The organism is Robiginitalea sp. SC105 (genome assembly GCF_014243345.1).
GTDB lineage: Bacteria > Bacteroidota > Bacteroidia > Flavobacteriales > Flavobacteriaceae > Robiginitalea.
Window position 1 is genome coordinate 916,479 of sequence record NZ_JACLZF010000001.1, and the last position, 114,951, is coordinate 1,031,429.

Annotated in this window: 106 protein-coding genes and 1 tRNA gene (1 of these 107 cut by a window edge); 28 read left to right on the top strand and 79 right to left on the bottom strand. The window is 56.6% G+C overall.

Going from position 1 to position 114,951, the window contains the following annotated elements; all coding sequences use genetic code 11:
• Positions 1–291: 291 nt before the first annotated feature.
• From H7F20_RS04055 to H7F20_RS04065, 3 genes are all read right to left on the bottom strand, one after another.
• Positions 292–3,429 carry a glycosyl hydrolase gene (locus H7F20_RS04055; protein WP_185784840.1) on the bottom strand — a complete coding sequence of 1,046 codons (3,138 nt, stop codon included), beginning with the start codon at positions 3,427–3,429 and terminating at the stop codon, positions 292–294.
• A gap of 68 nt (positions 3,430–3,497) precedes the next feature.
• Positions 3,498–4,787: a serine hydrolase gene (locus H7F20_RS04060; protein ID WP_185784841.1), complete on the bottom strand. Its 1,290-nt coding sequence runs from the start codon at positions 4,785–4,787 to the stop codon at positions 3,498–3,500.
• Positions 4,788–4,799: 12 nt separating this feature from the next.
• Positions 4,800–6,350 carry a M20/M25/M40 family metallo-hydrolase gene (locus tag H7F20_RS04065; protein ID WP_185784842.1) on the bottom strand — a complete coding sequence of 517 codons (1,551 nt, stop codon included), beginning with the start codon at positions 6,348–6,350 and terminating at the stop codon, positions 4,800–4,802.
• Between the two features lie 227 nt (positions 6,351–6,577).
• Between H7F20_RS04065 and H7F20_RS04070 the strand changes: the two genes are divergently transcribed.
• Together H7F20_RS04070 and H7F20_RS04075 are read left to right on the top strand one after the other, a co-directional pair.
• Positions 6,578–6,910 carry a single-stranded DNA-binding protein gene (locus tag H7F20_RS04070; protein ID WP_185784843.1) on the top strand — a complete coding sequence of 111 codons (333 nt, stop codon included), beginning with the start codon at positions 6,578–6,580 and terminating at the stop codon, positions 6,908–6,910.
• Positions 6,911–7,026: 116 nt separating this feature from the next.
• On the top strand, positions 7,027–7,455 hold the full coding sequence (locus H7F20_RS04075) for a hypothetical protein (protein ID WP_185784844.1): 429 nt from the start codon (positions 7,027–7,029) through the stop codon (positions 7,453–7,455).
• 3 nt (positions 7,456–7,458) lie between these two features.
• On the opposite strand, the gene H7F20_RS04080 is transcribed toward H7F20_RS04075, so the two are convergent.
• The 6 genes from H7F20_RS04080 to H7F20_RS04105 form a co-directional block, all read right to left on the bottom strand.
• A complete protein-coding gene (locus H7F20_RS04080; RefSeq protein ID WP_255443981.1) occupies positions 7,459–7,701 on the bottom strand; it encodes a hypothetical protein in 243 nt (80 codons plus the stop codon).
• Positions 7,702–7,790: 89 nt separating this feature from the next.
• Positions 7,791–8,309 (bottom strand): ferritin, encoded by a 519-nt coding sequence (locus H7F20_RS04085; RefSeq protein ID WP_185784845.1) that lies wholly within the window; start codon positions 8,307–8,309, stop codon positions 7,791–7,793.
• A 54-nt stretch (positions 8,310–8,363) separates the two neighbouring features.
• Complete coding sequence (locus H7F20_RS04090) at positions 8,364–9,266, bottom strand: histone deacetylase (RefSeq protein WP_185784846.1); 903 nt, start codon at positions 9,264–9,266, stop codon at positions 8,364–8,366.
• Between the two features lie 4 nt (positions 9,267–9,270).
• Positions 9,271–11,346 carry a methionine--tRNA ligase gene (metG, locus tag H7F20_RS04095; protein ID WP_185784847.1) on the bottom strand — a complete coding sequence of 692 codons (2,076 nt, stop codon included), beginning with the start codon at positions 11,344–11,346 and terminating at the stop codon, positions 9,271–9,273.
• A 143-nt stretch (positions 11,347–11,489) separates the two neighbouring features.
• Positions 11,490–13,193 carry a DUF1501 domain-containing protein gene (locus H7F20_RS04100; RefSeq protein WP_255443982.1) on the bottom strand — a complete coding sequence of 568 codons (1,704 nt, stop codon included), beginning with the start codon at positions 13,191–13,193 and terminating at the stop codon, positions 11,490–11,492.
• An 11-nt stretch (positions 13,194–13,204) separates the two neighbouring features.
• The gene (locus H7F20_RS04105; RefSeq protein WP_185784848.1) at positions 13,205–14,713 is read right to left on the bottom strand and encodes a DUF1800 family protein; all 1,509 of its coding nucleotides are present in this window, start codon (positions 14,711–14,713) and stop codon (positions 13,205–13,207) included.
• Positions 14,714–14,904: 191 nt separating this feature from the next.
• On the opposite strand from H7F20_RS04105, the gene H7F20_RS04110 reads away from it, so the two are divergent.
• Together H7F20_RS04110 and H7F20_RS04115 are read left to right on the top strand one after the other, a co-directional pair.
• A complete protein-coding gene (locus H7F20_RS04110) occupies positions 14,905–15,273 on the top strand; it encodes a YraN family protein (RefSeq protein ID WP_185784849.1) in 369 nt (122 codons plus the stop codon).
• 52 nt (positions 15,274–15,325) lie between these two features.
• Positions 15,326–15,985 (top strand): aspartate kinase, encoded by a 660-nt coding sequence (locus H7F20_RS04115; protein WP_185784850.1) that lies wholly within the window; start codon positions 15,326–15,328, stop codon positions 15,983–15,985.
• A 70-nt stretch (positions 15,986–16,055) separates the two neighbouring features.
• On the opposite strand, the gene H7F20_RS04120 is transcribed toward H7F20_RS04115, so the two are convergent.
• The 7 genes from H7F20_RS04120 to H7F20_RS04150 all read right to left on the bottom strand — a co-directional run bounded on the left by H7F20_RS04120 (position 16,056) and on the right by H7F20_RS04150 (position 28,126).
• Complete coding sequence (locus H7F20_RS04120; protein ID WP_185784851.1) at positions 16,056–17,975, bottom strand: CocE/NonD family hydrolase; 1,920 nt, start codon at positions 17,973–17,975, stop codon at positions 16,056–16,058.
• A 70-nt stretch (positions 17,976–18,045) separates the two neighbouring features.
• The gene (gene mfd, locus H7F20_RS04125) at positions 18,046–21,411 is read right to left on the bottom strand and encodes a transcription-repair coupling factor (RefSeq protein ID WP_185784852.1); all 3,366 of its coding nucleotides are present in this window, start codon (positions 21,409–21,411) and stop codon (positions 18,046–18,048) included.
• Positions 21,412–21,460: 49 nt separating this feature from the next.
• Positions 21,461–22,288, bottom strand: coding sequence for a tryptophan-rich sensory protein (locus H7F20_RS04130; protein WP_185784853.1), 828 nt, complete (start codon positions 22,286–22,288; stop codon positions 21,461–21,463).
• A gap of 22 nt (positions 22,289–22,310) precedes the next feature.
• Complete coding sequence (gene pdeM, locus H7F20_RS04135) at positions 22,311–22,970, bottom strand: ligase-associated DNA damage response endonuclease PdeM (RefSeq protein WP_185784854.1); 660 nt, start codon at positions 22,968–22,970, stop codon at positions 22,311–22,313.
• Between the two features lie 46 nt (positions 22,971–23,016).
• Positions 23,017–25,503 carry a ligase-associated DNA damage response DEXH box helicase gene (locus tag H7F20_RS04140; protein ID WP_185784855.1) on the bottom strand — a complete coding sequence of 829 codons (2,487 nt, stop codon included), beginning with the start codon at positions 25,501–25,503 and terminating at the stop codon, positions 23,017–23,019.
• A 2-nt stretch (positions 25,504–25,505) separates the two neighbouring features.
• Positions 25,506–27,116 (bottom strand): ATP-dependent DNA ligase, encoded by a 1,611-nt coding sequence (locus H7F20_RS04145; protein ID WP_185784856.1) that lies wholly within the window; start codon positions 27,114–27,116, stop codon positions 25,506–25,508.
• Positions 27,113–28,126 carry a ligase-associated DNA damage response exonuclease gene (locus H7F20_RS04150; protein ID WP_185784857.1) on the bottom strand — a complete coding sequence of 338 codons (1,014 nt, stop codon included), beginning with the start codon at positions 28,124–28,126 and terminating at the stop codon, positions 27,113–27,115. The genes H7F20_RS04145 and H7F20_RS04150 overlap by 4 nt, the downstream gene beginning before the upstream one ends.
• Positions 28,127–28,284: 158 nt before the next feature.
• On the opposite strand from H7F20_RS04150, the gene H7F20_RS04155 reads away from it, so the two are divergent.
• Positions 28,285–28,713, top strand: a complete 429-nt coding sequence (locus H7F20_RS04155) for a TerB family tellurite resistance protein (protein WP_185784858.1) — start codon at positions 28,285–28,287, stop codon at positions 28,711–28,713.
• Between the two features lie 3 nt (positions 28,714–28,716).
• On the opposite strand, the gene fbp is transcribed toward H7F20_RS04155, so the two are convergent.
• A complete protein-coding gene (gene fbp, locus H7F20_RS04160) occupies positions 28,717–29,724 on the bottom strand; it encodes a class 1 fructose-bisphosphatase (protein WP_185784859.1) in 1,008 nt (335 codons plus the stop codon).
• 114 nt (positions 29,725–29,838) lie between these two features.
• On the opposite strand from fbp, the gene H7F20_RS04165 reads away from it, so the two are divergent.
• The 3 genes from H7F20_RS04165 (at position 29,839) to H7F20_RS04175 (ending at position 33,502) form a co-directional block, all read left to right on the top strand.
• Positions 29,839–30,327 (top strand): GNAT family N-acetyltransferase, encoded by a 489-nt coding sequence (locus tag H7F20_RS04165; RefSeq protein ID WP_185784860.1) that lies wholly within the window; start codon positions 29,839–29,841, stop codon positions 30,325–30,327.
• Positions 30,314–31,564: an aspartate kinase gene (locus H7F20_RS04170; RefSeq protein WP_185784861.1), complete on the top strand. Its 1,251-nt coding sequence runs from the start codon at positions 30,314–30,316 to the stop codon at positions 31,562–31,564. Before H7F20_RS04165 ends, H7F20_RS04170 begins: the two co-directional genes overlap by 14 nt.
• An 81-nt stretch (positions 31,565–31,645) precedes the next feature.
• A complete protein-coding gene (locus H7F20_RS04175; protein WP_185784862.1) occupies positions 31,646–33,502 on the top strand; it encodes a lysophospholipid acyltransferase family protein in 1,857 nt (618 codons plus the stop codon).
• Here the strand turns inward: H7F20_RS04175 and H7F20_RS04180 are convergent.
• The 18 genes from H7F20_RS04180 to H7F20_RS04265 form a co-directional block, all read right to left on the bottom strand.
• Positions 33,459–33,881: an arsenate reductase ArsC gene (locus tag H7F20_RS04180; protein WP_185784863.1), complete on the bottom strand. Its 423-nt coding sequence runs from the start codon at positions 33,879–33,881 to the stop codon at positions 33,459–33,461. The two genes, H7F20_RS04175 and H7F20_RS04180, sit on opposite strands and share 44 nt — an antisense overlap.
• A 19-nt stretch (positions 33,882–33,900) precedes the next feature.
• Positions 33,901–34,395: a GNAT family N-acetyltransferase gene (locus H7F20_RS04185; RefSeq protein ID WP_185784864.1), complete on the bottom strand. Its 495-nt coding sequence runs from the start codon at positions 34,393–34,395 to the stop codon at positions 33,901–33,903.
• Between the two features lie 9 nt (positions 34,396–34,404).
• Positions 34,405–34,917, bottom strand: coding sequence for a DUF6428 family protein (locus tag H7F20_RS04190; RefSeq protein ID WP_185784865.1), 513 nt, complete (start codon positions 34,915–34,917; stop codon positions 34,405–34,407).
• 67 nt (positions 34,918–34,984) lie between these two features.
• Entirely contained in the window at positions 34,985–35,308 is a 324-nt protein-coding gene (locus H7F20_RS04195; protein WP_185784866.1) for a helix-turn-helix transcriptional regulator, read from the bottom strand.
• An 86-nt stretch (positions 35,309–35,394) separates the two neighbouring features.
• Complete coding sequence (locus H7F20_RS04200) at positions 35,395–35,796, bottom strand: TM2 domain-containing protein (protein WP_185784867.1); 402 nt, start codon at positions 35,794–35,796, stop codon at positions 35,395–35,397.
• Positions 35,797–35,843: 47 nt separating this feature from the next.
• Positions 35,844–36,233 carry a VOC family protein gene (locus H7F20_RS04205; protein ID WP_185784868.1) on the bottom strand — a complete coding sequence of 130 codons (390 nt, stop codon included), beginning with the start codon at positions 36,231–36,233 and terminating at the stop codon, positions 35,844–35,846.
• Positions 36,234–36,238: 5 nt separating this feature from the next.
• Positions 36,239–36,694 (bottom strand): DUF1801 domain-containing protein, encoded by a 456-nt coding sequence (locus H7F20_RS04210; protein WP_185784869.1) that lies wholly within the window; start codon positions 36,692–36,694, stop codon positions 36,239–36,241.
• 246 nt (positions 36,695–36,940) lie between these two features.
• Entirely contained in the window at positions 36,941–37,084 is a 144-nt protein-coding gene (locus H7F20_RS04215; protein WP_185784870.1) for a hypothetical protein, read from the bottom strand.
• Between the two features lie 28 nt (positions 37,085–37,112).
• A complete protein-coding gene (locus tag H7F20_RS04220) occupies positions 37,113–38,060 on the bottom strand; it encodes a 2-hydroxyacid dehydrogenase (protein ID WP_185784871.1) in 948 nt (315 codons plus the stop codon).
• Between the two features lie 130 nt (positions 38,061–38,190).
• Positions 38,191–39,117, bottom strand: coding sequence for a carbon-nitrogen hydrolase family protein (locus H7F20_RS04225; RefSeq protein ID WP_185784872.1), 927 nt, complete (start codon positions 39,115–39,117; stop codon positions 38,191–38,193).
• Positions 39,118–39,182: 65 nt separating this feature from the next.
• Entirely contained in the window at positions 39,183–40,535 is a 1,353-nt protein-coding gene (gene mgtE / locus H7F20_RS04230; RefSeq protein WP_185784873.1) for a magnesium transporter, read from the bottom strand.
• Positions 40,522–41,385, bottom strand: coding sequence for a 16S rRNA (adenine(1518)-N(6)/adenine(1519)-N(6))-dimethyltransferase RsmA (gene rsmA / locus H7F20_RS04235; RefSeq protein WP_185784874.1), 864 nt, complete (start codon positions 41,383–41,385; stop codon positions 40,522–40,524). The genes mgtE and rsmA overlap by 14 nt, the downstream gene beginning before the upstream one ends.
• Positions 41,382–41,717, bottom strand: a complete 336-nt coding sequence (locus H7F20_RS04240; protein ID WP_185784875.1) for a gamma-glutamylcyclotransferase family protein — start codon at positions 41,715–41,717, stop codon at positions 41,382–41,384. Before H7F20_RS04240 ends, rsmA begins: the two co-directional genes overlap by 4 nt.
• The gene (locus H7F20_RS04245) at positions 41,717–42,028 is read right to left on the bottom strand and encodes a DUF4286 family protein (protein ID WP_185784876.1); all 312 of its coding nucleotides are present in this window, start codon (positions 42,026–42,028) and stop codon (positions 41,717–41,719) included. The genes H7F20_RS04240 and H7F20_RS04245 overlap by 1 nt, the downstream gene beginning before the upstream one ends.
• Before the next feature lie 25 nt (positions 42,029–42,053).
• Positions 42,054–43,838, bottom strand: a complete 1,785-nt coding sequence (locus tag H7F20_RS04250) for a tetratricopeptide repeat protein (protein WP_185784877.1) — start codon at positions 43,836–43,838, stop codon at positions 42,054–42,056.
• 116 nt (positions 43,839–43,954) lie between these two features.
• Entirely contained in the window at positions 43,955–45,226 is a 1,272-nt protein-coding gene (gene serS / locus H7F20_RS04255; RefSeq protein WP_185784878.1) for a serine--tRNA ligase, read from the bottom strand.
• 68 nt (positions 45,227–45,294) lie between these two features.
• Positions 45,295–46,626, bottom strand: coding sequence for an HTTM domain-containing protein (locus tag H7F20_RS04260; protein ID WP_185784879.1), 1,332 nt, complete (start codon positions 46,624–46,626; stop codon positions 45,295–45,297).
• Entirely contained in the window at positions 46,623–47,552 is a 930-nt protein-coding gene (locus H7F20_RS04265; RefSeq protein WP_185785828.1) for a bifunctional riboflavin kinase/FAD synthetase, read from the bottom strand. The genes H7F20_RS04260 and H7F20_RS04265 overlap by 4 nt, the downstream gene beginning before the upstream one ends.
• A 50-nt stretch (positions 47,553–47,602) precedes the next feature.
• On the opposite strand from H7F20_RS04265, the gene H7F20_RS04270 reads away from it, so the two are divergent.
• Together H7F20_RS04270 and H7F20_RS04275 are read left to right on the top strand one after the other, a co-directional pair.
• A complete protein-coding gene (locus H7F20_RS04270; protein ID WP_185784880.1) occupies positions 47,603–51,394 on the top strand; it encodes a reprolysin-like metallopeptidase in 3,792 nt (1,263 codons plus the stop codon).
• Positions 51,391–52,074, top strand: a complete 684-nt coding sequence (locus tag H7F20_RS04275) for a hypothetical protein (RefSeq protein ID WP_185784881.1) — start codon at positions 51,391–51,393, stop codon at positions 52,072–52,074. The genes H7F20_RS04270 and H7F20_RS04275 overlap by 4 nt, the downstream gene beginning before the upstream one ends.
• On the opposite strand, the gene pth is transcribed toward H7F20_RS04275, so the two are convergent.
• From pth to H7F20_RS04290, 3 genes are all read right to left on the bottom strand, one after another.
• Positions 52,075–52,641 carry an aminoacyl-tRNA hydrolase gene (gene pth, locus H7F20_RS04280; RefSeq protein WP_185784882.1) on the bottom strand — a complete coding sequence of 189 codons (567 nt, stop codon included), beginning with the start codon at positions 52,639–52,641 and terminating at the stop codon, positions 52,075–52,077. It abuts the gene before it with no gap.
• Between the two features lie 147 nt (positions 52,642–52,788).
• Positions 52,789–53,451, bottom strand: a complete 663-nt coding sequence (locus H7F20_RS04285) for a 50S ribosomal protein L25/general stress protein Ctc (RefSeq protein WP_185784883.1) — start codon at positions 53,449–53,451, stop codon at positions 52,789–52,791.
• Between the two features lie 21 nt (positions 53,452–53,472).
• Positions 53,473–54,414: a ribose-phosphate pyrophosphokinase gene (locus H7F20_RS04290; RefSeq protein ID WP_185784884.1), complete on the bottom strand. Its 942-nt coding sequence runs from the start codon at positions 54,412–54,414 to the stop codon at positions 53,473–53,475.
• A 144-nt stretch (positions 54,415–54,558) separates the two neighbouring features.
• On the opposite strand from H7F20_RS04290, the gene H7F20_RS04295 reads away from it, so the two are divergent.
• Together H7F20_RS04295 and H7F20_RS04300 are read left to right on the top strand one after the other, a co-directional pair.
• Positions 54,559–54,640, top strand: a tRNA-Leu gene (locus H7F20_RS04295).
• Positions 54,641–55,009: 369 nt separating this feature from the next.
• A complete protein-coding gene (locus tag H7F20_RS04300) occupies positions 55,010–55,792 on the top strand; it encodes a DUF6090 family protein (RefSeq protein WP_185784885.1) in 783 nt (260 codons plus the stop codon).
• Positions 55,793–55,837: 45 nt separating this feature from the next.
• Here H7F20_RS04300 and H7F20_RS04305 read toward each other — a convergent pair whose 3' ends face one another.
• Both H7F20_RS04305 and H7F20_RS04310 read right to left on the bottom strand, forming a co-directional pair.
• Positions 55,838–56,716, bottom strand: a complete 879-nt coding sequence (locus H7F20_RS04305) for a copper resistance protein NlpE N-terminal domain-containing protein (protein ID WP_185784886.1) — start codon at positions 56,714–56,716, stop codon at positions 55,838–55,840.
• A gap of 153 nt (positions 56,717–56,869) precedes the next feature.
• On the bottom strand, positions 56,870–57,055 hold the full coding sequence (locus H7F20_RS04310) for a CsbD family protein (RefSeq protein WP_185784887.1): 186 nt from the start codon (positions 57,053–57,055) through the stop codon (positions 56,870–56,872).
• A gap of 364 nt (positions 57,056–57,419) precedes the next feature.
• On the opposite strand from H7F20_RS04310, the gene H7F20_RS04315 reads away from it, so the two are divergent.
• Both H7F20_RS04315 and H7F20_RS04320 read left to right on the top strand, forming a co-directional pair.
• Positions 57,420–58,319 carry a serine hydrolase gene (locus tag H7F20_RS04315; protein ID WP_185784888.1) on the top strand — a complete coding sequence of 300 codons (900 nt, stop codon included), beginning with the start codon at positions 57,420–57,422 and terminating at the stop codon, positions 58,317–58,319.
• Positions 58,320–58,344: 25 nt separating this feature from the next.
• Positions 58,345–61,155: an Npt1/Npt2 family nucleotide transporter gene (locus H7F20_RS04320; RefSeq protein ID WP_185784889.1), complete on the top strand. Its 2,811-nt coding sequence runs from the start codon at positions 58,345–58,347 to the stop codon at positions 61,153–61,155.
• Here the strand turns inward: H7F20_RS04320 and H7F20_RS04325 are convergent.
• Positions 61,142–62,404 carry a serine hydrolase gene (locus tag H7F20_RS04325; RefSeq protein ID WP_185784890.1) on the bottom strand — a complete coding sequence of 421 codons (1,263 nt, stop codon included), beginning with the start codon at positions 62,402–62,404 and terminating at the stop codon, positions 61,142–61,144. The genes H7F20_RS04320 and H7F20_RS04325 overlap by 14 nt on opposite strands.
• Entirely contained in the window at positions 62,401–65,313 is a 2,913-nt protein-coding gene (locus H7F20_RS04330) for a PEP/pyruvate-binding domain-containing protein (RefSeq protein ID WP_185784891.1), read from the bottom strand. The genes H7F20_RS04325 and H7F20_RS04330 overlap by 4 nt, the downstream gene beginning before the upstream one ends.
• A 141-nt stretch (positions 65,314–65,454) precedes the next feature.
• On the opposite strand from H7F20_RS04330, the gene H7F20_RS04335 reads away from it, so the two are divergent.
• The 5 genes from H7F20_RS04335 (at position 65,455) to H7F20_RS04355 (ending at position 74,084) form a co-directional block, all read left to right on the top strand.
• On the top strand, positions 65,455–67,062 hold the full coding sequence (locus H7F20_RS04335) for a hypothetical protein (protein ID WP_185784892.1): 1,608 nt from the start codon (positions 65,455–65,457) through the stop codon (positions 67,060–67,062).
• A gap of 151 nt (positions 67,063–67,213) precedes the next feature.
• On the top strand, positions 67,214–68,428 hold the full coding sequence (gene dinB, locus H7F20_RS04340; protein ID WP_185784893.1) for a DNA polymerase IV: 1,215 nt from the start codon (positions 67,214–67,216) through the stop codon (positions 68,426–68,428).
• 59 nt (positions 68,429–68,487) lie between these two features.
• Entirely contained in the window at positions 68,488–71,565 is a 3,078-nt protein-coding gene (locus H7F20_RS04345; protein WP_185784894.1) for a DNA polymerase III subunit alpha, read from the top strand.
• Between the two features lie 188 nt (positions 71,566–71,753).
• A complete protein-coding gene (locus tag H7F20_RS04350) occupies positions 71,754–72,944 on the top strand; it encodes a histidinol-phosphate transaminase (protein WP_185784895.1) in 1,191 nt (396 codons plus the stop codon).
• A 24-nt stretch (positions 72,945–72,968) separates the two neighbouring features.
• Positions 72,969–74,084 (top strand): permease, encoded by a 1,116-nt coding sequence (locus tag H7F20_RS04355; protein WP_185784896.1) that lies wholly within the window; start codon positions 72,969–72,971, stop codon positions 74,082–74,084.
• 39 nt (positions 74,085–74,123) lie between these two features.
• On the opposite strand, the gene xylA is transcribed toward H7F20_RS04355, so the two are convergent.
• Both xylA and H7F20_RS04365 read right to left on the bottom strand, forming a co-directional pair.
• Entirely contained in the window at positions 74,124–75,449 is a 1,326-nt protein-coding gene (gene xylA, locus H7F20_RS04360) for a xylose isomerase (RefSeq protein WP_185784897.1), read from the bottom strand.
• Positions 75,446–76,939: a xylulokinase gene (locus H7F20_RS04365; protein WP_185784898.1), complete on the bottom strand. Its 1,494-nt coding sequence runs from the start codon at positions 76,937–76,939 to the stop codon at positions 75,446–75,448. The genes xylA and H7F20_RS04365 overlap by 4 nt, the downstream gene beginning before the upstream one ends.
• A 198-nt stretch (positions 76,940–77,137) precedes the next feature.
• Here H7F20_RS04365 and H7F20_RS04370 point away from each other — a divergent pair, with 198 nt between their 5' ends.
• The 4 genes from H7F20_RS04370 (at position 77,138) to H7F20_RS04385 (ending at position 81,721) form a co-directional block, all read left to right on the top strand.
• Positions 77,138–79,348: an alpha-glucuronidase family glycosyl hydrolase gene (locus tag H7F20_RS04370; protein WP_255443983.1), complete on the top strand. Its 2,211-nt coding sequence runs from the start codon at positions 77,138–77,140 to the stop codon at positions 79,346–79,348.
• 10 nt (positions 79,349–79,358) lie between these two features.
• Positions 79,359–80,099, top strand: a complete 741-nt coding sequence (locus H7F20_RS04375; protein WP_185784899.1) for an SDR family NAD(P)-dependent oxidoreductase — start codon at positions 79,359–79,361, stop codon at positions 80,097–80,099.
• Positions 80,099–81,292 carry a mannonate dehydratase gene (gene uxuA / locus H7F20_RS04380; RefSeq protein WP_255443984.1) on the top strand — a complete coding sequence of 398 codons (1,194 nt, stop codon included), beginning with the start codon at positions 80,099–80,101 and terminating at the stop codon, positions 81,290–81,292. Before H7F20_RS04375 ends, uxuA begins: the two co-directional genes overlap by 1 nt.
• Positions 81,293–81,403: 111 nt before the next feature.
• Entirely contained in the window at positions 81,404–81,721 is a 318-nt protein-coding gene (locus H7F20_RS04385; RefSeq protein WP_185784900.1) for a TerB family tellurite resistance protein, read from the top strand.
• A 45-nt stretch (positions 81,722–81,766) separates the two neighbouring features.
• On the opposite strand, the gene H7F20_RS04390 is transcribed toward H7F20_RS04385, so the two are convergent.
• Positions 81,767–82,141 (bottom strand): DUF2237 family protein, encoded by a 375-nt coding sequence (locus H7F20_RS04390; protein ID WP_185784901.1) that lies wholly within the window; start codon positions 82,139–82,141, stop codon positions 81,767–81,769.
• Positions 82,142–82,299: 158 nt separating this feature from the next.
• Between H7F20_RS04390 and H7F20_RS04395 the strand changes: the two genes are divergently transcribed.
• Together H7F20_RS04395 and H7F20_RS04400 are read left to right on the top strand one after the other, a co-directional pair.
• The gene (locus H7F20_RS04395; RefSeq protein WP_185784902.1) at positions 82,300–82,626 is read left to right on the top strand and encodes a TerB family tellurite resistance protein; all 327 of its coding nucleotides are present in this window, start codon (positions 82,300–82,302) and stop codon (positions 82,624–82,626) included.
• A 162-nt stretch (positions 82,627–82,788) separates the two neighbouring features.
• The gene (locus H7F20_RS04400; protein ID WP_185784903.1) at positions 82,789–83,580 is read left to right on the top strand and encodes a tetratricopeptide repeat protein; all 792 of its coding nucleotides are present in this window, start codon (positions 82,789–82,791) and stop codon (positions 83,578–83,580) included.
• A 36-nt stretch (positions 83,581–83,616) separates the two neighbouring features.
• Here H7F20_RS04400 and H7F20_RS04405 read toward each other — a convergent pair whose 3' ends face one another.
• The 21 genes from H7F20_RS04405 to H7F20_RS04505 all read right to left on the bottom strand — a co-directional run bounded on the left by H7F20_RS04405 (position 83,617) and on the right by H7F20_RS04505 (position 102,805).
• The gene (locus H7F20_RS04405; RefSeq protein WP_185784904.1) at positions 83,617–83,961 is read right to left on the bottom strand and encodes a hypothetical protein; all 345 of its coding nucleotides are present in this window, start codon (positions 83,959–83,961) and stop codon (positions 83,617–83,619) included.
• Positions 83,958–84,206, bottom strand: coding sequence for a VOC family protein (locus tag H7F20_RS04410; RefSeq protein ID WP_185784905.1), 249 nt, complete (start codon positions 84,204–84,206; stop codon positions 83,958–83,960). Before H7F20_RS04410 ends, H7F20_RS04405 begins: the two co-directional genes overlap by 4 nt.
• A gap of 260 nt (positions 84,207–84,466) precedes the next feature.
• Complete coding sequence (locus H7F20_RS04415; protein ID WP_185784906.1) at positions 84,467–85,690, bottom strand: permease; 1,224 nt, start codon at positions 85,688–85,690, stop codon at positions 84,467–84,469.
• An 83-nt stretch (positions 85,691–85,773) separates the two neighbouring features.
• On the bottom strand, positions 85,774–85,926 hold the full coding sequence (locus H7F20_RS04420) for a hypothetical protein (RefSeq protein WP_185785882.1): 153 nt from the start codon (positions 85,924–85,926) through the stop codon (positions 85,774–85,776).
• Entirely contained in the window at positions 85,916–88,411 is a 2,496-nt protein-coding gene (locus H7F20_RS04425) for a cation-translocating P-type ATPase (RefSeq protein ID WP_185784907.1), read from the bottom strand. Before H7F20_RS04425 ends, H7F20_RS04420 begins: the two co-directional genes overlap by 11 nt.
• 95 nt (positions 88,412–88,506) lie before the next feature.
• On the bottom strand, positions 88,507–89,784 hold the full coding sequence (locus H7F20_RS04430) for a phosphatidylserine decarboxylase (RefSeq protein ID WP_221898683.1): 1,278 nt from the start codon (positions 89,782–89,784) through the stop codon (positions 88,507–88,509).
• Positions 89,785–89,798: 14 nt separating this feature from the next.
• Positions 89,799–90,443 carry a trans-aconitate 2-methyltransferase gene (locus tag H7F20_RS04435; RefSeq protein ID WP_185784908.1) on the bottom strand — a complete coding sequence of 215 codons (645 nt, stop codon included), beginning with the start codon at positions 90,441–90,443 and terminating at the stop codon, positions 89,799–89,801.
• A gap of 95 nt (positions 90,444–90,538) precedes the next feature.
• Positions 90,539–92,248, bottom strand: a complete 1,710-nt coding sequence (locus H7F20_RS04440; RefSeq protein WP_185784909.1) for an amidohydrolase — start codon at positions 92,246–92,248, stop codon at positions 90,539–90,541.
• 155 nt (positions 92,249–92,403) lie between these two features.
• On the bottom strand, positions 92,404–93,318 hold the full coding sequence (locus H7F20_RS04445; protein WP_185784910.1) for a DUF5996 family protein: 915 nt from the start codon (positions 93,316–93,318) through the stop codon (positions 92,404–92,406).
• 15 nt (positions 93,319–93,333) lie between these two features.
• A complete protein-coding gene (locus H7F20_RS04450; RefSeq protein ID WP_185784911.1) occupies positions 93,334–94,050 on the bottom strand; it encodes a VIT family protein in 717 nt (238 codons plus the stop codon).
• A 202-nt stretch (positions 94,051–94,252) separates the two neighbouring features.
• Complete coding sequence (locus tag H7F20_RS04455; protein ID WP_185784912.1) at positions 94,253–94,657, bottom strand: DoxX family membrane protein; 405 nt, start codon at positions 94,655–94,657, stop codon at positions 94,253–94,255.
• Between the two features lie 82 nt (positions 94,658–94,739).
• Positions 94,740–95,201: a DUF4440 domain-containing protein gene (locus H7F20_RS04460; protein WP_185784913.1), complete on the bottom strand. Its 462-nt coding sequence runs from the start codon at positions 95,199–95,201 to the stop codon at positions 94,740–94,742.
• A gap of 13 nt (positions 95,202–95,214) precedes the next feature.
• On the bottom strand, positions 95,215–95,565 hold the full coding sequence (locus tag H7F20_RS04465) for a VOC family protein (protein WP_185784914.1): 351 nt from the start codon (positions 95,563–95,565) through the stop codon (positions 95,215–95,217).
• Between the two features lie 216 nt (positions 95,566–95,781).
• Positions 95,782–96,258 (bottom strand): aminoglycoside 6'-N-acetyltransferase, encoded by a 477-nt coding sequence (gene aac(6') / locus H7F20_RS04470; RefSeq protein WP_185784915.1) that lies wholly within the window; start codon positions 96,256–96,258, stop codon positions 95,782–95,784.
• Entirely contained in the window at positions 96,255–96,704 is a 450-nt protein-coding gene (locus tag H7F20_RS04475) for a hypothetical protein (RefSeq protein WP_185784916.1), read from the bottom strand. Before H7F20_RS04475 ends, aac(6') begins: the two co-directional genes overlap by 4 nt.
• The gene (locus H7F20_RS04480) at positions 96,701–98,203 is read right to left on the bottom strand and encodes a S10 family peptidase (protein WP_185784917.1); all 1,503 of its coding nucleotides are present in this window, start codon (positions 98,201–98,203) and stop codon (positions 96,701–96,703) included. The genes H7F20_RS04475 and H7F20_RS04480 overlap by 4 nt, the downstream gene beginning before the upstream one ends.
• A gap of 30 nt (positions 98,204–98,233) precedes the next feature.
• Positions 98,234–98,986 (bottom strand): DUF6090 family protein, encoded by a 753-nt coding sequence (locus tag H7F20_RS04485; RefSeq protein ID WP_185784918.1) that lies wholly within the window; start codon positions 98,984–98,986, stop codon positions 98,234–98,236.
• 155 nt (positions 98,987–99,141) lie between these two features.
• On the bottom strand, positions 99,142–100,635 hold the full coding sequence (locus H7F20_RS04490) for an amidase (RefSeq protein ID WP_185784919.1): 1,494 nt from the start codon (positions 100,633–100,635) through the stop codon (positions 99,142–99,144).
• Positions 100,635–101,282: a DUF4386 domain-containing protein gene (locus H7F20_RS04495; protein WP_185784920.1), complete on the bottom strand. Its 648-nt coding sequence runs from the start codon at positions 101,280–101,282 to the stop codon at positions 100,635–100,637. The genes H7F20_RS04490 and H7F20_RS04495 overlap by 1 nt, the downstream gene beginning before the upstream one ends.
• Before the next feature lie 5 nt (positions 101,283–101,287).
• Positions 101,288–102,034, bottom strand: a complete 747-nt coding sequence (locus H7F20_RS04500) for a DUF6090 family protein (protein ID WP_185784921.1) — start codon at positions 102,032–102,034, stop codon at positions 101,288–101,290.
• A gap of 9 nt (positions 102,035–102,043) precedes the next feature.
• Positions 102,044–102,805, bottom strand: a complete 762-nt coding sequence (locus tag H7F20_RS04505) for a DUF6090 family protein (RefSeq protein ID WP_185784922.1) — start codon at positions 102,803–102,805, stop codon at positions 102,044–102,046.
• Positions 102,806–102,944: 139 nt separating this feature from the next.
• Here H7F20_RS04505 and H7F20_RS04510 point away from each other — a divergent pair, with 139 nt between their 5' ends.
• Positions 102,945–103,919 carry a sugar phosphate isomerase/epimerase gene (locus H7F20_RS04510; protein ID WP_185784923.1) on the top strand — a complete coding sequence of 325 codons (975 nt, stop codon included), beginning with the start codon at positions 102,945–102,947 and terminating at the stop codon, positions 103,917–103,919.
• 8 nt (positions 103,920–103,927) lie between these two features.
• Here H7F20_RS04510 and H7F20_RS04515 read toward each other — a convergent pair whose 3' ends face one another.
• From H7F20_RS04515 to H7F20_RS04525, 3 genes are all read right to left on the bottom strand, one after another.
• Positions 103,928–104,629, bottom strand: coding sequence for a hypothetical protein (locus H7F20_RS04515; protein WP_185784924.1), 702 nt, complete (start codon positions 104,627–104,629; stop codon positions 103,928–103,930).
• Positions 104,630–104,747: 118 nt separating this feature from the next.
• Complete coding sequence (locus H7F20_RS04520) at positions 104,748–105,254, bottom strand: hypothetical protein (protein WP_185784925.1); 507 nt, start codon at positions 105,252–105,254, stop codon at positions 104,748–104,750.
• A gap of 70 nt (positions 105,255–105,324) precedes the next feature.
• Complete coding sequence (locus tag H7F20_RS04525; RefSeq protein ID WP_185784926.1) at positions 105,325–107,358, bottom strand: prolyl oligopeptidase family serine peptidase; 2,034 nt, start codon at positions 107,356–107,358, stop codon at positions 105,325–105,327.
• Positions 107,359–107,544: 186 nt separating this feature from the next.
• Here H7F20_RS04525 and H7F20_RS04530 point away from each other — a divergent pair, with 186 nt between their 5' ends.
• Together H7F20_RS04530 and H7F20_RS04535 are read left to right on the top strand one after the other, a co-directional pair.
• On the top strand, positions 107,545–107,976 hold the full coding sequence (locus tag H7F20_RS04530) for a hypothetical protein (protein WP_185784927.1): 432 nt from the start codon (positions 107,545–107,547) through the stop codon (positions 107,974–107,976).
• Positions 107,977–108,043: 67 nt separating this feature from the next.
• Entirely contained in the window at positions 108,044–108,220 is a 177-nt protein-coding gene (locus H7F20_RS04535; protein ID WP_221898684.1) for an SHOCT domain-containing protein, read from the top strand.
• A 217-nt stretch (positions 108,221–108,437) separates the two neighbouring features.
• Here the strand turns inward: H7F20_RS04535 and H7F20_RS04540 are convergent, their stop codons facing one another.
• The 10 genes from H7F20_RS04540 to H7F20_RS04585 all read right to left on the bottom strand — a co-directional run.
• Entirely contained in the window at positions 108,438–108,725 is a 288-nt protein-coding gene (locus H7F20_RS04540; RefSeq protein ID WP_185784929.1) for a hypothetical protein, read from the bottom strand.
• A gap of 104 nt (positions 108,726–108,829) precedes the next feature.
• On the bottom strand, positions 108,830–109,624 hold the full coding sequence (locus H7F20_RS04545; protein WP_185784930.1) for a DUF6090 family protein: 795 nt from the start codon (positions 109,622–109,624) through the stop codon (positions 108,830–108,832).
• A gap of 43 nt (positions 109,625–109,667) precedes the next feature.
• Positions 109,668–110,075: a nuclear transport factor 2 family protein gene (locus tag H7F20_RS04550; RefSeq protein WP_185784931.1), complete on the bottom strand. Its 408-nt coding sequence runs from the start codon at positions 110,073–110,075 to the stop codon at positions 109,668–109,670.
• Between the two features lie 40 nt (positions 110,076–110,115).
• The gene (locus tag H7F20_RS04555; RefSeq protein ID WP_185784932.1) at positions 110,116–110,622 is read right to left on the bottom strand and encodes a VOC family protein; all 507 of its coding nucleotides are present in this window, start codon (positions 110,620–110,622) and stop codon (positions 110,116–110,118) included.
• A 43-nt stretch (positions 110,623–110,665) separates the two neighbouring features.
• The gene (locus tag H7F20_RS04560; protein WP_185784933.1) at positions 110,666–111,352 is read right to left on the bottom strand and encodes a hypothetical protein; all 687 of its coding nucleotides are present in this window, start codon (positions 111,350–111,352) and stop codon (positions 110,666–110,668) included.
• Positions 111,349–112,317 (bottom strand): zinc-binding alcohol dehydrogenase family protein, encoded by a 969-nt coding sequence (locus H7F20_RS04565; protein WP_185784934.1) that lies wholly within the window; start codon positions 112,315–112,317, stop codon positions 111,349–111,351. Before H7F20_RS04565 ends, H7F20_RS04560 begins: the two co-directional genes overlap by 4 nt.
• Positions 112,318–112,363: 46 nt before the next feature.
• Entirely contained in the window at positions 112,364–113,407 is a 1,044-nt protein-coding gene (locus tag H7F20_RS04570) for a WD40 repeat domain-containing protein (protein WP_185784935.1), read from the bottom strand.
• Positions 113,334–113,819 carry a hypothetical protein gene (locus H7F20_RS04575; RefSeq protein WP_185784936.1) on the bottom strand — a complete coding sequence of 162 codons (486 nt, stop codon included), beginning with the start codon at positions 113,817–113,819 and terminating at the stop codon, positions 113,334–113,336. Before H7F20_RS04575 ends, H7F20_RS04570 begins: the two co-directional genes overlap by 74 nt.
• A 60-nt stretch (positions 113,820–113,879) precedes the next feature.
• On the bottom strand, positions 113,880–114,593 hold the full coding sequence (locus tag H7F20_RS04580; protein WP_221898685.1) for a DUF6090 family protein: 714 nt from the start codon (positions 114,591–114,593) through the stop codon (positions 113,880–113,882).
• A 152-nt stretch (positions 114,594–114,745) separates the two neighbouring features.
• Positions 114,746–114,951 carry the 3' end of a DUF4440 domain-containing protein gene (locus tag H7F20_RS04585; RefSeq protein ID WP_221898686.1) on the bottom strand. The gene runs 256 nt beyond the window's last position, so only the last 206 of its 462 coding nucleotides appear in the window; its start codon lies beyond the right edge, outside the window; its stop codon occupies positions 114,746–114,748.

Genomic DNA, 114,951 nt, shown 5'->3' on the forward strand with positions numbered 1-114,951 from the left:
CCGTTGGTGGACCCGGCGCATCAGGTTGTTTTGCACGCGATTCCGGCGGTTGTGATGGGCGTTCCGGCAGGGGTCGGAACAGAATATCTTGTCCGTCCTGCCGCGAAAACCTTCCCCGCATTCCCTGCATTTTCCCTTCATCCAAAACGATTAGTGACCCCTGTTTTTAGGGTCCCGCAAAGTAGGCCGCTGTTGCGCAGGGGCCTTGCAGGGGGAATCGGCGGGAACCGCACCCGGGCCGCGATGACCACCGTACCCGGGTCAGCGACGTCTACCGGGATCAGTCCGGGATCAGTCCAGGATAAGGGCGGGAAGGTCCAGTTCCCGGTAACGCCTGTTGTAGGCGGCCATGCCTTCATCTGCAATGGCATCCCGTTCCCTGGCCAGTGTATTCCACTGGGCCATCAGGTCACGGAGGCGCTGCCGGGCCCCGGCCGTGAGTTCCGGCACCGGCCCGCCCACATAGTCCTTCAGGTACATGAGTTCTGCGTTGAGCTGGTTCCGGTAGTTGATCACATCCTGGAAGGTCTTCTGCTGTGGCTGGATGAGCGCCTCCTCCCAGTCCGTAATTCGCTGGAGCAGGGAGTCCCCCATTTTCAGGAGCGGTTCCGCTTCCTCCCGGTCGGACAGGAGCTTCGCGTACGATTCCAGCTGGCCCTTCACCGACCGGAGCCGGTTAACTGCCTCGTGCATATCGCGGATGGCGCCTTCGATTTGGGCCAGGGCGGCTTGCTGTTCCCGGTAAGCCTCTGGGGAGGTTTCCAGATCCGGCCGTGGCAGCACGCGGATGGGTTGGGTCTGCTCCTCAGAACCCAGCCGGATTCGAGCCGAATAATTGCCCGGGGCTACCCGGGACCCGGAGTAGTCCCCCAATACGAAAACCCCGTCCACGGCGGGCAGGGATTCCCGGTGAAAATCCCAGACAAACCGGTTGAGCCCGGCTTTGGATCCAAGGACCTCAGGTTTCGAAGGCCCGCCGGGCCAGCTCTTGAATTCCTTGGGCTTTTGGTTGGAGTATTTGCGGATGACTTCCCCGTTTTCGAGGATCTCCAGGGTCAGCTCGGTGGAATCGGCGGCCGCAGCGAGATAATAGTCCAGGATCACCCCGGATTTGGGGTTCTGGCCCAGTCCGGGCCGGGGCTCCTCCTGGGATCCCCCGGTAAACAGGACGGTTTCCCTGGGCCGGATGAGGGTTACAGGGGCCTTCAGGTCATACGCCTGCTGGAGGGGGGAGAGGTCATCCAGGATCCAGAATGCCCGTCCGGCCGTAGCGGCGATCAGGTCATTGTTCCGGAAGCCGAGGTCGTTGACCGGCACTACCGGCAGGTTCAGCTGGAACGGTTGCCAGGAAGCTCCCCCGTTCAGGGAAAGGTAGAGGCCGGTTTCCGTCCCCGCGTAGAGCAGCCCGGGTCTTACCGGGTCTTCCCGCACCACCCGCACAAAGCCGTTCGGGTCGTCAAAGCCCCGGGTGATCAGGGTCCAGCTGGCCCCGTGGTCCGTGGTTTTGTAGACATAGGGTTTGAGGTCCATGAACTTGTAGCGCATCAGCGTCACATAGGCAGTTGCCGGGTCATGGGGGGATACCTCGATGCTGTTGACGATCCCTTCCTGCATGCCTTCGGGGGTGATGTTATCCCAACTCTGCCCGCCGTTACGGGTGATATGGACCAGGCCATCGTCACTTCCGGCCCAGAGCGTTCCCCTTTCTGTCGGGGAAGCGGTCAGGTACATTATCGTATTGTAGTTTTCGCCCCCTGCGGCTTCGTTGGTAAACGGCTTCCCGCCGGGTCCGTGTTTTTCGGGGTCGTTCCGGGTCAGGTCCGGGCTGATGACCTCCCAGCTCATCCCGCCGTCGGAAGAGCGGAACACCACATTCCCGGCATGGTAGATGGTACCCCGGTCAAACGGGTCGCTGATGATGGGCGCATTCCAGTTATACCGGTATTTTTGTTCCCCGGGGGGTTTTCCCAGTCCGAGCTCCGGGTATTCCTGGATTTGCTTGGCCTCCCGGGTCGCTGCCAGCCATTTCTCGATTATGCCCTGGTAGCAGCCCCCGTAGACCACTTCGGGGTTATCGGGGTCAAAGGCCAGGTAGGCGCTTTCGCATCCCGCCACCGAATACCAGTCCTTCCAGTCGATCCCGGCGTTGCCGGTCCGGCTTTTGATGGCAATGGCCGAATTGTCCTGTTGCCCCCCGTACACGTAATAGGGGAACTGGTTGTCGGTGATGACCCGGTAGAACTGGGCAGTGGGCTGGTTTTCCTGCGTGCTCCAGCTCTGGCCGCCGTTGACCGATATATTGGCCCCCCCGTCGTTGGCGTTGATCATGACGTTGTTGTTTTGCGGGTTGATCCAGAGGTCGTGGTTGTCCCCGTGGGGGGTGGGCAGCGGCTGGAAGGTCTTCCCGCCGTCAATGGACCGCGTCACAGGGGCATTCAGTACATAGACCCGCTCGGGATCCTGGGGGTCGGCGAAGATCTCCATATAGTACCAGGAACGGGTGACGTTGATCCGGTCCTTGCTAACCTGGCGCCAGCTTTTCCCGCCGTCGTCCGAACGGTAGACCCCGGCCTTTTCCCCTTCGGCCTCCAGGACGGCATACACCAGGCCGGGCTTTGCCCCGGAGGCAGAGATACCCGCTTTGCCAAGCATCTCCGGCAGGCCTTCCGTCAGCTTTTCCCAGCTGGTTCCCCCGTCGGACGATTTGTAGAGCCCCGATCCGGCTCCCCCGGATTCCATGGTCCACGGAAACCGGCGGTGCTGCCACATGGCCGCGTAGAGTATGCGCGGGTTGGTCGGGTCCATGCTCAGGGAAGCGGCCCCGGTATGTTCATTCACGTAAAGCACCTGTTCCCAGGTCTGCCCGCCGTCGGTGGTCCGGTAAACACCCCGTTCGCCCCCAGGGCCGTACTGGGCCCCCTGGGCTGCCACGTAGAAGGTGTCGTTGTCGGCCGGGTGGATGATCACATCCGAAATATGCCGGCTGCTACTAAGCCCGATATGTTCCCAGGTGGCACCCGCATTCTTGGACAGGTAAACCCCGTCGCCCATGGAGGTCATCACCCCCCGGGCAGCGTGTTCCCCCATGCCCACCAATACGACGTTCGGGTCCGAGGCCGAAACGGAGATGTCCCCCACCGTCCCGGTTTTGAGGAACCCGTCCGAGACGTTTTTCCAGGTAATGCCATTGTCGGTAGTTTTCCAGATACCGCCTCCGGTACTGCCCATATAGTAGGTGCCGGGCTGGTCAACCACCCCGCAGGCAGCGACGCTTCGCCCCCCGCGGAAGGGCCCGATGTTGCGCCATTTCAGACCGGAATACAGGGAATCCGGAATAACCGGGTCCGGTGTTTTTTGACGATTTCGCTGTGCGTGCAGTCCGGCGGTGGCTAAAAGGGCTGCCAGGGCCAGCATTAGAAATTTTTTCATGGTTGCTTCAGAATATGGTTGGTTCGGAATTAATGCGTATTACTTGTTTCTATCGAATTCGGAAAAGTTCAGTCTGCAATGGCGGCAAATACCATCTGTCGGAATTTCCATCCGGTTTCATCACTTCCGGCGGCCTGGGTTTGCTTCATCAGGATACCGATGAGCTGTTCCCCGGGGTCTGCGAAGTACTGGGTATTGAAATACCCGCCCCAGTCAAAGGTGCCCGGGCCTCCTTCACCCCCATGGGCGATACCGTCTGTATTCACGACGCCAAAGGCCAGGCCGTAATCCTTGGGGCCACCGGCCCAGAGGTCGCCGATCTGGTTGGCCATCATGATTTCCACGGTTGTCCGGCTCAGCAGGCGCTGCCCGTTGTATTCTCCCTGGTTGAGGTACATCTGCAGGAATCTGGCGTAATCCATCGCAGTGCTCGACAACCCGGCCCCGCCTGCAAAATAGGTCTGCGCCCCGGTAATGGGATAATTGATTTCGAAGGCCTCCGTCGAGAACGGCCGCCAGGCGCCATCCTCCCAGTATTGCACAGGTACCAGTCGGTCTGCCCGGTCTTCGGGGAGGTAGAACCAGGTGTCGGCCATCCCCAGCGGGTCAAAAATCCGCGTTTTCAGGAATTGGTCATACGGCATGCCCGAAACGATTTCCACCAGGTAACCCAGTACATCCAACCCTTCGCTGTAGGTCCAGCCCTCCCCCGGTTTGTGGTGGAGCGGCATCCGGGCCAGTTTCGGGATATTATCGGCAAGGGTCACCGGGTCCGAGGTGAAGGCATCTATAATCCCGGCCTTGGCGAAAGCCTTTCGGAAACGCGGGTCACCGTCGATCATCCCGTATCCGATCCCGGAGGTATGGGTGAGCAGGTGGCGGATGGTGATGGGTGCTTCCAGGGCGCTGGTCGTGAAACTGCTGTCCGCCTCGTTGAACGTCTCCATTATCCCGGTTTCCGCAAATGCCGGAATGTAATCTGAGATGGCGTCATCCAGCTGGAACCGGCCTTCTTCCCAGAGCATCATGACAGCCGTGGCAGTAATCGCTTTGGTTTGGGAGGCGATGCGGAAGATGTCGTCTTCTTCAAAAGCAACCCCTGCCGGGGTATCGGCCAGGCCATAGGCGGTGTGCATCACCACCTTGCCATTCCGGGCGATCAGGGCCACGGCACCCGGGATTTCCTCATTGGCGACCGCCTGCCGCAACATGGAATCGATTCGGCCCAGTCGGTCTTCCGACATCCCCTGGGTCTCCGCAGGGGCGGGTTCCAGGAGGTCAGCGGTTGTGGTTTCAGGTTGTTGGCGGCAGCCCGTCAGGAGAGCGACCAGCAGCAGCAGGGTCAGGTTGGTTTTCATAAAAGGGTTGGTTTAGTTTTTACCGCCCTCCCGTTCCGGAGAGCGTGGGGTTGGCCACTCGCGTTGCTCCCCCGTCCTTGGGTTCACAGAGAGTACGGCTTTTTCACGGGACGTCCGTTCCGGGTCCTCGCTGGCCATATAGGCCAGGATGGCCGTGAGGATGGCATTGTTGCGCACATCGTCGAACACGATTTTGTCGTAGGTGTCCAGGTTGGTATGCCAGGTGTAATTCCAATAGCTCCAGCTCAGGGAACTGAGCGAAAATGCAGGTGCCCCCGCAGCGACGAAGGACGCATAATCGGAGCCCCCGCCGCCGGGGTTGCCGGGGAAGGTGGTTTCTATGGGTTCGGTTATTTCCTCGGGAACAGCCTCCATCCAGCGCCCCAGGTACTCGTAGGCGTGCAGGAAACCCTGCCCGGACAACCGGACCACCCGGCCGGTTCCATTGTCCTGGTTAAAGAGGGCCTGCAGGCCGGAAACTACTTCCGGATGATCCTCCACGAAGGCGCGGGAGCCGTTCAGGCCCTGTTCCTCGCTGCCCCAGAGCCCGATGATGATGGTTCGCCTCGGGTTGGGATATACTTTTTTCAGGATACGTGCGGCCTCCATCATGGTAATGGTCCCCGTCCCGTTGTCGGTGGCCCCGGTACCCCCGTCCCAGGAGTCGAAATGGGCGGAAAGTACGATATATTCCTCGGGGAGTTCGGTCCCCGGGATGGTTGCGATGGTGTTGAATGTGGGGACGCGCCCCAGTTCCTTCGATTCCGCCACAACCCGCAGCTGCGGGGCATCCCCGTTTACAGCCATCCGGTAGAGCATGCCGTAATCCTCCAGTGACAGGTCGATCACCGGTATTTTGGCGGTGTTTGCGCTAAAGATCTTATTGGCCCCGAAACCGTCCGACCAGCGGGATTGCAGGATCCCGGCAGCCCCTGCGGCCTCCAGGGCCAGGTTGAGGGAGCGGGAATCGTAACCCGTATTGCGAAGATTTGCCTGCCAGGCGTCGGTTTGGGCCTTGCTGGATTCCTTCATCTTTTCAAACGAGGCTTCCGTTGCCCATTCTTCCCAATTGTAATCGGGCCTCCCTGTGGGTTCCAGCATGGAAACGCACACCCATTTCCCCTTGACCTCGGGCAGCCACCGGGCAAAGGCCAGGGAATCGGCGACTTCCGGCAGGGTGATCAGGCCGGCCGTAATCCCCTTGGCCGGAGTGGAGGGACTCCAGGCGAGTTGCCGGCCATGAAGGGAGACCACCCGGGGTTCCACCAGGTCGATATGGCAGATGCCGCGCTCCCAGCCGCGCCAGGTCCCCCATTGTTCGTTGGCGGCGGGAATCCCCCACTGGTTAAATGTGGAAACGGCCCAATCGTGGGCGTTCTTCATCTGGGGGGTACCCACGAGCCTGGGCCCGATCACGTCCAGCAATTCATGCGCCAGGGTTTCAAGATGGGAATTCTCTACGGCTTCTTTCCGGATCTGTTCTACGACGGTAGAGGGGTCTTGCGCCAGCAGCGGGCCGGCAAGCAGGAGACAAATAGCGGGAATCAGGAGGGTTTTTTTCATTTCTGGTGGGTGCTCTAAGGGTGGTGGGTTGTGTATTTCTGGTTGATTCTTTTACTGCAGGGCAGAAATATAAGAATAAAAGGAACGACATCGGGCACTAAGTGTTTGTAAGCGGATGCAAACGACTACAAATGCGTATCAACCGATTGCCATCCTGTTTGCTGTTTAGTTTTGCCACCCGGGACGCGATGCCCCGGGCCTATGTCTAACAAATACCTATAGAAACTATGAATGCGCTTAGGAACAGAGTACAATTGATTGGTAACCTCGGGCAGGACCCGGAAGTAACCATCCTGGACGGCGGAGGGAAAATGGCCCGATTTTCCCTGGCCACCAATGAGGTCTATAAAAATGCCGAGGGAGAAAAGGTAACCGATACGCAGTGGCACCAGGTCGTGGCCTGGGGGAAAATTGCCGATATTGCCGAGAGCTACCTCAATAAGGGGAAGGAGGTGGCGGTTGAAGGGAAGCTCATCCACCGGCACTACGATACGGACGAAGGCCAACGGAAATACGTTACGGAAGTCCGTTGTTCCGAGTTGCTTTTGCTGGGAAAGTAGGTTTTGATCGCAATTAAACGATAAAAGGGGCTTATTGCCTCTTTTTTTGTGAATTGTCTGAACGAATCGGTAACTTTTTGGGAGTATGATCGTCTGATCTGTAAAGCCGCTTCGTCATGTTGTTCAACCGCATTTTTTGGTCCTTTGCTTCCCTGCTGGCGTGTTCCGGGGCATGGGCCCAGCCGGCGGTGCAACAACCGGCAAATCTGGATTTTTTCGTCCGCCAGGCGAAGACCGATGCGCTTTACGAGCAGCGAATGCATGTGCAGGGGACCGCGGAAGAGCTCGATTTCTGGAAGGATCAACGGGCCTTCGAACGGCAGTTGTACGCACAAAACCTGCCGGCATACAAGACCTACATTCAGGCCAAACGGGATTACTACGCCAGCCATCAGATGCTTTGTAGTGCGGAGTGTGGACACGGGGATTACTACTTCCTCCAGGCGTCGTATTACGTGCAGATGGGATCGGATTCCGAAGGGAATTCGTGGATGTTCGGATCGCCTAAATCGGGTGGGGGGCTGATCGCCTCGGGCCCGGAATAACCCTCAGGCCACTTGCTGGAACCCGGAATCCGACTTGAGAAGCTTCAACAGGTCGGTACATGGGCATTTGCTACAGCGTTTGTGCTCCCCTTTTTTGAATTTCTTGCAGCATTTGGATTTGCAGCCTGCCGGCGAACAACCCGACCTGCAGATTTCCCTGAGTCGGTCCTGCCTCAGTTCCCGGAGTTCAGCCGCCTTTTTTTTCTTCTTTTTCTTGCCCATGGAGGTATACAGAGAACCTTCCAAAGGTAATAATTTTTAATTATTCTAAATAAAAACAAGAAAATTTAATTGGGAATATCCCCGGAATTTTAAAGGGAATGGCCCCGGTGAATCTAAATGGATTCATCTTGTGCCGCGCTATCCGCACTGATCTGGCGGATATCCCGGTCAAACAGATACAGGCCGCCTTTATCGTTGCCAATCAGGTTGATCTTGTCCAGGATGGTCCTGGCGAGGGCTTCCTCTTCGATTTGCTCCGCGACGTACCACTGCAGGAAATTATGGGTGGCATAGTCCTTTTCCTCCAGGGTGACGTGGACCAGTTCGTTGATGCAGTCCGATACATGGATTTCGTGTTCGAACAATTCCTTGAACAGGTTCTGGAAGGAGCCGAAGTCCTTTTTGGGTGCACTCAGTTCGGAAACAATGGCATGGCCGCCGCGCTCGTTGATATACCGGACCAGTTTGAGCATGTGCATCCTTTCTTCATCCGAATGTTTGTACAGGAACTGGGAGATACCCTCCAGTCCCTTGACTTCCGCCCAGGAAGCCATGGACAAATAGATCTGTGAGGAATCGGCTTCGACGCGGATCTGCCCGTTCAGTGCGTCTTCTACTCTCTTTTTAAGCATCTTTCTAAGGTTTTTATAAAGGTACGAATTGGAAACCTGTCATCCATGCCGTATCTAGCTATATAGGCTCCGGGCCACCCGGAAAGTCTGGGCATGGGCATCCACGATGGTCCGGATGCTGGGGGAATAGCCACCCCCCATGCTGCACTGCACCGGCAGGCCGTGTTTTTTGCACCACTGGAAAACCATCAGGTCCCGCTGGCGGCATCCTTCCGGGGTCAATGCCAGTGTCCCCAGCTTATCCGTTGCCAGGACATCGACCCCGCAGAGGAAAAATACAAAATCCGGCTGCACCAGGTCGTGTAATTGTTCCAGGTGTTTTTCGAGGGTGTTGAGGTATTGCTGGTCCCCGGTCCCTTTTGGGAGGGGGACATCCCAGTCCGATTCCTCCTTTCGGAACGGGTAATTGGCCTGTCCGTGCACCGAATAGGTAAATACCCGCGGGTCATCGCGGAAAATCGCCGCCGTACCGTTGCCCTGGTGGACATCGAGGTCCAGGATCAGGATTTTTTTTGCCAGGCCATTCTCCAGCAGGTGCAGTGCCCCGATCGCCTGGTCGTTGAGCATGCAGAAGGCTTCCCCCCGGTCCCGGTACGCGTGGTGGGTCCCCCCGGCAATATTCATGGAAACCCCGTTTTCCAGGGCAAAATGGCAACAGGTGATGGTCCCCTGTGCAATGGTGCGCTCCCGCCGGACCAGGGCCTCGCTCCATGGAAATCCCACCTTCCGCATTTCCCGGTCAGGGATCCGGCCTGCCCGCAGGTCCGCAAAATAACCGGCGTCGTGTGCCCGGAGGATTTCCCGATCACCCGGCAGTCCGGGTTCGAAGAAATCCCCGGGTTCTGCCGTACCCTCATGCAGCAATTGCTGGGGCAGGAGATCGTATTTCTGCATCGGGAACCGGTGGCCTTCCGGCAGGGGATGTGCATAGATGGGGTGAAAGGCGATCCGGAGCACAGGGCTAGCTGATCACCGAACCATTCCCCATGGCTTCCTCGGGTTTCAGGAATACCAGTTTTCCGTCCGCGTCCTCCGCGAGCAGGATCATCCCCTGGCTTTCCACGCCGCGAAGGGGCCTGGGGGCCAGGTTGACCAGTACAGTAACCTGCTTGCCAATGAGTTCTTCGGGGGTAAAGTGCTGGGCAATGCCGGACACAATCGTCCGCTTATCGATGCCCGTATCCACTTTCATGACGATCAGCTTATCTGCTTTTGGCATCTTTTCGGCTTCCAGGATGGTACCTACCCGCATGTCGAGTTTTACGAAATCGTCGTACTGGATGGTTTCCTTTTGGGGGGTGACTGGGGTGTTCTCCATTTCGTTTTTCTTTTTGGTTGCCTCGAGTTTTTCCAATTGGGCCTCGATTTCGGCGTCTTCAATTTTGCGGAACAGGAGTTCGGACTGGCCAATCCGGTGCCCCGAGGGGAGCAGCCCGTCCCGGTCCGGGAGGGATTCCCATCCCAGAGGTTGCGCGAGCCCCTTCAGGTTCAGGATACCGGCGAGCTTGTCGGCGGTAAATGGCAGAAAGGGCCGGCAAAGCACGGCCAGGGCGGCAGCCACCTGCAGCCCTACGTAGAGGATGGTTGCGGCGCGGTCCGGGTCGTCCTTGACGACCTTCCACGGCTCCTCGTCGGCCAGGTATTTGTTCCCCAGGCGGGCGAGGTTGAGCAATTCCTGGGAGCCTTCCCGGAAGCGGAAGCGTTCCAGGCTATCGGCAATTTTTTCGGGGAAAGCCCGCATGGCCGCCAGGGTTTCCGTATCGTTGGCGGTCAGCTGCCCATGCTTAGGGACCGCCCCATCCACGTATTTGTCAGTCAGGACTACCACCCTGTTGATAAAATTCCCGAAAATCGCCACCAGCTCGCTGTTGTTGCGGGCCTGGAAATCCTTCCAGGTAAAGTCGTTGTCCTTGGTTTCCGGTGCATTGGCAGTCAGTGCATAGCGCAGGACATCCTGCATATCCGGGAAATCGATGAGGTACTCGTGCAGCCAGACCGCCCAGTTTTTGGAGGTGGACAGCTTTTGCCCCTCCAGGTTCAGGAATTCATTGGCCGGCACGTTGTCGGGCAGCACATAATCCCCGTGTGCCCGGAGCATGGACGGGAAGATAATGCAGTGGAATACGATATTGTCCTTGCCGATGAAGTGGAGCAGGCGCGTTCCCGGGTCCTTCCACCAAACCTCCCAGTCCGTTCCTTCCCGTTCGGCCCATTCCTTTGTGGAGGAAATGTACCCGATGGGGGCGTCGAACCAAACGTAGAGCACCTTCCCTTCGGCTCCCTTGAGCGGTACCGGGATGCCCCATTCCAGATCCCGGGTAACCGCACGGGGTTTCAGCCCTTCGTCGATCCAGGACTTGCATTGCCCGTATACATTGGGCTTCCAATCCTGTTTGTGGCCTTCCAGGATCCACTCCCTGAGAAAGTCCTCGTACCGGTCCAGGGGCAGGAACCAATGCCGGGTCTGTTTCAGCACTGGTTCGGCGCCGCTGATGGCCGACCGGGGGTGGATCAGGTCCGTGGCGTTGAGGGAGGAGCCGCAGTTTTCGCACTGGTCGCCGTATGCCTCCTTGTGGCCGCATTTCGGGCAGGTCCCCACCACAAAGCGATCGGCCAGGAATTGCCCGGCTTCCGGATCGTATAACTGGTCCGTGACCTGCTCCTGAAAATCGCCCTGTTCGTACAGGCGGGTAAAGAATTCGGAGGCTGTCTGGTGGTGGATGGGCGCGGAGGTCCGGGAGTAATTGTCAAAGGCTATCCCGAAAGCCTCAAAGGATTCGCGGATGACCCCGTCGTATTTGTCGATGAGCGCTTTGGGGGTAATGCCTTCTTTGGCGGCTTTCATGGGGATGGCCACCCCGTGTTCGTCGCTGCCACAGACAAAGAGCACCTCCCGCCCCCTCAGGCGGAGGTAGCGGCTGTAGATGTCCGCTGGCACGTAGACCCCCGCCAGGTGGCCGATATGGATGGGGCCGTTGGTGTAGGGGAGGGCTGCGGTAATGGTGGTCCTTGCAAAAGTGCCGTCGGCTGCAGACATAGGCTAGCGGTTAGGGCACAAAAATAACCAAATTTAACCCGTGCCGGCAAACGCCCTGTAAAGAAAAGCCCCCGTGACACTGGACAGATATGAATATCCGGGGCGTCCAGTGTCCGAGGGCATTACTTATGTGGTGGCAGGGATCAGGAAACCATGATCGACTTGGCCAGGAAACGGTCCTGGACGCCAATCCGGTAGATGTATTTCCCGGTTGCCAGGTGTCGGGGAACCCGGTTGCGTACGTCGATATCCAGGCTGCCTTCAAACACCATTTCGTTGAAGAGCGTGGCAATTTTCTGCCCCAGGATGTTATAAAGGGAGATATCGATCAGGCCGCTGAAGGGCATCTCCACATGGATAAATGGGTTGGATTCCGTCGGGTAGTACGGGCGGTGCACAATGGCATCGATCATGTCATCCGAGGGGTTTTCCCCGTTAGGGTCCATGGGATCCCCGGGCGTCGGGGGCGTTGGCGGGTCATCGCTGTAGGCAATGTCGGGGAAATCAGCGCCCGAACAATTGAAGCCGAGGTTCACCGGGTTGTAGGCATGTCCCAGCAGGTGCTGTTCCACCAGGGGGATGTCCACGCACAACCATTCCGCCAGTACGGTGGCGTACAGGTCGCGAAAGTCCATGGTATATTCCAGGTTGCCGCGGCTGTTGGGGTCCTCCAGGGATGGGTGGTCGCCCACAAAGGCGCTTCCGTTGAGCCCGGCCCCGAAAAACAGCGTGGGTGCTGCCTTGCCGTGGTCCGTCCCGTTGGAACCGTTTTCGTAGATCCGTCGGCCGAATTCCGAGAAGGTCATGCTGAGCACCTTGTCGTCCTGTTCGGTGAAGGTGAGGTCGTCGTAGAAATCCCTGACGGCCACCGAGAGGTTGGTCATCAGGCGCTCGTGGATCAGCGGCTGGTTCCCGTGGGTGTCAAAGCCCCCCATGGAGATCATGTACACGCGGGTGCCCAGGTTCCCCTTGATCAGGCGGGCCAGCAGGGCCAGTTGACGGGCAAAACCGTTGTCCTGGTATTCCACCTGGTTCTGTCCGCGCATATAGGCTTCGTGGATCAGTCCGGAATATTCATAAGTGGTATTCGCCACCCCGCGCAGGAAACGGAGCTGGTCCCCGTACATACAATTGTCAAAGAGGGCCGGATCCAGGCTGTACTGTACGCCGGACTCTGCAATTTCCTCCAGCTGGTTGATGTTGGAGGCGACAAAGGCGTAATTGGTTTCTTCTCCCTGGAATACCAGGTTGCCGTACTGCCCGATCTGGATGGCGGCCGGAGCAGCCGGGGGGTTGATCAGGTAATCCGGGTAGATGTTTTCAAAATATCGTCCCATCCAGCCCGTATCCAAACCGGAAAACCCGGTGGTGGTCAGGTCCGTGTTGGCGTAGATATCCGAACCGGTGAAATGGGAGAGGCTCTGGTTCTGGTAGCCCACCCCGTGGACGGCTTTGAAGGCGCCTTCCCCCCACATGGCCTCCAGGGCCTGCATGTAAGAGGGGACCCCGAATTCATCGGTCAGTTTCAGGACCTTGCTTTCGGGGATGTAGATATTGGGGCGCGCATTGGCGTAGGTGTCGTATTGTTCGATCGGGATGACCGTGCTCAGGCCGTCATTCCCCCCGGAAAGGCGGATGAGGATGAGGATACCGTCGCCTGGGGCATTGGCGATTGCCGCGGTCAGTGGGGATGGGGCCGATGCGGTGAGCAGGTTGCTGCCCAACATCATGGACCCTGACCCGGCAATGCCTAATGCCTGTAGGAAGGAGCGGCGACTCCAGACGATGTGCTCCTTGTCGTGGGCACTCGCTTTGTCTTTCGGGAGCGGTATATGGTTGTTGCACATAGTCGTAGGGATTATTTGAGTTGGAATTCGGGTTGGCGCGAGAGGTACATCAGGAGCAGGAACACCTGTTGGGGGACCTCCGGGCTCACGGCAAGCATCCAGAGGCCAAGTCCCCCGGGGATGTAATCGGATCCGTAATAATTTTCAGGAACATCCTCGATCTTGAAAACGTCCATGGCATTTTCGAAATCCTGGTCCGTCAGCAACCCCTTGGGCAGCAATTTGTCCACCAGGGCGCGCACCACCGTTTCCGGGTTGCTCGTATTGCTGTCGGCGGGGCCGACGGCATCCATGGCCAGGGTCCGGAATTGTTCCGCATTGTTCTGGTAAAAACCCTGGATCATGACTTCAATCGTGAGCCAGCGGCCGATGATAAAATTCGTGTTGATCCACTGGCGGTCCCGCTGCCAGCCGGCAACATCCACGGGCTCAAAGAGCTCCTGCCCGATCAGCCTGCTGGATTCGATGGCAAACGACAGGTTGGTGTCGTCGTAGGCAAAACCCGTTTCGTTGATAAAATTGAGGTAGTAATCAAAAGGGCTCTTGATGATAACCCCTATCGCATTGTCGTCAAAGAAATGCTGGCTTTTCAGCAGCTGGGAGACCACCGGGGCAAGCTCAAAGTTATTGGAGACAAAGGTACTCGCCATCCCCGAAATAATGGCCTGGGCATTCCCGGTGGCATCGTCTGAATCGGGGTGCACCAGGTATTCATAAAGTTTCCGGCAGATAAACTCGGCAATTTCATTGGCCCGCTGGTCGAAAAGGATGTCGATCACATCGTAATACCCCCAGGTGCCGGTTTGCCCCAGGATTGTTTTTGAGCCGGGGTCGAAGGTGGAAATATCAAAGGTCACCGGGTCCCACTGCTCTTCCCCCCGCTCGGTGTAGCCGCTGAGCGCCCGGGCGGTTTCGATGATATCCTGCTCGGTATAGCCGTTCCCTTCTCCCAGGGTAAAGAGTTCGTATAATTCCCGGGCATAGTTTTCGTTGGGGTTGTCCCCGTTGTTGTATGCGCCGTCCAGGTAATAGAGCATCGCATAGGTCAGGCCGATCTCGCTGACAAAGGTTTTGAAGTTCCCCAGGGCGTTCCGCTGCAGGCAGTCTGTATAATAGTAAAGGTAGGACGGACTGTTGTAGATTTCCAGCTCCGTCACGAAGTGGTTGCTCCAGAAAAAGCTCATCCGGTCCCGAAGGTTGTTGTCCAGGAGCGATTGCGTGTAGTCCAGCCTCCAGCTTGCGACCTGGCTGCGTGCTAATTGGCGTGCGGCATCGTCGTCGGCAGGGTAATTGAGTCGGTTCCAGTCCTGCCAGGCCGGGGCAGGCAGGGGAGGCAGGGAAAGGGCCCCATTGATAAGGTTGTCCACCAGGGCACCTGCAGATTGACCCACAGCCTGGTCCACGCTCTGAACCGAGGCGCTGAATCCGGCCCGCCTAAACAGGTGTTCCGCCCGGGTTTTATCCAGGGGGGTTGCATACGGCGTTAGTGGTGCCGTATTGCAATTCACGAAGTATTCCATAGTAGTTGCAGGCTTTAAGAACGTTCATGTGTTTAGGGGCTAATTCTTAACGCGCTTACAAACCGCTTAGTATGACATAAAATATATTTTCGTTGTAATGCTTTTTGAAAGTAAGGGGTTTGCTGGAAAATTGCGGTAAGCGACCCGATTTTTCGATGAAATGCAGGAATTATTCACAATTTGCCCAAGGGATGCCTGTTGAAACAACTGTTGATATCGGTTTGGAGGGGGAGGAATATGCGGTGGCGTATCTGAGGAAATCGGGGTTCCGGATACGTTGCAGGAACTACCGGTACCGACGGGCGGAAATCGATATTATCGCCGTTGAGGGGAGTACCCTGGTGGTCATCGAAGTGAAAACGCGGACCGGGGCATTTTACGAGGCGCTTTCGGACAGCATCTCCAGGGCGAAGATCCGGCGGTTGACCCGGGCGGCCGACCACTATGTGCGAAGCATCGGTTCAGACCTGGAAGTGCGATTTGACGTGATCCAAATAGTGCGGCACAACGGCCGGTACCGGTTGACCCACCTTCGGGATGCATTTTACTTCTTCCCCTAGTTGTTTGTTTTATAACAATTTGTTATTTTTGATTTCATCAATCAACCCGACCATGAAAACGATTTCCTCCGTAGTTGAACACTACATTAAAAAGAAGCCCTTTCTGCAAACCGCCCTGGCTCAGGGCATCATCAACCTGACCTCCCTCTCCCGGCAGGTGCGGCCTGAAATTGAGGCCCAGCTCGGGAAGGAAGTGCGCAACGGCGCCATCGTCATGGCCCTCAAGCGACTTTCGGACGACCTGGAATTCCGGGCCACCCACCGCATCGTAAAGGTGCTCAAGAATATCGGGGAGATCACGGTCCGCTCGTCCCTGACGGATTTTACCTTCCTGGTGTCGGAAACCATCCTCAGCAACCAGGGCCGCTTGCTCGAAGCGGTCAACCGGAATAAGGATGTGTTCTACACTTCCTCCCGGGGCGTCAACGAACTCAACATCGTGGTCAGCAACAGCCTGGATGCGGTGGTTGAGGACGTGTTCAGCGCGGAACGCCTGACCCAGAAGGCCGAAAACCTGGCATCCATTACCGTAAAACTGCCCGCGGAGAATGTATCGGTCCCGGGAATCTATTATTTCATCTTCCAGCGATTGGCCTGGGAAGGCATCGTACTGTACGAAGTGATTTCGACCACCAATGAGTTTACCATCCTGGTCGATGAAGAACAGGTAGACAACGCCTTCACCGTCATCAAGGACCTGAAGTCCCTCTGAGGCCCAGCGGCACCCACCTTTTCGGGGAGGTCCAACTATATGGTTTCCGGCAACTTCGGAAGGCTGCCCGTCAGTCGCGGATAAAGGATTCCAACCGCACCTCCACGGGCCCGGGCTCGCCTACCCGGCCCCCGGCTTCGATCACCGAATTCCCGTGCACGCTGATAGTGGATTTGATAAAATCGCCTTCCTCCGCCTTGTAGATATTCTCCACATACTTTTGCGGGTTCCGGTCGATATAGGGAAACCAGGTGCTGTGGATCTGTATCATGATCCGATGCCCCTTTTTGAAGGTATGCAGCACATCCTGCAACCGGAAGGTTACCTCTGAAACTTCCCCGGGCACAAAGGGCTCCGGGTTTTCAAAACTATTCCGGAACCTGCCCCGGAAGACCTCCGAACGCACCAGCTGCTGGTAGCCGCCCATCACGATATTGTCCGGGTTGTGTTCGTAATCCGGGTGGTCCTGTGGGTAGACGTCGATCAGCTTGACGATAAAATCCGCATCGCTGCCCGTCATGGATACATTGAGTTTGGCCAGGATTTCCCCTGCAATCGTACGGGGATCCTCCAGGGGGTCGGTTTCAAAGGTCAGCACGTCGGGGCGCCGGGAGGCAAACCGCTGGTCGTCGCTCATGAACCGGCGAGGCGTAAAGGTAAGGCCCTCGGTCTGGGAGGTATAGGGTACCGGCTTGGCAGGGTCGCTCGTATAGGCAAATACCGCATTTGGATCGGTGGGTTTCCCCAGCGAGAGCGAACCGTTTTCCCCGAAATACAGGGAGAGGGGTTCCACTTCCTCCGGTGGCCATTGCGCGAACCGCTGCCACTCGTTGGTCCCCGTATCGAACATGTAGGCCTCGGGAAGCGTCATCTGCCCTTCGTCCTTGAGGTAATAGTTGAAGAATTCCCTTTCGATCTCCCGCTGGTAGTGGGTGGAAATGCTGTCCCCGAAATAGATGTTGTTGTGGGTGGTCTGCCCGCGTTCGCGCGTCCAGCCACCATGGTCCCAGGGCCCCATCACGATCATATTTTTCGCTTCCGGGTTGTTGGCCTCTACGGTTTTGTAGATGTTCAGCGGACCATAGAGGTCTTCTGCATCGAACCAACCGCCCACCGTCATCACGGCATGGTCAATCCCTTTCAGGTGGGGCAGAATATTGCGTTTTTGCCAGAATTCATCGTAGTTGGGGTGCTCCACGATCTGGTTCCAGAAGAAATTGTCCTTGTGGTATTTCTCGGTGACATTCTTCAGTGGCCCCAGGCGCAGGTGGAAGTCATAGCCGTCGCTTGCCGGATCCTCGTAGAACCGCTTGTTTTTGTCCCGGTACCAGGGCTCCCGCGTACGATCCGGTTTCTGGTATCCGAAGACGGCGAAGGCGGCCGTATAGCTTTGTAGGTAGGCCCCCTGGTGGTGGAAGTCGTCGAAGAAGAAATCCGAAATGGGTGCCTGGGGGGAGGAGGCCTTCAGGGCAGGGTGGGCGTCCGGCATGGCGGCAGCCGTATAGAACCCGGGATAGGAGACCCCGTACATCCCCACGCGCCCGTTGTTGTTGTCGATGTGGTTGATGAGCCATTCAATGGTATCATACGTATCCGAACTCTCATCGATGGCCGAAGGGTCTCCCGGGTCGTTGCCGGGGATGTTCGGCGTCATGTTGTCGAAGGTCCCATCGCTCATATACCGCCCGCGCACATCCTGGTACGCCAGGATATACCCGTCGCGGATCAGGTAATCCGATGGGTAGCGGTTGACCTGGTAATCCGTATAGCCCGACGCATTGTAACAGGTGCGGTTGAGCAGGATGGGATAGGTGCGGCTTTTGTCTTTCGGGGTATAAACCACGGTGAATAATTCGGCCCCGTCCCGCATGGGGATATGGTATTCGGCGAGGTCGTAGTGCTGACGCATGTAGAGGGAGTCGATGGGCTCGGCACAGAACGCGCCAACCGACAGCAACAGGGCTGCCAGCGGGGGTAGGAATCTTTTCATGAGGTGGTTTTTAAGTGCGATCCTAAAGATAGCCAATTGCCGGACATCTCCGGCCCGTAATCGCTGGATTTCAGGCCTGGGGCACCGCCTGCCCTGCCAGGGGCTCCAGCGCCTCTGTCGCTTCCCGGACCGAAGTGACCCGTTCGAATACCAGCAGCAGTCTGAGGCCGTTCCGGGTTTGTTTCTCCCGGAGCCGGCCGCTTCCCGGATGGGACTGTACATACTGCAGGATACGGGTGAATTCCGGGCTTTGGTAGTAATCCGATTGTTGGTCGGCGATAAAGTAGCCCACGAGTTTGCCTTTTTTCATCACCAGTTTCTCCAATCCCATGGCCGTCGCCATCCACTTCAGGCGCACGGACCGAAGCAGCGCTTCCGCCTGCTCCGGCAACGGCCCGAAACGGTCAGCCAGCCTGGAGCGGAAGGCGTCGAGCGCCTCGTCGTCCGAGGCGTCGTTCAATTCGGTGTACAGGCTGAGGCGCTCGGATACATTGTTGATATAATCATCCGGGAAGAGCAGTTCAAAATCCGTGTCTATCTGGCACTCCCTGACATACCGGCGTTTGTTTTTGGTCTGGTCGGCGTACAGATCCCTGAATTCGTTTTCCTTGAGCTCATCGATGGCCTCTGCCAGGATCTTCTGGTAGGTTTCAAAGCCGATTTCATTGATGAAGCCGCTTTGCTCCCCGCCCAGCAGGTCGCCGGCCCCGCGGATTTCCAGGTCCTTCATCGCAATGTTGAAACCGCTGCCCAATTCGGTATACTGCTCCAGTGCCTCCATGCGCTTGCGAGCCTCCGGCGTCATCACCTCCAGGGGGGGCGTAATGAAGTAGCAAAAGGCCTTTTTGTTGCTTCGCCCCACGCGACCGCGCATCTGGTGCAGGTCGCTAAGCCCGAAATTGTTGGCGTTGTTGATCAGGATGGTATTGGCATTGGGGACATCCAGGCCGCTCTCGATGATGGTGGTGGAGACCAGCACGTCGAATTCCCCGTTCATAAAATCGAGCATCAGGGCCTCGAGCTTTTTCCCCTCCATCTGCCCGTGCCCGATCCCGATCCGCGCATCGGGGACGAGCCGCTGGAGCATGCCGGCAACCTCGGCGATGTTCTCAATCCGGTTATGTACAAAGAACACCTGCCCGCCCCGCTGGATCTCGTACCGGATCGCATCCCGGATGTCTTCCTCCCCGAAGCGGATTACCCGGCTTTCGATGGGGTAGCGGTTGGGAGGAGGCGTGTTGATTACCGAGAGGTCCCTGGCGGCCATCAGGCTGAACTGCAAGGTCCGCGGGATGGGTGTCGCGGTCAGGGTCAGCACGTCTATATGTTCCTTGAGGCTTTTGAGCTTGTCCTTCACCGACACCCCGAATTTCTGTTCCTCGTCCACGATGAGCAGCCCGAGGTCCTTGAATTTTACCTGCTTCCCGACAAGCTGATGGGTACCGATGACGATGTCCAGTTTCCCCTCGGCCAGGTTTTCCAGGAGCGACCGCCGCTCCCTGGTGCTGCGGAACCGGTTGAGGTAGTTGACGGTCACCGGCATGTCCGCCAGGCGTTCGCTGAAGGTCCGGAAGTGCTGGAAGGCCAGGATGGTCGTGGGCACGAGGACGGCTACCTGCTTGCCGTTATCCACTGCCTTGAAGGCGGCGCGGATGGCGACCTCCGTCTTGCCAAACCCGACGTCCCCGCAAACCAGCCGGTCCATGGGTCGCTCGCTTTCCATGTCCGCTTTTACCGCTTCGGTCGCCGTGCTCTGGTCCGGGGTGTCTTCGTAGATAAAGGACGCTTCCAGTTCGTGCTGCAGGTAGCTGTCAGGGGCATACCGGAACCCTTTCTTCATCCGGCGCTTCGCGTATACCTGGATCAGGTCGAAGGCGATTTTCTTGACGCGGGACTTGGTTTTGGCCTTGAGTTTCTTCCACGCGGCCGAGCCGAGCTTGTAAATTTTCGGGACGGTCCCGTCCTTGCCATTGTATTTGGCAATTTTGTGGAGGGAGTGGATGCTTACATAGAGGATGTCCCGGTCGCCGTAAACGAGTTTGATGGCCTCCTGCTGCTTCCCCTCCACGTCGATTTTCTGCAGGCCGCCGAATTTACCGATGCCGTGGTCGATATGGGTAACGTAGTCCCCGATTTCCAGCTTGTTCAGTTCCTGTAGCGTGATGGCCTGTTTTTTGGCGTACCCGTTGCGGAGGTGGAAGCGGTGGTAGCGCTCAAACAGCTGGTGGTCCGTATAACAGCTCAGGCCCAGTTCTTCCGACTGGAAGCCCTGGTAAAGCGGCATGACCAGGGTGGTATAGGGGACATCCCGGCCGATTTCCTCAAAAATATCATGGAAGCGCCTGGCCTGCTGTTCGGAGGAGCAGAACAGGTAGTTCCGCATCCCTTTCCCGTGGTTTTCCGCCAGGGTATCCCGGAGCCTGTCAAACTGCTTGTTGAAGGCCGGTTGGGGCTTTACGGAAACGCTGAGTTTCAGGGGGTCCTTAAACAGGGCAGGGTCCTTCCCGTCCAGGGCAACTACCCGGAAATGGGCCATTTCTTCCCGGAAATCCTTTCCGTTCAAAAACAGGTCCCCCGGTTTGGCATGGGCCAGCTCCTCGCCCAGGCCTTCGAAGGCCTCGCCCGCTTTTTTGAAAAGCTGGTCCAGTTTGGAAAAGCACAGCTCCGGTTGCCGGACCACCAGCAGGGTCTCCCCGGAGATATATTTCAGGAAACTCTCCCGGGCCTCGTGGACGATCTTGTCGGCTACGTTGGGCACCAGGGTGATCTTTTTATGCCGGGCCGTGGAAAGCTGGGTTTCCACATCAAAGGTGCGGATACTGTCCACATCATCCCCGAAAAATTCCAGCCGATAGGGTTCGTCGTGGGAAAAGGAGAACACATCCACGATCCCGCCACGGACGGAAAATTCCCCGGGCTCGGTGACAAAATCCACCCGCTTGAAATGGTATTCAAAAAGGGTTTCGTTCAGGAAATCCAGGGAGAGGTTATCGCCGAGTCGCACCTTGAGGGTATTGCGTTTGAGTTCCTTGCGGGTGACCACCTTTTCGAAAATTGCGTCGGGGTAGCTGACAATCAGGGCCGGCTTTTTCCGGGAACTGATCCTGCTCAGAACTTCGGCTCGCAGCAGCACATTGGCATTGTCGGTTTCGGCTATTTCATAGGGGCGCCGGTAGCTGCCCGGGTAGAAGAGGACATCCCCCTGCCCGAGGAGTTCTTCCAGGTCGTTCAGGACATAGGCGGCTTCTTCCTTGTCGGCCATCAGCACCAGGCAGGGGCGCTGCTGGGCCAGGAAGGTTTCCGCAACGGCAAAGGAAAGGGAGGAGCCGGAAAGGCCGTCCAAGGCCACCGTTGCCCCATCACGGGCAATAGCTGTCTGCAGGTCCCCGAAAAAAGGGGCCTGTCTGAATCCCTCGCGGATCGTTTCCAGACTCAAAGGCAAATTTTTGTGCAAAAATAGGGGCCCGGATGCAAGCAGCCAATTTTTAGAGCGTGTTTGACTGGTTTTTCCGGTTTCCGTGGGTAAAGCGCTGCCTGAATTTCTCCATGGGGTTGGTCGCGCGGTTCCGGAAACCGTGCCATGCTGCGAGGATCCCGAGCAGGGCGGTACCCGCCAGGGGCGTGTAGAGCAGGAACCCGGATGCCTCCCGGTGGCGTACCGCAATCGCCAGCAGCGCCCAGGCCCCGACCAGGGCAAATTCCCGCATGTTGCGGCTAAGCACCATAAAAACGTTCAGGGCGATGGCCACCAGTATCAGGGCCACGGTCCAGTTGATCGCGCCCAATCCCCATCCGTCCCAACCCATGTAATTGAGGTAAAGGGCGGCATTGGCAATGGCCGCAACTGAAATCCAGCTGGAGTAGAGGCATATCGGCCACCACACATAGGCGATGGTGCCGATGGGCGCATCCCAGCGCTCCATGTTCAGGCGGCGGATGATTGCGATGAGGCAGGCCAGGAGGGCAAACATGATCAGCAGGGAGGTCCCGATCCATTCCCGGGTGAATACCACCACCCAGGCGGCATTCAGGATATTGGCCCCGATAAACCAGGGGGCTGACCGGGCGATGTATTCGTTCCCCTGGCTGTAGCGGTGGCTCCGGTAAATGCTGTAACCGGCAAACCCCAGCAACCCTAGGAAAATCAGCCCCCAGATGGAGAAGGCATAGCCGGCCGGGGTAAAAAGGGTGTCGAATTTCCGGCTGATTTCCCCGACGGTGGGATAGGGCCAGGCACCGGATTGGGAAGCGCCGTTCACCCCCAGTACCAGAAATACCGACAACAGGTTCAGGTAGGATAAGGTCTTGTCCATAGGCAATTTTTAACGGGTGTGTTTATGGGGTGGGCCCTGTTTGTTCCACGGCCAGGGGCACCACGGCGTCCCCGGTCAGCGCAAAGAACTGGTCCCCGGGTTCCGGGTCCAGGGCATGGGTGCCCGTGAAAGCGCCGAATGCGGGGAGGATCAGTTGGTTGGCCCTCAGGTGGAAGCAGGGCAGGCGCAGGGTCTGGCGACCGGCACCTCCAAGGCGAACGGCCGGGTGGATATGCCCTGCAATATTGAAACGGCCGGGGGATTTTTCCGGGTGGTGGGTGAGCCGGAAGGGCCCGGTTTCCAGATGTTGGAACAATTCAAAACCGAGGGCTTCATAGCGCAGGGGCGAAATGATGTCGTGGTTGCCCACAATGAGTTGCAGGCGCGACCCGGTTTCCCGCGCCCACTTTTCGAACAGGTCCCATTCCCGGTTCACGTGGGAGTGGAACAGGTCCCCGAGGAAACACAGGGTCCTTGGCTGGAATTGCGTACAAATCCTGCTGAGGCGGTCAAAATTCCGGAGCAGGGCTTCCCTGGGGACCGCTGCCCCGTATTTCCGGAAATGCATCACCTTGCCCAGGTGCAGGTCGCTGAGCAGGAGGGTGGATTGCGCCGGCCAGTACAGGCCGCCCCAGGGGTGGAATTCCACGGATTCGCCGGCAAGATCCAGGGAGTGCGTCATGTGCCCAAAGATACCCATTAGCCGGTAAAATCCTATACGGGTCCGGTCATCGCCCTCCTCGGGTCAGGATGCGGGTCATCCGCCTGATCCGGTCGGCCAGTTTTTCACTGGAGAGTTTTTCCCGCAGCCGGTCTGTGATGATCGGGAAGGAAAAAGGGGTAAACCTTTCGCAGGCCTTCCATACGATTTCCTGTCGGGAGATGCGTTCCAGGGCCAAGCGCAGGCGCCCCTCCTCTAGCTGGTGTTCAAAGGTTTCGCGGAAGGCCTGCCGGAAGAGGAGGTGGTCGGGCTCATAATCCCTGAAGACTTCAAATAGCAATTGGGAATTGCTCTGCAGGTGTTTCATCTTGATCCCTTTTTTGGGGTACCCGGAAAAGACCAGGCCGCTGATCACGGCGATGTCCCGGAATTTCCGCCGGGCCATTTCCGTGGCATTCAGGCTTTTCTGCAGGTCGTCCAGGAGGTACTCCGCGCTGAAGAGATCGTTGTCCAGGATCATCTGAATATCCATTTCCCGGTCGGACAGCAACTCAAACCCATAGTCGTTGTAGGCCAGGGAAAAGGTGATGGGCGACAACAGGCTGATGCGATAGCTCAGCAGGCTGGCCATGGCTTCGTGGACAAAGCGGCCCTCGAAGGGGTAGAACAGGTGGTGGAATCCCTCCCGGCTTTGGAAGGTCTCGATCAGGAACTGGTCGGGCCCGGGGACGATGCTCTCCAGTTTCTGCCGCTCAAAAAGCGGGGCCAGGGATTGAATTTCAAGGGATTGCTGCCCTCCGGGCAGCGCATGGGAATAGAGTTCTTCCCGGAGCAATTTGGACATCTCGCTCGACAGGGTCAGCCGCCCGCCCATCCAGCTGGGTACCCGGGAGGTTTTCTTGCTGGAATTCCGGACCTGGGCCACCATTTCCCGGATCCGGATGAACTCTAGGTTGCGCCCTGCAAAGGTGAATACGTCCCCGGGTTTCAGTTGGGAGATGAACCATTCCTCAATGGTGCCGATATACCCCCCTTTCTGGTATTTGACCGTCATATGGGCGTCCCCCACAATAGTGCCGATCTGGAACCGGTGCCGCATGGCCACCCCCCGGTTGGTCACCCTGAACAACCCGTCGGGCAGCACTTCTACCTTTTTATACTCGTCATAGGTGGCCAGGCTCTGGCTGCCCATGACCAGGAAATTCAGCAGCCATTCCCACTCCTCACGGCTCATGGCCTGGTAGCAGAAGGTCCGGCTGACTTCCCGGTAGATCTCCTCCGGGCGGAACCCGTCCGAAACGGCCAGGGTGGTCAGGTACTGTACCAACACGTCGTAACTGCCCAGGTAGGGGATGCGGTCCTCCACCGCCTGCTCCCGAACCGCCTGTTGGAGGGCGGAAGCCTCGATCAGCTCCATGGCATGGGTGGGCAGGAAGTAGATAACGCTCTCGCGTCCCGGGCGGTGGCCGCTGCGCCCCGCCCGCTGCAAAAATCGGGCAACCCCCTTGGGGCCCCCGATTTGTACCACGGTTTCCACCGGGGCAAAATCCACGCCCAGGTCAAGGCTGGAGGTACAGACCACTGCCCGTAGGCTTTCGTTCCGGATGGCCTGCTCCACCCAGTTCCGGGTCTCCTTGTCGATACTGCCGTGGTGCATGGCGATGTCCCCGGCGAGTTCCGGGTGTTTTTCCAGGATCTTCTGGAACCAGATCTCGCATTGCCCGCGGGTGTTGGTAAAGAGCAGGGTGGTTTTACTGGCCTGGATGATGGGGATGACGTGCTCCAGCAGGTGGAGCCCCAGGTGTCCCCTCCAGGGAAAGGTCTCCATGGTTTCCGGGATGATGCTTTTCACCGTGATCTTCTTGTCCAGGGCGGCCCGGATAAGCACGGAATTCACCAGCGCCTCCGAATCCGGCCCAAGCAGCACCTGCCGGGCCTGCTCCAGGTTCCCGATGGTGGCCGAAATGCCCCAGATCCGCAGGTGGGGGCAGATGGTCTTCAGGCGGGAGAGCGCGAGTTCCATCTGCACCCCCCGCTTGCTGCCGAGCAATTCGTGCCATTCGTCCACCACGATCGCATAGCAATCCCGGAACAGCTGGTGATACCCCTTGGTAGCCAGCAAAAGCTGCAGGCTTTCGGGCGTGGTGATCAGCAGGTCCGGCAATGTCTTGCGCTGCCTGGCGCGCTCTGCATTGGAGGTGTCCCCGGTCCGGATCCCGACCTCGAAAGGGATTTCCAGGTCCCTGGTGATCCGTTCGGCCGATTGCTGGATCTCCCTGGAGAGGGCACGCAGGGGGGTGATCCACAGGGCTTTCAGGCCCTTTTTGTGCTGTTTCCTGAAATTTGGCTGTTGTTGCATATGGTGCAGCAAAATGGGAAACCAGAGCGCATAGGTCTTCCCGCTCCCCGTGGGGGCGTTGAGCAACCCGTGGCGTCCCTCCAGGAAGGCCTTCCAGGTTTTCTGCTGGAAGGGGAAGGGTTCCCAGCCCTGCCGCTCGAACCAATCGACGGCAACTCCCATCAGGGCATTTGGATTTTTCGGGGTTGGGGCCATGGTTAGGGGATCATGTTTTCGAGTTCCCGGAGCGTGTTGGCCTCCGAGATCGGTTTGTCCTTCCGCCAGCGCACGATCCGGGGGAAACGGGTGGCAAACCCGCTCTTGTGCCGTTTGGAGCGCGCGATGCCCTCGAAGGCAATTTCGAATACGTGCTCGGGGGTAACCGAGCGCACCGGCCCGAACCGCTCCAGGGTGTTTTTCTTGATCCAGGCATCTACCTGCCGGAATTCGGCATCCGTCAGGCCCGAATACGCCTTGGCAAAAGTAACCAGTTCCCTTTCCCCATTTTCCTTTTCCTCCCAGAGCGCAAAGGTGTAATCGGTAAAGAGGTTGCTGCGCCTGCCATGGCCGCGCATGGCATAGGTGAGCACGGCATCCACGGTGAGCGGGTCTACCTTCCACTTCCACCAATCCCCTTTTTTGCGGCCTACCCCGTACGCGGAGTCCTTCCGTTTGAGCATCAGGCCTTCGCTCCGCCTTTCCCGGGATTCCCCCCGCTCCCGGTGGGCCGCTTCCCAGCTGCCGACTTCCAGGGTAAGTGAAAGGTCTATGGGCATCCCCGGGTCCGCAGCCAGGGGCTCGATGAGCGGGTCCAGCAAGGCGCGCCTCGCCTCAAAAGGTTGTTCGCGCAGGTCGCGTCCCTCCCATTCGAGCAGGTCATAGGCGCGGAGGATGACCGGGACCTTCCGGAGCAGGGCAGCCCCTACCTTTTTGCGGCCGAGGCGTTTCTGCAGGTCGTTGAAGGTACCCACCTTCCCTTTCGGAAAGGGCAGGATTTCCCCGTCCAGGACCGTGCCATCCGGCAGCGTTTCGGCCAGGGGGGCAAATTCCGGGTAGCTTTCCGTGATGAGTTCCTCCCCCCGGCTCCACAGGAACATGGTGCCACTTCGGACAATCAGCTGTGCGCGGATGCCATCCCATTTGTGTTCCATCAGCCAGTCCCCGGGGGCACCGAGCGCCTCGGGTGTTTCCTCGATGGCATAGGCCAGGTAGAACGGGTAGGGCCGGGACTGGTTTTCGGACTCCTGTTCCTCCAGGACCAGTTGGCGGAAGCTGCTGGCGGCCGGGTCCCAGTTGCCCATCAGCCGGAAGGCAAGCAGGTCTTCTTCCACGCCGGTTGCCTGGGATAGGGCCCTGGTCATCAGTTTCTGGCTGATGCCGATGCGAAAGCCGCCCGTCATCAGCTTGGTCAGCACAAACCGCTCGTAATAACCCAGCTTTTGCCAGTGTTCGGTGAGGTAGGCCTTTTTTTCATGTTCCTCCCTGTCCTTGAGGTAGATCATGTCCAGGAGGTAGTCCTGCAGGGAGCGGTTGTGGGATTCCTCCCCACCGGTCCGGGGGATGACCAGGGCAATGGTTTCGGCCAGGTCCCCCACGATATGGTAGCTCTCCTCAAAAAGCCAGAGGGGGATTCCGGCCAGTTCGGACGCCCATTCGCGGAGCAGGCGCGTATTCACGGGTCGGGGCGGCCGGCGGTGGGAAAGGATGGCGATGGTCCATACCTTATCCGCATCCGGGGCGTCCCGGAAGTAGGCACTCAGCGCTGCCACCTTGGCATTGGTCTTGTTGGTGGCATCCAGGGTCCTTATGAGTTCGGCGAATTCGTTCATGGGCCCTCCTGTGTATCGTTTTCCGAGGTTTCCCCCTCGTACTGGGTCTCCGCCGTCCGGGCATCGTACCCTTTTTCGCTGAGGAATCTCGAGAAGATATCTGCGTACCCGTGGGTACAAATGATGCGCTCGGCCCCGGTAGCCTCGATACTCTCAACGAGCCCCTGCCAGTCGCAGTGGTCACTAAGTACAAAACCCCGGTCCACGGCCCTCCGCCTCCGGGCCCCACGGAAAGCCATCCAGCCGCTGGCTGCGGCAATTTCGTACGGGACCATCCTCCGGATCCAGGCGCTGCCATGGGCGCTGGGAGGGGCCAGGACCAGGTTTCCGTTTATCGCTTCCCGGGAGGTATCGGGGGTAATGCGGACCGTCGCCGGGAATTCCGCCAGTGGGCGGAGGACTTCTGTCATGTTCTCGATGGCCCCGTGGGTATAGATCGTGCCGATCCCGGGGTCCAGCCCGCGGAGGAGGCGTTGTGCTTTTCCCAGGGAGTAGGCGAGCAGAACGGAGGTTTTGCCGGCTTCCCGGTTGGCCCGCCACCAGGTGTTGATATCGTTTAGCACCTCCTGTTGGGGGCGCCATTTAAAGGCGGGCAGCCCGAAGGTGCATTCCGTAATGAAACTGTGGCAGCGGACCGGTTCAAAAGGGGTTGCCAGCCCGTCGTCCTCCGATTTGTAATCGCCCGAAAATACCCAGACCTCCCCTCTGTATTCTGCGCGGATCTGGGAGGAGCCGATAATATGGCCGGCCGGGTGGAAGCTGAAGCGCACCCCGTTGACCGTAGTTACCTCTCCCCAGTCACGCCCGCTGACCCGGATGTTTCCAAGGCGGTGCCGGATAATGGGGACGTTCCTGTGATGGGTGATATACTCCTGGTGGCCCGGGCGGCTGTGATCGGCATGCCCGTGGGAGATCAACGCGCGTTTTACGGGACGCCATGGGTCCAGGTAAACGTCCGCGGGCGGACAGTAAATGCCCTTGTCCGTAAATTCCAGCAGGGGTTTTTCCATAGCCCGGTGAAGTTACGGAATTCTCTTTATTGGCCGATCCCCCATCCGGTATCCGGGGGTGCCGGCCGTCTCGGCGTCCCGGGCCGGAATATGGCGGGATTCGGTGGTAATTCCCTCGAAAAAGGAATATATTTGCAGGGATAAACCCTGTGCAGACTATGCCCATTCTAGACCTATACAACCACTCCGAGAAGCGCCGCAACCTGGCCCATTTTGCAGCCATAGCCTCCCTTGCGGCCGTGGACGGTGCGGTAAACCCGTCGGAAAAGGAAATCCTGGACCGATTTGCCAACAAACTCAACATCACGGACGCCGAATACAAGGAGGTGATGAAAAAGGAGAACAAGTACCCGATCGAGGCCCCCTTCGAAATGGAGAAGCGCTATGAGCGGTTGTTCGATTTTTTCCGGATCATCTTTTCGGACCACGATATCGACGAAGAGGAACGCGACCTGGTCCGGAAATACGCCATTGGCATAGGCTTCAGCTCCAAAAAGGCCGAAGAGGTTCTCAACCGCTCCATTGAGATTTTCCGCGGAAGGATCCCGTTTGAGGATTACCTGATGCTGATTGAGAAAAAAGGATAGGGGTCAGGCGTAGCGCGCCATAAAGGATTCCGCTTTTTCCACCATTTTCCGGCTCCCGCAAAAGAAGGGAACCCGCTGGTGCAATTCTCCCGGCTGGATTTCCAGGATCCGCCCATACCCGTCCGAAGCCTTGCCTCCGGCCTGTTCGGCCAGGAAAGCAATGGGGTTGCACTCGTAGAGGAGGCGGAGTTTCCCGTTGCTGGCCTTGCTGCTTTTCGGATACATGTAAATGCCCCCCTTGATCATGTTGCGGTGAAAATCCGATACCAGGGAGCCGATGTAGCGGGAGGTATAGGGCCTGTCTTCTTCTTCCATCTGGCAATATTTGATATAGTCCTTCACCCCCTGGGGGAAATGGATATAATTCCCCTCATTGACTGAATAGATAGTCCCGGTGTCCGGGAACTGCATGTTGGGGTGGGACAGGTAAAACGTGCCGATGGCCGGGTTCAGGGTAAACCCGTTGACACCGTGGCCCGTGGTGTAGACCAGCATGGTGGAGGTGCCGTAAATGATGTACCCGGCTGCAACCTGGTTGACCCCGGGCTGCAGGAAATCCGCGAGGGTAACCGGGGAACCGATCGGGGTGATCCGGCGGTAGATGGAGAAGATGGTGCCTACCGAGACATTCACATCGATGTTGGAGGAACCGTCCAGGGGGTCGATCAGGACCACGTATTTGTTCTGGTGCTGCTCATCCTGGGAATTGATGGGGATAAATTCGTCTTCTTCCTCCGAGGCAATGCCGCAGACGATCTCCCGGTTCTGCAGGGTTTGCTTGAATTTTTCATTGGCCAGCACGTCGAGCTTCTGCTGGTTCTCCCCCTGGATGTTGGTCTCCCCCGCGGCCCCCAGGATATCGACCAGGCCGGCCTTGTTGACCTCGTGGTTCACCACTTTGGCCGCCAGTCGGATCGCGTTGATGAGTTTGGACAATTCACCGGTCGAGTACTGGAATTCGGTCTGGTTTTCGATGATGAATTCACCCAGGGTCTTGTTTTTCTTCTGCATCCGCTCTTGTGAGGTGTTTGTGCCCACAAATATCGCTTATTTTGTGAAACTATATCGATTTCGCACCTCAGGAGTTTTGAAGATTTATAACTTTGTGTTCTATTTGTAACAACTATGGAAATCAGTATCCGACCCGCCAGGGAAGCAGACATGAAAGACGTCCACCGGCTCATCCGGGAACTCGCCGAATTTGAGCGGGAACCCGAGGCGGTGGAAGTAACCGAAGACCAACTCCGGGAAGACGGTTTTGGCCAAAACCCGAAATTCCAATGCTTTGTGGCGGTTTCCGGCGACCGCATCGAGGGGATGGCGCTGGTGTACCCCAGGTATTCCACCTGGAAAGGCCCGGCAATCCACCTGGAAGACCTGATCGTCACCGAGGCCGCCCGGGGCAAAGGCGTGGGCAGTGCCCTGCTAACCCGGGTCATCCGGCACGCGGCCGACGCAGGGGTCAGGCGGGTTTGCTGGGAGGTACTGGACTGGAACGAACCTGCCATCGGCTTCTATGAATCGCGGGGCGCCCGGGTCCTCAGGGACTGGGATGTCGTGCAACTGGACGCAGCCGGTATTGCAGCCTATCTGAAGGAGTATGAGAGTATTTAAGTTCGGGGGCGCCTCCGTCAAGGATGCGGAAGGGGTCCGAAACCTGTTGAACGTCCTGTCGCAGACAGGTACCGAAAATACCTTCCTCGTGGTTTCCGCCATGGGGAAGACCACCAATGCCATGGAGGCGGTGGTAAAGGCCTATTTTGACGACAAACCGGCTGTTGCCGGGGCCCTGGATGAGGTGGTTTCCTACCACGACGCCATTGCCCGAAAATTATTCCCCGCAGACGGCCACCCGGTGCATGGGAGGATGCGCGGCCTTTTTGAAGAGGTCCGCGGGTTCCTGGCCTGGAACAAGTCTCCCAAATACGGGTTTGTCTATGACCAGGTGGTGGGGTACGGCGAATTGCTGTCCACCACCCTGGTAAGTGCCTATCTCACAGACAACGGCGTGGCGAACACCTGGCTGGATATTCGGAAATACATCAAGACCGACTCCAATTACCGGGACGTGAACGTTCAGTGGGAGCGGACCCAGGAGGCCATCTCCTCCCTGTCCCCGGGGAAGGAGCTCTTTATTACCCAGGGTTTCCTGGGGAGCGACGACAATAACTTCACCACCACCCTGGGCCGGGAGGGATCGGATTATACGGCGGCGATCATCGCCTACTGCCTTAATGCGCGGTCGGTAACCATCTGGAAGGACGTCCCCGGGGTCCTCAACGCGGACCCCCGCTATTTCGAGAAGGCGAGCCTGCTGAACCGCATCTCCTATCGGGAGGCGATCGAGCTGGCCTTTTACGGGGCGTCGGTTATCCACCCCAAGACGCTGCAGCCCTTGCAGCGGAAGGAAATACCCCTGCATGTGAAGTCCTTCCTGAAGCCCTCCGATCCGGGCACGACCGTTGGCAAGGGCCAGGGAATTGAGCCCCAGGTGCCCTGCTTCATCGTCAAGAAAGACCAGGTGCTCATGCGCCTTTCCTCCCTGGATTTTTCCTTTATCGTGGAGGACAGTATCGGCGACCTTTTCAAGTTGCTGCACGATTACCGGATGAAGGTGGACATGATCCAGAATTCGGCCATCAGCTTCTCTGTCTGCGTGGATAACAAATTCGGCCGCCTGCCGGAATTGCTGCAGCATCTCAAGGGAAGGTTCAAGGTGGTGCACCACGAAAATGTGTCCCTGTATACCATCCGGCATTTCAATGCCGATGCCATCCGGTCCCTGCAGGACGGGCGGGAAGTGCTCCTGGAGCAGCGCAGCAAGGAAACGGTGCAGCTGGTGGTCAAGTAGGCCCGGGAATTTCAAAAATACGGGTTCGGGCCGGCTGGGCGTCGCCATTTTTCTATCTTTATCCTCTAGCAAGGACGCGATATGAGTTTAGTGACCGCCAAGGAAGTATCCAAAGCCATCCACCTGGACCGGTATGGTTTTCTGGGGACCATGATGGGCTGGTTCCTGATGCAGGTCACCCGTATCAGCAGCATCAACCGCTTTTACAAGCGGCACCGCCACCTCGGGGGCATGGAATTCCTGGACCGGATCCTGGAGCACTACGAGATCGATTTTGAAATCCCGGAAGAAGATTTCAGGCGCCTCCCCAAGGAAGGGGCCTTTATCACCATCAGCAACCACCCCCTGGGGGGCATCGACGGGGTATTGCTGTTGAAACTCCTGTTGCAACACCGCTCCGATTACAAGATCATTGCCAATTTCCTGCTGCAGCGCATCGAGCCCCTGGCGCCCTATATCATGCCGGTCAACCCCTTTGAAAACCACAAGGACGCCAAAAGCTCCATCGCCGGATTCAAGCGGTCCATGGAGCACCTCGGCGGCGGGCACCCTTTGGGGATCTTCCCGGCAGGCGAGGTATCCACCTATAAGGAAGGACAGCATTTTGTGGACAAACCCTGGGAAGAAGCGGCCCTCAAACTGATCCGACGGGCAGAGGTCCCCGTGGTACCCATTTATTTCCACGCCCGCAACAGCCGGATGTTCTATTACCTCTCCCGGATCAACGATATCTTCCGCACCGCTAAACTCCCGTCGGAACTGACCACCCAGCGCAACCGCAGCATCAAGGTGCGTATCGGGCAGCCCATTCAGGTAGCGGCGCAGAAGGAACAGGAAACCCTGGAGGAGTTCGCGGACCTGCTCAGACGGAAGACCTATCTGCTGGCCAATGCCTATGAACGGGAACGCCTGATCGACCAGATCCCGGGTAGCCTGAAAATACCGAAGCCGCCCAGACGGATTGCCGACGCGGTGCGCAGCGAGGTCATACAGGGGGAGATCGGAAAACTTCGGGAAAAGAACTGCCGCCTGCTGCAGAGCCGGAATTACGAGGTTTTCCTCGCCCAGAAAAAAGACATGCCGTTTATCCTGCAGGAAATCGGCCGGCAGCGGGAAGTCACCTTCCGGGCCATCGGGGAGGGGACCAACAAGTCCATTGACCTGGACCGTTTCGATGATTATTACCACCACCTCTTCCTCTGGGACGATCAGGAAAAGACCATCGTGGGGGCTTACAGGATGGGGATGGGCTCTGAGATTTTCAAGCAGTACGGCATCGACGGGTTCTACCTGCAGGACCTGTTCCGCTTTGAGCCGGAACTCTTTGGGATGATGCGCCAGTCCATCGAAATGGGGCGGGCCTACATCGTCAAGGAATACCAACAGAAACCCATGCCCCTTTTCCTTTTATGGAAAGGGATTGTGCATACCACCCTGCGGTTCCCGGAGCACAAATACCTGATCGGCGGGGTGAGCATCAGCAACCAGTTTTCCAATTTCTCAAAATCCCTGATGATTGAATTTATGAAGTCGAATTACTGGGACCCCTATGTGGCCCAGTATATCCGGCCCAAGAAGGAATTCAAGGTAAAGCTCAGCGATGCGGACAAGGAATTTGTCTTTGACGAAACCGAGGCCGACCTGAACAAGTTCGACAAGCTGATCGAGGAAGTGGAACCGGGCAGCCTACGCCTGCCGGTCCTGATCAAAAAATACATCAAGCAGAACGCCAAAGTCGTGGCCTTTAACGTGGACCCCCTTTTCAACAATTCCGTGGACGGGCTGATGTACATTAAAATAGCGGACCTGCCTGAGGATACGGTCAAGCCGGTGATGGAGGAGTTCCAGGCAGAACTGGAGCGCAGGCTGGCCGAAGGCGGCAACGGGGACCTGGCTACAGGAGTTCACGGCGAACAAAATCGCGGCAGTACGCTTTGATTTCATCCCGGGTTTCCCGGAATGCCCGGCGCTTTTCTTCCTCGCTGCCTGAGACTTTTGACGGGTCCTGAAAATTGTGGTGCAACCGGATGGCACCGGGTGCCGGAATATAGGGGCAGTGCTCCCGCGCGTGGTCACAGACCGTAATGATGTAATCCCAGGAAATACCGGAATATTCGTCCACATGGTTGGAGGTATGCCCGGAGATATCAATCCCGTCCTCGGCCATGATCTGAACCGCACCGGGGTTCAGCCCGTGGGTTTCTATCCCGGCACTGTAGATTTTTGCCACCGGGGCGGGTTGCAGGGCCTCCAGGTAGCCATGGGCCATCTGGCTCCTGCAGGAGTTACCGGTACATAATACAAGCACGTTTTTCATTTCTTTTATTTTCAGGTTTTTAATCGATTCCCACGGTGCGGCTCCTGCGTTCAAACAGGATGTTGTCTTTCCAGACGCCGTTCCTTCGGGCAATTTTTTCCCGGTATCCCAGGCGGCGGAAACCGCAGGATTCGTGCAGCCGGATACTTGCGGAATTCTCGGGGAATACCCCGGACTGCAGCGTCCAGATGCCCCGGGCTTCACTCTCCGGGATGAGGGCTGCGAGCAGCGCTTTGCCGGTGCCGCTTCCCCGGTGGCGGGAACTGACATAGACGCTGAGTTCTGCCACGCCACCGTATACACAGCGCCCGGAAACCGGGGAGAGGGCTGCCCATCCCGCGAGCTGCCCGTCTTTGGCCTGGGCAACCAGCCTGCATTCGGGCAGGTGGGCCGAATCCCAGGCTTCATAGGTGGGTACACGGGTTTCAAAGGTGGCCACCCCGGTCCCTATGCCTTCGGCATAGATTCGTGCCACTTCGTGCCAGTCTTCCGGGGTCATGGGACGGATCTGCATGGCCTGGGTTCAACAACATCCGGTGCCGGGTGTGCAACCGGCGGCTTCAACGGCTTCCGGTGTTTCCCCTGCAGTCCGCTTGGCGGTTACGGGTACCCCGCAGATATCGCTGGCCTTGCACTGTGTCGGGACGGGACTGAGCAGGACCACCAGGTTCTCCCCCTCCAGGCGTTCCCCGGCCACGTGGAGTTGGGCGGCGTGGAAGTCCGCGTTCCCGTATTCAAATTTCACCAGGCTGTCCATCAGCAGGGGTTGCTTTTGTGCCACCCGCCCGAGGATGGCCAGGGCCTTTTTGGCGGTGATGGAACGATCTGCAGGTTCCGGTACCGGGTTTTCCCAGAGCTGGATAACGGTTTCCTTCCAGGAATCGGAGCGGCCTCCGCAATCGGTAGCGTCGATATGGATGTTTTTGACTTCGGTGATGTGGTAATCCGGCCGGAGCCGCTTTCCCGGTGCATATTCAAAATTCAGCATGCGACCAGGGTGTTTTTGGAGGAGTTCGAGGAATTCGGATGTTTTCATCGTTTCGGTTTTGGATATCGGATTTTAGGTATCTGGTTTATGGCTTTCACGTTGGGAGGGAAGGGCATCAGCAACACTGTTGGCCGATGCGGGTGAAAAATGTGTCGAACAAGCCCTGTATCTCATCCCAACGGTCCTTGTCGATGCAGTAGCACAGGTTCCTGCCCTGGAAATCCCCCCGGAGCAGCCCGATTTTTTTGATTTCGGCCAGGTGTTGCGATATGGTCGCCTGGGCCAGGCCGGTCTCCTCGACGAGGTCGCTGCAGATGCAGGAATCCTGCCGGCTGATATGCTGCAGGATGGCCACGCGTGCCGGATGTGCGAGTACCCGGGCTACCTGGGCCAGTTCGTTCTGGCGGGTGTCGAAGAGCTGTGTTTTGGAAACGCCCATATAAATGCTTTTAAAATTATATATCGCAATATTACGATAATAAAGATAAAAATAAAAGCCGGAGTCAAAAATTCCGGCTTTATGTGTCAGAACCAGGGTTTTTTGCCAACCTGGTAGGTGTTGTAGAATTCCTCATCGCTTTTGGTCAGGTAGATAATGCCTTCGATCAACCCAATCAGGCCGGTGGCCCATACCACGAAGATGCCTACCCCGATACAGGACAGCACCATGCCGATGACGGTGACCACCAGCAGGATGATCCCCTCTTTCTGGTATCCGAGTATGAATTTGTGAACGCCCAGGGAACCCAGGACAATGGCCAGTATCCCGGCCAGGATCTTCTTGTTTTCGCCCCCGGCGCTATTGAGGCCTTCCTTGAACTCCTCGGCTGTTTTCTTGGCTTCACTCTTGAAATCCCCGGCTGCTTTTTTGGCGTCCTCGCCGGCTTCCCGGGCCTTATCCCCGAAATCTTTTTTGTCGTCTGACATCGTTCTGTTTATTGGTGGTTTGTATCACCAATGTAGGAAATTATTCCCTAATCCTGAAATGCCTTATCCACTGGTTCCCAGAGCTCGATTTTGTTGCCTTCCGGGTCCAGGATCCATCCGAATTTGCCGTAGTCGTATTCCTCCATTTCGCCCACGACCTCCACGCCTTCCTCCCGGAGTACCGCAAGGAGCTCTTTGAGGTTTTCCACCCTGAAATTCATCATAAAGGGCTTTTCACTGGGCTCGAAGTATTCGGTATCCTCCTTAAACGGGCTCCATTGGGTACTGCAGTCTTGGCCTTCTTTGTCTTTCCACCAGAACGTACACCCGTAGGCATCCGTGGGCAGCCCCAGGTGCTTCCCGTACCATTCCCTGATCCTGTCGGGGTCTTTGGTCTTGAAGAAAAAACCTCCAAGGCCGGTTACGCGCTTTTCCATACCAGTTACTTTTTTATTGCTTGTTCATAAAGTTCGATCCAGTCGTCCATCTGCATTTTCCCGCACAATTGCCCGATCAGGTCATAGGGGATTTTTTCGGGTTTTTTAAAGCGGATACAGCTCTTGCCCATATCGGGTTTGCCAAGCCCCAGCCCCTTGTAAGCCTCCACGAACCACTGCTGCAGCTCCGGGTCCGCATACATGCCGTTGTGGTAGACCGCGATATAATTCTTCTGGCTGGCCAGGTTGATAAACGGCAGGGGGAGCTGTGGGTCGCAATGGTAGCCGTCCGGATAGCGGGCGTGGGGCACCACATAGCCGATCATCCCGTAGCTGATGGTTTCCTCGAACCCCGTCGGCAGGTTTTTCCGGATGACCTGCCGCAACTTTTCGACCGGGCCTTTCCGGTCCCCGGGCAGTTGTGAAATGTAATCGTCCGGTGTATTTGCCTGGTACTGCATGGGTTTTTATTCAGGGTTCATTTAAAAATACGCAACCGGCCGTGGCGGATTCATCGCCTTCCGGGAGGCTTAAATAAGTTCCTGCCAGGACCACAAGGCAACTGCCGCGGGTTTCCGTTTCAGTGCAAGGCCCGAGATCAGGCTGATGATTATTTTTTTCATGGCTGGTCGTTTTCAGTGAGTCCGAATGTAGAACATAGGGCATGGCGGGCGTTCATACTAAAGTACCAATTTTAGCTTTATCCCTCATACCGGGGGATACGGCTTGGGGATCAGGTTCAGGGCACGCGCTTTTTCCATCAGCTGGGTGCGCCGCCGGACATCCAGCTTCACCAGCAGGAGGAAGATGGCCACGGCCAGAGCAGAGAATATCCGGATGGTCCGCCACATAGCGGAAAGGAAAAAAATATGAGGGATTCTAGCGGCCGTTGTAGTGCGCCCTGATTTTCGCCACCACGGTGGCCGCCAGCTTTTCCTTGCTTTCGACGGTCCACCCCGCCACGTGGGGGCTGAACAGGACATTGGGGGCTGCGATCAGCTGTCGCATGGCCTCCGGCATTTCCCCTTTGCCAAAAAGCGATTCGAAGGAGGACTTCTCGTATTCAAGGACATCGAGGCCAGCGCCCAGCACCTTGCCGCTTTTGAGGGCGTCCACCAGGTCCCCGGTCTGCACGCACTTGCCGCGGGCCGTGTTGAGGAGCCAGATGGGGTTGTGGAAGGCATTCAGGAATGCTGCATTGACCATCCCGACCGTATCCGGGGTTTCCGGTACATGGAGGCTGACCACATCGGCGTGCTGCCTGAATTCCATAATCCCCACTTGCCGCGCATCGTCGTTGCCAACGCCTCCCACGATATCGTAGCAAATGGTCTGTACATCAAAACCCCGCAGTTTCCGGGCAAAGGCCTTCCCCATATTGCCGTACCCGATAATCCCCACGGTTTTCCCGTCGAGTTCGACCCCCCGGTTCGCCTCCCGCCTCCAGGTCCCCTGCCGCACCTCGGCGTCAGCCGTGTGCATTTTGTTCATCAGGGCAAGCAGCATCCCGAGGGTATGCTCCCCCACCGCATTCCGGTTCCCTTCCGGGGCGGCCGCCAGGAAAACGTCCTGTTTCCGGGCCGCCTGTGTATCGATATTCTCCAGACCTGCACCCACGCGCCCGATAAATTCGAGGTTAACCGCCTTTTCGAGGAATTCCCGGTCTATCGGGATGCGGCTGCGGATAATGATGCCGTGGTACCCGGAGATTTTGTCCATCACCTCCTCCCGGGAGCCCGTATAGTCCCGGTCATTCTGAAATCCCATTTGTGCAAGGCCCTCTTCGAGCAAAGGGTGGTTTTCGTCCAGGTGCAGTACTTTCTTCATGTTATTGGTCATTTCGGCTGGTCAGGCAGGTGACCAAGATACAGAAGATTTCAGGGAATTGCGAGGCGCGCCCGGGCGAAACAGCTTTCCGGGTATTCCGGGTATTCCGCCCTCTACAGGATGGCGGGTTTCATGGGTTGTCCGTTTTGATTTCGGGCTGGCCGGGTACCTCAAAGCGGAACATATCGCTCCTGCTGTAATGCCCGTTCGGGTCAAAATCCAGTTTGCTGCGGGTCACCGCTTCCAGGTCCAGGGAAGCCGTCAACACCCCGGCCTGGTCCCAGAGCGGGCCGGCAAGGAGTTCCCCCTGGGGGGAAACGATGACGCTGCCGCCGGGACAGTCGTATCCGTCTTCATTCGCTTCCAGGTCCCGGAAAGCAGCGGGGAGTTGGTCCCGGGAGGTAAACTGGTTGCAGCCCAGGACAAAGCACCTGCCCTCGAGGGCGATGTGTCGCATCGTATCCGTCCAGCCGGGACGGGCGTCTGCCGTGGGTGCCAGGTAAACCTGCACCCCTTTCCGGTACATGGACTGCCGGGCCAGGGGCATGTAGTTTTCCCAGCAGATTAGGCCTCCCAGCCTTCCGATGGGTGTATCAAACGCGCATAGGGTGGTCGCGTCCCCCTCGGCCCATACGATGCGTTCTGTCCCGGTGGGCTTGATCTTACGGTGGACGCCCATCAGGCCGTTGTAGGGGGAGAAGTAAGCCAGGGAACAATACAGGCTGCCGTGCCGGCTAGATTTTTCGGTAATCCCCACGGCCAGGTAAACCCCGTGGTCCCGGGCCACCTTTTCCAGAAATCCGCGGTCCGGCCCTTCCAGGTCCACACTCTGGCGGTGGTATTCCGCATAGAGTTCCCTGCCTTCGGCTGTGCGGCTCCCCACCCGGGCACCAAAGGTAAACCCCCTGGGGTACCCCGGCACAAAGGACTCCGGGAACAGGATCAGCTGGCAGCCCCGGGCGGTATGTTCCGCAGTGATACTTTCGATATTGGCCAGGCAGGCCTCCTTGTCGAAGAACACGGGGCTTTCCTGTATGACCGCTACTTGTATGTTCATATTGAAGGGGATTCCGGGGACGGGTTTCACCCAAAGTTAGGGAAATCCGCGGGGAATCTTCAGGCTTATATGCCCAGGACCACCCTGGCAATCCAGAAGTAGATCAGGATGCCGAAGATATCGTTGCTGGTAGTGATAAACGGGCCTGTTGCAATCGCCGGGTCGATCCCCCGCTTGTGCAGGAACAAGGGGATAAACGTCCCGATGATCCCCGCGACCACGATGACGGTGATCAGGGAGATGGAGATGGCCAGGGCTGTCGGGAAGTTGCCTTTCCAGACCCAGGTAAAAAGCAGCAGGACCACCGCGAGGATAAAACCATTGAGCATGGCCAGCAGCATTTCCTTGACCAGCCGGTTCCCGATGCTGCCCTTGAGGTCGTCATTTGCAAGGCCCTGCACGATGATGGCGCTGGACTGCACCCCGACGTTCCCGGCCATGGCCGCGATCAGGGGGGTAAAGAAAAATAGGATGGCGTGGCGGGCAATCATTTCCTCAAAGCCGCCCATGATGGCAGCAGCCCCCAGCCCGCCGATCAGCCCAAGGAACAACCAGGGCAGGCGGGCCCGGGTAAGGTCCCAGATGCTGTCGTCTGCCTCCACGTCCTGGGAAATACCCGCGGCCATCTGGTAGTCTTTGTCGGCTTCCTCCCGGATCACGTCCACGATATCGTCAATGGTGATACGTCCCACCAGCCGGCCGATTTCGTCCACCACGGGGATTGCCTCCAGGTCGTATTTGGACATGATCTTGGCCACCTCTTCCGGCTTTTCGTTCACGTTCACCGAGTCTACCTGAGAGATATACACGTCGCGGATGGGCGACCGCGTCGAGGCGGTGAGCAGGTCCTTCAGGGATAACCGGCCGATCAGGATGTCCTGGTCGTTCACCACGTAAATGGAGTGGACGCGGGTGACGTTTTCGGCCTGGTGCCGCATCTCTTTCACGCAGGTTAATACGCTCCAGTTGTCGTACACCTTTACCAGCTCCTTGGCCATGAGCCCGCCCGCCGAATTTTCATCGTAGCGGAGCAGGTCCACGATGTGACGGGCGTGGTCCCGGTCCGAGATCTTGGAGATGACCTCCTGCACGATTTCCTTGGGCAGCTCGGCGACGATGTCGGCTGCGTCGTCCGTGTCCAGTTCCTCGAGTTCCCCGGCGATTTCCCGGGAGGAGAGGTTGCTCAGGATCGCCTCCCGCACATCCTCGTCCAGTTCGGTAAGGACATCCGAGGTCTTCTCGCTGTCGAGCAGTTTGATCAGGTAGGTGGCCTCGTCCTCATTCAGTTCGTTGATGATCTCGGCGACATCTGCATAGTGCACCTCTTCCATCATGGAACGGAGGGAATCGTTCTGACGGTTTTCGATCAGCTGTTCGATTTCGGCGATCAGCTCGTCGGTGAGTTTAAATGGTGTCATCCCAGATGCGCTTTGAGAGGGCGGTAAATTCCCGTACCGTAAGTTGTTCGGGACGCCGGTCAAAGATAGCATCTTCTTTGAGATAATCGGGGACAGGCAGGCTTTTAAGGCTGTTTCGGAGCGTTTTGCGGCGCTGGTTGAAGGCGGTTTTCACCAGGTGGGCCAAGCGGTTGTGGTCCCAGTCGATTTCCTCCCCGGCGCGGTAGCGCAAATGCAGTACACCGGAGGCAACCTTCGGGGGCGGGTCAAAGACTTCCGGGGGTACGGTAAAGCAGTATTCCGCATCGTAATAGGCCTGGGTGAGCACCGACAGGATCCCGTAGGTTTTGCTTCCGGGACCCGCACAGATCCGTTGGGCCACCTCCCGCTGGAACATGCCGCAGAATTCCGGGATGCGCTGCCGGTGTTCCAGGACCCGGAAAACGATCTGGGTGGAAATATTGTAGGGGAAATTTCCCGTTACCGAAAACTCCTTCCCCGGGAACACCTCCCGGAGGTCCAGTTTCAGGAAATCTGCATGCACGACACGGAAGGACAGGTGGGGGCTGGTTTGGCCAGCGAGTCGGGGGGAAAAAACCTCCTCCAGGTAGCGGACGGATTCTTTGTCGAGTTCCACGGCCACGAGGTCGATGGGACGTTCCAGCAAAAAATTGGTGAGTACCCCGGTGCCCGGGCCGATTTCCAGCACGTGCGTCGGGCCGTCAGGGTCCAGGGTAGCGGCAATGCGCGCCGCAACCGAGGTATCCGTAAGGAAATGCTGCCCGAGGTGTTTTTTGGCGCTTACCCCCGTATTGCGCTGGGTCTCCCCTTTCCTGCCGGAAGCTTTCCGCTTGTTTTTCCGATTGCTCATCCCGTGTTGGCTTTATTGCGGGCGGCCAGGTAGACCCATGCCTGTCGCCCGGATTTCAACGAAAGGATTTTGCGATAATACAGGTCGGTTTCATACAGGTCCGCCCTGCGGAGCTCTTCCTGGCTTACTTCCAGCAGCATCCCCGCAACGGCAGTACCTTCCTTTCCGCAAGGGATCACTTCGGGGTATTGCCCGGCAACGGAGGCTTCCAGTTTTTCAAAACCTTCCAGGCTGTCCCGGGTGTAGGGGGGGAGTCCCCCGAAAACCTGCTCGCTGATGTGCGGGTCCGTCAGGGTGCCGTAGACAAACAGGTATTCTTTGGGGGCCGGCATCAGTGCTCGCTGATGATTTCCAGTTCCGTCCGGAAAGCGACCAGCCGGTCGCCGTACCGGTCGGCGACCAGTTCCCGCAACCGGCCTGCGTGTTCCCGGTAGTAGGAGTCGAGAGACGCCCGGTCAGGCGCCTCGTACTGCACCGAGTAGGTGGTTCCCCCCAGCTCCTCCTCGACCAGCACCCGGCAGATCCGCGCATTGCGGAAATGCCCTGTAGCCAGTACGTCCGGTATATGTATAGCCTGCATCCACTGCAGCCATTCGGCGTGGATGCCGTCCTCTACATTGATGGTAACGTTGTATATGATCATGTGTGTGGGAATTGGTCCGGAAACTTCAATTGACAGGGTCGCCCCGAAGCATCCGGAAAAGTTTGCGCGCTTCCGGGAAAAAATAACTGTCCTGAAAACGGTAGATGATTTCCCGGTAGTGTTCCATCGCCTTGGCCGGGTCATCCAGGCGGGTGCGGTAGAGTTCGCCCATGGCAAAATGGGCATCATCTGCCAGGATATCCTGCCCGAAGAACTCCACAATTTTGCGATAACTCAGCAGGGCACCCGTATAGTCCCCCGCCTGCTCCAGCAAACGGCCGTGCATCAGCAGGGCCTCGTCTTCAATTTTTTCCCCTTTGTGGTTGGTGAGGATTTCTTCCAGGGCCTGCAGGGCTTCATTGCTTTTTTGCTGGTAGGCCAGGAGGTCGGCCCGGGCGTATTTGCGCAGGGCGGTCTGGGTGGAATCTTCCAGGGAGTTGTCCGAAATGATCAGGCTCAGCTGCATGGCGTCATTGGCAATGAGCTGGGAGGTAGAATTCCTCAGGACTTTCAGCTGGGTAAGCGCCCAGTCAAAATCCCCCTTGTAAAAACTGGTCTGGGCAACCTTGAAGCGCGCCTGCTGCCCCATCACATCGTTTTTAAGCAGCTTCTGTATCTGCGAAAACAGGATGAGGGCCTCGTTGAAACGCTGGTCAAAGACAAGGATGTCCCCGAGGCTGAGCTTGACGTAGCCTTCGGCGTAATTGGACAGGGGAAGGTCCAGGCTCGACTTCAGGACCCGAACGGCTTTTTCCGGCTCGCCCTGCCGGAAGGCCAGGAACTTGGCGTAGGCCACCTGCAATTGCAGCGTAGCCGAGGCGTAACCGTACTCCTCCATCAGTTTTTCGTATTCCTTCCGGGCCACCCCGAGGTTTTTTTCCGGTTCGCGCTCCAGGGCGATATCGATAAGGTGGAGCCTGGCGTTCAGGCGGGTTACCGGGTCATTGCTTTCGGCTACTACAAATTCAAAGGCAGAAACAGCCGCATCCAGGGCCCCGGCCTCCTCGGCACTCCTCCCGAGGTTGACCATCCGCTCCAGCCGGGCTTCAGGGACCCGCCTGTAAATGGCCTTTTCCTGGTTGAAGGCATTGGCAAACTGGCCCTGCTCCAGGTAGAGCCAGCTCAGCATTTCGTTCCAGAGCGGATCGGGGTCCCTCTGGGCTCGGGTAAGCAACACCCGCCTGAGGAGCTGGTTGTTGTCCGCATCGGGGTCCGGGCTGATAAAAGACTCCAGGACCCTCAGGACGTTCGCCTTGGCCGATCCGCGCTGTTGCAACAGGTCCATATAGGCGTCGAACATTTCGGCTATCCGGCCCTGTTCCCCGTAAATACGGGCAATCTGAAAATTAAAATCGAGTTCCGGGTTGAGTTCCATGGCCCTGGAATAGGCCTGAAGCGCATAGTCCAGCAAGGTGTACCGCTGAAACTTGAAGCCGATGCCGTAGCCGAAATTCGGGTTGCCCTCTATGGTTTCCAGGGCCTGCAGGTACCATTTGTCTGCCTCCTCTGGTTCGTCCTTGAGCAGGTAGGTATACCCCATGTCGATGAGCAGGGTAGGGTAGGCATTGCCCTCCTCCAGTCGTTTCTGAAGGAACGCGATGGCTTTGTCATAGGCCTCCAACTGGTGGTAGCAAAGGACCAGTCCTTCCGTGTAATCCGTCCGCCTGGGGTTGTTTTCGGCCAGTTTCTCGTAATAGACCACCGCCTTGTCAAAGGCCCCGTCGTTAAAATACTGCTTAGCCAGGAAATCTTCCTGGGCCCGGACAGCCGGGAGGCAAAGCATCAGGAGGCAGCAAAGAAACAGTTTCATTGCGGGGTTTTTCACAAAGATACAAAGTAATACCGCGGGTCGTCCAACCCCTGCTTTTCAAAGTAATTTGCCCGGACCATCCAGCTTTACCCGGGAGTGCCCCGGGGGGCGGGGGATCAGCCGATCCGGTCGAAGCCGGTATAGGGTACCAGGACGTCCGGGATGCGGATGCCTTCGGCTTCCTGGTAATCCTCCAGGATACAGGCAAGGATGCGCGGCAGGGCAAGGGCACTGCCGTTGAGGGTATGCGCCAGTTGCGGTTTGTTGTTGGCATCCCGGTACCGGAGTTTCAGGCGGTTGGCCTGGAAGGCTTCAAAATTGGAGACCGAACTCACTTCCAACCAGCGCTCCTGGGCGGCGGACCACACCTCAAAATCGTAGGTCAGGGCCGAAGTAAACCCAAGGTCGCCCCCGCAGAGGCGCAATATGCGGTAGGGAAGCTGCAGGGATTCCAAAAGGGCCTTGACATGCGCCACCATCTCGTCCAGGGCCTGATAGGAATTTGCGGGTTCCTCCACGCGGACAATCTCCACCTTGTCGAACTGGTGCAGCCGGTTGAGGCCGCGGACATGGGCCCCGTAACTCCCGGCTTCACGCCGGAAACAGGGGGTATAGGCCGTGTACCGGAGCGGCAGCTGGGCCCGTTCCACGATTACGTCGCGCAGCATATTGGTAACCGGCACTTCGGCCGTCGGGATCAGGAACAGCTTGTCGTCGCGGAGTTCGTACATCTGCCCTTCCTTGTCGGGCAGCTGCCCCGTGCCGTAGCCCGAAGCCTCGTTGACCAGGTGGGGCACCTGTACTTCCTCGTAACCGGATTCCGTATTGCGGTCCAGGAAATAGCTGATCAGTGCGCGTTGCAGTCTGGCGCCCCTGCCCTTGTATACCGGGAACCCGGCACCCGTAATCTTCACCCCCAGTTCAAAATCGATCAGGTTGTATTTGGCGGCCAGTTCCCAATGCGGGAGCGCCTCGCCCCCTGCTGCGGTTGTTTCGCCCGATTGGAACACCACCTCGTTGTCCGTCTCACTGCTCCCGGCCGGGACCAGGTCGTGGGGGGCGTTCGGCAGTTGGTACAGGGCCTGTTGCAGGGCCTCGGCCGCAGTATTCAAGGCCTCGCTGAGTTCTTTGGACAATTCCTTCAATTCGCCGGACCGGGCCTTCAGTTCCTGCGCTTCTTTGGCCTTGCCCGTTTTGAACAGGTTGCCGATTTCCCTGGAGAGCTGGTTGGCTTCGGCCAGGGTCGCATCCAGGCGGGTCTGCACATCGCGCCGCTGCTGGTCAAGTTCCAGGACCTCATCGATCATCGGCTGGGCGTCGAGGCCCCTTTTGGCAAGGGCCCTGACAAGGGTATCCGCATTTTCCCGAATGGTGTTCAGTGGCAACATATTCCGCGCGATTTTAAGCTGCAAATTTAGGGTTAAAAGTTGTAATGCGCCAACGGCCCGGTCCGGGGTTACTGCCCGGACGACTCTTCCCAGGGCGCGGGGAGGATCCACGGGTGGTGACGGTATGGATCCCAGGGTTCGGCAGCCAGGTCTACTTCGGGATCGATTAAAGGGGCGCTCGGTTGTCGGTTGATCTGCAGGTAGCCCCTGGCATAGACGGATATTTCCCTGCCCTGCCGGGCATAGGATTTTTTCAGGTGCTGGGCAAACTGCCAGATAAAATCCGGGTAAGCCGTCACCTTCCTGCGCTGTTGGCTGGTCAGGTAGTGCTCCAACTGTACGGGTTCGCTGATCCCGGTGGCCTTGTCCACCACGCGGAAATGGGTATTGCCAATCCGGCTGCGGAGCATCATACGCCAGCTCATCCGGTGGCCTTCCTCCGTCCACAGGACATCTCCCGCGATCAGGTGGTGGCGCAGCGGCAGGACCAGTTGCAAGACAAAATAAACCACCGCCAGTGCCATCAGCGGTCGCGCATAGGAGGGGCGGCGGGGCGGTTCCTCCGCGGGCCGGGGCTTGGATGGGAAGAAGATCCTGCGGATTTTCTCAGGTTCGAAAAAGAAGACGGTAAAGGCCAGGGACAGGTAAGGGAATATCCCGATCTGGAAAACGATGGAGTTGAAGAGGTGGAAAAATATGGAAGCGGCAAAGGCCCACTTGCGGGTTTTTTTCCAAAGCAGCAAGGGGACCACCAGGAAATCAAAGGCAATGCCAAAAAACCCGATTGCCTTGTGGACCCACGGGTCCTGCAGGAGGGGACCGATAACCGGGTAATCCGCCCGGCCCTCCATCAGCAGGCCGATAAAACTAAAATCGAGCCAGTCGTCGTAGATCTTGGCAACGGCGGCATAGGTGTATACGATCAGCAATTGCAGTACGACCACCCATTTGACGGCCGCCGGCATGGTGTCCGACCGTTTCTGCGGCAGTCGCTTTGCATCCAGGGAACGCGCCCGGTGGGCCGGCAGGAAACACATCATGCCGCAAATGAGGATCAGCAGGTAATAGTGGTTGTTGTAAGCGGTTTTCTGCATGAGGTAGGTGCCGGTCCAGAGCAGGGTGAAGAGGACCATGCTGAGCCGGTACCGGAATCCCAGGGCGATGGCGATCCCCAGCAATCCCATAAAGGCATAGTAGATATACATGCCGGGCCCCGGCAGGGGCTGCAGCCATTCAAATCCGATAAAGGTAAAGGTGAAATCCGGCTCAACCAGGTAGCGGCGGACCCAGCCTGTAGCTATCGCGCCGAAACACTCCAGGGCTAGCAATATCCCGAAGAACATCCTGAAAAGGACCAGGGGGCTGTTATCCATCCGGCCGTAAAGCAGACGCCCCATCATAGTTCCCGGATTGCGCGGAGGGCATCCTCCCGGTCCTGCTCCAGTTGTTTTTTAAGGAATTCAAGGGAATCGAACTTTCGTTCGTCCCGGAGGCGCGCCAGGAGGTTGACCCGCAGGGGCAGGTCGTACAGGTCGCGGTCCAGCTCAAAGAAATGGACCTCGATATGCTGGCCCGTCCCGTCCACCGTGGGGTTGGACCCGATGTTCATCATCCCGTATACTTTTTTCCCATCCAGCTGGCAGGATACGGCATATACGCCGGATGCGGGGATTAGCTTGTAGTCGGCATCGATCCGCAGGTTGGCGGTGGGGAAACCCAGGGTGCGGCCCAGGCCCTTGCCGCGCTTCACGGTCCCCGATAGCATATAGGGATATCCCAGGAATTCGTTGGCCGTTTTCAGGTCGCCGATTTCCAGGGCTTTCCGGATCTTGGTGGAACTCACCGAGACCTCGTTCACCTCCTGGGCCGAAATTTCCTCCACGCTGAAGTCGAACAAATTGCCGAAGGCTTCCAGGTCCTGGATATTGGCCGTCCGGTTGCGGCCGAAGCGGTGGTCGTAACCGATGATGATTTTTTTGGTATGGAGTTTTTCAACTAGCATTTCCCGGACAAAGCGCGTTGCGGTGAGGCGGGAAAAACGAAGGGTAAAGGGGTGGATGACCAGGCAGTCCAGGCCGATTTCCTCCAGGATATCCGATTTTTCCTCTATGGTGTTGAGCAGTTTCAGGCCGCTGTCTTTCTGCAGCACCATCCGGGGATGGGGAAAGAAGGTGAGCAGCGTGGCCTGCATATTGTGGGTAGCTGCATAAACCGTCAGCCGGCTGAGTATTTTCCGGTGCCCTATATGGACACCATCGAAGGTGCCGATGGTAACCACACTGGGTCGCTCTATTCGGTATTCTGAAAGACCTCGGACGGTTATCACGGAATCAAAATAATAAAAAAGCGTATTTTTAGCGCTGCAAAGCCCCTTGAATGAAGACAAATCTACGTCTTGTTTTTTCAATTGCCATATTCTTGCTCAGCTTTTGTTCGATTGCCCAGGAAACGCCTGGATTCTGGCAATCGGAAACCACTGCCCAAGGGAGGCTGACTGCCTCGGGGGAAGAGCTGGAACCCCGGCAGGGGAAAGCCTTTATCCTCGATGAGGAGGGACTGCGGCAGGCGCTGGCCCCGCTGCAGGGCCGGCCAGGGGCCACCGTACGGATTTATTTTCCGGATGCCAACGGGAAACTGCAGCCGTACCGGGTTACCGAGCGGTCAGTCATGGCACCCGAACTGCAGAGGCGTTACCCGGATATCCGTTCCTATCTCGGGACCAGTTCGGCACTACCCGGCAGGCGCATCCGCTTCAGTTTGTCGCCTTCTGGGTTCCAGGGGATGATCAGTGAACCGGGCAGGGACGATTCTGGGTTCCTGGAGAAGGTCCCGGGCGGTAACCGGGAGTACCTGCTCTTTAAAAGGGATCAGAAGGAGGCGCTTCCCTCTGCCTGGAAGTGCGGTACCCAGTCCCTGAGGGAATTCGCCAAACCGGCAGCCGGGCCGGCCGCGAAACTCGTGGACGACCAGCTCCTGCGCACCTACCGCCTGGCCGTGGCTGCCACCGGGGAGTACACCACCTACCACGGGGGCACGGTAAGCGGGGCGCTTTCCGCCATCAATGCGACGCTTACACGAATCAACGAGGTATTCGAAACAGACCTCGCCATCAGCCTGCAACTGGTCGCGTCCAACGACCAGGTAATTTATCCGGACCCGTCCACAGACCCTTTCGGGGGGAATTTCAGCTCGGAGGTACAGACTACCCTGGATAGCCAAATCGGTTCCGCTTCCTATGATATCGGCCATTTGTTCCACAGGGGGTCGGAAGCCGGGAATGCCGGATTTATTGGGGCGGTTTGCAGCGACGGCCGGAAAGGAAGTGCCTATGCGGCGACGCCTACCCCGGAGGGCGACCGGTTTGACCTGGATTTCGTGGCCCACGAAATGGGGCACCAGTTCGGGGCCAACCACACCTGGTCGTTCGACTCCGAGGGGTCTGGTGTACAGGCCGAACCCGCCTCCGGGACAACGATCATGGGGTATGCCGGCATTGTGGAGGGAAATGATGTGGCCCAGCAGGGAGATGACTATTTCCACTATTTCAGCATTGTGCAGATAACCCAATACATAGCGGGCACCTCCTGCGGGTCCCAGGCTGCACTCACCAACAGCCCCCCAGTGGTAACCCCACTCCCCGACTATATTATCCCAGCCGGGACCGCCTTTGTGCTAGAGGCACAGGTCACCGACCCCGATGTCGGTGATGTGCTGACCTATGCCTGGGAGCAGATCGACGATGGGGTGGTCACCACGGCTTCTTTCGGCCCGACCAATCCCAGCGGGGCGAATTTCCGCTCCCTGCCGCCCGGCACTGCACCCACCCGGTACTTTCCCAACCTGAACCGCGTGGCAACCGGGGATCTGACCCAGGTGAACCCAGCAACAGGCTCGGCATGGGAAACCGTTTCAGAGATCGAACGCGACCTGAATTTCGCATTGACCGTCCGGGATAATGCCCCGGGAGGCGGTCAGGTGGCATCCGACCTGGTCACCGTGCAGGTGATCGACCAGTCCGATGCGTTCCGTTTCCTCTCCCAGCAAAGCGCCCAGAGTTATGCGGGCGGGAGCATCCAGACCCTTACCTGGGAAACCGGGGATACCAACCAGGGGCCCATCGATTGCCAGGAAGTGGACATTTACCTCTCCCTGGACGGGGGACAGGATTTTCCCGTCTTGCTGGCTTCCGGGGTTCCAAACACCGGCAATGCACAGGTGCAGTTGCCCGGGATGCCGACGGTTTCGGGCCGTTTCATGGTGAAGGCCTCCAACAATATATTCTTTGCTGTCAACCGGGCGAACTTCACTATCACCGAACAGCCCTTTGTACTCTCTGCCCAGGAGCCGGAAGCATCGGCCTGCCAACCCGCAGACGGCACGTTTGCCTTCACCTATAACTCCTTTGGGGGTTTCAATGAAGAGGTAACCCTTGGGATTTCTGGGCTGCCCCCCGGCCTGGGGGCCACTTTCAGCAGCCCCACGGTGCAGGCAGACGGCACAGGCCTGTTGCTGACCATGACAAATACCGCTGCCGTGACTCCCGGGATCTATCCACTGGTGATCAGCGGGACGGCGCCCGGGGGCAGCTTTAACCTGCCCTTCCAATTGCGGCTGGCCGATGGGTCATATACCCTTCCGTCCCTGGATAACCCGGCCGACGGAGCGACGGATACCAGCCTGGAACCCGCCCTCCAATGGCAGGCGACCCCCGAGGCCACATCCTACCGCCTCCAGCTCGCAACGGACGCGGGCTTTACGGGGATATTAATTGACCAGGAAGTCTACAGTACGGAATACCGGCCTGTAAACCTGCTACCCGACACCTCCTATTTCTGGCGGGTCCGGCCGGTGAATGGCTGTGGGGAAGGCCCATTCGGTGCCGTATCGACCTTCCGGACCATTGCAACCGATTGCAAAACCCTGTCCGCCCAGGGGACCCCGGTGAACATCTCCGCCACCGGCACGCCCACGATTACCTCAAGCATAATCTTCGCGGACGACCGACCCGTCATCGGCGCACGGGTGAGCCTTGACCTCAGCCACAGCTACCTGGCCGACCTGATCATCACCCTGCGTTCCCCGGCCGGTACGGAGGTGACTCTCGTTTCAAATTCCTGTGCGGAAGCCAACAACATCCTCGCCACCTTCGATGCGGATGCACCGCCTTTTGCCTGCGGCAATAACCCGGCCATCTCCGGCCTGGTCCGGCCGGTCGGCTCCCTGAATGCGTTTAACGGGGAATCGAGTTTCGGGGAATGGGTGCTGACCGTTGAGGATACAGCCCCTGCCGACGGGGGTGCGTTGAATGTCTTTAACCTGGAGCTTTGCGTGGAAGGGCAGTTCAGGCCCGATGCAGATGGCGATGGTGTTTTCGATGACGGGGATGACCTGTGCCCGGGGACCCCGGCCGGTACGGTGGTGGATGCCAACGGATGCCCCGTATACCGGTTTGCACCCGACCAGTTCGAAATAGCTATTTCAGGGGAGAAATGCGTGGGAACGGACGATGGGGCCCTCCGCATTACGGCTTCCCAGGCCCTGGATTACACGGTCACCCTCCAGGGCAACGGGATAGACCAAACGGCCGATTTCAACAGTTCCTACGAATTCAGGAACCTGGCAACCGGGAGTTACCAGGCCTGCATCACCGGCACCAATGGCACTATCACCTACGAGCCCCAGTGCTTTGATATCCGCATTACGAGCCCGGAACCCCTGAGCGTCCTGGTGGGACGTTCGGCAGACGGTTCCGCCCTGAACCTGGACCTCGACGGCGCTGTTTCCTATGTGGTTTCCCTCAATGGGGTGGATCGCCTGGTCGGTTCGGGCAGCCTCCGGCTGGACCTGGCCGATGGCACCAACGACTTGAAAGTAACGGCCATCCCATCCTGCAAGGGGAGTTACCAGGCCACCTATTTCAATGCGGGGGAGATGACCGTCGCACCCAACCCTTTTGTGGACGAGATCGGCGTCTATGTGCCGGATACGCAGGAGATGCTGACGGCGCAACTCTTCAATGCCGCGGGAAGGCTGGTGTTCCGGGCCCGCAGGCAGCCCCGGGACCATGAAGTGCGATTCGCCCTCCCCGTTTTGCCACCGGGAATGTATATACTCCGGTTGGAGCAGTCCGGTTCCCGGGTGCAGTTGATCAAATTATTCCGACAATGAAAAAGGTAGTATTCACGGTGATAGCGGCCCTGGTGCTCGCGGCCTGCGGAAGCGATGATTCGCCCAAGGTGCCGCAGGCAGTCAGCCTGATCTATCCCGAAAACAATTCGGAATGCACCACCGGTATTTCCCGGAGTGAGACCACGAGCGAGGTGGAATTCCGGTGGGAGGAGGCCCGCTATGCGGTCCGTTACGAACTTACCGTGTCTAATTTACAGACCAACGTTACCGAAAATATCATTACCTCGGGGATCAATGCCAGCCTCGTCCTGGAGAAGGGTACGGCATATTCCTGGTACGTGGTGGCGCGAAACCAATCCGGGCAGGATGGCCCCGCCGGGACCACCTGGCAATTTTTCAATGCGGGATCCGCCCTGTCCTACCCCCCGTTTCCCGCACAGCTGAAGAACCCCCTATCGGGCGAATCGGTTACAGCCGATGAAAACGACGAGATCATCCTGCGTTGGGATGGGGCAGATGCAGATGGCGACCTGGCGGGCTATGAGCTCTACTTTGGCACGGATGCGGCGGCCCTGCCGCTCTTTGGTGCCCTGGGCGCCGCCCAGAATTCGCAGGTGGTGAGCGTTGCCTCCGGTACGGTATATTACTGGGAAATCCTCAGCCGGGACGCCGAGGGGAATACCTCCCGATCCGGGGTTTACTCCTTCCGGGTCCTCTGATCAGGAACCATTGAACTCGTTCATGGTGATTTTTGGCCCCGCGAGGGCAAAGCTCCTGATGAGTGCTGCACTGCGTTTAAGGCGGGGCCCGAGGGCCTCCCTTTCTTCTTCACCCCAGGTGCCCAGCACGTAATCCACCTGCTGGCCCTTTCCGAATTCCGCCCCGATCCCGAAGCGAAACCGGTTATAGGCGGTTGTACCCAGCACCTGCTGGATGTCCCTGAGCCCGTTGTGCCCACCGTCGCTCCCCTTGGTTTTCAGCCGGAGCGTGCCAAAGGGAAGGTTCAGGTCGTCCGTAACCACCAGGAGGTTCTCCAGCGGGATCTTTTCCTTTTCCAGCCAGTACTGCACGGCCCGCCCGCTGCGGTTCATATAGGTGGACGGTTTCAGGCAGAGCAGGGAGCGCCCCTTGACCTTACAGGTGCCGATTTCCCCCAGGCGGGCCGGTTCAAAGGAAAACCCGGCTTCCCCAGCCAGGTAATCGAGTATCTTAAATCCGATGTTGTGGCGGGTTTCGGCGTATTCCTCGCCAATATTGCCGAGGCCGGCTATCAGGAATTTCTTCATGGGGTCTGTTTCTTTGAGCGCGTTCCGGGATCTGAATAAGCCTGTAAAAAACCAGTTTTTCACCTGTTTCCGTTTGGGCCTAAAATACGAAAAGCACCCTTACCGGCGTTTGGCCGGCAAGGATGCCCCCGTAAGGTTTTGTGAGGATTATTCCTGGGCTTCTGCGGCCGGTTCCTCGGCGCCTTCGCCTTCGGCTCCTTCTGCAACAGCAGCTTCTTCTCCTTCCAGTCCTTCGTCCTCTTCGTCCGTTTCGATTACGATCGCTTTCCGCTGCGTCTTAACCTGGACCACCACGGTGGTATCCGGGTGGAGGATGGTAAACTCATCGCTTTTCAGGGTATCCACAGCTACCAGGTCTCCGATCTTCAGGGTGGAGATATCCACATTGAAGAAATCCGGCAGGTTCTTAGGCAGCGCGCGGATAACCAGTTTGCGCTTGCGGAAGAGCAGTCGTCCACCGTTACGGACCCCCGGGGAATTCCCCAAAAGGCGAACCGGGATATTCATGGTTACTTCCTTGTCCGGGAACAGCTGGTAGAAATCCACGTGGAGGATGCTGTCGGTTACCGGGTGGAACTGAATGTCCTGCAACACGGCATCGATTTTTCCGCCACCTTCCATTTCAATTACCACGGTATGGGCGTTGGGGGTGTAAACGAGTTCCTTAAACGAAATTTCATCTGCTGCAAAGTGCAATGGCGTTTCCCCTCCGTATACCACGCAAGGGACCTTTCCAGCATTACGTAGGGCCTTACTAGCCTTCTTGCCCACGCTTTCTCTTTCTGATCCTTTGATTGTAATTGACTTCATTATATAGATTGAATTAATATGCTACATTAAAAATTTGGATGCGATGGAGGTATTGTGATGTACCCGGTGCATGACATCCGCAAAAAGTTCCGCACAACCCAGCACCTTGACCTTCGGGCTGGTTTGGCGCGCCGGGATGGAATCGGTAATAATCAGTTCCTCAAGACGGGATTTTTCGATCCGCTCGTATGCATTGCCCGACAGCAGCCCGTGGGTGGTAATAGCCCGCACGCTTTTGGCACCCCGCTCCATCATCAGATCGGCCGCCTTGGTCAGCGTACCAGCCGTATCCACCATGTCGTCCACCAGGACTACATTCTTGTCGGCCACATCCCCGATGAGCTCCATATGGGAGATCACATTGGCCTTTGCCCGCTGCTTGTAACAGATCACCACGTCGCTTTCCAGCGCCTTGGAATACGCATAGGCCCTTTTGGAACCTCCCATGTCGGGGGAAGCGATGGTCAGGTTGTCCAGCTTCAGTTTTTTCAGGTAGGGCAAGAACAGGGTAGAGGCAAACAGGTGGTCTACCGGCTTTTCGAAAAAGCCCTGTATCTGGTCCGCGTGCAGGTCCATCGTAATGATCCGCGTGGCGCCGGCCGTTTCGAGCATCTTGGCCACCAGTTTGGCGGCGATGGGAACCCGGGGTTTGTCCTTGCGGTCCTGGCGCGCCCAGCCAAAATAAGGCATAACTGCCGTGATATGGCGGGCACTGGCCCTTTTGGCTGCATCGAGCATCAACAGCATTTCCATCAGGTGCTCCGGCCCGGGATGGGTGGAGCCAATGATAAAGATGCGCGCTCCGCGGATGGATTCCTCAAAGGAAGGCTGGAATTCGCCGTCGCTGTACCGGGAAAAAATCACCTTGCCCAAATCGGCCCCGTAGGCCTGCGCGATTTCTTTTCCAAGGACCTGACTCTGGGTGCAGGCAAAAATCTTGGGTTCCGGTACCGTATACGACATTACAGCAACTTTAGGTGTGATGGCTAACTCCCTCGTTAGAAAGGAGGTGCAAATTTACACAATTATCTGAGTCGCAAAAGCATAAATACGGCATATTTTAGGCTGCCTGAACAAATTATTTTATAGTTTTGCAGTCCGCAAATTGCCTCGGTGGCGGAATTGGTAGACGCGCCGGATTCAAAATCCGGTTCTTTCGGGAGTGTGGGTTCGATTCCCACCCGAGGTACGAATAAACCAAAAAAAGGGTGAAATGTGAGCGGGCTTTCAAAAAGAAAGCTCGCTTTCTTTTTGAAAGTAAGCGAAGCGTTTCTTTTTTTGGTTTTCAAAACGAGCGAGCAGGGAAGCTTGCCGCCAGGCAAGCAATCCCACTGCGAAGTTTTGGCTTCTTCCTATTGATTTTCATGCGCGAGCGAGCAGGGAAGCTTGCCGCCAGGCAGGCAATCCCGCTTACTGACAGATATCATTTCCCACTCCTCCTTTTTCGGCTACTTTTCGCAAAGCGGGTCGCAAGATTGCCCTACCTGCTCAAAGCCTGGTTTCCTGGGTATAAGACCGGAATATGTTTGCTTTTTTACGTAAAATCCGCAGAAATCTGTTGGAACGCAGTGCTGTCCACAAGTACCTGCTATATGCTGCAGGCGAAGTGCTTTTGGTAGTACTCGGCATCCTGATTGCCTTACAGGTGAATAACTGGAATGAAAACCGCCGGGAGGAGGACCGGCTCAAAACGTATTTACTGAACCTTCAGGGGGCCCTATTGGATGATATCGCTTCCCTGGACACGACCATTTCCGTGAATAAATTCCGGCTTCACGGAATTTTTTACCTTTTGAAACATGCGGGGTTGAACGATTCGGCTTTTACAGACATCCGGTGGGTAGCCAACCCGGATGAGAACGACGGGATTCACAAGATATGGAAGGGTCCCTATCCCGATTCCCTTAACCGCCGTTTTGTTATCCAATCCTTCTGTTGGCTCGGGCGGGGTTTCGGAGGGGCTGCATTCAACCACTCCGTAATCAACGAGCTCTATGCGACCGGATCCTTTTCAAATATCCCGGACCCGGAGTTAAAAGGAAAGCTGGGGGATTATTACCGGTATCTGGGACAACGACTCGAGGGCTATGCCATAGAGGAACACGAGGAATGGGCCAATGAAGTAACCCGTTTTCTGAGGGATGAATACGGAATCTTTACGCTGGATGTGTCGGATATGGAGGACCCTATTTTGCTGATCCGTAACCGGAAGGATGTGGAAAGACACCTGAGGTACCTGGCCTTTGAAGTCAATTATCACTGTATCTGGGCAGCCAGTGCGCGGAATATGGCCATTGAACTGGTTCAATTAATCGGGGCAACTGAGGCGGCACCGGACTGATCATCAAAAAGGATATTGCGCTACCGGAAAAACTTCAGCCGACGCTCAATCTGCCGGACGAAACCGGGCAAGCGGTGCCATCCGGGCGCGGTTCAGGCTCAGTAACCCGTCCTTGAGGGTGTAATTGTCCGCACTTGCAAGGACCTGCCCCAACTGGTCGGCTACCTCCCGGTCCGGGCAGGCCTTGAGGGATTGTGCGGTTTGGCCGAAGGAAACCCGGTTCCCAGGTGCGAGGTAGTAACTCGCCACAAACACGTTGCAACCGTTGTTGCCCGTTACCTGGCCCAGGGAACTGTGAAAGGTCAGGCCCGGTATCCGGTTGGACTGGACGTTTATTTCCTGCCCCCTCAATTCGACGAGCTGCCATTTGATGTCTTCGATTGCCGGATCGTTGAAATTTTTCTGCAACATGTATTTTTCGGCATCCGTGCCGGAAAAGCGCTTTCCATTGGTGTCCAGTTTGAAGATGACATTTTCCCCTACCTGGTATTGGACGGCCGCCCCGTCCTCCGGGGTCAGGGTGATGAGGCTTCCCGAATCGTCCCAGGCAAAGGTGCCACTATCGGTGACCAGTTCCTCCGATTTGCCCAGGTAGGTGCGGTCGCGGGTAAAGTCCCCGCTTTCAAAAAGGGTGATGCTGATATCCACCGCGTCGCAGTCCGCGCAGGGCAGGGTTCCCCGGTAGGTCCCCTCCCAGTCGACTGATATCCGGCTGTTGTGGGCGGCGTCTGCAGCCTGGCTTGAAAAAGTCGAGTCGGCACTGAGGGCCGCGGCGGCTTCGACATCTCTGGGTTTGGTATCCGGGCCGGGGGTTGCGGATATCTCTTTTTCCCCCATTTGCTCGTTGGAGGTTTTCGGATCGGGCTTGCAACCGGCCAGGCCTGTAATGCAGGCAGTGACAAGCAGGACAAGGAATTTTTTCATTCGGATGAGGTTACCATTTGGCGGGGGAGCGGGTAAGTTACCAAATCGATTTTTATTTTTAAATACCTGCCGGTTAAAGAAAGAACCACAAAATGAAAAAACCAGCCGATGGGGCTGGTTTTTTTGATAAGGGTTTCGGGGATTCAGGGGATATTACCAGGAGGAGATTTCCTTCCGGAGTTCCTCTTTGGCCTTCCCGGTTTTCTCCTGGACGCGGCCGAGCATTTCTTCGAATTTACCTTCGGAATACTTCAGGTCGTCGTCCGTCAGGTCCCCGTACTTCTGTTTGAGTTTTCCCTTGATCTGGTTCCATTTTCCTTTCATTTCTTCATTCGTCATAATATGGTGTTTTAAATGTTCGTATTGCTTTACACTATAATGTACCATTCTTTGGGCAAAAGGACGTGTTCGGATGCCCGGATTATTGACTTGATAGGACTGAGAGAAGTTTTTTTGGTGAGGGATCCCCCACCCACCCGATTTGAAGATAACCCCCGACCCTGCAACCTCCTTTCAACCAGTATAATTTTCAGGGAAAATCGCGTTAATTAAAGTACGCCGCCCGGGTTTTTAACAGGCGCACCCCTCCGGAACCCCCTCCGGTTCAATGAATCCGGGCCGGGACGCCAAAAAGCCGTACCTTGATATTTAACAATATCGGATCAGCGCATTTTATAATTTCGCCCCATCTAGCAAACCGCTCATGAAGCAGTATCTCGGGATTGCGTTTTTACTTCTCTGGACCGTCCTCAGGGCCCAGCCCGAACTCCCGTTGAAGACCGATTCATTCAGGCCCCTGGAGCATTGGGCCGACAAGGCGCTTGCCACCCATCTCAACCGGGAGGTTTCTGCCCACCCGGAATGGTCATCGCTGGTCCAGGACAAAAAGATGGCCATCGGCCTGGTAGATTTGCGGGATCCCGAGAAACCCCGTTTTGCGTCGGTTAACGGAAACCATATGATGTACGCTGCCAGCCTGCCCAAAATCGCCATCCTGCTCGCGGTGATGGATGCGATCGACAAGAAGGAAATCACAGAGTCCGGGGACATCCGCCGGGACATGCGGCTGATGATCAGTAAATCCGACAACCAGGCATCCACCCGGCTGATCGACCTGTTGGGATACGAGAAGATAGAGGCCGTTATGACCGATCCCAGGTATGTCTTATACGACGAAAGCAAGGGAGGCGGCCTCTGGGTTGGCAAGCGCTACGGGAGTGGGGGCGGCACCAACCGGGAACCCCTCAAAAACCTCAGTCATGCTGCCACGGCTTCCCAGGTCTGCAGGTTTTACTACCTGATGGCCTACGGCCAGCTGATCGATCCGCGCCGTTCCTCCCAGATGCTGCAGATTATGGAAAAACCGGAACTGCACCATAAATTCGTGAATACGCTGACCGTTATTGCCCCGGGGGCGCGCATTTTCAGGAAATCCGGATCCTGGCGGACCTATCATTCGGATTCGGCCCTGGTCTGGGGGACCAGCCGGGACAGGCGCTACATCCTGGTGGCACTGATCGATGACCCGGAAGGGGAGCGGATTGCCCGCGACCTGGTGCGGCCCATGGAATCCGTATTAAAGCGGACCACAGCCACCCGGTAACGGCCACCTGGCTTAAAAAACAGTGATGAGCGGAAAATTCTACAGCCGTATATTCCAGATACGACCGGGAGAAGGGCGGATCGCCCTGCTGATGTTCACCTACATCTTTGTGGCGATCGCCGTGCTGCTGATGATCAAGCCCACCATCAATTCCCTCTTCCTGTCGGAACTCGGGGCGGAAAACCTGCCGCTTGCCTACCTGCTGACCTGCCTGGGGGCGATCCTGAGTTCCCTCGGGTACCAGCGCCTCCTGAAGCGCTACCGCCTGAAGCGGATCATTAGGGGGACCCTCTGGTTTTCGGTGGGCGCCCTGGTCTTACTGGCGGTCCTGTTGTTTACCCGGTCTATGGGGGTGGTCTGGCTTTACGCTTTCTATATCTGGATATCCCTCTTCGGGATCCTGGTGGCCTCCCAATTCTGGATGCTGGCCAACCTTGTTTTCAACGTGCGGGAAGCAAAGCGGCTTTTCGGATTCATCGGGGCCGGCGCGATTTCCGGGGGGATCCTGGGGGGCTACCTCACTTCCCTGCTTTCCGCCGCTGCCGGGCTGTCTACCGTGGTGCTGGTCGCTGCGGTCCTGCTGTCCCTGAATTTGCTGTTTTTTGAGAATATCTGGCATTCGCGGATCAGGAACCTCGGCGTCCTCCGGCAAGAGAACCGACGCAAGGGGGTGGCCCTTAACCCGATCCGGGAGATTCGCGCATCCCGCCATCTTAGCCTGCTCGCGCTGATTGTGGCCGTAGGGGTGCTGGTTGCCAAGCTCGTTGACTATTTGTTCAGCGACCTGGCCGCCCGCACCATAGCAGACCCGGAGGAGCTGGCTTCCTTTTTCGGGTTCTGGTTCTCGAGTTTCAACCTGCTTTCCCTGGGGATACAGCTGTTGCTGACCCGGAGGATCGTCGGGGTCTGGGGGGTAGGTCGGTCCCTGCTTTTACTGCCCGCGGGGATCCTTCTGGCCGGGGCCCTCTTCTTTGTTTTCCCGGAGCTTGCAGTGGTCATTGTCCTCAAGGCACTGGACGGGATCCTCAAACAATCCGTAAACAAAAGCGCCTTTGAGATGCTGGCCCTGCCGCTTCCCCTCGAGGTGAAGCAGCGCACCAAGTACTTTATCGATGTCGTGGTGGACAGCCTGGCGACCGGGGTAGCGGGCTTGTTCCTGATCGGCATGATCAACGGACTGGACCTGAACAATTACTACGTGGTCGGGTTGGTCCTGTTGCTGGCCTTGGTATGGGTATTGATGATATACAAGGTGCGCGTAACATTTTACCAGGCTTTCCGCGACAATCTCGGGATGGCCGTAGCTGCCCCGGCAAGGCGCGGCAAAGGGCAAAAAAAAGCTTCCATGCTGGGGATCATGCGGCAGGTGCTCCGGACAGGGGAGGAGAAACAGCGGCTTTATATGCTGGGCAAGCTTGCCGAGAACCCGGATCCTCGTCTGGCCACAGAGGTGCAGGCCCTCCTGGGCCATCCCTCCATGGCGATCCGCACCGCGGCCATCCGCATCCTCTACTACCTGGACCCCCAAAGTATGCCCACCAACATACCGGCATTGCTCGCTGAGCAGGACCCGGTCATGACCCAGGCCGTGGTGGACTTCCTCCTGTTGCATGCCAACCAGAGCCCGGGCTTCCTTTTCGAAAAATACCTGGAACACCCGGATCCGCTCCTGCGCCAATGCGCCTTGCTGGCCCTGAGCCGCGAAGCCCGGGACAACCGGGAGCTCGCCTCCCAGTTCGATCTGCACGGCAGGCTCCGCAGGGCCCTGGCGGCTTCGGACCCCGGGGAGGTCAATAGCTTTTTGCTCAGGAGCATCGGGGCGGCTGCCTTCCGGGACGGATACCCCATGCTCCATAAGGCCCTCTCCTCGGACCAGCCCGATCAGGTACAGGTAGCAATTGCCGGGGCCGGGCTCAGTATGGATACGGAATTCCTGGAACCGCTTTTGGGGCTGTTGGCGCAAAAGGACTACCGGAAGGCTGCCACGGATTCCCTGGCCGTATTGGGCCCCGGGATCGCGCCTTTGATTGCCGAAGGGGTGCGAACCGGCAAATGGTCACTCGAAACCTGCCGGTTTATCCCCGATGTGTTCAAGGCACTCGGGACCCAGACCGCGGTGGACCAGCTCTTCCGCCTCTTTGATGCCTTTGACCTGGGTATCCGGGTGGAAGTGGTCCGGGCATTGGGGGCGATCCGCACGGACAGGCCCTACCTCCGTTTCGACCGCATGAAGGTGGTCCGGCGCATCCACGATGAATGCCGGTTGTACCAGCAAACCCTCACCGCCATGCATTCCCAGATTATCGGGTCCTACCGCAACCGCAGAAGGGGTGGCGGCCCGGTAACCCCCGAAGAAAAAAAGTACCGGACCGCCCTGCTGGACCTGCTGGAGTCCCGACTGGAGGCGGGGCTGGAGCGCATATTCGGGTTGCTCGGTTTGAAATACCCGGTGGCCGATATGCAACGCGCCTACCAGGGGATGGTCAGCAGCAGGGATTCCGACCGCAGCCGTTCCCTGGAATTCCTGGACAACCTCCTCACCGGTACGCTCAGGCGCCGCCTTCTGCCCATCCTGGAAGAAGGCTCCCCGGAATGGGGCGCAGACAGCATCCCGGAGCAGTACGAACATCGGGTCCCAACGGAATTTGAATGTTTCAGCCTGTTGCTGGAATTGCGCGACCAGAAACTGGTGCTCGCGGTACTCCGCCTGATCGAGGTGACCGAAGACGGGCGCTACCGGGACCTGGTGGACGGGTTGCAGGCGTATCCCATGCCCCGGGTTCGGGAGGCCGCGAGGGTTACGATGGACCGCCTTCGGCCGTCTACTGCTCCCTGACGATCCGGTCGATGGCCGATGCCAGGTAGAGGTGGTCGGAAGCGGAGTTCTTGCCGAGCACATTGCTCATCAATACCACGATGTACCGGCAGTTGTCCGGGTGCTCCACGATGGCAACGGAATTCATGTAGTTGAAGACGTTCCCCATGTACTTCCCGCAATCCGGGTTTTTGACCCGGTCGCATTTGTAAAGGCTGCCCGACTTGAAATATACCGCTGCTTCTTTCAGGGCCGGGGACTGCGCATACCGGATCCGCCGGTCGGTCATGTACATGAGCCGTTTCATTTCCAGGCTGCTCTCGGTATCGATCACGCGCCCCTGTTCGAGCTGGATCAGGAATTGCATCAGCCCGGCCGGGGTGCCGATGCTACCCCCCTTATCGCCCACAAAGTTGTTGGCCCCCCGGGTGAAAAAGCTCCCGAGTCTCCAGGCATCCTGCCCGATCCCCAGGGCGCGCAGGGGCTCGTTGACCACCGCGATGGCCAGGTCAGTGATGGAGGTGCGGGGGGTTTCTTTGAACCACGCTTCGGCCTCGGCTTCGGTCAGCTCCGGGTAGCGCTCCCCGAAGGCCGCCATCAGCAGGGCTTCCCGCCAGACGATGCTTGCCGCCCCATTGTTGCTCACGGACATCATGTGGTCCGTCCATTCATAGAGGGTGAACACATCGGAGGCGATCACCTGCCGCTTGATCAGGGTGTTCTTTTCCGGGTTGTAGACGGGGATGGTATGTTCGTCGGTCAATCCCCAGGCCCCGGCCCTTACGGATTTGCTCCGCAACAAGTCGGTCCGCTTGGTAAAATCGTCCGGGTAGATGGCTGCCAGCTGCTGAAAGAGGGCATGGAGGACGGCGATTTTCCCGACGCTTCCGGGTTGGTAGCCTGCCGTTTCGTTCCGGGCGGCGTAGCGGGGGTTGTTCGGGTCCGAGATATCGAGGATGGCGATAGAATAGCTTCGTTCCAGGCCCCGGAAAAGGTTGTCGAACTTTTTCTGGAATTCGGGTGTGGGGGCCATAAAGGCAGCGGTGCTGTCGCCGGCCCGGCCCGACAGGGTCAGGGAGATGTCTTTCCAGGAACGCATGGCGCCTGCCGGCAGGCCCAGTTTGGCTGCGCCTTCCTGCTCCAGGGTGCGCTCCAGTCGGAGGAGGCGCTGTATGCCGGTACGCTCATAGCCGTCGATCGGATAAAACCCGGCAGTGGTACAGAGCAGCAGCAGAAGGCCGAATGTGGCAAGGATTGAGGGCTGTTTCATAGGGAGGGCGCCTGGTCCAGGCGGATTTTTTGGTTCGGGTCGGTTTTGGGCGTTATGGATTCCAGGTAGTCGGAACTCAGCGCTTTTTTGTTTTCCACAAAGGGCCGGATCTGGAAAAGCCAGAGCTTGTTTTCCCGGAAGCCCAGTTCAATATCGTAGGCCCCCTGGTAGTCCGTACCCGTTTCCCTCGGGACGCGATCCCGCACCATCCGGGTCAGCTCCCGGATGGCATCCAGGTTGCTCCGGTTCAGGATGGGGGTTTCAAAGGTGGCGAATTTGCGCCGGGTCCCGCCGGAGACCGGAAGCGTATTATAGGCAATTTCCCGGGCAGGCGCCAGCAGGACGGATTTGCCGTCGGGCCCCAGCAGGTAGGATTCCGCCGCCTGGCCTTCCACCGCGCCGCCGGCGCCCCGGCTGAATGCGACCGTCAGGTCCTCCGGGTCACCGGAAACCACGCCCTTGGTGATCAGCACCCCGGAATAATCCACGTCCACGCTGGGGATCACCAGGATGGAGGGGTAGACGTTTTCGGGGTTCAGCAGGTAGCGTTGCCGCCATTTGAAGCTGCGCTCCGTGTAGGGGGAAGCCCAGACAGCCCGGATGCCGTCCAGGATGGCTGTTTTATCCACCTGGTTGAAAAGCGTCAGGTTCAGGCCGGCCCCTGTAAAGTCCTTGAGGTCCTCCATATTCGTGTCGCTGCGGAGGAAAACCGGTACGCTGCCGAGGGGCCCGCCCAGGATGTCCCGGAACCCCGTCTCCAGCCCATCCACAAATTGTTCGTCCAGGGGCATCTTGCGGATGGCCTCCCGAAGCGTCTCCAATTGCCGCAACTGGTAATTTTCCACCTCCGCCTCGGGGATGTTGCCGGCCCGCATCGTTTCGGCCTGCCGGAACATGGCGCCGAGGAATTCCCAGTAGCTTTGACCGGCCCCCGGCATGGGTTGCTCCATATGCGAGCGGAACACTCCGAAAGGGATTACCAGCCCTTCTACCACCTGGTCGGGGAACATCTTCTTGAGCTGGCCCAGGTTGGCCGCCTTGGGGCCGCACAGGGCCCCGGAGTCCTCCGCGTCCACGGACCGCATGTCGAGCACCTGGTTCACATCCAGCCGGATCCGGTCCACGGGCACGGCGATCCGGTCGGTACTGCGGACCTGTTTATCAAATAGTGCGCGTTCGGCCGGGGTCATCCGGGCCTCTGGTTTCATGATCACGTTCCCCTTGCCGGTCACCGCGTAAAAGATGCGCTGCCCGTCATATTTGCGCAACTCCTCCAGGTTGGGCCCCGAAAGCGCCGCATTGGGGATGCCCAGGTTCCTGGCGAGCAGTTGTACATGGGACACCAGGTTCCCCTCGGAAACGGTGGCGATGCCCGCTACCGGCTTCAGGTCGGCAGGTGGGTGCTGGAAGATATAGATCTTGTCCGGCGACACCTCCACATCCTCCGGGTTGCCGGAAACCACCGAGAGTTCGCCGAAGGCAAACCCCGGGTTCAGGCCCCGGACAGTGCTGGGGTTGGAGAGGTCCAGCACCTGGTTGGTCAGCCTGGAGCGCCGGGCGATAAAATTCCCCAGCTCCCCCACTGCGTACCCCAGGTGCAGGGCCAGGGATCCCCGTACCTTGTCGTCAATAAAGCCGGCAGACAGGGGTTCAAACCCGGCAAACACGGCGGCTGTGGGCCCATAATGCGCCTTTACCATGGACGAGCTCCATTCCACGGCGCTGCGGGCGCGTTGCAATTGTTCCATCAGGTCGCCCAGGGAGGCATTTTGCTGGTCGAACCGGGCCAGTACCGGGGCCAGTTCGTTCCATTCCCAGAGCTCCAGGTGCCCGGTGCCGGCACCGGCCATGCCCAGGAAGCAGATCTTTTCGAGCAGGGCCTGTACGGTGGGGGTATCCCATTGGGAGGCGTAGCTGAAGAGGAAGGATTCGAGTTTCAGGGAGGTATCCAGGAGTTGCAGGCGGCCCTGGGGGGAATTTTCCTCCAGCAGGTTTTCGCGGATCAGCAGCAGCAGTTCCGCGGCGGACTTCAGCCTTGTTTCCAGGGGCTGCTGCGGGCCTGCGGCGGCTGCAAAATTTTCAAGGGCTTCCCGGGTGGGTTTGTGGGTTACCCCGGGAATTCCCCGGGCGATATCTGAAGGGTCCAGGGGGGCATAGAATTTCCGCATGACCTGGAGCAACTTGTCGATTTCCGCCAGTTGTTCCGGAGTGAGGCGGGAGCGATGCTCCTGCCGGAATTTTTCGACGGCGGCGAGGTCGGCCGGTTCGGGCTGTCCGTGGATTTTTACCCTCAAATCACTGAACGGCGGATAGGCGTCGGCCAGCACCTTGGAGTGGCTCCGCATGGCCTGGGCCTGGTTGTCGTCCCCCGAATGGGGCACGTCTTTCATGGACTGGCGGACCAGGAAAAACTCTTCCCGGACCACCTCGTCCCGGCCGAGCAGCCAGGTGTAGAACCCGATCCCCCAGGCCTGTTCGTCCTCGTCCTGTATCGCGCCCCGGTAGTATTGTCCTTTCCGGGAGATCCACCCGTCGTCGATCCCCTTGAGGTATTTCTCCACCTGGTACTGCTTGAGACGGGCATGGTTGGCTTCAGGGTCCCAGAAGGCCTCCCGGTCCGAATAGGCGAGGATTTGCCCCAGGTAGACCTGGTTGGAGGCCGCCAGGGCCAAAACCGATTCCTTGTAGCGCGCGTGCTGTACACCCGGGCCGATTTCTTCCGGACAGGGGTCTTTCGGGGCGCGGATGCTGCCGTCTGTACAAAACCAGCGGATGTCCCGGTAGGGGCCGCGGATATCATTTTTATAGGAGGTGACCAGCGCGCGGACCGCCTCGTTGTCCAACTGCTGGGCAGTAGCCGGAAGGAGAAAAAGCAAGGCCCACAGGCCCGGCAATCTGGTTAACTTCATCAGGGCGGTTTTTACATGGCCGTTCGGGCCAAAGTTAAGGGGGAATATGGCTTGGGCTGCATCAAAGGTCCCCGGACGTCCTTAATTTAACATTTTTAACCTGTACTTCCGGAAAAGGGATTTTTTGATCATCTTCGGTCCATGAAGAAACGCGTTGATTTTAACCTGGGAGGCGCTGCAAATGTATGGATGCGGTGTCGTTTATCCTTGTTCCTGTCCGGTATCCTTGCTTTCCTGCTGGCAATTTCAGGTTGTGCCCCGAAGGTGCACCGGGCATTTGAGTCGAATCGCTATCTCTCCGGGTTTTCCACTTATCTTGTCAATGAAGATCTCGGCACCTATTTCCGCTCCCCGGGGGATATTGACTATACCCGGAACCGGGCCGAACTGGAAGCCTATGTCGGGGAAATCCCGGTAAACGGCGTCTTGTTCCACGGCAGGTCCAATATGAAACCCCTGTACGAACTCTTTGTATTGGTAAATCCCGGCAGACGCACTATCGAACCCGGACTCTTTGAATACCGTTTTGACACCGTGGTCCGCGGCAGGCGGTATGTTTTTCTGGGCCGAGGGATGGATGACCGGTTCCCGGAAAGTGATTTCCGGTATATCAGCAAAAGCCTCACCCGGGGCAAGGGCCTCCCGGACGGGGTGGCTCCCCTCAATGACCTGATGGAGCGCCATGCGAAGTCAGGGAAGTTTTTGGAGGCCTATACGGAGATCGCCGGTTATCCGGCATCGGACCGGACCGACCGCGGCCTGCAACTGCAATACGAGCTTACCTACCTGAGCATGCTTGGCGACAACACCCTGTTCCGGGAAAAGCTGAAGGTGTGGGAGGATCGATATGCCCTGGATGAAGCGGTAACCCTCCGGATCCGGGAAAAAGGCATACGTGGCAAGGACCGGGTATTGGATTCCCTCTTGGCCCTGGCGGCCGGGCAGCGACTGCTCATGTTCAGTGAAAACCACTTTTACCCCTGGCACCGGATCCTGGTAAGGGAATTGCTGCCGGCCCTGAAGGCAGAGGGGTACGGCTACCTGGCGCTGGAGGCCCTGGTCACGGACAGCCTGCTGAACCAGGGCATGGAACCGAGGTTGGCAACCGGGTTTTACACGCGGGAACAACAATTCAACCGCCTGCTGCAGGCAGCCCGGGAACTGGGGTTTGAGTTCGTCTCCTACGAAGCAAGTGAAGGACAACCGGATCGGGAAGCTGCCCAGGCAGCAAACCTATACGGGAAGACTTTCGGGAGAGATCCGGATGCCCGTGTGGTCGTACTGGCGGGGATAGATCATATCTACGAAGAAAGCGACGGGGAGCAGATACGGATGGCGCAATTGTTTGCGGAGAATTACGGGATAGACCCCCTTACGGTTTCCCAAACGGACCTGGCGCACTATCGCACCCAATTGGGTGCGGACCTGGCCCTGATCAACGCCGACTCCCTGATCACCAGGCGTTACCGGCGGGTAGATTACCAGTTGGTGAACAACCTCGACCCGACACCGGCGCCCGGGGATTTCACCTATACGAATCCTTTTGGAAAGCCCGTCCAGCTTGGGCTCTACGATGCCCGGGACTGGAAGACCGACCTGGCCTTTACCTTCAGCGTGCCGCAATTTTCGTTCCTGCTTGCCGGGGGGGGGAACATTTCCCTGGACCTTCCGCACCCGGGGTTCCGCCTGCTCGTCTTCGACGAGGTGGGCAGGGTGCTGGTAAACCGACCTGTGAATACCGGGGAATAGCACCGGCCGCTCCTCCTCCCATTATTTTCTTTTTCACCAACCGGGTCCGGTGTTGCCCGCAACCCTAAAATTTAACATAACAGAATTAGGATAAATTCCAAAAAAAAGGAAAATATCCATAAATTAGCATCCCTCTTTTTCAAGGAACGCGATGCAAAAAACCATTTTACACCTGGACCTGGACACCTTTTTTGTCTCGGTGGAGCGCAAGCTGGACAGCCGCCTTAAAAACAAGCCCATCCTGGTGGGTGGGCTGAGCGACCGGGGGGTGGTGGCGGCCTGCAGCTATGAGACCCGGGGGTACGGGGTGCATTCGGGCATGCCCATGCGCATGGCGCGGGAACTCTGCCCGGAGGCGGTGATCATCCGGGGGAATGCGGGCACGTACAGCAAACACTCGGACGAGGTGACCGACATCATCAGGGAGCAGGTGCCGCTTTTCGAGAAGTCGAGCATCGACGAGTTCTACGCAGACCTTTCGGGCATGGACCGGTTTTTCGGGTGCTACCGCTATGCCTCCGAGCTCCGGCAGCGGATTATCCGCGAGTCCGGCCTGCCTATTTCCTTTGGCCTGTCGGTCAACAAAGTGGTGTCCAAAATGGCCACGGGGGAGGCAAAGCCGAACAACCAGCTCAAGATCGACTTCGGCTATGAGAAACCCTTCCTGGCGCCTTTGTCCATCAAGAAGATCCCCATGGTGGGGGACAAGACCTACCAGACGCTCCGCAACCTCGGGCTGCGGCAGATCCGGACCCTGCAGGAAATGCCGCTCGATGTGATGCAACGCGTTTTAGGGGCCAACGGTACGGTCATCTGGAAGCGCGCCAACGGGATTGACAACAGCCCGGTCATCCCCTTTTGCGAGCGGAAATCCATTTCCACGGAACGCACCTTTGACCGGGACACCATCGACGTGGTGCGCCTGCGCGGCATCCTCACCGCCATGACCGAGAACCTGGCCTTCCAGCTCCGCCGGGGCGGCAAGCTCACCGCCTGCGTCACGGTCAAGCTGCGGTATTCGGATTTCAACACCTATTCCCGCCAGCTGCGCATCTCCTATACCTCTGCGGACCACATCCTGATCCCCCGGGTGATGGACCTGTTCGAAAGGCTGTACGACCGACGGCTGCTGGTGCGCCTGATCGGGGTACGCTTCAGCCACCTGGTGCCGGGCAACTACCAGATCGACCTGTTCGACGACACCCAGGAAGCCCTGAACCTCTACGCGGCCATGGACCGCATCCGGGAGCGTTTTGGCGACAAGAGCGTCCTCCGCGCCTCGGGCATGGGGGCCCGGACCATCGGCCGGATGCACAACCCCTTTAACGGGCAGCCGCCGACGGTGCTCGCACACCGGAAACAGTAGAAAACGGCAAATCCCGAATCCATCCCCGGGATTTGAAATTCGGGATTTGAAATTTACAGATGTACCTGAACTGCCATACATACTACAGCCTCCGCTACGGCACCTTCTCCGAGGTGGACCTGCTGGAGCTCGCCCGGGAAAACGGGGTGAGCTGCCTGGCGCTGACGGATATCAACAATACCTCGGCGGGGCTGAATTTTGTGCGGCGGGCACCGGAGTTCGGGGTACGGCCCCTGCTGGGCATCGATTTCCGCAATGGCGTGGACCCCTGTTTTGTCGGGCTGGCGCGCAACAACCAGGGCTATATGGAACTCAACGGTTTCCTCTCCCGCCACCTGCACGAAAAACGCCCGCTGCCGGAACGGGCGCCGGCCTTTTCCGACGCGGTGGCCATCTACCCCTTCGAGAAGGTGCTGCTCGGCGAACTGGAGGATTTTGCCCCCCACGAATACATCGGCATCTCGGTGCGGGACCTCAGGCGGTTGCCCTTTTCCCACCTGGTCGAGTACCGGGACCGCCTGGTGGTGCTGCAGCCGGTCACCTTCCGCAACAAGCGGGACTACAATGCGCACCGGCTCTTGCGGGCCATCGACAACAACGTGCTGCTCAGCAAGCTGCCCGAGACCGAACAGGCGCGGCCGGAAGACTGCATGTATGCGCTGCCCAACCTGGCAGAGGTGTTTTCGGAATACAGCTTCATCCTGGAGAACACCCGGGCGCTGATGGAAAGCTGCGGTATCCGGTTCGATTTTTCGGAAAACCGAAAGCCCCAGAACCTCAGTACGTATACGGGCAGCCGGGAGGGGGACGAGTCCCTGCTCGAACGCCTTTGCGAGGAAGGCCTGCCTTACCGGTACCCGGATCCCACCCCGCCGATCCGGGAGCGCCTTGCCAAAGAGCTGGAGCTGATCCGGGCCAAGGGGTTTGTGTCCTATTTCCTGATCAACTGGGACATTATCAGCGAAGCCCGCCGCCGGGGGTTTTTCTACGTGGGGCGGGGCAGCGGGGCCAACAGCATCGTCGCCTACCTGCTGCGGATCACCGATGTGGACCCCATTGAGCTGGACCTGTATTTTGAACGCTTTATCAACCTGTTCCGCACCAATCCCCCGGATTTCGACATCGACTTTTCCTGGCGGGACCGGGAGGCCATCACCCGCTACATCTTCGACCGCTTTGAGCACGTGGCCCTTCTGGGGACCTACGTGACCTTCCGGGAGCGCGGTATCGTCCGGGAGCTGGGCAAGGTGTTCGGGCTGCCCAAGGCAGAGATCGACCAGCTCTGCGACGGGGTATACGAATCCTCCCGCCTGGACGAGGTGGCCCGGCTCGTGCTCCGGTACGGGCAACTGATCAGGGGCATGCCCAATTACCTGAGCGTGCACGCAGGGGGTATCCTGATCGCCGACAGGCCCCTCCACTGGTTTTCCGCGACCCACCTGCCCCCCAAGGGGTTTGCCACCACCCAGTTCGACATGGTCATCGCCGAGGATGCGGGCCTCTACAAGTTCGACATCCTGGCCCAGCGCGGCCTGGCAAAGATCCGGGAGGCCCTGGAAATTGCCCGGTCCAACCAGCCGGATGCCAGCCGGGGCGTGGACATCCACGACATCCGCCGGATCAAGGAGGACCCGGCCGTGAACGGGCTGATCAGGACGGCCCAGTGCATGGGGTGCTTTTACGTGGAATCGCCCGCCATGCGGATGCTGCTGCGCAAGCTGGAGGTGGACAATTACCTGGGGCTGGTGGCGGCCAGTTCCATCATCCGGCCCGGGGTTTCCAAGAGCGGGATGATGCGGGAATACATACTGCGCCACCGGGATCCGGAGCGGGTAAAACAGGCCCACCCGGTGCTGCTTGACATTATGCCGGAAACCTACGGGGTCATGGTCTACCAGGAAGATGTGATCAAGGTGGCCCACTATTTTGCCGGGCTCAGCCTGGGCGAGGCCGATGTACTCCGGCGGGGCATGAGCGGGAAGTTCCGCTCCCGGGAGGAGTTTGAGCGTGTCAAATCGGCCTTTGTCGACAACTGCCGGAAAAAGGGGTATTCCGAAGCCCTGATATCGGAAATCTGGCACCAGGTGGCCAGCTTTGCCGGCTATGCCTTTGCCAAGGGGCATTCGGCCTCCTATGCGGTGGAGAGTTACCAGAGCCTGTTCCTGAGGGCGTATTTCCCCCTGGAATACCTGGTGGCGGTGCTCAATAACGGGGGAGGGTTTTACCGGCCGGAGCACTACGTGCACGAGGCGCGGATGCTCGGCGCCCGGATCCACCCGCCCTGTATCAACCACTCCGGGGTGGGTAACCGGATCGAGGGGGCCGACATCTACCTGGGGTTTATGTACCTGAGGGAACTGGAAGACCGGGTGATGGACCGCATTGTCCGCCAGCGGCAGCTCGGGGGGGCTTTTTCGGGCCTGGAGGATTTCCTGGACCGGGTACCCATCTCCATGGAACAGCTCAGCATCCTGATCCGCATCGATGCCTTCCGGAGTACGGGGGCGGAAAAACACCGGTTGCTCTGGAAGGCGCACCTGCTGCTGTCCAAGGGGACGGTGCCCGACCACCCGCGCCTGTTCCCGCCCCAGCACACCCGCTTCCGCATTCCCCAATTGCACGGTACGGACCAGGAAACCGCCTTTACCCAGCTGGAGCTGCTGGGCTTTTGCCTCTGCAGCCCCTTTGACCTGCTGGCAACCCCGCCCGCCAACCGGAACGGCTGCCGCCATTTCCCGGAGTACATGGACCGCTACATCGACATATATGGCTACCTGGTGACGGTCAAGAACACGAAAACCCACAACGGCCAGCGCATGCATTTTGCCACCTTCATCGACCTGTACGGGGAGGTGTTCGATACGGTGCTTTTCCCCCCGGTGGCGGCCAGGTACCGCTTCCGCGGCAGGGGGATCTACCGCTCCTACGGCAAGGTGGTCAGCGAATTCGGTTTCCTCAGCATCGAGGTGCTCCGGATGGAGAAGCAGGACTTTATCCCGGACCCCCGCTATGCGGATATGAAGACGGCTTCCAGGCGCCTGTCGGTCAGGCAGCAGGACGCCCTGGCCGGAAACGAAGGGGGAACCCGGCCGGACCGCGAAAACCCCAACAACGCATCCCCCGCCGGAAATACTTGAAAGCGATCTGTTTAACATTGGGGACCGTGGAATTTTCAGGGCCAAAAATTGACAGTTTGACAAATTCCGGCACCCCCTGTCCCGAACCCCGTAAAAATGCAGGGGAATTTCGTGCAGGCCCGGAAAATTTTGGAACTTCCGTAGGCAGCACTCCCAAAACCTGCTCCAACATTAAACACATACACCATATGAAACCACGCACCTTCAACCGCAGAGACTGGATGAGGACCACCGCGCTAACCGCCGGAGGGCTGGGACTGATCCCTGTCTCCGGATTCTGTGAAACCCCACGGGCTCCCGTGCGCATCAGCCCTGCAGGGGAAGCACTCTACAGCCCCTTCTTCCGGGAGTACCTGCCTGAGGCCGGTTACAACGCCCCCCTTGCCGCGAAACTCAATGCCAATGAAAATCCATATGGCCCCTCGGCCCTGGCGCGCGAGGCCCTCAGCGCGGCATCGGCATCCGGCAACCGGTATGCGTGGCGGGAACTCATGGGCCTGATCGATGAGATCGCCGGCCTGGAAGGGGTGCAACCCGAAAACATCATAACCGGGCCCGGTTCTTCCGACATCCTCGAAAAAACGGCCATGGTCTTTTTTCAGCAAGGCGGCAATGTGGTCTCTGCAGACCCGTCCTATATGTCCCTGATACAGGTAGCCAGGTCCTGCGGGGCCGAGTGGAAACCCGTACCCCTGAAAGCCGACTGGTCCCATGACCTGGAGGCCATGGAAGCGGCGATCGACGATCAGACCAACCTGGTATACATATGCAACCCTAACAATCCTACGGGAACCCTCACCCCGGCCGATGCTTTGCTCGAATTCTGCGATCGGGTCTCTGATAAGGTTCCCGTTTTTGTTGACGAAGCCTACCTGGGCTTCCTGGAGCCGGAAGCCCAAAAATCCATGGTGTCCCTGGTAGCCCGCGGCAAAAATGTCATCGTGGCCCGCACGTTCTCCAAGATCCACGGGATGGCTGGCCTGCGGGTAGGCTACGCGGTGGCCCTCCCGGAGACCCTGGAGCGCATCAATGCGATCACCCGGGGCGGAATGGGGATCTCCGGGCCTTCTATAGCCGCGGCCCGGGCAAGCATGTCCGACCTCGACTTCCTCAATGAATGCCGCAGCCTGAACACCTCGGTACGGACGCATGTCTATGATTCCCTGAAGGAGCTCGGACACAAACCCGTCCCCTCATATACCAGTTTCATGATTTTCCCGATTGCCCTGGAAGGGAAGGATTTCCTGGACAGCATGACTGCCCTGCAGGTGGGCGTCAGGGCCTTTCATTTTAAGGATCAGAACTGGTGCCGGGTTAGCATGGGCACCCGGGCAGAAATGGACCTGTTCCTCGACGCTGTCCGCAAGACCCTGGTTTAATAGCTTTTTAAAGAATCTCTGCGCATGGACCCAGCCCTACAGAGGACACTGGAATTATTGCTGATAATTGGCATTGGCCTGCTCCTGCAGCGAAAGCTGGGTAACCGGATGCAGCTAGACGGGTTGAAAATCATCATCCTGAACGTAGCCCTCCCGGCAACGATATTCCTGGCCCTGCTGAAGGTGGAGCTCAAGCCCGGCCTGCTCGTGCTGCCCTGCCTGGCCCTTGCTTTTAACCTGCTGATGTTCCTGGCCGTACGCTTTGTCCTGCCCTGGTTTGCCCCGGGGGAAAAAGGCCCGCAGCGCCGGACCCTGGCCATGTTGTTACCCTCCCTGGCACCGGGACTGTCCTGCTACCCGTTCATCATGGCCTATCTGGACGATGCCAGCCTGGCGATGGCTGCCCTGGCGGACGTGGGAAATAAATTTTTTGGCCTCATCCTGCTGTATCTCCTGGCGATGCACTGGTACAACCTCAGAAGCCCGGCAGCAACGGCAAAGGCCCCGGCATCCAAAAAGTTGAGAGGACTTTTCCTCTCGTTGTTACGAGAACCAATCAACCTCGTTATTGGCGCAGCCATTATCTTGTTGATCGCAGGGCTAAACCTGGAAAGCCTGCCCGGTTTTATAGCCGCCACCGTTAATCGTTTCAGTGTGATGATGGTGGCCCTGGTGTTGCTGTTTATCGGGATGGCAGTACGCGTGAGTTTATCTGATCTGCGCACGATCGCCCTACTGCTGAGTTGGCGATCCGGGATGGCCCTGTTGTTCTCGTCTTTAATGCTTTTCCTGTTGCCGGCATTGAGCCCGGCCCTGATTTTACTGGTTATTGTCTTTCCCCAGAGCTCCTGCAGCTTCTGGCCCTATGCCCACATGCACCTGGTGAATACCCGGGAAGAGTCGGAGTCCCGCCAGGGGCGGACCTTCGACACGGGTTTTGCGGTAAACCTGCTGGCCTGTTCCCTCCCTTTTTCAAGCGGGATCATCCTGCTGGCCTTCAATTTCCCGGAAACCATCGCCCACGCCTGGGTTTTGGCCCTGGTTGGCTTTACACTGGTTGGGATCTCCCTGCTTCCCAGGGTCTGGCAGGCCGCGCTACGCAAGTTGCGAAGCGCCGTCCCTGAGAATGTCTTCCCTTAGACGGGGTTCTTTAAACCGGACCGTGTACCTGCACCCGAATTACAGGTGCTGGTTGATGATATTTTCGAACAACTCCTGACGGCCGCTGATACGCGGGATATCCTGGTTGGCCCCGAAATAGGCGTGCAGGTCCTCCAGGGAGAGTTTCCCCGCCTCGAAGTCCGCACCCTTGCCCGTATCAAAGGACGCATAGCGCTGCTGCCGCATCTTCAGGAAATCCGAGTCCGTACGCACGGCATGGGCCGTAATAAGCGCCCGCGCAAATGCATCCATCCCTCCGATGTGGGCGTAGAAGATATCTTCCAGGTCCGTGGAATTCCTGCGGATCTTGGCATCAAAATTCACGCCTCCTCCCTGGAACCCGCCGGCTTCCAGAATGACCAGCATGGCCTGGGTCAGCTCGTATACGTCCACGGGGAACTGATCGGTGTCCCACCCGTTCTGGTAGTCGCCCCGGTTCGCATCGATGCTGCCGAGCAGGCCGTTGTCTGCGGCCACCTGCAACTCGTGCTCAAAGGTATGCTGGGCCAGGGTGGCGTGGTTGACCTCGACATTCAGCTTAAAATCGTCCAGCAGATCGTACTTGCTCAGGAAGGCAAGCACGGTTGCGGCGTCAAAGTCGTACTGGTGCTTGGACGGTTCCATGGGTTTGGGCTCGATAAAGAAGGTCCCCTTGAAACCCTGTTTCCGGGCGTAGTCCCGGGCCATGTGCAGGAAGCGCGCCATATGGTCCTGTTCCCGTTTCATGTCGGTGTTCAGCAGGGACATATAGCCTTCGCGCCCACCCCAGAATACATAGTTCTCCCCATCCAGCTTGATGGTGGCATCCAGGGCGTTTTTCACCTGCGCCCCGGCGGCAGCCACCACCCTGAAATCCGGGTTGGTTGCAGCCCCGTTCATATAGCGGGGGTTGCCAAAACAATTGGCGGTGCCCCAAAGCAGTTTGACCCCGGAGGCTTTCATTTTTTCACGGGCGTAGTCCGTGATCGTGTCCAGCCGCTTTTCGGATTCGGCCAGGGTGGGGCCTTCGGCAATCAGGTCGTAATCGTGGAAGCAAAAATAGGGCGCCCCGATCTTGGTAAAGAATTCAAAGGCGGCATCCATTTTGTCCTTGGCTTGCTGTACCGGGTCCGGGTTGCGGAGCCAGGGGAATTGCTGGGTCGGGGCACCGAACGGATCGGCCCCCAACCCGCAGAAGGTGTGCCAGTAGCTGATGGCAAAACGGAAGTGTTCCTTCATGGTTTTGTCGCCAACCTTGCGGGTTTCGTCGTAATACTTAAAGGCTAACGGGTTGTCGGACTGTTTGCCCTCAAAAGGGATTTTTCCAATGTTTCCGAAATATTCCTTGTCGCCGGTGGTAATCATGTGGTATGGGTTTTTAGGATGTGATTGAGTTCGTTTTTCCAGTGGGCATAGGCCTGCTGGTAGGGTTCTTTCCCCGGAACGGGGGCGTATTCCAACTGCACCTTGTCGGTGGCCGTGGCTGCCGTCATGGAAGGGAATGCCCCGCCAGCAACCGCGGCTGCCCGGGCGGCGCCAACCGCGCCGGTTGTGGCAACCATCTCGATGGTCGCCCCGGTAAGCGTGGCTACGGTTTCCGCAAAAGGGCGCGCCCGGAAAAGGTTATCGTTCCCGGCCCGTATTTTACGTAGGTTCACCCCGTCGGCCGCCATGATTTCCATGCCGTAGACAAAGGAAAAGGCGATGCCTTCCAGGGCGGCCCGGAAAAGGTGGTCGCGTTTGTGGGTGTTAAAGCTTAGGCCGGAAATGCGTGCCCCAACCAGGATGTTGCTGAGCATGCGTTCGGCCCCATTGCCGAATGGAAAGATGCGCAGGCCCTGGCTGCCGACCGGGATCCTTGCCGCCATTTGGTTCATCTCCGCATAGTCCGTGTCCTCCGATACTTGTTGCTGCATCCAGCTGTACTGTATCCCGGTGCCGTTGATGCACAGCAATTTCCCGATGCGCGGGTTTTCTGCGCTGTGGTTGACATGGGCAAAATTATTTACCCGGTTCATCTCACGGGTCTGGGTGCGATCCGTCACCGCGTAAACCACCCCGGAGGTTCCTCCGGTGGCGGCTACCTCTCCCGGCTCCATCACGTCTAACGATAGTGCATTATTGGGCTGGTCCCCCGCCCGGTAGAGGATAGGCGTTCCTTTTTTAAGCCCGCAGGCTTCGGCCCCGGATTCGTCGAGCTCGGACTGCGGTCCGAAAGTCGGTACGATATCAGGCAACAGGCCCGGGTCTATCCCGGCGGTTTCCATGAGCCAGGCCGCAGGCTGTTCCTCCTTGAAATCCCAGAGGATCCCCTCGGAAAGCCCTGAGGCGGTGGTAGTGCAGCGCCCCGACAACCGCAAGGCGATATAATCGCCCGGCAACATGATTTTATGTATTTTTTTAAAGAGTTCGGGCTGGTTTTCCCGGACCCAGAACAGCTTGGACAGGGTGAAATTCCCGGGGGCATTCAGCAACCGCTCCCGGCATTCAGCCTCCCCGGCCTTTTGCAGCAGGGCCTCCCCGGCAGCAACGGCGCGGCTGTCACACCAAATGATGGACGGGCGCAAAGGTTTCAAGTCCTGATCCACTACTACCAACCCATGCATCTGATAGGAGATGCCGATGCCCTTTACCGCATCGGCCTTAATGCCCGTTTTTTCGAGTAGTTCCCGGGTGGCCAGCTGCACCTGTTCCCACCAGAGGTCCGGGTCCTGTTCGCCCCATCCCGGTTGGGGGGCGTCGATGGGCATCTCTTTTTTAGGTTGCTGGACCCGGGCGATTTCCGACCCGTCCGCCGAGGAGACCAGGGCGGCCTTAACCGAAGAACTGCCAATATCATATCCAATCCAGTACATGCTTTCCGACGCGTGTTTGTTTGATTCCTGTGTAGGTTGCCGATTTTTCAAACGGGCCTGTTAAAATCCGCATATATTCCGACTTGCACAAATCTGCGATCAAAAATATGCGCTTCCTGCTGGCAGGTATTCTCGTCCATATCCCGAATAATGCAGCAAAATTTCATTAAATTCCCCGCTAAGTCAGTCCGAACCGATATGTGGCAAACTCCATCCCTGCCGGCACGTCCGGCCATTATCCTACTGGTAATCCTTTTATTTGCCGACTGTCCCATGCGGGCCGGGGCTGACCCTGGAAATCCGCTGCCATGGGGGTATGAGCTGTGGCTGAAGTTCGCCCCGGTCAGCGATTCCGTCCTGGCAAGCCAGTACCGGGCATCCCTCGAGGGCATTGTGATGGAGCCCGTGGGCGCTACCCAGGAGATTGCGTACCGGGAACTAACCGAAGGTATCGGCAACATGCTCTCCCGTCCCCTCTTGCCCCGGACCACTACCTCCGGAGGAAACCTGCTGGTAGCCGCCACCCTGGACCGGTTGCCCACCCGGTTCCGGGAGTTTCTCGGGGAGCGGAAGATCCCAGCCGAGGGGTTTTTGATCCGGGAGGTGGCCGATGGCCCGAGAAAGCATATTTTATTGACTGCCGCAGACGATGCTGGCCTGCTCTATGGGGCATACCGGTTGCTCCGCCTGGTACAGACGCATCGCCCCCTTTCGGGCCTCGACCAACTGGATGCGCCGAAGGCCCGGTTGCGGATGCTCAACCACTGGGACAACCTGGACCGGAGCATCGAACGGGGCTATGCGGGTTTTTCCATTTTCAACTGGCATACGCTGCCGGATTTCAGGGACCCGCGCTATGAAGACTATGCGCGCGCCAACGCCTCCCTGGGCATCAACGCCACGGCAGTGACCAACGTCAACGCCAATGCGCTGGTCCTCACCGAAGCCTACATTGACAAGGCGCGTGCGCTTGCCGATATTTTCAGGCCGTACGGCATCCGGCTTTACCTGACCGCACGCTTTTCCGCCCCCATGGAAATCGGCGGGCTGGATACGGCCGACCCCCTGGACCCGCGTGTGTCCGCATGGTGGCGGGACAAGGCGGGAGAGATTTACCGGGCGATCCCGGATTTCGGGGGCTTCCTGGTCAAGGCAAATTCCGAGGGGCAGCCGGGCCCGCAGAATTACGGGCGTTCTCACCGGGAGGGGGCCAATATGCTGGCCGATGCCCTGGGGCCGTTTGGCGGGAATGTGATCTGGCGGGCATTTGTGTATTCGGAGGAAGACCCGGAAGACCGGGCCAAACAGGCCTATTCGGAATTTGCCCCGGAGGACGGTAAATTCCGTGACAACGTATTGCTGCAGGTAAAGAACGGGCCGATCGACTTCCAGCCGAGGGAACCGATCCACCCGCTGTTTGGTGCGATGCCCGAAACCCCTTTGCTGGTCGAATTCCAGATTACCAAGGAATACCTCGGGTTTGCCACCCACCTCGCCTTCCTTCCCAAATTGTTTGAGGAGGTACTGCAGACGGACACTTACCGGGAAGGTCCCGGTTCCACTGTGGCCCGGGTTGTGGACGGGAGCCTGCACGGCAAGGCCCTGAGCGGGATGGCAGGGGTGGCCAATATCGGGACGGACATCAACTGGACGGGTCACCCCTTTGGCCAGGCCGACTGGTACGGTTTCGGCCGCCTGGCGTGGGACCCCTACCTGAGCAGCGGGCAGCTTGCGGAAGAATGGGTCCGCGCCACCTTTGGCAATGACCCGGTCCTGGTGGCTTCCCTGAAAGACATGATGCTGCGCTCCCGGGAGGCCGTGGTAAACTATATGAACCCCCTGGGCCTCCACCACCTTTTTGATACGGGCCACCATTACGGCCCCGGTCCCTGGGTGGACGACCTTTCCCGACCCGAGTGGAACCCGGTCTACTACCACCAGGCGGATGCTTCGGGGATCGGGTTTGACCGGAGCGCAACCGGCAGCAACGCCGTTGCCCAGTATGCCCCGGAACTGGCAACCCGTTACGGCAGCCTGGAAACCTGCCCGGAGGAATTCCTTTTGTGGTTCCACCATGTTCCCTGGGATTACCGGCTGCGGAGCGGGCACACCCTCTGGGAGGGCCTGGGCCTGAAATACCAGGAAGGGGTGGATACCGTGGTTGGGATGCTGGCCGACTGGCAGGAACTCGAATCCAGGCTCCCCCAGGAGGTTTACCGGGACGTCTCCATGAGGCTGCAGATACAACTCAGGGAGGCCCGCTGGTGGAAGTACGCCTGCATGCAATATTTCCGTACATTCTCCGGGATGGATTTTCCCCAGGGCATGGAACCCCCGGAGCATCCATTGGAGTATTACAAAGCATTGCGGTTTCCCTTTGCCCCGGGGATTCGCCCACGATGGAACTAAATTCAGAAAAATGGACCCAAAAATAGTACTGGTAACAGGCGCGACCTCCGGATTGGGGTACGCGACCGCCAAAAGATTCTGCGAGGCCGGGCATATCTGTTATGTCATTGGCCGGAACCCGGAAAAGACCCGTAAAAGCTGCGGGGAATTGGGGGAAAATGCCCGGGAGGTAGTCCTGGACCTTACCCATACTGCGGAGATTCCCGCCACCATACGCAGGATCGTCGAAGAAGCCGGCCGGATTGATGTCCTGGTCAACAATGCAGGCATCAATATGAAGAAGCCACTGCTGGATGTGACCGACGCCGAATTCGAACGGATTTTGCAAACCAACCTGCACAGCGTCTTTACCATCAGCCGGGAAGTAGGCAAGGTGATGCGGGAGCAGGGGCAGGGGAATATCGTAAACATCAGTTCAATGGCCGCCCAGTATGGCCTGCCCTATGTGGTGGCCTATTCGGCCAGCAAAACAGCTATTGAGGGGATGACCCGGGCCATGGCAGTGGAACTGGCCCCTATGGGCATCCGGGTGAATTGCGTGGCACCGGGCTTTATCAAGACCCCGATGACGGCCAAGGCGCTGGACAGCGACCCGCCCCGGAAGGACCGGGTGTTTGCCCGCACACCCATGGGGGAAATGGGCGTCCCGGAAGACATCGCCGATGCGGTGTATTTCCTGGCTTCTGAAAAGGCGCGGTTTATCACCGGGGTGGTACTGCCGGTAGATGGGGGAAATAGTATTGGATTCTGATGGAGAAGGATCAGCACACAAACCGGATGTTGCCCTGTATGCGCTGGTACGGCCCGAGGGACGGGGTAACGCTTGCCTCCATCCGGCAGGCCGGGGCCCGGGGTGTCGTGACCGCCCTGCACCAGATACCGCCGGGGGACGTATGGACAGAAACGGCTATCCGCGAACGCCAGCAAATGGTCCAGGATGCAGGGATGGAATGGGAGGTCGTGGAAAGTCTCCCGGTCTCGGAGGCCATCAAGCAGCAGCAAGGCGATTTCCGTACCCATATAGCCAATTATCAGGAAAGCATCCGGAACCTCTCCGCCTGCGGTATCCGGGTAATCACCTATAATTTTATGCCCGTGCTGGACTGGGTACGCACCGAACTGGCACACGCCAATCCCGACGGTACGCGCACCCTGCGCTTTGACCGGTCGGAATTTGCCTCGTACGATATCCACGCCCTGAGGAGGCCTGGTGCGGAAGCCGACTACGAGGCATCAACCCTGGAAAAGGCGGCGGAACTGGCAAGGACCCTGACCGGGGAGGAGCGCGAACGGATCCGCAGGTCGGTGCTCCAGGGGCTGCCCGGGAGCGATGAACAGTTTACAGAAGCCGGTTTGATGGATCTTTTGGGCCAATACGACCACATTCCCGAAGACCGGTTGCGGCAGCACCTGGTGGATTTCCTCGAGGCGGTGGTACCCGTGGCCAAGGCAAGCGGGGCGGTCCTGGCCATCCATCCCGATGACCCGCCCTATCCGCTGCTCGGGTTGCCCCGGGTGGTATCGGGGCGGGCGCACCTGAAGCTGCTCTTCGACGCGGTGCCGGACACGGCCAACGGCCTCTGTTTCTGCACGGGTTCCCTCGGGGCCGGGAAAACCAACGACCTCCCGGACATGGTCAGGGAATTCGGGGACCGTATCCATTTCCTCCACCTGAGAAACGTGGCCCATGAGGCAGACGGCGCCTTCCGGGAGTCCGACCACCTGAGCGGCCACGTCCCCATGGAAGAGGTGGTGGCTGAGGTTCTCCGCCTGATGGGCCGCCGGGACATGTCCCTCCCTATGCGGCCGGACCACGGCTTCCTGCACGAGTTGGAATTCGGGAGCCGGAGTTATCCGGGGTATTCGCTGATTGGCCGGCTGAAGGGCCTGGCAGAGCTCCGGGGCCTGGAACAGGGGCTGATATACGGTTCTAACCAGTTGTAAATGAAGGAGTAATGCCGATAAGATATTTTTGGATGGCACCGGTTATTTAAGTAATATTATACGGGGTGCGCGGTGTGAAACAGGCGCATAATTTCCCTCAAATAGTTGCAAGTGAAGTTTACGATAGACGAACAGCGGGCTGTACTGAAGGCCATTGACAAAGTGGTCCTGGCCGACGACCGCGCTTATGAAGAGGAGGCAAACTTTGTCCTCCAGATGGCCAGCCTCCTCCGGTTTAAAATGGAATTGGTCCGGGAGGCCCGCCACATGGATTACCAGGAGGCCCTTCGCATCCTGCAGGCCATGTCCATTTCCAAAAAAGAAACCCTGGCCACCATGCTTCGCGAAACGGCCGGGGCAGACGGGCGTATTACAGAGGAGGAACTGGAACTCGTCCAGGAGATCATCGCGGAAGTTGGTCTGGATTGATAGCCAGGCAAAACCCTTTTAATTGTGCGGTACCTGAAGGACCCCTCAGTCCTGAGGGGTGTGCTTGTATTCCAGGAGCCAACTGAACTCCAGGAATTCCAGGGCCTTTTGGTGGGTAGCTTCCAGGATGACCGGCGGGGCCACGCCTTCTTCATAGGCCTCCTTCCAGCGCGTGGCACAGAGGCACCAGGAATCCCCGGGTTTGAGGCCCGGAAAATTAAAATAGGGCATCGGGCTGCTGAGGTCGTTGCCCCTGGATTTAGTAAACCGGAGGAACTCCTCCGTCATGATGGCACAAACCACATGGGAGCCTGAGTCTCCGGGGCCTGTACTGCATAACCCATTGCGGTAAAAGCCGGTGACCGGTTCCAGGCTGCAGGGGATGAGTTCGCCCCCAAGGACATTCCGGTTGGTTTCCATATAGCTGCTTTGTATAAAATTACACCATCTTTCCGACATGGCCCGCAGTTGGAATTATTGAAGGGCAGCCCGCTTGGGCAATCGATAATCTTACTATCTTTTCAGTCCCTGAAAATTGGGTTCCGGGAAGGTGGAACCCAGGTTTAAATGTTAGAAGAATGGAATTCAATTTAATGGAAAAACTGGCAGTCCTCAAAACGATCGACGAGGTGATCCAGTTGGATAATGAGGTAAAGGAAGGCGAAGTAAAATTCATGAACCGGCTCTCGGAGAAACTCGAATTCGAACCGGGTTTGATCGAGGAGGCCCGCCGCACGGACCCTGCCGAAGCCCTGGGTGTGCTCCGGGCCATGCCCAGGGAGCAGAAACAGGTTCTCGCCCGCCTGCTCAACGAGGCGGCCAATTCGGACGGGGATGTGGACGAACGGGAAATCCAGTTTATCTACCGGGTGCTTACTGCAGCCGGTATCCGGCTCGAAGACTGAACGCTGGCAGTTCTTTCCGGGGTCGACACGACGGCCCGGGATCCTTCCCGCGGTTTCCTGAAGTGGGTTTCCGGGAGGGTGCTTTGGGAATTTCGCCCTGTAAGCCTCACACAGTGAGTGGTATAGCAAAATATTTTGTATCTTATTAGGAAAAAGGCGACCATGAAAACGCCACTGATCCTGTTGTTAACGCTTGCCCTGGTCATAGGCTGCCGGGAGGCCCCTGAAAAGGATTCCACGCCCCCGGAGTTGACGGCCCCGGAATACGCGAAACTGGGCCGGGATAAACTATATGTGGCCTGGGAATTCGATGCGGCCAGGGAAGCCCTGCTGAAGGCAGTCGAAATGAATCCGGAGGATGCGTTATCCCATGCCAACCTGGCCTGGTACTGGATGCTCGAGGATAAACGGGAAGCCTCCATGCGACATATCGAACTGGCTAAGAAGGCCGCGCCGGAGGACCCGCTTTGGGTACAGTGGCACGGTTGGATTTGTTATTTCTACGACGATTTTGAGTGTGCGGAGAAGTACCTGAAGGAGGCTATTGAGATGCAACCCCGGCAACGGGATGCCTATTTTACCCTGGGGCGGATGTATTATCGGATCGGCCGTGAGGCTGAGGGCCTGGAGTATATGGAACAAGCCGCCAGGGATTCTACCGGCCGCCCTGCCCGGGCCATGTACCTGGTGCTGACTGGCCGGGAAGCAGAAGCAAGGGAAATTATCCGGCAAATTGAATCGGCGGAAACAACTTCCCTGGAGACCATGGTGCTGGTGCCCCTGTACAACATGCTCGGGGAACGTGAAAAAGCCCTGGATTGGCTCGAGGCCAATTACGAGCGCAGGCAGCCCCTGTTACCCTGGTTGCGTTACATGCCCATAAACAGGCCCCTGCACGATGAGCCCCGATTCCAGGCGATGGTGGAAAAGATCGGGGCACCTTCCGGGAAATAAAAGATCTTTGCGACCGCTGGCGAGAGGGTTATAGGATTAACGGAGCGTTCGGCCTACCCTTTTCTTTCGCCTCCCGCTGAATAATTCGATTACCACCCCCACCGTAACACCCCCTGCGACCGTGGCAGCGAGGTCGCCGTTGTCCCATTTCCCGTAACGGTTCTGGTCGATCAGCTCTTTGGCAGCCCCGGCAAGCAGGCTCCCCCCAACCGCCCCGGTGATCGTCCACCATTTATCGCCCCCGGAAATCTCGTGGGCAATAAACGCCCCTGCGGCCCCGGAGACAACGCCGGCCCCAAAGTGCAACACCTTGTCCTGCTGCAGCTGGGAAAACGAACAACAGCTGCTGAGCAACAGCAAAACCAGTACCCCCTGCCTCATGGGTTATCGGATTTTCGGTAAAACGCGTTTTCCTCCACTACCAATGTTGTCAATTCCACGGTATGCCCGTCGGGATCCGTAGTATAAACGGACTTGCCGGCCAGCATAAAAATGGGGAAGTCCCGCCATTCGGGCAACTGGTATTTTTCGAGGCCAAGCACCTTCGCGTACCAGGCAGCGGAGGCCTCCAGGTTTGCCACCCGGATGGCCACGTGGTCCAGGAAATCTATTTTAAATGGTTCCATGGGTAACAATTCCTGTAAAACGCACAAAGTTTTCCAACCGTTCCTTCCGGTCTAACGCGAGAGTAGCCACCGGACCCGGTCGTTGGATAAAAGGTAATGGAAAAATGTGATTAGGCCGAAAATCAGGCCGCACTTTGGCCAGCCCATTTCGAAGGAGCACCAGGTAGCAAAGGCAAATATCAGTAGCTTCAGCAGCAAGCGGATGGCCCTGCTTGGATAACAGGTGGTTTTTCAAAGGCGTCGGAAATACAGGTGCGGGCTCAGGGTGCGATCAGTTTGATTGCCAACCCCCCGGCCAGCCAAATGTAGCATATAAAGGCGATCCATTTCAGCGTTTTTTCCAGCAGGGGGCTCTTCGGGGCCATCTCTTTGTGGTGGCTGACGTCCCGGCCTTTCAGGAACCCGAAGTAGAGAAGCGCCCCGGTCACCAGCAGAAACGCCATATTCAGGAACAGGGTGTAGTCCACCTTGAAGAACTCCCGGCTTTCCAGCTTATCTTCGGGCAGCCCCGGCAGCATGTCAAAGAAGTCAAAGCCGTAATGGAGCAGGAGGGAAGTGGCCACCAGCGAAATGAAGAGGAGGAGCAGGATAAACAAGGACATCCGCCAGCCGTAGTATCGGGCATTGATCCGAAGTACCGGGAATACGACCAGATCGCTGAAGATAAAAGCCATCACCCCCGCAAAGCTGACACCCTTGCCGTAAAGCAGCGCCGCCAGCGGGATATTCCCCATGGATCCTATAAAAGTCAGGAAGGCGGCCAGGGGTCCGGCAATTACGTGCTCCAGCAGCGTAAAGAAACTGTAGTCCTGCACCCCGGGCCCGGTGTGGATGAAGAGGGTCTGGAAGAACGAATCCGGGACAAAGGCCGCTACAAGTCCGGCAATCGTAAAGCCGATGGTGACGTCTTTCCACACCATCTTCCACTCCATCGCATACTGCTTGCCTACTTTCGCCCAGCTTTCGTCCGATCGCAACTTTTGCAGGGCCGGCTTGCTGCCTTCTTCATGCGATTTCCCTGCCCGTTCCAGGTTTTCGCGCGCTTTTTGCACGAGTTTCCGGGGGTTGATGATCCGGATCAGGCCCCAGCTGCAAAGGATCAGCAGCAGACCGCCCAGGTATTCCCCGGCCACGAACTGCCAACCCATGAATATTGCGATCACGATCCCGAGTTCGATGACCAGGTTGGTGGAGGCCAGCAAAAATGCGATGGAAGAGGCAAAACTGGCGCCTTTTTTAAAAAGCGATTTGGAGGTGGCCAGGGCCGAAAAGCTGCAGGAGCTGCTGATAAAACCGAAGAAGGTCCCCAGCATCATGCTCTTGCCCCCGGCATCCCCCATGGATCGCTGCATCTGTTTTTCCGTTACGAAAATCTGGATCATCGAACTGATGGCATAGCCGAGGATAAAGGCCCAGAGGGCCATCCAGAAAAACCCCACGCTGGTGGTGGCTGCCTGGGCCCATTTGTTGAAAAATTCATTCATGTGACTATCATATCTGTAAGGGAGCAACGGCGTAAGAGCGGCTCTTACAGGAACTTAATGCAACAGGCGGAGCCGGATGTGCGTTAATCCAAAGGATCCTGACCCGAAAGGTTTCGGAAGCCGGTTACTGAGCAGACCCGGATAATCACGCCCGGGACGGAGAAAATCCCGCCCCCCACCATACCGCCCACGGCCATGGACCAGGTGGCGTTGAAACTCATTTTCTCACTTGTCATGGACAGCCGGTTTTGATTGTGCTATTTTAAGACCTTCCAGGACCAGAAGCATTGCGGTTGCGGCAATGGCTGAGACCACAAAATGCGACATCCCCGGGTTTTCAAAACGGAACACATCGCGCAAATAGGGAATTTCAAAAACGGCAACCAACATGACCAGCGCTACACAAAAGATGACCCAGAGCGTAATGTTCCGCTCCAACAATACGGCAAGCACATTTCGGGTCCTGGAGAGGGTTGTCAGGATCAGGAACAGGTTGCCGATGATCAGGGATGAAAATGTGATGGCCCGGATCTCCCCCGCCGTATGCCCCTCATAAATTACAAAAAAGTACACAGCCATTACCGTGGCCAGCAGCAATAACCCCAACAGGGTACTTCGTAAAATACTCCTGTACCCGAAGAATCGCTCTTTAGGGTCCCGGGGTTTTCTTTTCATGATTCCGATTTCTTCCTTTTCTGATTCAAATGCCACCGAACACGCCGGGTCAATGATCAGTTCCATAAAGACGATATGAAGGGGCATCATCAAAATGGGAAGGGCAGGGAAAAAGGCGGGTAACAAGGTGAGCCCGATTATGGGAATGTGGATTGCAATAATGTAACCCATCGCCTTTTGCAGGTTGTCATAGATCCTTCGGCCCGACCGGATCGCAGATACAATGGAACTGAAATTATCATCCAGCAAAACCAGGGCAGACGCCTCCCGGGCAACATCGGTGCCCTTTGCCCCCATCGCAATGCCGATATCAGCCATCTTAAGCGCAGGGGCGTCATTCACCCCATCCCCTGTCATTGCGACAATTTCGCCGTTCGCCTTGAGGGCTTTGATTATCTGGAGCTTCTGCTCGGGGACGATCCGGGCAAAAATGTTGACGGATTTGATTTTTTCGGCCACTTGCGCTTCATCCATTTTCTGCAGGTCGGCACCAGTGAGGATTTCGCCATCGGCTTTCAAGCCCGCCTGCCTGGCGATGCCCCTGGCCGTTGACGGAAAGTCCCCGGTAATCATAACCACCTTGATGCCGGCAGCCTGGCATTCCCGGACAGCCTCAGGCACCTCAGGGCGAATGGGGTCCTCAAAGCCGAGAAATCCCAAAAATTCAAATTCAAATCCTTCCTGGGCATCCGGCAGGCTTTCACGGGTGCAATCAGCTCTGGCCACTGCCAGTAACCGTTGGCCCAGAGCTGCCAATTCCCCGGCCTTGTTAAGTAAATCCGCTTGTTTATCAGGGGGAACATTGCACAACATCAGAACGGTTTCGGGTGCACCCTTGCAGCAGGCAAGGCATCTGCCGTCTTCGAGGAGTACCACCCGGGTCAGCGAGAACAGGTCCTTCCGAAGGGGGTATTCCTTCAGCAATTTGCGTTTTTCGCCCTTATACCCCAGAATTTCCTCATAAGCCTCATGGATTGCTTTTTCCATCGGGTCTGCAGGTGCCGGCTGACATGCATGGAGGGAAGTTTCCAAAAGGTCATTGACCTGGCCGTTGTGCTCCCTGAAGCCGGATTTTCGCAACAGCGTACCCCGCCAAAACAACGCGGCAACTTCCATGGTATTTTGGGTAATGGTTCCGGTCTTGTCGCTGCACAAAACCGTAGCCGAACCCAGGGTTTCAATTGCCGTGGGCTTCCGCGTAAGGACATGCTTTTGAGACAAGCGCCAGGATCCGATGGCCAGAAATACGGTAAGCACAACGGGAAACTCTTCCGGAAGCATGGCCATGGCCGTGGCGAGCCCATGCAGCAGGGATTGCAACAGGTCCCCCCTACTGAAATAAAATGCCGCGACTACTGCACAACTCAAGACAATTCCAGCGACAAAGAGTTTTTTTATCAATGATTGGGTTTCAACTTGTAACTGCGTCTGGTCCTTTTCAATTTGCTGAAGTGAGCTTCCGATAGTACCGTATTCCGTATGAATACCCGTTCCGGAAACCAGCATGATCCCATCGCCCTGTACCACCAGGGTACCACTGAAAACCCGGCTTTTCTCCGGGTTTCCTTTTTGAATCGATTTACCAACGGGAAGGGATTCACCTGTTAACAGCGATTCATCGACGGTCAGGTTGTTGCTTTCGACCAATTGACCATCCGCGGGGATCCTGTCACCCTCGCCAAGTACGACCACATCCCCGGGGACTACCTCCCGCCCGGCTATTCGCTGGCGCTTACCGTCCCGCACGACCAGGGCCCTGGGCGAAGCAAGTTGCTTCAGGGCTTCCAGTGCTTTTTCGGTTTTCTGATGCTGGTAGAATGTGATGAAAACGATTACAAGGACCCAGCACAACAGCAGAAAACCTTCGGAATAATCCCCAAGGATCATATAGAGTCCCCCGCAACCCATGAGCAGAATGAACATGGGTTCCTTAACCACTTCGATTGCGATATGCAGGAGATTTTTGGACGAAGAGGCGGGAAGCTCATTATATCCGAATTTTCGGATCCTGTTGGCAACTTCATCTCTGGAAAGTCCCTGCAGCATGGTATTGGGTTCAGGTGGTTTTAGTATCTGGGCAAAATTTTTCCGGAACCTTCTTCAGCAGGAACACCCTGGAAGGAAGCACGGCTGTCCTTCAGTTACCTCAGGGTCATTCGGCCCAGCATTTCCCCCATTAAAAGATGTTCAAAGGAGTCATCCCCGGACTGTCGGGGTGCATCGAGCGTGAAATCGACTTTATCCTGGAACACCATGATGAAGTCGGAACCCCCAAAGGCAAAATTACCGAGCATATCTCCTTTTTTTACCTGTGTTCCGGGTTTCAGGCCGGGTTCAAAATTAATGGACCCCACTGCTACCATGCCTATAGGGAGCAGGGCAACCAGGCCGTACTCCCCCGTATCGACAATGACACAACCCCTGGTTTCCACCATTTGCCATCCCAGGGAGGACGGGTCAAAGGCATAGCGCTGGTTCTCCGAATCCCACCATAATTTTCCCCCGGTAGGATTAATCCCCTGGATGGTCCGTATCTCCCGGATAGTACCGCCAACGGGAAAGTGGTACCGGTGATAATCATTGGTGTTGAGAAAGGAATGTGTGAAAGTGCCGTTTGCAAATGCATCTTTGTACGCACTGTCCTCACCGAGCAGGGCTGGAATGGATCTGAGGGTGGCCGATTTTACAACAACACCCTGGTCGGCAACAATCATGGACCTGTCGTCAATGGCCCAGGCCCCCTGGGGCTGGGAATCCGCAAAAGAGACCACAACGGAAGGGTCTTCCGGGGCCGCAATTGGGCGCATTTCGGGAGATTTTAAATGGCGGGAAAAGAAATCATTGAATGTATCCCAGTTTGCCGGGTCCTCATACCATCCCTTTTGCAAACCAAAGGCAGTATCCTTCAATGCCATTTGGTAATACTGCTCGTTCCAGGAATCCGGTGTATCCAGGAAACTGCCCCAGGACCTGCTGAAGGTGACCAGCCATGAGGCAATCGGGTCGGCATACTGAAGCGAATTATGGAAATACCCCTTGCCTTCCAGTTCGGGCAGGGGTTGGTCCAGCAGAAAGTAAAAGCTGCCCAGGCTCTGGAACATGTGGTCAAATATCTCCGGATAATCCGGTTTTTTGATGAGTGCCCAGGGCATGGCGGATTCACAGTACGAAACAAAGTCAAGATACTCCTCCAGGTTCTGGGCGGGATTTGTTTTCCGGTCCGGGTTTACCGCCTTCGCTTTGGCAATGGATGCCACCAGCAGGGCTTTTGCCTCTGGGTCATTTTCCAGGATTTGGATCAATTCCTGGGTGGCAACCCCGAATTCTTTTTCCTGTTTGGGCTCCTTCCCGGCACACGCCATCAACAGAGACACGAGCAACAGGACACCCAAATAGTTAATAATTCCGATTGGTTTCATAGTTGTTCTTTTTGTTATTTGTCCTTCCCGGGCTCTTCAGGTCGTTTGATAAAACTACAGAACAGATAATTCTGAATGGATTCGGAAGGGGTCCGGTGGTCCACGGTCCTGCAATGCACCTTTTCAAACGAATTACTCAGGAGCTTAACGAGGGAATCCTCCGAATACTGGTGAATCCTGATCCCGCTGCATTTTTCCGGTCCGGCCGTCGAAAAGGTTCCTATTACCAGGTGCCCATTGGGAACCACACCCTTTTCGGCAGCGGCTATGTAGCTTGCGATTTCCTTCTCTTCCGTCAGGAAGTGGAAGGCTGCCCGGTCGTGCCAGAGGTCGTACGCCTCCGGGGGGTCGAAAACGGCCGCATCGGCAACGATCCATTTTACCTTATCTGCCTGCTCGCCAAGGCGCCTTTTGGCACGGATGATCGCATTTTCGGAAATATCCAGGACCGTAATATCCCGATACCCCAGCTCCAGCAGGTGGTCCACCAGCAGGCTGTCGCCCCCGCCGACATCGATGATGCGGGCCGTTTTTGGCAGGCCGCATGTTGCGATAAGCGCCAGAGAGGTTTCAGGCCTGGGCTGGTACCAGCCGACTTCGTCCAGGGCCTTTGTCTGGTAAATATTTTCCCAGTGTTTTTTTCTGTCGAATTTTTCCATAATCGTTTGGATGCCAGAATGCTTTTGGATGTTCGATTCGCTTTTTCATATCCCTGCCATAGGTTGGAATAATAGGGGATCGGCAGGCAACTGAATTACCGGGCGTACACTGTGACGCCCTCTTTGATGGTTTCCATTACCTGTATGTCTTTGATTTCCTCCACGGCCACTTTTAATGGATTGCGGTCCAGGATCACCAGGTCCGCCATTTTCCCAGCTTCCAGTGTGCCTTTGCGATCCTCCTCAAAATGCTGGTAGGCGCTCCAGTCCGTAATCGCTTTCAGGGCCTCGTAGGGGGTCAGCCGCTCTTTTTCCCCAATGATGGCGCCGGACCGGGAGGTACGGCTCACTGCGGTCCAGACCACCCGCATCAGGTTGGGCAGGGCAACAGGGGCATCCGTGTGGATGGTTACCCTCAGGCCTTTGTCCAGGGCGGTCCTTACGGGGCTTATCTGGTTGCCCAATCCCTCCCCGATGAGCTGTTTGTGCCAGTCGCCCCAGTAAAATGTATGGAGGGGGAAGAGGGAGGCGATTACCGACAATTCCCCGAAGGCATCCAACTGGTCTTTCCGTACATACTGACCGTGGATCAGGACAAACCGCCGGTCTTCCATCCCGTATTTTTCGGCCAGGGGTTCCAGGGTGCGGATCATCTGGTCCATGGCCGCATCCCCGTTGGCATGTGTCAGTGTCTGCCAGTTGTTTTGGAAGGCCTTTTCGTAAATGGCTGTCACTGTTGTATCCTCGGGGATGGCCGGGTAGCCGGCATAATCTTCCGATGCGCCATCAGGGGGAATCAGGTAGGGCTCCGTCCGCCAGGCTGTGCGCCCCTGGGGCGACCCGTCCAGGGTCAGCTTCATCCCCCCGATCCTGAAATGGTTGTCGTAGGAATCGCTGTTCCATTTGGTCCCCATATACCGGTCGGTAAACAGGTAATCCACATAGCTGACCACATCCAGTTTCAGCTGGCCGGCTTCGGCCATCTGTATGAGCAAGTCGTTGTTTTCCATGGCCCGGCCTTCCTGTGCCGTGGTATAGCCAAAGGACAAAGCCATTTCCTGCCCGGCATCAAAAAACTTCTGAATGGCTTCAGGCGTTTTCGGGGCAATGGCCTGCAGCATATAGGGAATGGCCGCCAATTCCTCCAGCACGCCATTGGGTTCCATGGATCCGGGTTCGCGGCGGATGATCCCGCCTTCGGGATCCGGGGTTTCCGCGGTAATCCCCAATACTTCCAGCCCCTTGCTGTTTACGGCGGCAAAGTGGCCGGAGATGTGGATGATCATGATCGGAAATTCCGTTGTCACCTGGTCCAGGTCATCCCGTGTGGGAAACCGTTTCTCCTCCAGTACGGAATCGTCGAAACCCGTACCGAAAATCCAGCCTGTGAGTTTGCGGTTCTCCGGGGTGTTCCATTCCCTGAGCAATTGGATGATGGTTGGGATGTCCCTGGCCCCGGCATCGGGGGGAGGCAACAACTGGGCACCGATGGCCTGACCGGCAAAACTTGTGAAATGTGCATGCCCGTCTATAAAACCAGGCAACAGGGTCCTCCCTTCCAGGGAGACCATTTCGTGACCTTTTCCGGCTACTTCCATGGCCTCGCCGGCCTCGCCGACAAAAACAATCTGCCCGTCCCGTTCCACCAGGGCTTCGGCATAGGTCGGGGTATCCCCCTTCATCGTCAGGATATCGCCGCCATAGTATACCTTGGCTTGGGATACGGCTTCATCGCCCTGGGAATCACCACAGGCAGCCAGTACCATCAGGCAGGGGAGGATCAAAAGAAGGCATCTTGTTTTCATTTGTAATTAGTTAAAAGTTAGAAGTAGCACAGGCGGGTATCCAGCAATGGCATTCCCCTGCGGGATACTATACAAGTTACGTATTTATTCAAAAATGCGGGGTGTTATTCTGCCTGTTCGGACTATGCGGAATGTCCCCCGAGACCCTTGGGATCTCAGGGATGTTTTTCTAATTTTCCCCGGTCCCAGCCCCCGGTTTTGGCAGCGGCCAAGTAGGTGGTTTGCAAAAAGTCCATCAGGGTCTTCCCGGGGTCAGGCGCACTTCGGACATCCTCGTATTTCAGGAGGAATTCACCCAATTCGGGGCTGTAGAAGGCCTCGGCCGGTTGTACCGGCTCCCGTTCAAAGCCGGGCCCTGCCGGGTAGGCGTAGGCGTAAAAAACGGGGGTGGGAAAATCCCTGGAACCGGGCCAGAACCCGGCACTGCTCACTTCGTGGGAATAGGCCTCCTGCATCACATCGAGGGGCATGTTGGGCATGCCGCCCTGGTGCAGGGGGGCCGGATCTCCGGAAAAGCGGGTTACGGCCAGGTCAAAGGCTCCCCAGAAAAGGTGGACAGGGCTCACTTTGCCAATATACCCGGACCGGAATTGGCTGAACACTTCATGTACGCGGAGCATGGCCTGCCAGAGGGCATGGACCTGGTCCGGGTCATATGCGCTGTTCACGGTATTTCGGGCAAAGGGAATGGCCGGGTCCATTTCGTTGGGTGCGCCGTGGATGGAAATATCGACCCCGATAGCGGATAACTTCTCAAAAAGTTCCCGGTAGAAATCTGCGACGGTCCGCTCCCGCAAGGCCATTTCGGAGTACGCGGTATCCGAACAACGGAGGTAGAGCTTATGTTTTTTAAAGTCAAAGTCGATCTGGAAGGCGCGCCCCTGGTATGGAATGGTATGGGTGGAAAAGCCATTGGTAGTCACATACAGGGTCACATGCCAGGAATGGTTCTGCCAGGGCATGGCTTTGAGCCTGATCTTGCCCACAATCTGTATCCACTGGTGCAGGGTTTCGATGGTATCCTGCATCTGGGTAAAGTGTAATTCGGGCCAACCGGTACTTTTTGACATGTCTTTTTTTTTGCGTCAAGCGACGTTTACGTTGAACATGTAGCCCACCAAAGCGGTGAGGCCCATAGCCACCGTACCCCAGAAGGTGATCCGCAGGATGGCTTTCCCGATGCTGGACCCCCCTGTCCGGGCCGCCATGGCCCCCAGGATGATCAGGAAAAACAGGGCAAAACCGTATAGGGCGTATTCCAGGTGCTTCAGGGGGAGGAAAAGGGTGACCAAAAAGGGCAGCATGCCCCCCAGGGTAAAGGCGGCACCGGACGCCAGCGCTGCCTGCAGGGGTTTGGCCTGGCTGATTTCATTGATCCCCAGCTCGTCCCGGACATGAGCCCCCAGGGCGTCGTGCTGGGTCAATTCCCGGGCTACGGTCAGTGCGGTTTCCCGCTTGAGCCCCCTTTCCTGATAAATTTCAGCAAGGCGCTCCAACTCAATTTCGGGCATCTCCTGCAACTCCTGTTTCTCCCGTTCGATGTCGGCCTTTTCCACATCGGTCTGTGAGCTTACCGACACGTACTCCCCTGCGGCCATCGATAGCGCGCCGGCAACCAATCCCGCCAGGGTCGCCAGGACTACCGGCTCCCGGGTAGCGCTGGCTGCTGCGACCCCAATGGCAATACTTGCTGTTGATAAGATCCCGTCGTTGGCCCCCAGCACGGCAGCCCGCAGCCAGTTGCTCCTGTGGATGTAATGGGGGGCCAGGTAGTTGTCCAGCCCTTCGGATGTCTCGGTCATGGCAGGTTGCTTTTAGACGCCGAATCGTTTACAAGCGGTTTTATCCCCCCGCTAAAACGGGCATGGCTGCGAAAACGGATCCGTGTAGCATTAAAGTTACTACAAATCTGTCCATTTGGCACGCTTCAGGTGACACGTCCGGGAACAGAACTCCAACAGATTACACCCGACCGATTGCTCCAGCCCGATTAACCAAGCCCGATTAAAGTGGCTTGCCAAAAAGGTGCCGGTAGTTTTTATGATGCCAGAGCAGCAGGAACAGATTGCCCAGAACCATGGCTGAGGTGATAATCGGGGTTCCCCGCATATTCAATGCAACGGAAACGAAGAAGATGTTTACGGTAACCGGCATCATCAGGAGGCTGGAAAGCACCACAAACCGGTTAAAGAATATCAGGATGCCGATGGCAATCTGGAAGTAGCCAATGAAGTTCCAGTAAAAGCCCAAATCGTGCATGACTGAGAAATACAGGCCTACCGGGTTTTCTTCGGGTAACTGGGTGAATCTGACCCCGGGTAGTTTGCGGATTCCCGACAAGACAAAGGTGAGCCCCATGCCCGCCCGGATACACCAATAGAAGCCTCTCGCCCAGGTTTTGGTTTTCAAAGATTGCAATCGGTTCATGCCGGTCTTTGATATTCTGACGATAAGCCTCCCGAATTGTTACCTTAATAGCCCCGAAAGTGGGTCAATGGTCATCGGCCGGAAACCAGGTATCCCGCAATATTTTCCATTCACCGTCCCTTTTGACCCATACCAGCAAATAGCGGCCCCGGCTGACCACCGTACCATTGGCATGAGACCAGGTACCGGTCCCTTCTTCCACCAGTAACTGATCATCTCCCCAAAGCCCGGTCGTCTGAAAATGGGATCCGGTGATGCTGTCGCGGACCATGCTGCCAATAACCCGGATAATCGCGTCCCTCCCGGTTGTTGACGGGATGATTTCCGCATCTTCGGTATACATGGCGCCCAAACCGACGGAATCGCCTTCTTCCAAAAGCCGTTCGTACTGGCGAATTCGGGATTCAATTTCCTTTTCATGGACTGGCAGGGCGGTCTGGTCCATAGTTGGAACAGGTCCTGGCTTTTCCTGCATGCATCCCAGGAAGCCGAGCATTATAATCAGGGGTAAAATCCGTTTGTTCATAAGGCGGTACTTTTTACTGGTTCTGGCCAAAGGTCAGCAAATTGTTGTCCGGGTCCAGCAGCGAGAATTCCCTTTGGCCCCAGGGCTTGTCACCGATTGGGCCATTGGGGTGGATTGCGACGTTGCTATTTAGCAATTCCCGGTAAAGTTCATCAATGGCATCCGTGCGGATATATATCTGGCCGTAGTTTTCCTTAGGGTCCAGCCCCTTGAATTCGAAAAAGTGGATTTCCACCTTTTCCTTCCGCACCATGAGGTAATTCCCGTAATCGCCCAGTTCGGTAAAGCCCAGTTTTTCGATATAGTAAGCCTTTGTGAGCGCCGGGTTGCGCATCGGGAGCTTGGGGTGGATATCAGTCAGCATGATTTCAACATGGTGTAATGGGCAGGTCCCCGGGTGATGCACCCAGGGGGCACGATCCTTTTATTTTCTATGGACTTCCAGTTCGATTTCTATCATGAGTTCCGGGAGCGCCAGTTCTTTGACCCCGAGCCAGGAACCGGTAGGGAAGTGATTCCTATAGATCTCGGCATGATAACCGGCATGTTCCATATCAGAAATGTAAGCAAAAAAGGGACGCTACCGGCCCGGAAGTTCCCTGGAAAAGCAAACAATCCGATTCACCTCCCTGAAACCCGAGGCCTTGTGGAATTCGATGCTCGTTGTGTTCCCGGGCTCCGTATCGGAAGCCATTTCCCTGCATTGATTTTCAAGCCCCCAGGCTTCTGCTTCCCGGATTAATTGCCTGCCGATTCCGCAGCCCCGGTGTGGTGGTTCCACGTAGATTCCCTCCACATACAGCACGGGGGAAGACGAAGTCCCCTCCACATAATCCGTCCGTAAACACAATTGGATAAAGCCGATAAGACCCGTGTCCGTCCTGGCAATTAAAACACGTTGCTTCCCGGTATGCAGGATGTTCCGGTAATTTTGGTATTCTTCCCCATAGGTGCAGTCCGGCCAGAGACTGAGGACCATTTCCACCAACCCGTGAAGGTCTTTCTCGCCGGCTATTGCTATCCGGAAATCCATCGGCTCGTCCCTGTTCCTTTTCATCGATGCGCTTTCAGGGCCCTGGATAGTCCTTCAGGATCGGCGGTGCCCACCATGACGGTTTTCCGCTTGCCGTCCCGGATATAATCGATCTGCACCGCCCGGGTCCCCTGGATGTTGTAGAGCATCCCCCGGGGCGTCACGCGGATGCCAAGTCCGTAATACCAGGGGGTACGGATTACCTTCGTTTCCAGCAACTCGTCCATTTCGATCCGGATCCGGATCAGGCCCACCCCGTAAACCACGTGGAGGACGTTACCGTGCAGCTCCAGGGTAAGTTTATAGAATAGCAGCAGGGTGATAGCGAAGATACCCAGCAAGATCAGGAAGGGGACCAGGGGCAGGGGCCGGTCGCCCCACTGATAGGCATACGCAAGTGCCAGGAATACAATGACGGGTGCAAGCAGCAGGGGCAGCACCCAACCCATTTGTGAGCTGCGGTAATTCATCGCGTCAGGAACTCCCGGATATCCGATGCCAGTTTGGTGAAGTCCGGCTCGTGTGTATACATCATATGGCCCGCCTCATAGTAGGTCATCGTGATGTTCTCATAGGGGATCCCATTGCGGGAAAAGGTGTACTCCGCGTCAAAGAAGGGGCAGATCAGGTCGTAATACCCACTGGCCACCAGGACCTTCATTTCGGGGTTCCGCCTCATGGTTTCGCTCAGTTGGCGGGTCACATTGACGGCGGAGGGTTCCCAGTAGGACCCTTCAGGGACTGGCCGCCAGTTCCACTTGGGGTAGATCTCCCCATTGGAGGTAATGTACGGCCGATCCATATCCACGTTGAGCCGGGATGCAAAATAGTGGTTCAGGCCTGCTGTATAGGCGGAGCTTATCTGGTAACTGGCCGGGTCCCCCAGGTGGGGGCCGTCCGAAAACTGGTCGGCCTCATCGCCCATAAAACGGCCATCCAGACGGCCGACGGCCAGCCCCTGGTCTTCCAGCAGCTTCTTTTGGAACCGCGGCACCAGTACCCGGAGGTCGGATTTCAGGATGTAGTCCTTGTCCAGGCCTGTGAAATAGCTCAGCTTTTCGGCTGCTTCATTGCGCTCCGGGTCGGAAAGCAAAACCCCTTTGTACAGGATGGGGGCATAGGAGTTGTAGGTGAATTCCCGGGCTTCCGCCACAAAGGATTCAAGCGTTTTCCCCTGCCCTGCCTTTTTATGGTACCAGGCGGTAGCTGACATGCTCGGCAGGTAGGTGAGGTAGGAAGTGATGTTGTCGTGCACCGAGGTGGACCCGGCATAATCCAGGGCCTGGGAAATCAGGATCAGGCCGTTGAGGGCCATGTTCTGCCCGCCGCCTTCCAGGGCATTGGCGACCCCGGCGGCCCGGGTGGTGCCAAAGCTTTCCCCGGCGATGTATTTGGGTGAAAACCACCGGTTGTTTTCGGTGACCCACTGCCGGATAAAGGTGGCGATGGAGCGGGCATCTTCGGTGAGACCCCAGTAGTCCTTTACCTTTCCTTCGCCTACCACCCGGCTGTATCCGGTCCCTACCGGGTCTACGAAGACCAGGTCGGTCAGGTCCAGCAAACTGTGGTCGTTGGGAACCAGGTTATAGGGGGCTGCCCCGTCGTCGGCGTCGGCATCCGACGGCACCTTTATTCGTTCCGGGCCAAACATCCCCATGTGCAACCAGACCGAGGCGGAGCCGGGCCCCCCGTTGAAGATAAACGTCACAGGGCGTTTGGAGGCATCGCTGACCCCCTTTTCCACGTAGGCCACCGACCAGATGGAGGCCACGGCTTTGCCCGCAGCGTCCTTCAGGTAGGTCTCGGAAGCAGTGGCGCTGTAATTGACAACCCGCCCCCCGCTGCGTATCTGGTGGCTGGTGACAAAGGATTTAGGTTCCGGCACGGGAAGGGAATCGGTGGATTTTTCCTGGGCCTGGGTGGCCATTGCCACCAGCAGGAAGATGGTTATAAGCAATTTGTGGTTCATGGGTATAATGATGTTAGGATTTCAAGTTAATTATTCCCCCAGGTTTTTTAATTCCGTATCGATCTGTTCCGAAAGCGCCCGCATCTCTGCTATCAGGTTCCGGTAATTGGCGAGCGTTCCGGGTATCACCCATCCCGACGTGGACAACAACAGGTCAAAATCGGGGTTGTCATAGATGACCGAGGGATCTGTCAGGCGCACCGAGGTATCCATCCTTTGCCTGTCATTCATCGTGACCTTTAGCCCGAAGATCCGGGCGAAGAGTTGCTTTTTATCAAACAGCTCGGTCCGCAGGACCTCGTTGATCCAGGTTTTGGCATTTTCCAGGGTAAACCCGTAGAGCTGGGACAGCCCTTTGCGTATTTCCGGGTTGCTGATCCGGTCGAGGCCACCGGAAACGATGGCGTCGTAGGGACTTTGGTTTACCGTAAAAATCGCACCATAGGACATCACTCGCTGCAAATGGGTATAGAGCGAATCCTGGGGCAGGGAAGGGTCGTTTTTCAGGGCAACCAACGCGTGGACGCTCCCGAGGTATCGCTCCGCGTAGGGAATCTCATCCTCCAGTAACCGGACGTCCGTTTCCAGGGCTTCCCGCACCTGCAGGAGCATGGTGCGCTGGTATTCCCTGTTTGCCCTTTCCTCGTTCCAGTTATTGATCTGGAGCGCAATCAATATCCCGATGACCACCAGCAGGATTTCGCCCAGGGCGTACAGCGCATAGCGGCCAAAGTGGTTCTGGCTTAGGAAGCGGTTGCGGAGGGTGCGGAAAATACGGAGCAAGGCAGTCGGTTGGTTACCTGCTGAAAGTACAAAAAAGGATTGGATCGTGGCCTGCCCCTGTTTACCGGCTTACAACCCGTCAGGGATTCCGAGAATATCCTGTTTGTCCCCGGGGAGGTTTTCCACAAGCGGAGAAAAAACCCGGGCTATACAGATCAATTTTTTCCGGCAACCAACTCGGGCCGCACACCCAGGTGCGTGGTAATTTGTTCATAGGCCAGGGCAAATTCGATTACCCGCCTGTCATTTCCGAATTCCCCCATTACCTGCATGCCCATGGGCCTGCCCTGCGGATCGAACCCCACGGGGACGTTTATCACGGGGATGCCCCCGAGGCTTCCGGGAACCACCACTTCCATCCAGCGATGGTAGGTGTCCATGGAGCGGCCGTTGATTTCCTTTGGCCAGTGGATATCCTTTGGGAAGGGGAAGACCTGTGCCGAGGGTAGTACGAGAAAGTCCCAGCTTTGGAAGAGCCGGTCCAGTTCTGCGTACCATTCCCCACGGAGCGTGTTGGCCCGGGCCACCTCCTGGTCCTTCAGGCCCAGGCCCTGTTCGATTTCCCAGATGAGTTCCGGTTTGAGCAGGGCACGGTTCTCGGGGACCTCATAGTACTCCAGCATGTCCATGCGTCCGTGGTGGCGCAACGTGGTCCAGCTCTCCCAGAGGTCCGATGGTGCGAAGCGGGGTTGTACGGGTGCTACCTCCCCGCCGGCATCGGCCACTTTTTTAAGGCTGGCTTCGCATAACCCGAGGATTCCCGCCTCCATGGGCAGGTACTTTTCCAGGTCGCCCATCCAGCCAATTCTCACCCCGTTGAGGTTTAATGGGGCCAGCCCACTAAAATCAGTATCCGGGGCCAGCGTCTGCAGCAGCTGGATGAGATCGCGGGTATTGCGGCCCATGGGCCCCGAGGTGGAGAGCAACCGGTTTTCCGCATCCCCTTCGCCAGACACCACGTTTGTGGTAGGGCGGAAGCCGATCACATTGTTGAAGGCCCCCGGGTTCCGGAGGGACCCCATCATATCGCCTCCATCCGCAACGGGGAGCATTCGGGTGCCCAGGCCGCAGGCAGCGCCGCCGCTGCTTCCGCCCGCGGTCAGATTGGGGTTGTAGGCACTGCCGGTGGCCCCGAAGATCGGGTTGTAGGATTGGGAACCCAGTCCAAATTCCGGGGTATTGGTCTTACCGATGAAAATGGCGCCCTGTTGCCGGATCCTTGCGGCCACCATTCCGTCTTCGACGGCGGTCCGGTTGGTGAACATGGGGGAGCCCAATGTATAGCGGAATCCCTTAAGCGGCCCGAGGTCCTTGATCGCATGGGGCATCCCGTGCATCCACCCCCTGTATTCGCCCCGGTCCAGGGCCGCGTCTGCTTCCGCTGCCTGCCGCAGCAAATCCGCATCGTCGGCAAGGCTTATTATCGCATTGTATACCGGGTTGTACCGGTGGATTTTGTCCAGGTAGGCCTGCATGACCTCCACACAGCTCACCTGCCGCTCCCGGATGGCCATGGAGAGTTCAGTGGCGCTGAGGTCCGTCAGGTCTGTGGCGGCGCCCGGCCTTAAAAGCCTGGCGGACAGGGGGAAGGACACGGATAATGCGGCGCCTGCCGCCATGGAATTGTGGATAAATTTTCTTCGTTTCATCATTTCAGCTTCGTGTGGGTTGGATTTTTGTGGGGTTCCTTTTTCCCGCCTGCCGCAAGTAGCCAGATAGCAAAAGAAAGCTCCCCGATAATACTGGGAATGGCAACCAGCGCCAAGAAGACATTGCTGTATGTGGCATAGTCTTCCAGGAGGAAATGGGCGCCTGTATCCACTGCGTACATGACACCGGCAATCGCAAGAATAATTGAAATTATCCTGGGCTTTCCGATGATTCTGGCGAGCAGGACCAGATGGATCCCGAAAAAGAAAAGGGCGATCAGCCAGATGGTATTGAACAGGTCTACCTGTCCCAGGACCTCTTCGGCCGTGGTTGCCGTCAGGGCAACCGGAAGGGCAAAGATGGCTACCCCCATAATGGCGGCATGCATCATCCGGAAGTAGGTGCTCAGGTTGGAAAGCGCATGGCTTTTATATAATTCGCGGAGGGCCCAGGCAACCACCACGTCAAACACGACTGTCACCAAAAAGGCAAGTATACCGGCCCGGACCATCATGTCCTGCTCGCTGATCGTGCCCAGCGGGTCCTGCAGGAGCGATTCGACCACAAGGAAATTGGCGAATACCGCAGCGAAGAAAATGACCAGGTAGCTGCTGCCGGCGATGATTGAGAACGTTCTTGGCGTCATCTTAATTAATCTATTTCAGAAAGGTACACTTCCATCCGGACTTTCAATTCTTGCATCTTTCCGATCGTCAGGTTCAGGTTGTAGATGGCCTCTTGTTTGGTTCGTTTGTATAAGCCCAGTAGCCGATGGAAAGCCTTATCAGTTTTCATCCTGCCGATGTCCAGCGGCCGGTAAATGGCGCCAAAGCCCAGGGCGGGTTTTCCTGCCTCAACCGACTCAAAATAAATCAGGTATTCAGGGGCAAAATACTCCTTGATAAATTGTCGGTCCGTTTCCTCCCCCTTCCTTAAAAAATCGACATCGTTTTCGTAGAACTCCGTGATTGTCTTACGCAAACTGTCATTTCTCACAACGCCCAATCCAATGTTTTTCAGGTTATCGTAACCACTTGTATTTATTGAAAGGGTCGTGCTGAAATTCAATGTCCCGAATTTCGCCCCGATTGTGTCGGTATAGGTGGGATTTTGTAATACCTGCTCTTGGATTTCATCGGCCAGAGTGATCAGATTTTGGTTTATCCGGAGGTCATTTTCCAGGGAGGCAACCCCGGAATCCAGGTCACCCATAATTTCAGCCAGGACTTCTTTCTCGAGTGCAAGTTCTTTTTGGGATTCGTTCCAGTTGTTTACCTGCAGGGCGATTAATATCCCAATCACCACCAGGGTGATTTCTCCAGCCGCGTAGAGGAGGTAGCGGCCGAGGCGGTTTCCGGAAAGGGCTTGTTGGCGCAAGGTGCGGAAGAATCGGATCATTAAGAGTGGTTAGTATTTTTCGTTAAGCATCTTCAGCAGGCTTCGGGTCATGTCCAGCATTTCGTTCCGGACCCCGACAATGATGTTCTGCTGCTGGATTTTGTTGAGTATAAGTCCGTTCAGGGTTCCATACAATTCATTAAAGTCGGTGTTATCCCAGAACCGCTTCTCCAGTGGTCCCATTCGATCGGGAAAAAGCGGATTTCCGAATGCGTCCTTTCCCGGTAGGTTGGGAAACTTGAGAATGCTTTGGGTATAAGTGGTGAACATGGCATTTATATTGTCTTCCAGCATGCCCAAAACCTGAAGCTGGTCTTTATGATGCCCGATCAGGGCCGTTGAAAGGGTAGAATCCAGCAGGTCCATATGCCCGTTGGCGTTGATCCGCTCAAAGGTGGAGGTATTCAGCGTATTCGAAGGGCTGTAATACGGATCAAAATCCTTTCTGAAAATCCGGATCAGCGTGTCCCTGGTGGCAGTTTCCGAAGTCATACGTTCAAAAAGCCCCATGGTATATTCCAGGTCCGTCGCCATATGGGAATTCAACTCTTTCAATAAAACAGTATCCAGGGCCAGGTCCCTTTTGAAGGATTCAATATAGGCCTGCCTGATTTGCTGGTTGTGCCGGTCTTCCTGCCAGGAATTGATCTGAAGGGCAATCAGGATACCCAGGACGACCAGTACGATTTCCCCTATGGCATACAGGAGGTAGTTGCGAACCCGGTTTTCATTGAGGAGGCGCTTTCGGAGGGTGCGGAATATGCGAAACACGATGTCAGGTTGGTTTATGGTTTAAAGTACGAAAAAGGATCAGAATGGAATTGCCATTGAATTAGGTTGAGGGCAAAGGCATTTATTGGTAAATTGGCAGGGAGGGGTGTCCAACCCCGGAAAACCAACCCGAATACCTATGTCCATTCATTCCCGATCCCGCAGAAACGCACTGAAAACCGGCCTTACTGCCTCCCTGGGGCTGGCTTCCGGCATGGCCTTTTCCATGGAAGATGACCAGCCGAAGGGCCGGCGCGCAACCCAAAAACACGAGCTGCCTTTCCGTGTGAGTTTGAACACCTCCACACTGATGGCCTATGAGTTGCCGGTAGACCAGCAGATCGACCTGATCGCCGGGGCGGGGTTTGACGGCACCGAACTCTGGATGCGCGATATCAGGGCCTACCTGGAGAAAGGGGGTGCACGGGCCGACCTGAAGGAAAAGCTCGAGGCCGGCAACCTCGTGCTGGAAAACATTATAGGATTCTCCCAATGGTGCAACGACGATCCGGAGGAGCGCAAAAAAGCCCTGGAGGTACTTCAGGGGGAAATGGAGATCATTGCCGACCTGGGGGGCGGCTACATCGCCACCCCGGTAATGGGCGTCGAAAAGCTGGACCCTCTAAAATTCGACGAATATGCCCAACGCTACCGGGCCATCCTGGAGCTGGGCGATGAAACGGGCGTATACCCGCTACTGGAACTTTGGGGGATGGGGGCCCTGCACCGGGTTTCGGACTGTGCACAGATCACCATCGGCAGCGGCCATCCGAAAGCGGCCGTATTGCTGGATATCTATCATGTTCACCGCGGGGGCAACACCTGGGATACGGTCGACGTTTTGAACGGGGCCCGGCTGCCCGTCATCCACATGAACGACTACCCGGCAACGCCGGCCTGGAACGAACTCACCGACGGGGACCGGGTACTGCCCGGGGAAGGGGTCTGCCCCTTCGATACGGTGATTCCCAAACTTTACGCCGCAGGCTTCCGCGGCGGTTTTTCGGTGGAACTGTTTAACCAGGGCTACTGGTCCCGCTGGGATGCCAGGGAAATGCTGGAGCGGAGTTATGCCAGTACGGTAGCCGTGTTAACCGGGGCCATGAAGGGATAGGAGTAAAACTATAATTCAGAATCGATCATTTTTATAATGGTTTCCACCTTCTCCTGAAGCCCCATCATCTGTATTTTGGCCATATAGTTAAATGTCAGCATGTTTGAAATATGGTCTTCGAGGTCACTGTTATTGAGAAAATCGGCCGCTTCGGGTTTTTCCATGGATTTTCCGATGAGGGTAGCAACCCGGACATTTTTGTTGAACGTCATGATGTTAACCATGGCCGGATCGTTTAACAGGTCATTCTGAATATTCCTCAGGGAATACTTTTCGGTTAAAAAAGGGATATACGTTCTGTCCCTGTGTTCCCTCCAGATAATCTCCTCTTCAATGGCAAAGCTTATGTCCCCGTTCCAACCGGATATGAGTTGCCTGAGCGTATCGTTTTGGATCAAATACAACTTCCCGGAATTTATGATATCGCTGGTAACCCCCAGGGAAGCATCAAAGGTTGGGGCCGGAAGCGTTCTCGAGAGTAAAAAATCCAGGGTATCCGGGTTTATATTGGCTGTCGGGTTGTTTATAAGGGAAAGGATTTCAATCCCACTATTCAGCAGGCGTTCCCGAAGGGCAAACTTATCGTGCAACTGGTCCAGGTTTGTCTGGAATTCCGAGCGGAGCTGCCTTAGGATCTGTCGTTCCTCCTTGCGATCCTGGTATGCTTCATTCCAATTGTTTACCTGTAATGCAAGCAGAATGCCTATCATGACCAAAGCTATTTCCCCGAAAGCATAAAGCGCATACGTTCTGAAGCTATTGCCGGTCAATAAGCGCCGTCTGATATTTCTGAAGAATCTTAGCATGGTTCAGGGGTTGGTTTTCCGGTTATTCTTCAGAAAAGTCCTTGTAAACACTATTTATGGATTCATTGTTATTTACAACCTCTTCTATGTAATCCCGGAATTCCTTGAAAAAGAACGATTTGCGTTGTTTCCAGTAAAAATGGAACCCAGGTTGATCCTTTACCCCCAGGATAACGGAAGTCAGGGCATTGCGCATCTCAGCGTCCAGGGTCCCTTCCTTGGACAGGTAATAACTGTTCTGAAAAATGATGAAGATCCCATGCACATTCATTACGGCCTGAAATCTTTGCTGGGGGGTCAACGAATCCGGGGCTGCCATGAAGTTGTAGAACAACTCGCTGGATTGTTGGTTGTTCCCGATTTGCTGATACCAATCCCCAAGGGATGAAATGGTTGCCGATGCATTTGCAGATTTGGTGGCCTTGGCATTCTCCCTGAACTGAAAGCCGACAAAAACCAGGGAAATCAATACGGCGAACCCCCCGATGATTTCTGCCAGCAAGGCCAATTTTTTAAGCTTGACTTTCATATAGTTTTTTTAAACATGATCCCAGCGGCCCGGGACTGTAATTTCCTGGTCTCTTGGCGCGCAATTTCCCTCAATCCAGCTTCCGGTCAAAAAAGTCCCGGGTAGCCTGATACGCGCGATACCAGTTATCGTGCAGGAGGAAGCCGTGGACCTCATCCGGGAACACAAGTTGCTCGAATTCCACACCGAGTTCCCGGAGTTTCCCTGCCTTGAGGACGGTTTCGCTGAAGGGCACGTTCCGGTCATCGTCCCCGTGGATCAACAGGACGGGAGACTTCCATCCCTCCATTACGGCGATTGGGGAGGAGTCATAGGCTTTCTTGGCAAATTCGGGTTTGGCCAGGCGGTTGTAACTGGGCATGAATCCCTGGATCACATTGTTCCAGTCATACACCCCGTGTATGTCCACCCCGGCCCTGAACCGATCTGAATTCCGCGCCAGTCCGAGGGCGGTCAGGTAGCCCCCGTAGGAGCCCCCCCAAAGGCCGATGCGGGAGGCATCCACCTGCGGGTGGTTCTGCAAAAAATCGGCGGCCGCAAGGACATCGCGGTATTCGCTGGCACCGCCTGCCCCGTAATCCAGCGCTTCCCGGAACTCCATGCCGTACCCGATACCGCTGCGGTAATTCACGCTCAGCACGATATATCCACTTTGTGCCAGGTACTGGTTCATCGCATAGGCGTAGTGGTAATAATCCCGGTGGTGGAAACCGAGGAACATCTGCCGGCGCGACCCCCCGTGGAAAAAGAGGACGGCCGGGGCTTTCTCCCCGGGTTTCAGCCCGGGTGGGACGAAGAGCTGGCCGTAGGACGGATGGCCGTCACTGGCTGTGAGTTCCACAGGTTTGGGGACGACCAGGGATTCGGAGGGGTAGTTGATATCCCGGGTAATGGCCACCGGCTTGCCTGCGGAAAGCCTTTTTACATTCGCCGGCTCCGTGGCGCCCGAGCCCAGGAAGAATACGCTTCCATCCGTCTTCACCACAGGGGACCATTCCAGGGACTCGCCCCTGGTAAGGGTCCTCAGGTTCCCGTCGTAAGATGCCAGGTGCGGCCGGTTCCGGTCTTCCTGGTTGGAATTGAAGACCAGGGTATTCCGATCCGGGCCCTGGGATACGTATTGCACTTCCCCGGGCCCCGGCGTAATGAGTTTGGGCGCACCCCCGGAAGCAGGGAGTTCGTACAGGTGCGTCCACCCGTCCTTCTCCCAGGGGAAGACCAGGGTGTTGCGGGACGTCCAGAAAAGCTGGTTGTCTGCGGCTATTTCCCGGAACACGCTGCCGGTACCCGGATCGGCGGTAAATACGGTCGTGCCTTGCCCGCCGCCGACCTTTGTAATTACTATCGAAAAGGGGAGTCCTGCCCTTTGGGGCACGAACAACTCGGGTTCCGTATACGGGATGCGCAGGAAGGCCACCTGGTCGCCGTTGGGGGACCAGGCAGGATTAGAATCCCGGTCGATACCCGGGTCCAGGAACGTGAAGTCCCCCGAAGAAAATTCATAGACCCCGATAAAGCTGTGGTCCCCCCGGCTGTTTACAAACGCCAGTTTGGACTGGTCGGGGGAGGGGGTCAGGTCGGAGACGGATCCCCTGACTTCGAAGAGCGCTTTGGCGTTTTCACCGCCTGCATCCATGACCCAGGGCTGCCCCTTTTTCAGGAAAAGGACGCGTTCACCAAGGGGCAGCGGGTGGTGCCCTTCCTGCACGGACTCATTGGCCCCATCCCCCAGGGAAATCCGGTAAATCATTTGCTTTGGCGGGTCGGGCATGCTGGTCGGGTTGGGGTATTCCCCCTGCCGGTTGGCCGAGCCACCGCGGACAAACCAGAGGTTTTGCCCCATGGCATCAAAAGCGAGTTCCCCTAGGGCCTGCCCGTCGTCGGATGAAAAATCCGTCAACCGGACCGGGAGGTATTCCGGCCCGCGTGCGTAATAGATATTCCGGACCCCTTCGGCGTTTTCCACCCAGGCGACCTGGTCGGTAGTGGCGGAGGCGGTGAGTTCGGAAGGGAAACTGTATCCGAGTAGTTGCTTCAAGGTAGGTTGCTGGCCCTGCAGGCAGGAAAGGCAAAGCAAGAACAGGTAGGTGAAAATGCGCTTCATGGTTGGTTTTTAGTGGTCCTGAAGATACACAATTGCAGCAAGTTGGCGGTGTGTAATTTGTTGTTTGCGGTACCGCCCGGCTATCCAGGCAAACTGACCGGCGTCATTTCAATTGCCCCGGGGTAGGTATATATTGAAAGGTTCTTTACTGATGAAGTACCAATTTTGAATTAAAAATTTACAACCATGAAAACAGCAGGTTTGATTTTTTTATTCATTGCGATTTCCTTTATGAATAGTTGCAATACTCCCCAGGATGCCCAGGGGCTCCTTGAAAACCCGGAGCTGCGGGGCGAACTCATGAACCACATGGCAGCAAATGACACGTACATGATGGAGTTTATGGATAAGTTGCAGGACAGCGAACACGGCATGCAGATGATGATGGGCAATCAGCGGATGATGGACCATATGATGGGCGGGGAAGGGATGCAGCGGATGATGCAGGACAGCACGAGGATGAACCGCATGATGAGTGCCATGATGTCGGACCCTGAAATGATGGGCGCCATGATGCAGATGATGCACGGCAAGGGGATGCTCAGCGAGGATTGCATGCATACCGGCATGCAAATGATGGAAGGCAGTGGAAAAGGGATGATGGAAGATAACCAGTAACGGGCACGCTTATTAACAACGGTTAAGATTTTGGACCATGCATTATTTCAATGAACATTGGGGAGGTATGCACGCATTCTGGTGGGTATTCTGGATTGTGGTACTCGTATTGGTATACCTCCGGCCATGGGAGCAAAAAAGGACTGAAGATCCCCTCCAATTATTGAAAAGGCGGCTTGCCAAAGGCGAAATATCCCGCAAGGAATACGAGGAAATCAAGAAGACGCTGCTAAAGGACCAGTAGACCGGAACATCCGCTACTTTAGGCGGCCTTGCCCTATCGATGATTATTCCTTCCCAGGCCGGAGGTTAACGCCAGAAGGGGGGTTATGCAGCAGAGGGAAGCTGCTATCGCGGGCACGATTGCCAGACTAACGGTTGTTTGCTTTAATGCAGACATGGTACGATTTTAGATTACCCTTAACGGCCTGTGACAAACCGGTTATCAGGTAGCGGAATCCTCAATTCCTTAATTGGAAAAGAAGATCCATGGTTTCAATATTTGGGGCTTCAATAACTTCATAGGCGCCTGGGATGCTTTTGGCCAGATCGGTTTCCCTGAAGGACTTGAGGGATTCCGGCGAATCCCAGATGTAAATACCGGCGTATTCGTTGGGCTGTCCCGTTTTGGCGTAGTATTTCTGGAGAAGTCCCGGGATCGCCCTGAACCGGGGTTCCCTTTCCCTTGCCCTTTTTAACAACTCATCTTCGGCAAGGTTCGTTTTCAATTTTATTACTTGTATGATCATGCCATTGGTTGGTTTGTTGATTGAAATTTAAAAAAAATCCGGATTACTAAACAGGCCTCAGGAACGCTTACTTTTATTTACGGTAATTGACAGTTGTCTTTCGGTTATCTCGCCCGGATTGCATCGTTCAACAGGTCCAGTATTTCAACAATCCGATTCCGAAGCACCTCCGATTGGTTCAGGGCATGGACGTTTTTGGTGAAGCACCTTTCCAGGTGATCCTCATAATCGGGGTGGTTTAACAGAGCATTGTAATCCTCTGGGTGCCTGGTAACCCCTATTTCAGGACTCAATCCTTTCGTATCATCTTCAATCAGGTACTTTCCAAGGACGTTCGTGCTGTAGGCAGCGTTCCTGATGGTCCTCAGCTGGTAGTGGGCAACAAGGAAGGGCACATAGGCATTGTTGCGATACTCTTTCCAGCTCATGTCATCCTCCCTTACATCCGCAATTTCCGAGGTCCAGTAAGAAAGCTTTTGCTTTAAGCTGTCGTTTTTGATGATTTTCAGGTCGCCGGATCCGGCCAGGTCATTGACGACGGGATCGAATGTGGTGTACGGGATGGTCCGGGCAATGTGGTAGTCAATGCTATCCTTGTCCCGCAGGTCTGGAAAATCGATATACTTCAAAAGCTGCAGGGCAGAATGGATGGCTTCCTTTTTGGAACTGATTTTTTGATCCAGCTGCTGCAGATTGCTTTTGAATTCGGTCCGCAGTTGTCTTAATATGACCGTTTCCTGCAGGCGTTCCTTCCTGTTTTCATTCCAATTATTGATGCTTAATGCAATTAAAATCCCGATAACCACAAGAACAATCTCGCCGGTTGCATACAGGAGGTATTTCCTGAAATTGTTTTTGGCCAGCAGTCGCTGCCTGATTTTCCTGAAGAATTTTATCATTTGTCCGTGGTTCGCGCTAACCCCTTATGAGATACCAGACTCATTATTTTTCAGCGTCTGCCAGTTTCTTGGTATCGACAAATTGCTGGAAGGCAGTAATCTTCCCCTCATCGTCGAGGGTCCACAGGTGGGCTGCCTGCGCATTATAACTCTTCCCGGTTTCCTTAACCTTGGCATCATACCGCAGGGTGGCCAGGACCATATTATCGCTCATCCCGTGGATTTTTACATCCTGTAACCCGAAGTATTCGTGGTTGGCCCCGAGGCGGGCAAATACACCCTCTAAAACGGCATCCGGGCCAATGTAGGGATTGCCGTCTGCCAGAGAATTGCTTTCGGCTTCGTTCCAGGTGATTTCGGGATGCATCGATCCCAGGACGGTTGGCATATCCCCCGTAGCGAAAGCATTGTACAGGGATTCAATAATTGCAATGTTTTGTTGGGTTGTCATGATTTTGGTTTTAGTTTGTTATTTATGTTATGGTGCATTTTTATTCTTTCCAGTTGTCCATTACTCGTCGCAGCTCAGAACCATCAACCGCTTCGATCAACTCAAAATAAATTCCGTTCACATCTTCAACGTGAGCCAATTTAACCCTCGTGTATGGGCTTTCACTGGGCTGGGAGGATTGGATGCCCAGACCGTGCAAATGGTTTACCATGGATGCTATATTCCGGGCTTCAAGGCCAAAATGATCGATGCCTTCCGGCCGCTGCTCATTTGCGGGCAACAATTCGATAAATGTGGATTTGTTAATCTGAAAATACGCGAAAATGGGTTTCCCCGATGCATCGTTAAACTTGTAGGTCATCGGAAAGCCCAGATCGTGCTCATAAAACTTTACCGCTGCTTCAAAATCCGAAACCCTTAAACCCACATGGTTTAAACCGACAACCCGGGCTTCATCCGCACGGTCCGTTGCGCTTTGCCTGCCAATACCGAACCCGGTTAACAGGAGCATTGCGGCCAGGGATAACAAGATAAGTTTTCGTTTCATAAGTCTCTCTTTTAAGGCTACAATGTTTGGTTGAACAATTGTTTCAGGGTTTTTCAGCCTCGGTGTCTGCATTGGGTAAAGCCTTTCCTTTTTTGATTGCGCAGAAGCCAAATACCAACGGCAGGATAAAATACGAAAGCCCTGAAATCTTTTCGGAAATACCAGCGGCCAATCCGACTGCCAGCAGGACAGCAAAACCGCTAAGTGCGGCTATTCCCCATGTCTTGCGGATCAACCCGCTCTTTCCAAAGGTCTCCTGGCAAAACAGTAACATAAAAAGTAAAGGCCCAATAGTAATATTCCTGTATAAAGAAGCGATTCCGCCTCTGATGGATTCAAAGATCTCAGGCGATGCCTCATGAACCTCCAGGGCAGGGCCATAACTTCCCAGGGTTAAAAAGAAAGCGGCAGTAGAGAAGATATTTCCAACCATGAGGAGGGCCCAAAGGGCACTTTTGATGCCCTTCGATTCCTTCAGAAACAGGATGTATGACAAGAGGAGCAAAATGCCACTAACCATCTGCCAGGTCCAAATATTACGAAGCTCAGGCCAATGCGACTTGATAAAATCGTAAACATTATCGGGCCCACCCTCTTCACTTATCCACCCAATCCGGTATTCAAGGAACACGGTAATCAAAAACAGCAGGGTCCCAATGACCATGGACAATCCGCCAATCCTGGATTCAGTTAGTTTGTTCATGCCAGCAGGTTGTTTTCTTGCATTCATGTGATGGCCACTACTTTTCCTTTTGCCCTGTTGGCTTCCATGTACCGGTGGGCATCCGGCACTTCGTCCAGCCGGAATACCTTATCTATATTCAATCGAATGGCCCCCTTTTCAACTTCTTCGATAAATTCCTGCAGGAGTTCTTTGGAGAGGTTTTTGGATTCCCCCATGTAGACGGTAAGCCTTCCCAGGGAAGGGATGTCGCCCATAGGGGTAAATTCCTTCATGGTCCATTCATTGCCCAGGATCCCCGTCATGCAAACCACGCCTTTCGGGGCAATGCATTTCAGGGAATCTTTCAAAGTGGCCGTCCCGATGAGTTCAAGCACCTTGTTCACCCCCCCGGGATAGATTTCCCGGACCTGATCCCTGACCGTTCCGGTATCCAGCACCACATGGTCTGCCCCATTATCATGCAATGCCTGCTTTTTGTCAGGATTCCGGGTGGTGGATACCACCGTTAGGCCCTGGGACTTGGCGAGCTGGCAGGACAACATGCCTATGGAGGAGGTGCCTCCCCGGATCAGCAGGGTTTCCCCCTTTTTGATTTCCAGTGCCTGGTTCAGGGAGCCTGAAACGGTTTGGAACATTTCCGGTATGGCTCCCAGGACCTCCCAGGAAAGGCTGCTTTGAAAAGGAAAGACAATTTCCAGGGGCGCCAGGGTAAATTCTGCATAACCTCCGTCAAAGAACCGGCCCATACCACCCATGATGGCAGCGACCTGTTGTCCTTTTGCATAGGTGTTGGAAGGGTCTTCCTGCACCACCCCGACACATTCAATCCCCTGTATCCGCGGGAAAACCACCCCTGGGGAATCCCCTCTCCTGGTAAACAGCTCCGACCGGTTCAGCCCGAAGGCCTTTACCCTGATCAGTACCTGCCCGGGGGTGGCCTTGGGGGTGGCAACTTCCTGAATTTCGATCACTTCAGGATCTCCGGCTTGGGTGGTCATGGCTGCTTTCATAATTTATTTTTTAAGGCCGGAGAGGTTCCGGGTTTCTCCTTGCTTGCTACTCCTGGTCAATTTCGGAAAAAAGAATCCCTCCCTTCAGATCAACTGAAACTAATTGCGATTTATCGGGCGAGCAGTCCATCGCACTGATTGTGGCCCGGTGTTCTGTAATGTCCCCAAGGTGCTGTCCATCCATCTTGTTCCATTTTCTGATAGATCGGTCAACGCCGGCTGTAAATATGTATCGATCCGTCAGTTTGCCATCCGTCAAGGCCAGCTGTATCGGAATTCTTAGAAGCGTATCCTGTTCTTTGTAATAATAGGGCCAGTCGGGGTGGTGTTTTACAAAGGAAAGGCTATCCGCCTTTGCATTGTAAAACTGAAATTCCTTGTTATTTAAAAACAGCATGTTCCCGGACCCATCCACGTCCGTTAATTTGCCGGAACCCGTTAGTTCCTTCCCGAACTGATCCGTTTGCGCGTCCCAAAAAACGAATTTGCCATTCCCTTTTAAAATGATAGCGCCCTGCTCGTCTAGGCCGGATATGCGGTAATTTGAAATCTTTTCTGGGACCGGGATGGGCTGGTCCTTTTTCAGGTCCCGGATATAGTTTTGGCGATGGGCAGTAAGACCGGCAAGGACCTCCCCGTTTTTTGACAGGTAAATATTGGATATCCAGGAGCCCTCAACAGGAAGCCGATCAATTACGGTATTTTTGGTCGCATCGATGACCACAATCCCCGACTGCAGCGTGGAGGCATAAAGGAGTTGGTTTTGCGGCTCGTAGGCCAGGCTATATATTTCGTTCTGCAGGTTGATGAGCAGCTTTTCCTTTTGCTGACCCCTGATTCTTTCAGTTATTCGTCCGCTGAATGTTGCGACCAGTACGGTGTCCCGTTCCGATTTGAAGATGACATCCGTGTAGGACAATGGATTAACTGCAGTAAATGCGCTTTCACGAATTTCGATTTCCTGCTTGCAACCAGCCAGGATTATCGATAGCAGTGCAATAAAAACAGAATAGTTGCTACTTTTCATTAAACTCTTTTTTTGTGCCATTCTCGATGAGTTCAAACTGGATGCCTTCATCGGCCGCCCCAATGGAGATTTTATTTCCGTTATTCCCCCAAACCTGCAGGGTTGCTGCACCCTGTGGCTCGGCAATGAACAACGCCCGTTGCGAGGTTTTGGAATCGAGGGTCAGGAAGATATTCCCGTAATCATTGTCGGTTACATACCCCCCTCTTTCCTGTCCTTCAGAATCGTAGAGTATGATCCCGCTAACACTACCCCCTCTGGAAAACCTGTTCCCATGTCCCTGGGGATCGGGTAGGTTGGCGCCGATTATCACGCGCTCCACACCAGACGAATCGGTCACCACCAACCCACGGACAGCGATGATCTTATCCGAGAAATCTAGCTCCAGATTGCGGTTTAAATACTGATTAACCAGTAAATACCCGGTTAGTAAAAGGTTTAGCACCAATAGGATGCCCAAGGTTTTATTTTTCATGTGGTTTGTATGTAAAAGTTACCGGTTCGGCCATGATTTCGCGGTGGCATCACCCTTATATTATTTGCTTAATTCCCCTTCGATCATTTGAAGGGTGGATTTTATAAAGTCCTTTAAATTCAGTTCGTTGATCACCACATAATCGTGATTGTGTTTATGGTGCCAAATCTGATTCTCGAATTCCATAAAGTCTTCTTTTGGCAAATCGAATTGAAAGGGAGAAGCCTCCTGGTAGGTTTCCAGATAATTGTTCCTGTCAAAGTCTAATTTTTTAGTGAGTTCCCCGTTTGCCAGGGGAAAGCGCTTCATCAGGAAGGGCATCAGGTTTATGGTATAATTATCCGACCTGAAAAGTATGTCCTGATTTGAATCTTCAATAATGGTGAGCCAATTGCCCAGTTGTTCCCGTAGTGCATCGTTTTTGAGGATAGCCAGTTTTCCTGAATTTACGATTTCACCAGAAATTCCTGTTCTGGCGTCAAATGAATAGAAATCGCCGATATTGACCAGTAACTGGTCCACCAGTTCGGGCACTTCAGAGAGGGAATCTGCCCGGATGAGTTGGGTAAGTTTGAAACAGGATTCGGTAACCTCTTTGTTGGCCTGTATGGATTCGTCGAGAACATCCAGGTTATTCAGGAATTCCCCTTTTAGCGCAGTTAGGAGTTCAACCTCTTCGCTATCCTCTATGCGTTGTTGATTCCAGTTGTCAATCTGGAGGGCCAGGAGGATGCCAATTACCACAAGAAGGATCTCCCCCAAGGCGTAGAGCAAATATTTACTGAGTTTGTTTGCAGCAAGCATATCCTGTCTGATTCGTCTGAAGAATTTTATCATGGGTTAACGGTTGGTCCTTATAAGGCAATTTTGTTCCGATCAAAAACTTTGCGTCCTCCTTCCCGGCAACTGCCTGAGTGGGTTTAAATTCAATCTAATGCTACAAACAACTGCGATTTAATAAGCCATTGGCCCGTTTCTTTAGTCCACATGGCTGCATAGCTCCCGCCGACTATAGATGTATCGCCTTTCTCAGGATCATACCCTTTCCAGGTCCCATTTTCCCAGGCCAGTCCTTTTACCTCATTTACTTTTATTTCTTCAGGGGTCCGTACCCAGAACATCTTACTCTCCC

Excerpts from the sequence above, each read along its gene's own strand:
- H7F20_RS04055 (WP_185784840.1), bottom strand. The coding sequence starts at position 3,429 with ATGAAAAAATTTCTAATGCTGGCCCTGGCAGCCCTTTTAGCCACCGCC.
- H7F20_RS04060 (WP_185784841.1), bottom strand. The coding sequence starts at position 4,787 with ATGAAAACCAACCTGACCCTGCTGCTGCTGGTCGCTCTCCTGACGGGC.
- H7F20_RS04065 (WP_185784842.1), bottom strand. The coding sequence starts at position 6,350 with ATGAAAAAAACCCTCCTGATTCCCGCTATTTGTCTCCTGCTTGCCGGC.
- H7F20_RS04070 (WP_185784843.1), top strand. The coding sequence starts at position 6,578 with ATGAATGCGCTTAGGAACAGAGTACAATTGATTGGTAACCTCGGGCAG.
- H7F20_RS04075 (WP_185784844.1), top strand. The coding sequence starts at position 7,027 with ATGTTGTTCAACCGCATTTTTTGGTCCTTTGCTTCCCTGCTGGCGTGT.
- H7F20_RS04085 (WP_185784845.1), bottom strand. The coding sequence starts at position 8,309 with ATGCTTAAAAAGAGAGTAGAAGACGCACTGAACGGGCAGATCCGCGTC.
- metG (WP_185784847.1), bottom strand. The coding sequence starts at position 11,346 with ATGTCTGCAGCCGACGGCACTTTTGCAAGGACCACCATTACCGCAGCC.
- H7F20_RS04100 (WP_255443982.1), bottom strand. The coding sequence starts at position 13,193 with ATGTGCAACAACCATATACCGCTCCCGAAAGACAAAGCGAGTGCCCAC.
- H7F20_RS04105 (WP_185784848.1), bottom strand. The coding sequence starts at position 14,713 with ATGGAATACTTCGTGAATTGCAATACGGCACCACTAACGCCGTATGCA.
- H7F20_RS04110 (WP_185784849.1), top strand. The coding sequence starts at position 14,905 with ATGCCTGTTGAAACAACTGTTGATATCGGTTTGGAGGGGGAGGAATAT.
- H7F20_RS04115 (WP_185784850.1), top strand. The coding sequence starts at position 15,326 with ATGAAAACGATTTCCTCCGTAGTTGAACACTACATTAAAAAGAAGCCC.
- H7F20_RS04120 (WP_185784851.1), bottom strand. The coding sequence starts at position 17,975 with ATGAAAAGATTCCTACCCCCGCTGGCAGCCCTGTTGCTGTCGGTTGGC.
- H7F20_RS04130 (WP_185784853.1), bottom strand. The coding sequence starts at position 22,288 with ATGGACAAGACCTTATCCTACCTGAACCTGTTGTCGGTATTTCTGGTA.
- pdeM (WP_185784854.1), bottom strand. The coding sequence starts at position 22,970 with ATGACGCACTCCCTGGATCTTGCCGGCGAATCCGTGGAATTCCACCCC.
- H7F20_RS04140 (WP_185784855.1), bottom strand. The coding sequence starts at position 25,503 with ATGGCCCCAACCCCGAAAAATCCAAATGCCCTGATGGGAGTTGCCGTC.
- H7F20_RS04145 (WP_185784856.1), bottom strand. The coding sequence starts at position 27,116 with ATGAACGAATTCGCCGAACTCATAAGGACCCTGGATGCCACCAACAAG.
- H7F20_RS04150 (WP_185784857.1), bottom strand. The coding sequence starts at position 28,126 with ATGGAAAAACCCCTGCTGGAATTTACGGACAAGGGCATTTACTGTCCG.
- H7F20_RS04155 (WP_185784858.1), top strand. The coding sequence starts at position 28,285 with ATGCCCATTCTAGACCTATACAACCACTCCGAGAAGCGCCGCAACCTG.
- fbp (WP_185784859.1), bottom strand. The coding sequence starts at position 29,724 with ATGCAGAAGAAAAACAAGACCCTGGGTGAATTCATCATCGAAAACCAG.
- H7F20_RS04165 (WP_185784860.1), top strand. The coding sequence starts at position 29,839 with ATGGAAATCAGTATCCGACCCGCCAGGGAAGCAGACATGAAAGACGTC.
- H7F20_RS04170 (WP_185784861.1), top strand. The coding sequence starts at position 30,314 with ATGAGAGTATTTAAGTTCGGGGGCGCCTCCGTCAAGGATGCGGAAGGG.
- H7F20_RS04175 (WP_185784862.1), top strand. The coding sequence starts at position 31,646 with ATGAGTTTAGTGACCGCCAAGGAAGTATCCAAAGCCATCCACCTGGAC.
- H7F20_RS04180 (WP_185784863.1), bottom strand. The coding sequence starts at position 33,881 with ATGAAAAACGTGCTTGTATTATGTACCGGTAACTCCTGCAGGAGCCAG.
- H7F20_RS04185 (WP_185784864.1), bottom strand. The coding sequence starts at position 34,395 with ATGCAGATCCGTCCCATGACCCCGGAAGACTGGCACGAAGTGGCACGA.
- H7F20_RS04190 (WP_185784865.1), bottom strand. The coding sequence starts at position 34,917 with ATGAAAACATCCGAATTCCTCGAACTCCTCCAAAAACACCCTGGTCGC.
- H7F20_RS04195 (WP_185784866.1), bottom strand. The coding sequence starts at position 35,308 with ATGGGCGTTTCCAAAACACAGCTCTTCGACACCCGCCAGAACGAACTG.
- H7F20_RS04200 (WP_185784867.1), bottom strand. The coding sequence starts at position 35,796 with ATGTCAGACGACAAAAAAGATTTCGGGGATAAGGCCCGGGAAGCCGGC.
- H7F20_RS04205 (WP_185784868.1), bottom strand. The coding sequence starts at position 36,233 with ATGGAAAAGCGCGTAACCGGCCTTGGAGGTTTTTTCTTCAAGACCAAA.
- H7F20_RS04210 (WP_185784869.1), bottom strand. The coding sequence starts at position 36,694 with ATGCAGTACCAGGCAAATACACCGGACGATTACATTTCACAACTGCCC.
- H7F20_RS04215 (WP_185784870.1), bottom strand. The coding sequence starts at position 37,084 with ATGTGGCGGACCATCCGGATATTCTCTGCTCTGGCCGTGGCCATCTTC.
- H7F20_RS04220 (WP_185784871.1), bottom strand. The coding sequence starts at position 38,060 with ATGAAGAAAGTACTGCACCTGGACGAAAACCACCCTTTGCTCGAAGAG.
- H7F20_RS04225 (WP_185784872.1), bottom strand. The coding sequence starts at position 39,117 with ATGAACATACAAGTAGCGGTCATACAGGAAAGCCCCGTGTTCTTCGAC.
- mgtE (WP_185784873.1), bottom strand. The coding sequence starts at position 40,535 with ATGACACCATTTAAACTCACCGACGAGCTGATCGCCGAAATCGAACAG.
- rsmA (WP_185784874.1), bottom strand. The coding sequence starts at position 41,385 with ATGAGCAATCGGAAAAACAAGCGGAAAGCTTCCGGCAGGAAAGGGGAG.
- H7F20_RS04240 (WP_185784875.1), bottom strand. The coding sequence starts at position 41,717 with ATGCCGGCCCCCAAAGAATACCTGTTTGTCTACGGCACCCTGACGGAC.
- H7F20_RS04245 (WP_185784876.1), bottom strand. The coding sequence starts at position 42,028 with ATGATCATATACAACGTTACCATCAATGTAGAGGACGGCATCCACGCC.
- H7F20_RS04250 (WP_185784877.1), bottom strand. The coding sequence starts at position 43,838 with ATGAAACTGTTTCTTTGCTGCCTCCTGATGCTTTGCCTCCCGGCTGTC.
- serS (WP_185784878.1), bottom strand. The coding sequence starts at position 45,226 with ATGTTGCCACTGAACACCATTCGGGAAAATGCGGATACCCTTGTCAGG.
- H7F20_RS04260 (WP_185784879.1), bottom strand. The coding sequence starts at position 46,626 with ATGATGGGGCGTCTGCTTTACGGCCGGATGGATAACAGCCCCCTGGTC.
- H7F20_RS04270 (WP_185784880.1), top strand. The coding sequence starts at position 47,603 with ATGAAGACAAATCTACGTCTTGTTTTTTCAATTGCCATATTCTTGCTC.
- H7F20_RS04275 (WP_185784881.1), top strand. The coding sequence starts at position 51,391 with ATGAAAAAGGTAGTATTCACGGTGATAGCGGCCCTGGTGCTCGCGGCC.
- pth (WP_185784882.1), bottom strand. The coding sequence starts at position 52,641 with ATGAAGAAATTCCTGATAGCCGGCCTCGGCAATATTGGCGAGGAATAC.
- H7F20_RS04285 (WP_185784883.1), bottom strand. The coding sequence starts at position 53,451 with ATGAAGTCAATTACAATCAAAGGATCAGAAAGAGAAAGCGTGGGCAAG.
- H7F20_RS04290 (WP_185784884.1), bottom strand. The coding sequence starts at position 54,414 with ATGTCGTATACGGTACCGGAACCCAAGATTTTTGCCTGCACCCAGAGT.
- H7F20_RS04305 (WP_185784886.1), bottom strand. The coding sequence starts at position 56,716 with ATGAAAAAATTCCTTGTCCTGCTTGTCACTGCCTGCATTACAGGCCTG.
- H7F20_RS04310 (WP_185784887.1), bottom strand. The coding sequence starts at position 57,055 with ATGACGAATGAAGAAATGAAAGGAAAATGGAACCAGATCAAGGGAAAA.
- H7F20_RS04315 (WP_185784888.1), top strand. The coding sequence starts at position 57,420 with ATGAAGCAGTATCTCGGGATTGCGTTTTTACTTCTCTGGACCGTCCTC.
- H7F20_RS04320 (WP_185784889.1), top strand. The coding sequence starts at position 58,345 with ATGAGCGGAAAATTCTACAGCCGTATATTCCAGATACGACCGGGAGAA.
- H7F20_RS04325 (WP_185784890.1), bottom strand. The coding sequence starts at position 62,404 with ATGAAACAGCCCTCAATCCTTGCCACATTCGGCCTTCTGCTGCTGCTC.
- H7F20_RS04330 (WP_185784891.1), bottom strand. The coding sequence starts at position 65,313 with ATGAAGTTAACCAGATTGCCGGGCCTGTGGGCCTTGCTTTTTCTCCTT.
- H7F20_RS04335 (WP_185784892.1), top strand. The coding sequence starts at position 65,455 with ATGAAGAAACGCGTTGATTTTAACCTGGGAGGCGCTGCAAATGTATGG.
- dinB (WP_185784893.1), top strand. The coding sequence starts at position 67,214 with ATGCAAAAAACCATTTTACACCTGGACCTGGACACCTTTTTTGTCTCG.
- H7F20_RS04345 (WP_185784894.1), top strand. The coding sequence starts at position 68,488 with ATGTACCTGAACTGCCATACATACTACAGCCTCCGCTACGGCACCTTC.
- H7F20_RS04350 (WP_185784895.1), top strand. The coding sequence starts at position 71,754 with ATGAAACCACGCACCTTCAACCGCAGAGACTGGATGAGGACCACCGCG.
- H7F20_RS04355 (WP_185784896.1), top strand. The coding sequence starts at position 72,969 with ATGGACCCAGCCCTACAGAGGACACTGGAATTATTGCTGATAATTGGC.
- xylA (WP_185784897.1), bottom strand. The coding sequence starts at position 75,449 with ATGATTACCACCGGCGACAAGGAATATTTCGGAAACATTGGAAAAATC.
- H7F20_RS04365 (WP_185784898.1), bottom strand. The coding sequence starts at position 76,939 with ATGTACTGGATTGGATATGATATTGGCAGTTCTTCGGTTAAGGCCGCC.
- H7F20_RS04370 (WP_255443983.1), top strand. The coding sequence starts at position 77,138 with ATGTGGCAAACTCCATCCCTGCCGGCACGTCCGGCCATTATCCTACTG.
- H7F20_RS04375 (WP_185784899.1), top strand. The coding sequence starts at position 79,359 with ATGGACCCAAAAATAGTACTGGTAACAGGCGCGACCTCCGGATTGGGG.
- uxuA (WP_255443984.1), top strand. The coding sequence starts at position 80,099 with ATGGAGAAGGATCAGCACACAAACCGGATGTTGCCCTGTATGCGCTGG.
- H7F20_RS04390 (WP_185784901.1), bottom strand. The coding sequence starts at position 82,141 with ATGGAAACCAACCGGAATGTCCTTGGGGGCGAACTCATCCCCTGCAGC.
- H7F20_RS04395 (WP_185784902.1), top strand. The coding sequence starts at position 82,300 with ATGGAATTCAATTTAATGGAAAAACTGGCAGTCCTCAAAACGATCGAC.
- H7F20_RS04400 (WP_185784903.1), top strand. The coding sequence starts at position 82,789 with ATGAAAACGCCACTGATCCTGTTGTTAACGCTTGCCCTGGTCATAGGC.
- H7F20_RS04405 (WP_185784904.1), bottom strand. The coding sequence starts at position 83,961 with ATGAGGCAGGGGGTACTGGTTTTGCTGTTGCTCAGCAGCTGTTGTTCG.
- H7F20_RS04410 (WP_185784905.1), bottom strand. The coding sequence starts at position 84,206 with ATGGAACCATTTAAAATAGATTTCCTGGACCACGTGGCCATCCGGGTG.
- H7F20_RS04415 (WP_185784906.1), bottom strand. The coding sequence starts at position 85,690 with ATGAATGAATTTTTCAACAAATGGGCCCAGGCAGCCACCACCAGCGTG.
- H7F20_RS04420 (WP_185785882.1), bottom strand. The coding sequence starts at position 85,926 with ATGACAAGTGAGAAAATGAGTTTCAACGCCACCTGGTCCATGGCCGTG.
- H7F20_RS04425 (WP_185784907.1), bottom strand. The coding sequence starts at position 88,411 with ATGCTGCAGGGACTTTCCAGAGATGAAGTTGCCAACAGGATCCGAAAA.
- H7F20_RS04430 (WP_221898683.1), bottom strand. The coding sequence starts at position 89,784 with ATGAAACCAATCGGAATTATTAACTATTTGGGTGTCCTGTTGCTCGTG.
- H7F20_RS04435 (WP_185784908.1), bottom strand. The coding sequence starts at position 90,443 with ATGGAAAAATTCGACAGAAAAAAACACTGGGAAAATATTTACCAGACA.
- H7F20_RS04440 (WP_185784909.1), bottom strand. The coding sequence starts at position 92,248 with ATGAAAACAAGATGCCTTCTTTTGATCCTCCCCTGCCTGATGGTACTG.
- H7F20_RS04445 (WP_185784910.1), bottom strand. The coding sequence starts at position 93,318 with ATGTCAAAAAGTACCGGTTGGCCCGAATTACACTTTACCCAGATGCAG.
- H7F20_RS04450 (WP_185784911.1), bottom strand. The coding sequence starts at position 94,050 with ATGACCGAGACATCCGAAGGGCTGGACAACTACCTGGCCCCCCATTAC.
- H7F20_RS04460 (WP_185784913.1), bottom strand. The coding sequence starts at position 95,201 with ATGAACAAACGGATTTTACCCCTGATTATAATGCTCGGCTTCCTGGGA.
- H7F20_RS04465 (WP_185784914.1), bottom strand. The coding sequence starts at position 95,565 with ATGCTGACTGATATCCACCCCAAGCTCCCGATGCGCAACCCGGCGCTC.
- H7F20_RS04475 (WP_185784916.1), bottom strand. The coding sequence starts at position 96,704 with ATGAATTACCGCAGCTCACAAATGGGTTGGGTGCTGCCCCTGCTGCTT.
- H7F20_RS04480 (WP_185784917.1), bottom strand. The coding sequence starts at position 98,203 with ATGAACCACAAATTGCTTATAACCATCTTCCTGCTGGTGGCAATGGCC.
- H7F20_RS04490 (WP_185784919.1), bottom strand. The coding sequence starts at position 100,635 with ATGAAACGAAGAAAATTTATCCACAATTCCATGGCGGCAGGCGCCGCA.
- H7F20_RS04495 (WP_185784920.1), bottom strand. The coding sequence starts at position 101,282 with ATGACGCCAAGAACGTTCTCAATCATCGCCGGCAGCAGCTACCTGGTC.
- H7F20_RS04500 (WP_185784921.1), bottom strand. The coding sequence starts at position 102,034 with ATGATCCGATTCTTCCGCACCTTGCGCCAACAAGCCCTTTCCGGAAAC.
- H7F20_RS04510 (WP_185784923.1), top strand. The coding sequence starts at position 102,945 with ATGTCCATTCATTCCCGATCCCGCAGAAACGCACTGAAAACCGGCCTT.
- H7F20_RS04515 (WP_185784924.1), bottom strand. The coding sequence starts at position 104,629 with ATGATAGGCATTCTGCTTGCATTACAGGTAAACAATTGGAATGAAGCA.
- H7F20_RS04520 (WP_185784925.1), bottom strand. The coding sequence starts at position 105,254 with ATGAAAGTCAAGCTTAAAAAATTGGCCTTGCTGGCAGAAATCATCGGG.
- H7F20_RS04525 (WP_185784926.1), bottom strand. The coding sequence starts at position 107,358 with ATGAAGCGCATTTTCACCTACCTGTTCTTGCTTTGCCTTTCCTGCCTG.
- H7F20_RS04530 (WP_185784927.1), top strand. The coding sequence starts at position 107,545 with ATGAAAACAGCAGGTTTGATTTTTTTATTCATTGCGATTTCCTTTATG.
- H7F20_RS04535 (WP_221898684.1), top strand. The coding sequence starts at position 108,044 with ATGCACGCATTCTGGTGGGTATTCTGGATTGTGGTACTCGTATTGGTA.
- H7F20_RS04540 (WP_185784929.1), bottom strand. The coding sequence starts at position 108,725 with ATGATCATACAAGTAATAAAATTGAAAACGAACCTTGCCGAAGATGAG.
- H7F20_RS04545 (WP_185784930.1), bottom strand. The coding sequence starts at position 109,624 with ATGATAAAATTCTTCAGGAAAATCAGGCAGCGACTGCTGGCCAAAAAC.
- H7F20_RS04550 (WP_185784931.1), bottom strand. The coding sequence starts at position 110,075 with ATGACAACCCAACAAAACATTGCAATTATTGAATCCCTGTACAATGCT.
- H7F20_RS04555 (WP_185784932.1), bottom strand. The coding sequence starts at position 110,622 with ATGAAACGAAAACTTATCTTGTTATCCCTGGCCGCAATGCTCCTGTTA.
- H7F20_RS04560 (WP_185784933.1), bottom strand. The coding sequence starts at position 111,352 with ATGAATGCAAGAAAACAACCTGCTGGCATGAACAAACTAACTGAATCC.
- H7F20_RS04565 (WP_185784934.1), bottom strand. The coding sequence starts at position 112,317 with ATGAAAGCAGCCATGACCACCCAAGCCGGAGATCCTGAAGTGATCGAA.
- H7F20_RS04575 (WP_185784936.1), bottom strand. The coding sequence starts at position 113,819 with ATGAAAAATAAAACCTTGGGCATCCTATTGGTGCTAAACCTTTTACTA.